At 42.8% G+C, this 115343-nt stretch carries 93 protein-coding genes, 3 tRNA genes, 1 other RNA gene and 2 pseudogenes (1 of these 99 running past the window's edge); 7 read left to right on the top strand and 92 right to left on the bottom strand.

All coding sequences use genetic code 11. From position 1 onward, the window contains the following. The 25 genes and pseudogenes from G601_RS0104420 to G601_RS0104300 form a co-directional block, all read right to left on the bottom strand. Window positions 1-1644 carry the 5' portion of a glycoside hydrolase family 31 protein gene (locus G601_RS0104420; RefSeq protein WP_026664597.1) on the bottom strand. It extends 393 nt beyond the left edge of the window, so only the first 1644 of its 2037 coding nucleotides appear in the window; the start codon lies at window positions 1642-1644; the stop codon falls past the left edge of the window. Window positions 1645-2332: 688 nt separating this feature from the next. Further along, a complete protein-coding gene (locus G601_RS0104415; RefSeq protein WP_026664596.1) occupies window positions 2333-3022 on the bottom strand; it encodes a thiamine diphosphokinase in 690 nt (229 codons plus the stop codon). 125 nt (window positions 3023-3147) lie between these two features. Next, entirely contained in the window at window positions 3148-4056 is a 909-nt protein-coding gene (locus G601_RS21885) for an endo alpha-1,4 polygalactosaminidase (protein WP_051205575.1), read from the bottom strand. A gap of 24 nt (window positions 4057-4080) precedes the next feature. Beyond that, a complete protein-coding gene (locus G601_RS0104405) occupies window positions 4081-4896 on the bottom strand; it encodes a DNA glycosylase (RefSeq protein ID WP_026664595.1) in 816 nt (271 codons plus the stop codon). Window positions 4897-4960: 64 nt separating this feature from the next. Continuing rightward, the gene (locus tag G601_RS0104400) at window positions 4961-5920 is read right to left on the bottom strand and encodes a galactose ABC transporter substrate-binding protein (protein ID WP_242834378.1); all 960 of its coding nucleotides are present in this window, start codon (window positions 5918-5920) and stop codon (window positions 4961-4963) included. Between the two features lie 112 nt (window positions 5921-6032). Next, window positions 6033-7145, bottom strand: coding sequence for a sugar ABC transporter substrate-binding protein (locus tag G601_RS0104395; RefSeq protein ID WP_026664593.1), 1113 nt, complete (start codon window positions 7143-7145; stop codon window positions 6033-6035). Next, a complete protein-coding gene (locus G601_RS0104390; protein ID WP_026664592.1) occupies window positions 7138-8997 on the bottom strand; it encodes a sensor histidine kinase in 1860 nt (619 codons plus the stop codon). Before G601_RS0104390 ends, G601_RS0104395 begins: the two co-directional genes overlap by 8 nt. Further along, window positions 8939-10531 carry a response regulator gene (locus G601_RS0104385; RefSeq protein ID WP_026491092.1) on the bottom strand — a complete coding sequence of 531 codons (1593 nt, stop codon included), beginning with the start codon at window positions 10529-10531 and terminating at the stop codon, window positions 8939-8941. Before G601_RS0104385 ends, G601_RS0104390 begins: the two co-directional genes overlap by 59 nt. A 587-nt stretch (window positions 10532-11118) precedes the next feature. Beyond that, on the bottom strand, window positions 11119-11427 hold the full coding sequence (locus G601_RS0104380; RefSeq protein ID WP_026664591.1) for a hypothetical protein: 309 nt from the start codon (window positions 11425-11427) through the stop codon (window positions 11119-11121). Window positions 11428-11561: 134 nt separating this feature from the next. Beyond that, complete coding sequence (locus G601_RS0104375) at window positions 11562-12551, bottom strand: galactose/methyl galactoside ABC transporter permease MglC (protein ID WP_026491090.1); 990 nt, start codon at window positions 12549-12551, stop codon at window positions 11562-11564. A gap of 109 nt (window positions 12552-12660) precedes the next feature. After that, window positions 12661-14172 carry a sugar ABC transporter ATP-binding protein gene (locus G601_RS0104370; protein WP_026491089.1) on the bottom strand — a complete coding sequence of 504 codons (1512 nt, stop codon included), beginning with the start codon at window positions 14170-14172 and terminating at the stop codon, window positions 12661-12663. Window positions 14173-14430: 258 nt separating this feature from the next. Continuing rightward, window positions 14431-15555, bottom strand: a complete 1125-nt coding sequence (locus G601_RS0104365; protein ID WP_026491088.1) for a galactose ABC transporter substrate-binding protein — start codon at window positions 15553-15555, stop codon at window positions 14431-14433. A 287-nt stretch (window positions 15556-15842) separates the two neighbouring features. Further along, on the bottom strand, window positions 15843-17243 hold the full coding sequence (locus tag G601_RS0104360) for a GGDEF domain-containing protein (RefSeq protein WP_026664590.1): 1401 nt from the start codon (window positions 17241-17243) through the stop codon (window positions 15843-15845). A gap of 215 nt (window positions 17244-17458) precedes the next feature. Next, window positions 17459-18649 (bottom strand): multiple monosaccharide ABC transporter permease, encoded by a 1191-nt coding sequence (gene mmsB, locus G601_RS0104355; RefSeq protein WP_026664589.1) that lies wholly within the window; start codon window positions 18647-18649, stop codon window positions 17459-17461. Continuing rightward, entirely contained in the window at window positions 18642-20198 is a 1557-nt protein-coding gene (mmsA, locus tag G601_RS0104350; RefSeq protein ID WP_026664588.1) for a multiple monosaccharide ABC transporter ATP-binding protein, read from the bottom strand. The genes mmsB and mmsA overlap by 8 nt, the downstream gene beginning before the upstream one ends. Before the next feature lie 202 nt (window positions 20199-20400). Beyond that, window positions 20401-21609, bottom strand: coding sequence for a multiple monosaccharide ABC transporter substrate-binding protein (gene chvE, locus G601_RS0104345; RefSeq protein WP_026664587.1), 1209 nt, complete (start codon window positions 21607-21609; stop codon window positions 20401-20403). 234 nt (window positions 21610-21843) lie between these two features. Further along, a complete protein-coding gene (locus G601_RS0104340) occupies window positions 21844-22908 on the bottom strand; it encodes a sugar ABC transporter substrate-binding protein (protein WP_026491083.1) in 1065 nt (354 codons plus the stop codon). A 29-nt stretch (window positions 22909-22937) separates the two neighbouring features. Then, window positions 22938-24560, bottom strand: a complete 1623-nt coding sequence (locus G601_RS0104335; protein WP_026491082.1) for a response regulator — start codon at window positions 24558-24560, stop codon at window positions 22938-22940. Between the two features lie 46 nt (window positions 24561-24606). Continuing rightward, on the bottom strand, window positions 24607-26076 hold the full coding sequence (locus G601_RS0104330) for a histidine kinase (protein WP_026664586.1): 1470 nt from the start codon (window positions 26074-26076) through the stop codon (window positions 24607-24609). After that, on the bottom strand, window positions 26069-27148 hold the full coding sequence (locus tag G601_RS0104325) for a substrate-binding domain-containing protein (protein WP_081673381.1): 1080 nt from the start codon (window positions 27146-27148) through the stop codon (window positions 26069-26071). Before G601_RS0104325 ends, G601_RS0104330 begins: the two co-directional genes overlap by 8 nt. Window positions 27149-27207: 59 nt before the next feature. Next, a pseudogene (locus tag G601_RS0104320) lies at window positions 27208-27513 on the bottom strand (recombinase family protein); the annotation flags it as partial. A gap of 13 nt (window positions 27514-27526) precedes the next feature. After that, a complete protein-coding gene (locus G601_RS0104315) occupies window positions 27527-28585 on the bottom strand; it encodes an ORF6N domain-containing protein (protein WP_026664583.1) in 1059 nt (352 codons plus the stop codon). Between the two features lie 74 nt (window positions 28586-28659). Beyond that, the gene (locus G601_RS0104310; protein ID WP_026664582.1) at window positions 28660-28956 is read right to left on the bottom strand and encodes a hypothetical protein; all 297 of its coding nucleotides are present in this window, start codon (window positions 28954-28956) and stop codon (window positions 28660-28662) included. 51 nt (window positions 28957-29007) lie between these two features. Beyond that, window positions 29008-29280 (bottom strand): hypothetical protein, encoded by a 273-nt coding sequence (locus G601_RS0104305; RefSeq protein ID WP_026664581.1) that lies wholly within the window; start codon window positions 29278-29280, stop codon window positions 29008-29010. Between the two features lie 215 nt (window positions 29281-29495). Then, a complete protein-coding gene (locus G601_RS0104300) occupies window positions 29496-29846 on the bottom strand; it encodes a plasmid mobilization protein (RefSeq protein ID WP_026664580.1) in 351 nt (116 codons plus the stop codon). 206 nt (window positions 29847-30052) lie between these two features. Here G601_RS0104300 and G601_RS0104295 point away from each other — a divergent pair, with 206 nt between their 5' ends. Continuing rightward, complete coding sequence (locus tag G601_RS0104295; protein WP_026664579.1) at window positions 30053-30865, top strand: helix-turn-helix domain-containing protein; 813 nt, start codon at window positions 30053-30055, stop codon at window positions 30863-30865. Window positions 30866-30867: 2 nt separating this feature from the next. Here G601_RS0104295 and G601_RS0104290 read toward each other — a convergent pair whose 3' ends face one another. From G601_RS0104290 to G601_RS21880, 22 genes are all read right to left on the bottom strand, one after another. After that, complete coding sequence (locus tag G601_RS0104290) at window positions 30868-32193, bottom strand: sensor histidine kinase (RefSeq protein WP_026664578.1); 1326 nt, start codon at window positions 32191-32193, stop codon at window positions 30868-30870. Further along, a complete protein-coding gene (locus G601_RS0104285) occupies window positions 32190-32858 on the bottom strand; it encodes a response regulator transcription factor (protein WP_026664577.1) in 669 nt (222 codons plus the stop codon). The genes G601_RS0104290 and G601_RS0104285 overlap by 4 nt, the downstream gene beginning before the upstream one ends. 9 nt (window positions 32859-32867) lie before the next feature. Continuing rightward, the gene (locus tag G601_RS0104280) at window positions 32868-34664 is read right to left on the bottom strand and encodes a Na/Pi cotransporter family protein (RefSeq protein ID WP_026664576.1); all 1797 of its coding nucleotides are present in this window, start codon (window positions 34662-34664) and stop codon (window positions 32868-32870) included. 116 nt (window positions 34665-34780) lie between these two features. Next, window positions 34781-35443, bottom strand: a complete 663-nt coding sequence (locus G601_RS0104275; protein WP_035790314.1) for an HD domain-containing protein — start codon at window positions 35441-35443, stop codon at window positions 34781-34783. Beyond that, window positions 35427-36080 carry a phosphate signaling complex protein PhoU gene (phoU, locus tag G601_RS0104270; RefSeq protein WP_026664574.1) on the bottom strand — a complete coding sequence of 218 codons (654 nt, stop codon included), beginning with the start codon at window positions 36078-36080 and terminating at the stop codon, window positions 35427-35429. Before phoU ends, G601_RS0104275 begins: the two co-directional genes overlap by 17 nt. Window positions 36081-36123: 43 nt before the next feature. Then, complete coding sequence (pstB, locus tag G601_RS0104265; protein ID WP_026664573.1) at window positions 36124-36882, bottom strand: phosphate ABC transporter ATP-binding protein PstB; 759 nt, start codon at window positions 36880-36882, stop codon at window positions 36124-36126. A 2-nt stretch (window positions 36883-36884) separates the two neighbouring features. Then, on the bottom strand, window positions 36885-37751 hold the full coding sequence (pstA, locus tag G601_RS0104260) for a phosphate ABC transporter permease PstA (RefSeq protein ID WP_026664572.1): 867 nt from the start codon (window positions 37749-37751) through the stop codon (window positions 36885-36887). Next, window positions 37738-38640 carry a phosphate ABC transporter permease subunit PstC gene (pstC, locus tag G601_RS0104255; protein ID WP_026664571.1) on the bottom strand — a complete coding sequence of 301 codons (903 nt, stop codon included), beginning with the start codon at window positions 38638-38640 and terminating at the stop codon, window positions 37738-37740. The genes pstA and pstC overlap by 14 nt, the downstream gene beginning before the upstream one ends. A gap of 9 nt (window positions 38641-38649) precedes the next feature. Continuing rightward, the gene (locus tag G601_RS0104250; protein WP_026528715.1) at window positions 38650-39516 is read right to left on the bottom strand and encodes a phosphate ABC transporter substrate-binding protein; all 867 of its coding nucleotides are present in this window, start codon (window positions 39514-39516) and stop codon (window positions 38650-38652) included. A 126-nt stretch (window positions 39517-39642) separates the two neighbouring features. Continuing rightward, window positions 39643-39879 carry a hypothetical protein gene (locus G601_RS0104245; RefSeq protein WP_026528716.1) on the bottom strand — a complete coding sequence of 79 codons (237 nt, stop codon included), beginning with the start codon at window positions 39877-39879 and terminating at the stop codon, window positions 39643-39645. A 116-nt stretch (window positions 39880-39995) separates the two neighbouring features. After that, window positions 39996-41825, bottom strand: coding sequence for a 23S rRNA (uracil(1939)-C(5))-methyltransferase RlmD (rlmD, locus tag G601_RS0104240; RefSeq protein WP_051205569.1), 1830 nt, complete (start codon window positions 41823-41825; stop codon window positions 39996-39998). A 530-nt stretch (window positions 41826-42355) separates the two neighbouring features. Beyond that, the gene (locus G601_RS0104235; protein ID WP_026664569.1) at window positions 42356-42847 is read right to left on the bottom strand and encodes a tRNA (cytidine(34)-2'-O)-methyltransferase; all 492 of its coding nucleotides are present in this window, start codon (window positions 42845-42847) and stop codon (window positions 42356-42358) included. Window positions 42848-43216: 369 nt separating this feature from the next. Further along, on the bottom strand, window positions 43217-44653 hold the full coding sequence (locus tag G601_RS0104230) for a HAMP domain-containing sensor histidine kinase (protein WP_026664568.1): 1437 nt from the start codon (window positions 44651-44653) through the stop codon (window positions 43217-43219). Window positions 44654-44747: 94 nt separating this feature from the next. Beyond that, entirely contained in the window at window positions 44748-47018 is a 2271-nt protein-coding gene (locus G601_RS0104225; RefSeq protein ID WP_026664567.1) for a glycoside hydrolase family 3 C-terminal domain-containing protein, read from the bottom strand. A gap of 217 nt (window positions 47019-47235) precedes the next feature. Next, complete coding sequence (locus G601_RS0104220) at window positions 47236-47934, bottom strand: response regulator transcription factor (RefSeq protein ID WP_026664566.1); 699 nt, start codon at window positions 47932-47934, stop codon at window positions 47236-47238. A gap of 28 nt (window positions 47935-47962) precedes the next feature. Further along, window positions 47963-50344 (bottom strand): endonuclease MutS2, encoded by a 2382-nt coding sequence (locus G601_RS0104215; RefSeq protein WP_026664565.1) that lies wholly within the window; start codon window positions 50342-50344, stop codon window positions 47963-47965. Further along, window positions 50344-51291 (bottom strand): 3'-5' exoribonuclease YhaM family protein, encoded by a 948-nt coding sequence (locus tag G601_RS0104210; RefSeq protein WP_026664564.1) that lies wholly within the window; start codon window positions 51289-51291, stop codon window positions 50344-50346. Before G601_RS0104210 ends, G601_RS0104215 begins: the two co-directional genes overlap by 1 nt. 43 nt (window positions 51292-51334) lie before the next feature. Further along, window positions 51335-52720, bottom strand: a complete 1386-nt coding sequence (locus G601_RS0104205; RefSeq protein ID WP_035790311.1) for a S1C family serine protease — start codon at window positions 52718-52720, stop codon at window positions 51335-51337. Window positions 52721-52734: 14 nt separating this feature from the next. Then, window positions 52735-53901 carry a pyridoxal phosphate-dependent aminotransferase gene (locus G601_RS0104200; RefSeq protein ID WP_026664562.1) on the bottom strand — a complete coding sequence of 389 codons (1167 nt, stop codon included), beginning with the start codon at window positions 53899-53901 and terminating at the stop codon, window positions 52735-52737. After that, window positions 53898-54386: an Lrp/AsnC family transcriptional regulator gene (locus G601_RS0104195; protein WP_035785613.1), complete on the bottom strand. Its 489-nt coding sequence runs from the start codon at window positions 54384-54386 to the stop codon at window positions 53898-53900. The genes G601_RS0104200 and G601_RS0104195 overlap by 4 nt, the downstream gene beginning before the upstream one ends. Window positions 54387-54430: 44 nt before the next feature. Further along, a complete protein-coding gene (locus G601_RS0104190; protein WP_026664561.1) occupies window positions 54431-55411 on the bottom strand; it encodes an AIR synthase related protein in 981 nt (326 codons plus the stop codon). A 21-nt stretch (window positions 55412-55432) separates the two neighbouring features. Then, a complete protein-coding gene (locus tag G601_RS21880) occupies window positions 55433-57127 on the bottom strand; it encodes a VanW family protein (protein WP_081673380.1) in 1695 nt (564 codons plus the stop codon). A 195-nt stretch (window positions 57128-57322) separates the two neighbouring features. On the opposite strand from G601_RS21880, the gene G601_RS0104175 reads away from it, so the two are divergent. Further along, window positions 57323-57976 carry a hypothetical protein gene (locus G601_RS0104175; protein WP_026664560.1) on the top strand — a complete coding sequence of 218 codons (654 nt, stop codon included), beginning with the start codon at window positions 57323-57325 and terminating at the stop codon, window positions 57974-57976. A 49-nt stretch (window positions 57977-58025) separates the two neighbouring features. Here the strand turns inward: G601_RS0104175 and G601_RS0104170 are convergent, their stop codons facing one another. The 3 genes from G601_RS0104170 to G601_RS21875 form a co-directional block, all read right to left on the bottom strand. Continuing rightward, a complete protein-coding gene (locus G601_RS0104170) occupies window positions 58026-59189 on the bottom strand; it encodes a galactokinase (RefSeq protein WP_026664559.1) in 1164 nt (387 codons plus the stop codon). A gap of 32 nt (window positions 59190-59221) precedes the next feature. Next, on the bottom strand, window positions 59222-60379 hold the full coding sequence (locus G601_RS0104165) for a toxic anion resistance protein (protein ID WP_026664558.1): 1158 nt from the start codon (window positions 60377-60379) through the stop codon (window positions 59222-59224). Window positions 60380-60477: 98 nt separating this feature from the next. After that, window positions 60478-61770 carry a 5-bromo-4-chloroindolyl phosphate hydrolysis family protein gene (locus G601_RS21875; RefSeq protein WP_051200647.1) on the bottom strand — a complete coding sequence of 431 codons (1293 nt, stop codon included), beginning with the start codon at window positions 61768-61770 and terminating at the stop codon, window positions 60478-60480. Window positions 61771-62066: 296 nt separating this feature from the next. Between G601_RS21875 and G601_RS0104155 the strand changes: the two genes are divergently transcribed. Further along, window positions 62067-63542 (top strand): nicotinate phosphoribosyltransferase, encoded by a 1476-nt coding sequence (locus G601_RS0104155; RefSeq protein WP_026491066.1) that lies wholly within the window; start codon window positions 62067-62069, stop codon window positions 63540-63542. Between the two features lie 41 nt (window positions 63543-63583). Here the strand turns inward: G601_RS0104155 and G601_RS0104150 are convergent, their stop codons facing one another. Beyond that, entirely contained in the window at window positions 63584-64561 is a 978-nt protein-coding gene (locus G601_RS0104150; RefSeq protein WP_035790310.1) for a glycoside hydrolase family 43 protein, read from the bottom strand. 359 nt (window positions 64562-64920) lie between these two features. On the opposite strand from G601_RS0104150, the gene G601_RS0104145 reads away from it, so the two are divergent. Then, window positions 64921-65787: a helix-turn-helix domain-containing protein gene (locus G601_RS0104145; RefSeq protein ID WP_026491064.1), complete on the top strand. Its 867-nt coding sequence runs from the start codon at window positions 64921-64923 to the stop codon at window positions 65785-65787. Window positions 65788-65824: 37 nt separating this feature from the next. Here G601_RS0104145 and ffs read toward each other — a convergent pair. The 28 genes from ffs to G601_RS0104000 form a co-directional block, all read right to left on the bottom strand. Further along, window positions 65825-65924, bottom strand: an RNA gene (ffs, locus tag G601_RS25660) — signal recognition particle sRNA small type. Window positions 65925-66033: 109 nt separating this feature from the next. After that, a complete protein-coding gene (locus G601_RS0104140; RefSeq protein WP_026664556.1) occupies window positions 66034-66984 on the bottom strand; it encodes a radical SAM protein in 951 nt (316 codons plus the stop codon). Window positions 66985-67030: 46 nt separating this feature from the next. Next, window positions 67031-67582: a tRNA adenosine(34) deaminase TadA gene (gene tadA / locus G601_RS0104135; RefSeq protein ID WP_026664555.1), complete on the bottom strand. Its 552-nt coding sequence runs from the start codon at window positions 67580-67582 to the stop codon at window positions 67031-67033. Window positions 67583-67599: 17 nt separating this feature from the next. Beyond that, window positions 67600-68691, bottom strand: coding sequence for a PucR family transcriptional regulator (locus G601_RS0104130; protein WP_026664554.1), 1092 nt, complete (start codon window positions 68689-68691; stop codon window positions 67600-67602). A gap of 87 nt (window positions 68692-68778) precedes the next feature. Then, window positions 68779-69888: an ABC transporter ATP-binding protein gene (locus G601_RS0104125; protein ID WP_026491060.1), complete on the bottom strand. Its 1110-nt coding sequence runs from the start codon at window positions 69886-69888 to the stop codon at window positions 68779-68781. Window positions 69889-70112: 224 nt separating this feature from the next. Then, on the bottom strand, window positions 70113-70826 hold the full coding sequence (locus G601_RS21870) for a YesL family protein (protein WP_051205567.1): 714 nt from the start codon (window positions 70824-70826) through the stop codon (window positions 70113-70115). Between the two features lie 169 nt (window positions 70827-70995). Continuing rightward, the gene (locus tag G601_RS0104115; protein ID WP_026491059.1) at window positions 70996-71931 is read right to left on the bottom strand and encodes an alpha/beta fold hydrolase; all 936 of its coding nucleotides are present in this window, start codon (window positions 71929-71931) and stop codon (window positions 70996-70998) included. A 131-nt stretch (window positions 71932-72062) separates the two neighbouring features. Beyond that, window positions 72063-81044, bottom strand: a complete 8982-nt coding sequence (locus tag G601_RS0104110; protein ID WP_026664553.1) for a SpaA isopeptide-forming pilin-related protein — start codon at window positions 81042-81044, stop codon at window positions 72063-72065. A 42-nt stretch (window positions 81045-81086) separates the two neighbouring features. Beyond that, a complete protein-coding gene (locus G601_RS0104105) occupies window positions 81087-81653 on the bottom strand; it encodes a hypothetical protein (protein ID WP_155834457.1) in 567 nt (188 codons plus the stop codon). Window positions 81654-81664: 11 nt separating this feature from the next. Next, window positions 81665-81883 (bottom strand): type II secretion system protein, encoded by a 219-nt coding sequence (locus G601_RS0104100; RefSeq protein ID WP_026664551.1) that lies wholly within the window; start codon window positions 81881-81883, stop codon window positions 81665-81667. Between the two features lie 21 nt (window positions 81884-81904). Further along, entirely contained in the window at window positions 81905-82531 is a 627-nt protein-coding gene (locus G601_RS0104095; protein WP_026664550.1) for a hypothetical protein, read from the bottom strand. A 6-nt stretch (window positions 82532-82537) separates the two neighbouring features. Beyond that, the gene (gspM, locus tag G601_RS0104090; RefSeq protein ID WP_026664549.1) at window positions 82538-83134 is read right to left on the bottom strand and encodes a type II secretion system protein GspM; all 597 of its coding nucleotides are present in this window, start codon (window positions 83132-83134) and stop codon (window positions 82538-82540) included. Then, entirely contained in the window at window positions 83131-84714 is a 1584-nt protein-coding gene (gene pilM / locus G601_RS0104085; protein ID WP_026664548.1) for a pilus assembly protein PilM, read from the bottom strand. The genes gspM and pilM overlap by 4 nt, the downstream gene beginning before the upstream one ends. Window positions 84715-84727: 13 nt before the next feature. Then, window positions 84728-85519 (bottom strand): prepilin peptidase, encoded by a 792-nt coding sequence (locus tag G601_RS0104080; protein WP_026664547.1) that lies wholly within the window; start codon window positions 85517-85519, stop codon window positions 84728-84730. A gap of 1 nt (window position 85520) precedes the next feature. Continuing rightward, the gene (locus G601_RS0104075; protein ID WP_026664546.1) at window positions 85521-86744 is read right to left on the bottom strand and encodes a type II secretion system F family protein; all 1224 of its coding nucleotides are present in this window, start codon (window positions 86742-86744) and stop codon (window positions 85521-85523) included. Between the two features lie 15 nt (window positions 86745-86759). Then, entirely contained in the window at window positions 86760-87812 is a 1053-nt protein-coding gene (locus G601_RS0104070; protein WP_026664545.1) for a type IV pilus twitching motility protein PilT, read from the bottom strand. Window positions 87813-87824: 12 nt separating this feature from the next. Next, the gene (locus tag G601_RS0104065; RefSeq protein ID WP_026664544.1) at window positions 87825-89549 is read right to left on the bottom strand and encodes a GspE/PulE family protein; all 1725 of its coding nucleotides are present in this window, start codon (window positions 89547-89549) and stop codon (window positions 87825-87827) included. Window positions 89550-89589: 40 nt separating this feature from the next. Continuing rightward, window positions 89590-89868, bottom strand: a complete 279-nt coding sequence (locus tag G601_RS0104060; RefSeq protein ID WP_207638017.1) for a hypothetical protein — start codon at window positions 89866-89868, stop codon at window positions 89590-89592. Window positions 89869-89974: 106 nt separating this feature from the next. Then, entirely contained in the window at window positions 89975-90337 is a 363-nt protein-coding gene (locus G601_RS27140; protein ID WP_051205565.1) for a competence type IV pilus major pilin ComGC, read from the bottom strand. 297 nt (window positions 90338-90634) lie between these two features. Then, window positions 90635-92692 carry a methionine--tRNA ligase gene (gene metG, locus G601_RS0104050; protein WP_026664542.1) on the bottom strand — a complete coding sequence of 686 codons (2058 nt, stop codon included), beginning with the start codon at window positions 92690-92692 and terminating at the stop codon, window positions 90635-90637. 14 nt (window positions 92693-92706) lie between these two features. Then, window positions 92707-93582: a methionyl aminopeptidase gene (locus tag G601_RS0104045; RefSeq protein ID WP_026491046.1), complete on the bottom strand. Its 876-nt coding sequence runs from the start codon at window positions 93580-93582 to the stop codon at window positions 92707-92709. 81 nt (window positions 93583-93663) lie between these two features. Then, window positions 93664-95223, bottom strand: a complete 1560-nt coding sequence (locus tag G601_RS0104040) for an O-antigen ligase family protein (protein WP_155834456.1) — start codon at window positions 95221-95223, stop codon at window positions 93664-93666. Between the two features lie 568 nt (window positions 95224-95791). Continuing rightward, window positions 95792-96442, bottom strand: coding sequence for a ribulose-phosphate 3-epimerase (rpe, locus tag G601_RS0104025; RefSeq protein WP_026664539.1), 651 nt, complete (start codon window positions 96440-96442; stop codon window positions 95792-95794). Window positions 96443-96638: 196 nt separating this feature from the next. After that, window positions 96639-97580, bottom strand: a complete 942-nt coding sequence (locus G601_RS0104020; protein WP_026664538.1) for a transketolase family protein — start codon at window positions 97578-97580, stop codon at window positions 96639-96641. 12 nt (window positions 97581-97592) lie between these two features. Then, the gene (locus G601_RS0104015) at window positions 97593-98423 is read right to left on the bottom strand and encodes a transketolase (protein WP_026664537.1); all 831 of its coding nucleotides are present in this window, start codon (window positions 98421-98423) and stop codon (window positions 97593-97595) included. A gap of 261 nt (window positions 98424-98684) precedes the next feature. Beyond that, window positions 98685-99389 (bottom strand): L-ribulose-5-phosphate 4-epimerase, encoded by a 705-nt coding sequence (locus G601_RS0104010; RefSeq protein ID WP_026664536.1) that lies wholly within the window; start codon window positions 99387-99389, stop codon window positions 98685-98687. Between the two features lie 72 nt (window positions 99390-99461). Then, window positions 99462-101057 carry a xylulokinase gene (locus tag G601_RS0104005; RefSeq protein ID WP_026491039.1) on the bottom strand — a complete coding sequence of 532 codons (1596 nt, stop codon included), beginning with the start codon at window positions 101055-101057 and terminating at the stop codon, window positions 99462-99464. A 50-nt stretch (window positions 101058-101107) separates the two neighbouring features. Further along, window positions 101108-102205 carry a GntR family transcriptional regulator gene (locus G601_RS0104000; RefSeq protein ID WP_026664535.1) on the bottom strand — a complete coding sequence of 366 codons (1098 nt, stop codon included), beginning with the start codon at window positions 102203-102205 and terminating at the stop codon, window positions 101108-101110. A 296-nt stretch (window positions 102206-102501) separates the two neighbouring features. Here G601_RS0104000 and G601_RS0103995 point away from each other — a divergent pair, with 296 nt between their 5' ends. Next, on the top strand, window positions 102502-103059 hold the full coding sequence (locus tag G601_RS0103995) for a hypothetical protein (protein ID WP_026664534.1): 558 nt from the start codon (window positions 102502-102504) through the stop codon (window positions 103057-103059). Window positions 103060-103158: 99 nt separating this feature from the next. Here the strand turns inward: G601_RS0103995 and G601_RS0103990 are convergent, their stop codons facing one another. From G601_RS0103990 to G601_RS0103950, 9 genes and pseudogenes are all read right to left on the bottom strand, one after another. After that, a complete protein-coding gene (locus G601_RS0103990; protein WP_026491036.1) occupies window positions 103159-103599 on the bottom strand; it encodes a restriction endonuclease in 441 nt (146 codons plus the stop codon). Between the two features lie 23 nt (window positions 103600-103622). Next, the gene (rsmI, locus tag G601_RS0103985; protein WP_026664533.1) at window positions 103623-104489 is read right to left on the bottom strand and encodes a 16S rRNA (cytidine(1402)-2'-O)-methyltransferase; all 867 of its coding nucleotides are present in this window, start codon (window positions 104487-104489) and stop codon (window positions 103623-103625) included. Next, on the bottom strand, window positions 104479-105234 hold the full coding sequence (locus G601_RS0103980; protein WP_026491034.1) for a tRNA1(Val) (adenine(37)-N6)-methyltransferase: 756 nt from the start codon (window positions 105232-105234) through the stop codon (window positions 104479-104481). Before G601_RS0103980 ends, rsmI begins: the two co-directional genes overlap by 11 nt. Before the next feature lie 439 nt (window positions 105235-105673). Then, a pseudogene (locus G601_RS27135) lies at window positions 105674-106564 on the bottom strand (PSP1 domain-containing protein); the annotation flags it as partial. 3 nt (window positions 106565-106567) lie between these two features. Then, window positions 106568-107599: a DNA polymerase III subunit gene (locus tag G601_RS0103970; protein WP_026491033.1), complete on the bottom strand. Its 1032-nt coding sequence runs from the start codon at window positions 107597-107599 to the stop codon at window positions 106568-106570. 33 nt (window positions 107600-107632) lie between these two features. Then, entirely contained in the window at window positions 107633-108073 is a 441-nt protein-coding gene (locus G601_RS0103965) for a YaaR family protein (protein ID WP_026491032.1), read from the bottom strand. A 15-nt stretch (window positions 108074-108088) separates the two neighbouring features. After that, window positions 108089-108682 (bottom strand): guanylate kinase, encoded by a 594-nt coding sequence (locus tag G601_RS0103960; RefSeq protein ID WP_026664532.1) that lies wholly within the window; start codon window positions 108680-108682, stop codon window positions 108089-108091. A 1-nt stretch (window position 108683) separates the two neighbouring features. Beyond that, entirely contained in the window at window positions 108684-110153 is a 1470-nt protein-coding gene (locus G601_RS21855) for an aminotransferase class I/II-fold pyridoxal phosphate-dependent enzyme (RefSeq protein ID WP_035790307.1), read from the bottom strand. Window positions 110154-110255: 102 nt separating this feature from the next. Then, window positions 110256-112079, bottom strand: coding sequence for a carboxylesterase/lipase family protein (locus G601_RS0103950; protein WP_242834376.1), 1824 nt, complete (start codon window positions 112077-112079; stop codon window positions 110256-110258). 60 nt (window positions 112080-112139) lie between these two features. Between G601_RS0103950 and G601_RS26390 the strand changes: the two genes are divergently transcribed. Both G601_RS26390 and pckA read left to right on the top strand, forming a co-directional pair. Then, window positions 112140-112451 carry a LysR substrate-binding domain-containing protein gene (locus G601_RS26390; protein WP_026664530.1) on the top strand — a complete coding sequence of 104 codons (312 nt, stop codon included), beginning with the start codon at window positions 112140-112142 and terminating at the stop codon, window positions 112449-112451. Window positions 112452-112625: 174 nt separating this feature from the next. After that, entirely contained in the window at window positions 112626-114239 is a 1614-nt protein-coding gene (pckA, locus tag G601_RS0103940; protein ID WP_026491029.1) for a phosphoenolpyruvate carboxykinase (ATP), read from the top strand. A 148-nt stretch (window positions 114240-114387) separates the two neighbouring features. Here pckA and G601_RS21850 read toward each other — a convergent pair whose 3' ends face one another. The 4 genes from G601_RS21850 to G601_RS0103920 form a co-directional block, all read right to left on the bottom strand. Then, complete coding sequence (locus G601_RS21850) at window positions 114388-114924, bottom strand: HD domain-containing protein (protein WP_051205561.1); 537 nt, start codon at window positions 114922-114924, stop codon at window positions 114388-114390. A gap of 161 nt (window positions 114925-115085) precedes the next feature. Beyond that, window positions 115086-115158: transfer RNA gene (locus G601_RS0103930), tRNA-Phe, on the bottom strand. Window positions 115159-115167: 9 nt separating this feature from the next. Beyond that, window positions 115168-115241 (bottom strand) — tRNA-Met (locus G601_RS0103925). Window positions 115242-115254: 13 nt separating this feature from the next. Next, window positions 115255-115336: transfer RNA gene (locus G601_RS0103920), tRNA-Tyr, on the bottom strand. Window positions 115337-115343 lie beyond the last annotated feature (7 nt).

The raw sequence follows: 115343 nt of genomic DNA, 5'->3' as shown, positions 1-115343 counted from the left end.
TCCAAAGTTTCTGTCATCAAGCGCAGGAATATTGTAGGGTCCGCGGTCTCCGTGGATTCTGAGGATGGGTGAAAATACCGCAAACTCATACCATCTGATAAGGAGCTGTCTGAAATCAGGATCGTTTACATCATCAGTCATGAAGCCGCCGATGTCTGTTGTCCACCATGAAATTCCTGCAAGTCCCATGTTAAGACCTGCTGCCAGCTGATCGCGAAGTGCCTCGAAGGTACTGGGAACATCACCTGACCAGACAACATTGCCGTACTTCTGGCTTCCTGCCCAGGCTGAGCGAAGAAGGCTGACTACGGGCTTTTCCTGAAGCTTAGTCATCTTGTCATAAAATACTCTGCTGTAGTACTGAGGATAGATGTTGCTCACTTCAAGTGCGGGTCCCATGTAATAGCGCATTGAATCAAAGTCATATTTTACTAGATCAGGCTCTGAATTATCAAGCCAGAACATATCTATGCCAAGGTCATAGTAATTCTTTTTGCAAACTTCCCAGACATAATCTCTCGCCTCGGGGTTAGTAGCATCGAATACTGTGCAGTCACCCTCGAAGTCATAGTTCTGAAGTCCGCCTCTCTCATTTTTCATAAGAAGGCCGCGCTCAAGCATGTCATAGAAGTGCTCACTTCTCTTATCAACTGTAGGCCATACGGATACCACAACCTTGATGCCCATGCTGTGAAGCTCATCAACCATTGCCTTGGGATCAGGCCAGTAGGTCTTGTCGAACTTCCAATCGCCCTGAACTGTCCAGTGGAAGAAGTCGATTACGATGCAGTCGATCGGAACGCCGTGCTCCTTACAGTCGTGAGCAACCTTGAGAACCTCCTCCTGTGTGCGGTAGCGAAGCTTGCACTGCCAGAGGCCAAGAAGGTCATCAGGCATCTCAGGTGAACGTCCTGTTTCCTCAGTGTAATTCTCAACTATTTCCTTTGGTGTGTCAGCTACTGTGATCCAGTAATCAAGCTCCTTGGTAGCCTCTGCCACCCACTCAGTGTAGTTGTTACCGAAGGTTACGCGTCCAACTGCCGGATTGTTCCAGAGGAATCCGTAGCCAAGACTTGATACTGCAAAGGGAATTGATACCTGTGAATTTCTCTGCTCAAGATCAAGTATACATCCCTTTAAGTCTGTGTATGCATGCTGATACTGGCCCATTCCAAAGATCTTCTCGCCGTCGTTACTCTCAAATTTCTGAGTGATGCGGTAGTCTCCTCCCACATGAGGCTTGTAATCTCTGTTTACATATTTAAGGCATCTTGATTCCTTTGACTCTGTTCCGCCGTAGCATCTGAAGTACTCTCTGAGGAACATCACGTCATCCTTATAAAAAGTGATGACTCCCGCAAAGTTCACGGTTGCCTTTACTCTTCCGTTTTTAATTTCAGCAAAGGGGCCATCCTCCCTTGCCGTTATTGATATTACTGAATTTGCTGCAGTTGCATGATCCTTGGAATTGTTCTTTTTACCGGGATCGTCCGCTGCATTATTTGTAAGTGCCCAGTTTCTTCCTGTAAATTCAGGATACATTGTTGTGCGTATTCTCAGGGCATTCTTTCCCCAGGCTTCGATTCTAAGTGTCTCGCCCTGCCTTTTTGCTACAAGTGCCCCATTTTCGTTGGTGAATTTCATACCTAAATCCTCTCTATCAGGTTTTATCAGATGTATTGTCTTTGGTTTATTATTGTTTCTTGCTAAGCTACTGCATACAAGCTTCTGTTACTATTTTCTTCTATGTTTTTCTCTTCTGCATTTATAGCACTTATTCTTGCTGTGTTTTATATTTTGTGGGCAATCCACTAATTTTGTAACCGTAATAATTATACTTATTAACCCTTATTTTCTGTACATTAGATGTGTTGGGTTCTGGTTTGGGCGGTTGCCGCTTTTTACGGAACTTTTGTTCAGTCTATGCTTTTGGATTTTTGTATTCAGACTGCATTTTTTATCCCTGTAGTATCTGCGTTACGCCGGTCTTGCAAATTATGTGCCTTCCGGTCCATCTCTTTTTTGCAAATGTTATCGTTATTCCGTTTGCGTGCAACCTATTCTTCTAAAACAATTCATGCCGGCGTAATTTTTCCTTTAATTTAAACACTCGTCAAATATAATCTTAGAGAAATTTGTGTAAAAGTACGTCGGCTCAATATCATTTCTTGGTTTTGGCGTAACAGTCCTCAGAATTATCATTTGTTTTTCGTAATCCGTTACGTCTATCGCCCATATATAAACCTTCCTGGTTGAATGCCAGTCAAAAGGAGGAAATTTCCGCGCCAAAATAAACTATATAACATAAAAAATTATTCGTCATAACACAATCTTACTCACTTACCACTATAATTACGAACAGTTTCCCTTCTCGTACGCTCACCTTGGCAATATTCCCTTTGGGAACTTCATTGGAAACACCAAGAGGAAAGCTTGTAAAAAGGTCTGCATCCTCAATATTGTACTTGGCATCCCGGATTGTTACTCCGTGCGCATCACCGCCTGCTGCCAGGAGAGAGAAATACTTACAGCCTGACGGAATCTCTATATATCCAGTACCGCTCTTTCGAGAAAAAGCTCCTTCACTAACCTCTCCGGAAATATCACCTTCCATATTCCCTGAAACCACCCTAATCTCAGAATAGTCATCAACTATCATGCCCTCACAGCCCTTCTCATCCAACATAAGAAGAATTGCAAGATTCCCAAGGGTGTGGTCGAAGCGTTTACCCAAAACTCCAACAAGCACAAACTCGGTGTAGCCACGCTTTATGCCTTCCTTCACTGCATAGACAGTGTCGGTGTCGTCCTTTTCTGTGGGCAATACAATAGTCTCAACATCCATATGTGGATTCTCGTGGGAGTCGAAATCTCCCACAATAAGAGAAGGTGCAGCTCCCAGCTTCTCCATATGAGAAAGTCCGCAATCACAGTAGATTACATAATCTGTAACCCTAATGTGATCACGGACAAATTCATAATTTCCTATCGTAGATCCCCCAACAATTACACATCTATTCATATCGCCCAACCTTCTTTTCTCATTATCAATAGCATCACATATCTTCTAATCAATATGCTTAGAATTTCAAAAATCTTATTTCTTCAAAATCATCAGACTATTTAAGCTTCCATAATCATCATACGTCACACATTCCCATCCAGCGCCAGCGAGTCAGTGACATAGCACTTATAGCCGTTCTGCTGGCAGAAGGTCCTTATCTTCTCAACAAGTCTCATATCCTGAGTGTACTCGATCATGTACACGAAAAGTCCCTGCTTGTAGGCTCTCGCCAGATACTCCTCCATATAGGCCCTGTCCATAGCAGTCTGTTCGCCGAACACACCGTTCTCATAATCCTCAATAGTACTGAAAACAGACTCCTGATTTATGCCGTTTATGATATCAGAATTCCCATCATCCATGAGCTTACTGACAAACATATCTCCGCCGTTGATGATTATAGGAAGGTGATAAGTATCCTTCAGCCTGGTGATTATCTTCACAAGTCCCTTATATATCCAGCTATGCTGATAGAGATAGTAGACATCAGTATTATCTATGAAAAATCCATCAACTCCCTTTAATACCAGCTCCGCCGCAATATTATCAACAACATAATCCTGCCATGCCTGCTCTGAGACATCGATCCAGTACTCACCGGGCCAGTTATCATAAGCAGAGAGTGTAAGTCCTTCAAAGGTGCTGTAGTAATCCCTGAATTCCTCAAGTGAACCCACATTAAGATAGCTGTAGATTCTCCTTCCGTGGGCCTTAAGAGATCCCACATCCTCAGCGGATACGTTCTGGGCATCGATTATTGCAAGCCCGATATTGGTGTCATTATCAAGCTTAGCGTGAAGCTGCTCGGCAGTTGCACCAATGTACACGCCGTAGCCCCTTGGTCCATCGGGAGACTCTATATCCACGATGTAGGTAGCTTTAGCATTGTAAGCAGGAATACACACAGAAGCTCCTGCGCCTAAAACAACACACATCACCACAGCGGATATGGTTCTAATCATTTTGGAAAAAACGCTGACTCTATTTCTCATAGTGCCTCCAAAATCTCTGAATAATTACGCTCTGCCATTTTTCTCATAATAGAATATGTACTGCTGTATTATTCCTGCATTCTCCCCATATTCAGGGAAAGGATTCACCCCGCCAAACTCTTCATCTATCGCCCTGGCGATCCACACATCAACAGGGGCTCTGCCCATCCTCGCGTATGCAAAAAGGCACACACAGTTGGACACCTTTTTACCAACGCCGTGGACCTCCATCAGAGCTTCAAATAACCCTTCATCATCAAGGTCGTCCAGCTTCTCAAGATCAAGCTCTCCGCTATTTGCTCTTCTAATTGCATCATACACGTATGGAGCTCTGTAGCCAAGACCACATTCCTTTAAATCATCAAGTGTGGCTCCGGCCATCTGCTTTGATGTAGGAAAAGCATATATTTCATCATCAAGCTTTGTTCCAAACTTAGCTGAGATTGCTTCCACGGCACTTGATATAGCCGGAATACTTTTCCTCTGGGAAATAATAAAGGATATCAGCATCTCCCACTTATCCTGCTTCAGGATTCTAAGGCCGCGGCCGCAGTCTATGGCTTTGTCACTAAAGCTGTGCTTACCATATTCCCTGTTGCAAATATCAGCGTAGTTTCTGTCCATATCAAAATATGGCATCCAGATTTTTTCCCATTCCTTCTTGGAGCAGGAAATATCAAAAGCTTTTGCATCGCCTTTACTATCTGACTCTTTTATATAAAGCACATGCTCTCCTGTAATGAATCTGAACACACCAGGCTCCGTTTCCTTAACTCGAAAGCACTGTCCACTTATCTGTATTTTCTTTGGAGCAAAATCATCCACAATTGTTATCTTCATGTAATAGCCTCTTATCAAGCAAAATGTATTTCAGCCAGCGCTCTTTATCTCTTCAAATCGATCATCACTTATGAATATATTGAAGCACGTTGGCGGCATCCACCTTCGCATAGGGAAGTCTTATATATCTTCCGTCCTCAAGGTTTAAGGAGCTAACGGACTCTCCCTTGGCAAGGGCTATGGCAAGGTCGTACATAGCCTTGGCCTGACCCTCCTTGTCGTTGTAAATGGTTCCCATGATTGTCTTGTTTACAACAGCCTCAAGTCCGACGTCTGTGCCATCGATCCCAAATATAAGCGGTCTCTCATCAGCGGAGATCTTTGCACTGTTATAGGCATCCACTGCGCCCAGAGCCATGTCGTCATTATTGGCAAGAACAAGCTCTATGCCATTTTCCGTTCTCTCAATTAGCTGTGCCATCTTGGTCTGAGCCTGAGCTCTGTTCCAGTTAGCTATGGCGTAGCCCACCTTGTCTACATCAACGCCCTGCTCTATCAGGGTATTAACTGAATACTCAGTTCTAACGATGGCATCCTGATGGCCTGCCTCGCCCTCAAGCACCACGTACTGAATTCTGCCATCGCCGTTTTTATCAGCATTGACTGATTCTCTTCTTAGCATGTTTGCTGCAAGCTCGCCCTGAAGTCTTCCGGACTCGAAGGCATCCGCACCCACGTAGTAAAGCTTTGGCCACTGGGTGATATCCTCTTCAACCAGCTCCCTATTAAAAAAGATGATCGGTACATCATTTTTCTTAGCCAGGTCAATGATCGTATTAGGTGCGGTTCTGTCCACAAGATTCACGCAGAGAACGTCAACGCCCTTTGTGATCAGCTTTTCCACCTGTTCATTTTGCGTAATCTGGCTCTGTGAAGCATAGACATACTCCACGTTCACACCATCTGTAATGCATTTGTCGAAGCACTGGATCAGCTGGGACAAATACGTATCATACTGGTCGTACCCGCACACTCCGATCTTGATTTCAGTGGACTTTTGCTCCTTTTTCCCGCATCCTGCCATGGAAATTGATGAAAAGAGAAGCACTCCCATCAGCAATATACCACAAAATCTTTTCAGAGATTTTTTATGTACTTTTGATCTTTCATGGCCATTTTTTCCCCCTCGTTCATGGTCACTGCATTGTTGTGAAAAGGTATTTCTGAATATCATCCTTAAACATGTTCTCCTGGTTTATTACTCGGTATTCCACGATGTCGTCCTTCATGGAAGTAAGCTTGTGATCAAGCTTGGATACTGCTTTTTCAACAGCTATGTAGCCCATACTGAACTCGTTTGGCACTATCATGCTGATAATTCTGCCTCTGTCCAGATATGAGATGTTTCTGATAGAGGTCCCCTCACCGTACAGCTCATAGGAAGGAAGAAGCTTTCCATTCTCACCCAGCTTGTAGGTGTAGGCTGTGGAGTTAGCCTCGTAGGCATTTTCTATCTCTCCGAAAAGCTCGGCCGCAGCCTGAAGGCTATCATCATCCAGTGCAACAATTATATCCACCGGATTGTCTCTGTAAATCTTCTTTATCAGCGAAAGATTTGCTTCCTGAAGATCATTTCTGAAAATCTGCATACCCTCAGCTCTGTTTTTCAAAAAGTCGTCTCCGTCCTCTCCGCCAAGGATTATGCACCAGTTTACATTACCATTTTGCACATCAAGTGTATCAAAAATTCCGGTGACCTTATCCACTGAACTGTAGGTATCCATCCTTTTTGCAACTATACCTATCCTAAGGTCAGACAGTCCTGTCTGGTGCCTCAGGAGCACCTCATTTCCAAGGGCTCTTCCTATCTGATAGTTGTCGGGAGCTATCGTTGCGAACTTACCCTCGATGTCTACGTCAGTCTCTACCCCTGTTCCCGTGAGGGCAAGGACTGCTTTTCCGCTTATGTCCTTGATATAGTCTGCAGTTCCACCGCTTTTTATAAGCTCTGTCACAATGGCATCCGCGCCGTTCTGAATCTGCTTGTCTATGATGGACAGTTCTTCCTCCGCACCGCTAAAGCCCGATGTATTTACAAAATCAATCATCACGCCTCTGTCAGTGGCTGCGCTCTCCGCTCCAAGCCTGAAGGAATTCCACCTCTCACTCTGGCTGTCCTCAACCACGACCGAGATGGTGTAATCTTCATTTTCCGCGGAGCTCTTTACAAGTGCATAGGTCGATATAACTATTGACAAAATCAGCGCCGCTATGACTGCCAGGATTATCCTGCTTCTGTTCTTAGCCATTTGCACCTCCCTTTTCAAGCCGCTCCCTGTTTTCCTCGGTAGCAGGTATTGCCGGCAGATGTATCGTGACCTTCGTGCCCTCATCGGGCTCACTCTCTATTTTAAGACCGTACTCCTCACCGAATCTTAGCTGGATTCGCTTGTGTACGTTGATAAGTCCAACTCCGGAGCCGTTCTTGCTGGCGCGCTTATCCTCAGTCAGAAGATAGGGCAGCTTTTCAGAGGGGATTCCATAACCGTTATCGATTACTTCTATGAAAATATCCTCGCCGTCCTTGTATCCTTTTACTGTAATTTCGCCGTCTTCATCCATATTTTTTACTCCGTAATATATGGCATTTTCAAGAAGTGGCTGCACGATAAGCTTAACCGTCAGGCACTCCTTAATCTCCGGCTCAATATCATAATTTACTGTAAACGCATTTTTAAAACGAACCTTCTGAATGTTCATGTAGTTCTCAGCATGGCGAAGCTCATCCTCGATGGGGATGATGGTGCGACCCTTACTTAGGGATACTCTGAACAGGCTGGCCAGCTGGGTTATCATGAAAACTGCTTCCTTGTAATGCTCACCCTCAATCATCCATACGATGGAATCTAAGGTGTTATACAAAAAGTGCGGATTTATCTGTGATTGCAGGGCATCAAGCTCGCTTTTTCGCTTTTCCTCCTGCTCGATGACGATGTCCTTCATCAGTCTGTTGATCTCGTCAAGGGAGCGCTGCAGAGTCCTTCCAAGGTGCTCAACCTCTGTAGTTCCGCCGATATAAATCGCAGAGTCAGTCTTTCCGGCTTCGATTGTCTTGATCGATTCGTTCAGCTTTCTAAGGGGCTGTGTTACCTTCCAGGTCACCATCTGGTTCATAAAAATCATGGCAAGGGCTGTAAGTGCAGCCACAAGGATTACGAAATATCTTGTGCTCTGCATTCCAAGATAGAAGTTCTTTATCGGAGTTACGCTGACAAGCTTCCAGCCAGTGTAGCTTACTGTATCTACTACAACTATTCGCTTTTCACCCTCAAAATTCTCCTCATATACTCCGTCATCATAGCCTGCTGCCTGGGCAAAGTTTTCATTGTGAATCCCAAGGGATATCTGCTCCGCCTTGGGGTGGTAGATAAGCTGACCGTTGCCGGTTATGAGGTAGACGTACTGGTCGGAGTTTAGCTTGTTTACACTCTCCATCATCTGCTGAATTGTCTGGTAATTCATGTCAACAAGAAGCACGCCCATCCTGGGCTTTCCGCCATAGTTAAGCTCTACCGCGCGGCTAAGGGATATTACCCAGTGGTAGCGATAGTCGGTCTCGTCTATGAATAGATTTTGTACATGTGGTGTGGAAAAATGCAGATTTTCCAGATTGGCAAAGGCTGTAGAAAACCAGCTCTGCTCAGGAACCTGGGCGTTGTCCTTTTTCAGGGCGATGGGCGCTGCGCTTATGAGATCGCCGTTACTTGCAAAAAGCGCAAAGCTCACCAGGTTGTCCTTATTAGCCTCGTAGAGAAGACTCATCTCAGTGGATATATCCTCGGACTCAAAGTCCATATCCTTTATGACGTCGTAGTACATCGCATCAGAGATTCTTCGCATTCTTCGAAGGTAATCCTCAATGCTGTCAGTAGTTCTTGCCAGCATCAGGAGTGAATTGTCCGTCATCATCTGGCGGGACCGTCTCTCAAATCTCTGATACATGGACATGCCCAAAAAGAGCATGCAGACCGATGATACCAGTGTGAAGGATATCAGAATGATGCTCTGGATTGTGCGGGGATATAGCTTTAATAGGTACTTTTTAAGATAATCCCTGTTTGTATTTAGATGGCGATGTCCCGAATTGTTTTTTGAAAACATAGCTGAAATAGTTGGGGTCTCCGTAACCGACCTGCTGTGCAATGACGTAGGTCTTTTCATCTTTTTCTATAAGGAGCTGCAGAGCCTTCTCCATGCGGTAATCCGTAAGGTAAGTCACGAAGGTCTTGCCTGTCTCCTTCTTAAAAACAGTGGAAAAATATGCACTGCTCACCGCAAGCTCGGAGCAGATGCGATCCACAGAAAGGTCCTGATCAGCATAGTGATCGTTGACATATTCTATGGCCTTCTTTACAAAGGATTTTGTGTTATCAGATCTCTTTTCCCGGAGCATGTTCTGGAGCTTTATGCAGGTTTCCTTAAGCCAGCTCATGAGCTCAGTCTTTTCAAGCTGGGAAAGGTTGTCGTAAGCATCATTTTCCGGGTCAAATATCTCATCAGTATTCAGCTGATTGCCTCGCATGAATCTGTAGATTTCACTAATCATTTCAAGGACGAAAAACTTGTACTCTGAAACGGACATATCCGCCGAGGTTCCGCCGGTTATATAATCTTCAACCGACTTGCTAAGAGCTGCTTCGTCCTCCATTTTTATCTTCTTGAATATCTCATGAAGGTCTATCTCTATGTCTGCCGTCTGCTTAATTGTGGGCGGCGCTATCTCAGAGATGTTGATAGCCTTGGTGGTTCCGTAGAGAACTCTGTAGGATACGGCATCCTTTGCGCCATCATAGGAGGTCTTTAAGTCTTCAACACTTCCGACTATCTCTCCGATTCCGATGGTCACGTTTGCCTTGCAGACTGTCTTTGCAAGTCTGCAGAATCTGTCACAGTCATCCGTGAACTTAGTCTTCGCCTCAGTTGATGTGAGCTGTGCAATCATGACTGTGCTTCCAAGATATGAGAAGAATCTCGCATTGTAGGAAGGGTTACTTCTCTCCTCCGCAAGCCTTCTTACAGACACAGACAGAAGGACATGGCTTACTCCCTCCGGTAGGTCCGTGGTACTTATATGAAAAATCGCTACGCAAAAGAACGGTCCTTCAAGCTTTATCTGATACTCCTGCAGATACTGGGGAATTCTTTTTTCCTCTAGCTTTCCATCAAGAAGCGCAGCAAAAAAGTCCTCCTGCAATAGCGGAAGTGATTCCATGTAGTAGTTGGTGAGTTTTTCAAGGTTCTGTCTCTCATCTCGCTCTTTATCAAGAGACTCATGAATTCTTGTAAATACGCCCCTAAGCTCCCCTGCATCTATGGGCTTTAAGATGTATTCCTCCGCCTCAAGCCTTATGGCTTCCTTGGCGTACTCAAATTCATCATAACCTGAGAAGATTATGATTCTTATTCCGGGATAGAGCTCCTTGAGCTTTTTGGACAGCTCAAGTCCTGTCATGTAGGGCATCTGTATATCCGTCATGACAACATCGGGAGCATGCTCCTCAGAGACCTCCAAAGCCTCAAGTCCATTCTTGGCATACCTTGGCTCCTCGAATCCCATCTCTTCCCAATTCAATTTTCTTTTTATGGCCTGGGTGACTTCCTCTTCGTCATCCACAAGAAGTACTGAATATTTCATTTTGTAAACCCGTACGCCTGGAGCGATCCGAGTATATATTCATTCCAGACCTCTGTTACGCTTCGCGTAGAATCGGTCTGGTCTGAATATATACTCTACCCTCTCCAAGCTGTGTATTCATAAAATTAACTTTTTTATACTGTAATATTTTCTGTTTACGTCAGTGCTTAATTTACGTTTGATCCCGGTGCATTTTTTCTTGCTAGCGTAAGCGTTTTAATATCACGGTTATACGCCAGTTCAACCGATTTTTATTTTATAACAAATTCTGGTCTACTATGCTTTTGCAAAAATTATCGTTATATCGTTTGCGTTACGTCTATTCACTATTATTGTTCATTACAGGTTGAGCTTTTCATTATTTTCAGAAATCAGGGTAACTCTAAGCATTGAATATATCCAAAAAATTCATCCTATTTGCTTTATTACATTCTACCAGACGTAACCGTCCTCCAAAAACTGTTCTTTATTTCATAAACCGGTACGCCGGTAGCACCAAATTCTATTCCCCTGACGTAGCGGCACTAAAAATCCCCACTTTTCCTTCACAAATCAGTTCCACAAATTAGACCAACTCTTAATATCACTCAAGCGAACTTATCAGTAACCTTTTTCCACATAATTACCATAATAGCAGTACATGCTACGATCTGGATAAGTCCTGCAACAGGGCTGATAAGCACAAGTCCTGCCATTACAAGTGTGGAAATTCCAAAAAAGACAATTACAAGGCCTGCTGCCTTGCAGTAACCCTCAATATCCTTCGGGGGCTTCTCCTGTTTGCCGCGGACTGCTGTGTAGTCCTTAAAAACAAGAAGTCTGAAAGCGTAGTAAGCACATATTACAAATAATAGCAGGGAAATTCCTGACTGCTCCAATATACTGTTAAAAGTCATAATTACCTCTCAATTCATTATTTAAAAAGATACATTCTAATTGTATCTTTTTCCGCCTTTTCTTTCCATATTTTAGCAGAAAAAAGGCTAAGGAGAGTAATATCCCCTTAGCCTTAACAAATTTCTTATCTCAATTACTTCTTAGCAACATACTTTCTGATATCAAGTGAGATAGCTACGAAGATAACGATACCGATTGCAATGTACTGAGCGTTTGCGTTTACTCCAAGGTACTGGAGAGCTGCCTTCAAGAGCTCGAATACTGCTACACCGACGATAGCACTTGAAACCTTACCACGTCCACCGGTAACTGATACACCACCGATTGTACAAGCTGCGATAGCTTCCATCTCGTAACCATAACCAAGGTTAACGGATGCACCACCGGCCTTTGCACCAAGCATGAATCCTGCAAGACCATACATCATAGCTGCCTTCATGTAGATGAGGATCATTGTAAGTCTAACCGGAACACCGGCAACCTCAGCTGCCTGCGGGTTTCCACCGATAGCATACATGTATTTACCATGACGAGTCATGTTGAAGATGAACCATGTGATGATTGCTACACCGATTGCAATGAATACAAGGAAGCTGATTCCTGCAATGTTACCTGTAGCGATGTCTGTGTACTGCTTTACGTATCCACCAAGAGGTGTTGCGTTTGTGTAGATAAGTGCAAGACCATAAACGATTTCCATCATAGCAAGTGTTGCGATGAACGGAGGAACGTGAAGGAATGCGATGAAGAATCCTGTGATTGCTCCAAAGAAACCTGTGATTGCAAGTACGATAAGAAGTACTACAAATACGTTCATGGGCTGCATATCAGGGAAGAACTTACCTGAGTAATCAATCTTCTGGAGCAGTGTACCTGCGATACATGCTGCAAAACCGATCATACGACCTGCTGAAAGGTCACATCCTGCTGTGATAACACAGCCTGCAATACCAAGTGCGATAACAAGACGAGGTGCCATGTTTGCAAGAATATTAAGTCCGTTACCAACTGTAAGGAAGTTCTTATTTGTAAGTCCTGTATAGAAAACCAGGATAAACATTACTATGATAACTCCGTTATTGATCAGAAAATCTTTCATTTTCTGCTGCTTTGTCTTTTCCATTTTTTTATCCTTTCTATAAAACAATTGTCATAAGGAAGTTCTACCTCCCCTTGGTCGGTAGAACGGCGTCACTCACTATGCTCGTTAATACCTCGCTAAGTGATTGACGTCAGAACATTGTTGCGTAACTCATTACTTTTTCCTGAGTCATTTCAGCTTCGTTGTCGATCTCGCCGGTCTTTTTACCGTTACACATTACAACCACGCGATCGCTCATTCCAAGAAGCTCAGGCATTTCAGATGAAATCATGATGATTGCTTTACCCTGCTTTGCGAGCTCTGTCATGATCTCGTATATCTCGTGCTTAGCACCGATATCAATACCTCTTGTAGGCTCATCCATTATCAGGATGTCAGGGTCATTTGCAAGCCATCTGGAAATAATAACCTTCTGCTGGTTACCACCTGAAAGGTTTGCTATATGCTCCTGCTTACTGGGTGTCTTGATTCTAAGCTTATCAATACTTTCATCAACAACCTTGTTAATGCTTGCATGATCCAGTACAAATCCTGCCTTCAGGAACTTGTTGTAAACTGATACACCAACGTTGTCCTTAATGGAAAGACATCCAAAAATACCTCTTGCTCTTCGGTCTTCAGTTATCATTCCAATTCCGGCCTTCATGGCATCTCTGGAGTTCTTGATCTCTACCTTGTGACCATGAATCTTAATTTCTCCCTTTGAAAGATTTCTTATACCGAAGATACCTTCCATTAGCTCTGTTCTCTGAGCTCCTACCAGTCCGCCGAATCCGAGGATTTCACCCTTTCTGAGTTTGAAGGAAACATCCTGGAATGATCTCTTGTGGATTGAAGACAAGCCTTCAACCTCCATGATCACATCGCCGAACTCTCTGTCCTTGGGAGGATATATATTTGTAAGCTCACGTCCTACCATCTTAGCAATGATGTCATCTATGCTCATCTCTGCTGCAGGCCATGTGCCTACGTAGGTACCGTCTCGCATTACTGTTATATCGTCTGCGATGCGCTTAATCTCATCCATCTTATGTGAGATGTAGATCATGGCAACACCCTTCTTTCTGAGGTTCTCCATGATTTTGAAAAGCGCTTCAACTTCATTATCTGAAAGAGAAGATGTAGGCTCATCGAAGATGATTACCTTGGCGTCATGTGAAACTGCCTTTGCAATTTCTACTGACTGCATCTGTCCGATTGACAGTGTTGAAAGCATAGCCTTGGGATCGAAGTGCATATCAACTTCGTTCAGCCACTTCTCTGTTTGTTCGTACATTGCTTTATGATCAATTACCTGAATAGGTCCGATTTTCTTAACCGGGAACCTTCCCAGATACATGTTCTCGCCGACACTTCTTGCAGGTACCGGCTGTAATTCCTGATGCACCATCGCGATACCCATTTTCATCGCTTCATCAGGGTTTGAAATTACTACCTTCTGTCCATCTATAAAAATTTCACCGGCATCCATCTTGTAGATTCCGAACAGACACTTCATGAGTGTGGATTTTCCGGCACCATTCTCTCCCATCAGTGCATGCACTGTACCTGGGCGAATTGCTAACTGAACGTTATCTAGTGCCTTAACGCCGGGAAATGACTTGGATACGCCCCTCAGTTCCAATTTGTATTCTGATGCCATAATCCCTCCTAAATACTAAAAAACTGTTTATATATATTTCAATGATTTTTGCCATAACCGAATTGCTGGCTGATGATTAGATTTGATTAGTCAATAGTAATGCGGATGCATCCTGTGCATCCGCACTACTATTTAATTAACTATTTCATAAGGAAGTTCTGCTCTCAGGCTTCGCCTTCGCAAGGAAGTTCTGCTCTCAGGCTACGCCTTCGCCAGAACTAAGTAGTACACTAAGCTCGAAAATACCTCGCTAAGTGATTACTTAACAGAATCAAGAATCTCCTGAGCATTGTCTGCTGTTACCTTGATGTAGTCACAACCGATGTAACGATCGTTTGTCTGACCGTTAAGGAAGTTGATAGCTGCATCTGCTGCGCTGTGTGACTGTGAGAAGTGATCGTTGAATACTGTACCTGTCATTGTTCCAGCGATAACGTCCTCAAGTGCCTCTGAAAGAGCATCAACACCTACAAGGAAGATGTCTGTGCCAACTGTTCTGTTAGCAGCCTGGATTGACTGAAGAGCACCAAGTGCCATAGCATCGTTGTTGCAGAATACTACTTCTGTCTCAGGATGAGCTGAAAGAGCGTTAGCAACGAGCTGCTGAGCTGTAGCCTGATCCCAGTTACCTACCTCATCATCAAGGCACTCAACCTCAAGACCTGCATCCTCGATAGCCTTGATTGAGAACTCTGTACGATACTGAGCGTCAACGTTCTCCGGGTCACCCTCGATCATGATGTACTGGATCTTACCATCCTTGTTAAGGTCAACAACGTCCATGCCAAGGTCTGAGATGATCTCACCCTGGTATGTACCAGACTGACGAGCGTCACAACCTACATAGCAAACGTTCCAGCCGTTGTCTTCCCATCTCTGCTCTTCGTCTGCATCGGGCTCACGGTTGATGTAAACAAGCGGGATGTTAGCGCCAACTACAAGGTCTGTAATTGTTGCTGCTGAAGAAGAGTTAACAGGGTTGATGATAAGTACATCAACACCACTTGTGATGAAGTTCTGAATCTGGTTTGTCTGTGTAGCCTGGTCGTTAGCACCATCAACGATTGTGATATTGTCAGCGTTGAAGCCCTGAGCTACAAGGTAGTTCTGAAGTTCGTTTCTGAAAAGAGTCATGAAGTTATCAGAGAACTGATAGATGCAAACGCCAACCTTCTTATCTGCAAGGTCTCCGCTAACTGCATCAGCTACTGTCTCAGCTGCTTCTTCTACAGTTGACTCAGCTGTCTCTGCAGCTTCCTCTACTGTTGACTCTGCTGTCTCTGCAGTTTCCTTAGCTGTGTCAGCTGCCTTGTTACCACAACCAGCGAGCATTGACATTGAAAGAGCTGCTACTGTCAAAAGACTAACTACTTTCTTTTTCATAATTACTTTGTCCTCCTATACATTTGTGCATCTGTACTTGTTAGTGCAATATGCACACGTTTTTGATTACATTAGACATGATAGCAATAGTCCTTTCGTAAAAACATAGAGAATTCTTCTCTCGTTCTTGAAAATTCTATGCAAATTGAAGAAAATCTATAAAATTCTTTATTACTTGTATAATTTTGGTGTATTCATAGAAGGATTTTCCAGATTTATAAAGCATAGTGCATAAAGAAAACGCATCCTCCTCCGAATGGATTTGGATGCGTCTGTAATTTTGACAATTATGATCTTTTTTTATCGGGATACTTTATATAGAAGTTTTCCTTCTCTTCGAGCATCTGTTTATTGGCATTTCTAAGAGCTTTTCTAAGGTCTCCCTCGGTACTGTCAAAGGCTGTTCCTATGGCAAAGTACACGCCGTCCGGGTTTGATCCCCGCTCTCTTAGCTTTTCTATTCTTTCTTGAAAATCCTTCTCATCGGCGTCCTTACATACAACAGCGAATTCCTCTCCCGCAGATCTGAAAACCTCTGTCTCATCGAATATTTCGCTAAGTATATTTCCCGCTTCCTCAAGGCACTTATTTCCGGCATCATGCCCATTTTTTTCATTTAATGCCTTAAGTCCGTTCATTGTGCAAAATGCTACACCGATAGGATACTTTTGCCACTTTAGCTGTTCGGCATATTCGTCAACCACACGGTTCATGGCAGCTCTGTTCCTTACACCTGTCCTCATATCCACGCTGGTCAGCCACTCAAGGCGGGCCAGGAACTGGTTGTTAGCCATCTCCGATGATACGAAAAGTGAAAGAATTTCCAGGGTTTCCTTTATGGTTACGAGATTATCCAGATTAAAATTGGTAACCAGAATATATCCCACAGTGACTTTTCTCTGCTGTAACGGTACCAGGCACAGGTTCTCAATGCCCTTCATTCTAAGAAGCTGTGCCCACTTAGGGGTTACCTTCTCAACGACGTTCTCAATATCTGCCTTATCTCTCATAATGAAGCAGTCGCTTTCACCGATAAGGTCATCCCACTTATCTATGGTGTCAAATGACACTCCCGAAAATGACTGGCCCGCAGCCATAGCTGTCTCTTCGATGCTTTGACAGATAAGCTCGCTCTTTTGCTTTTCCCGGTTCATGGATATAACGCAGGCAAAGGTGGCATCCGTGAAAATTCTTATATCTTCAATAACCTGATTGATATTTACCTTGAAGTCATTATCGCTTCTAAGCTCAAGGCAGCTTTTTATAACAAATCCGGCAACTGTAGGGGATATAGTAGAGAACTTACCTGCATCCATCTCCTTTGTAAGGTCATAGATAAACTGGCAGTATCCGGTTTTCCCATCCTCATCCGGCTGAAGAGGAAGCAGGATATTGTCTGACCATGCACCCAGGGTCTTGGTAGAATCTACATAGGTGTGGATCTTTTCTCCGCCAAAAGCAGCTCTAAGGCACATGTCATCAAACTTAGGCTCCCTTGGAAGGAATTTGGTATAAAGCTCTCCCTCAACCATCTCGCCTGTCATGCTGAATTTGTCATTTGTCGCAAAAAGTCTGATGTCTCCTGCAGTTCCATCCTCATTTTTCTCAACGGATAAAATTGCACAGGGACTTGTAACAGACTGGGCTATCATTTTGTATTTTTCATACGCAGAATTAGATGAATTCATTAAAATGCCCCCTGATATCATTAATAACATCCACGACTATTATTATTTTAGCATAAATAAATATATGAAATAGTAAAAATATAATAAACAAAAAGGCGCTGTACCCTATTGGTACAGCACCTTGAATCACCCCTCATAAAACAGTTTGTTCCCCCAAACGATAACCGTCAGACAAAGGTCTTCTTTTTATTCCAAACTTTTTATTATTTCTATTATCAGTTCTTAACCATCAGCTTACCGCCGCGCTTAGATACAACGTCGAAGATAACGGCTGCAAGAAGAACGACACCCTTTACCACCTTCTGCATGTTGGCATCAACACCCATAAGTGACATACCAAGGTTGATAACACCCATGAGTACCGCACCGACAATAACTCCGGGAACTGTACCGATTCCGCCGTAAGCAGATGCTCCACCGATGAAGCAGGAACCGATAGCATCCATCTCGTAGTTCTGACCGTATGTAGGCTGAGCGGATGTAAGTCTTGCGATTGTGATCATTCCTGCAAGTGCTGCAAGGAATCCCATGTTTGTGTATGCAAGGAAGTAAACCTTGTTTGTATTGATACCGGAAAGCTTTGTAGCCTTCTCGTTACCACCTACTGCGTAGAAGTAACGTCCAACAGTTGTGTTGCTTGTGATGTAACCATAAACAAGAACTACTACAAGTACCCAGATGAGAACTGTAGGAATACCCTTGTGCTGAGCAAGCTTGTAAGAGAAGATGATGATTACTGCTGATACAGCAACGAGCTTGCAGATAAATGCACCGAAGTTTTCAACCTCATAGTTCTTCTTTGATCTCTGCATACGTGTGCTTACCTGGATCATGATGAAAAGTGCAGCAGCAACAAGTCCTGCAAAGAGACATGTAAGGTTAAGTGTTCCATTTCCAAAAACATCGTGTATGTAGCAGTCTGCACCACCACCAAAGAGGTTAACAAATGAGCTCTTATCCTTGATTGAAACTGTAAGTCCGTTAAGTACTACGTTTGAAAGTCCTCTGAAAACAAGCATTCCTGCCAGTGTTACGATGAAAGGAGGAATTCTTACAAATGCGATCCAGAAGCCCTGGAATGCACCGATTGCTGTACCGATGATGATCATGATGATAATTGAAAGCCATACAGGAACCTTCATATTTACCATAAGTGTAGCTCCGACAGCACCTACGAAGCAGACAACTGATCCAACTGACAGATCGATGTTACCACCAGTCAAAATACAGAGCAGCATACCTGTTGCAAGTACGAATACGTATGCGTTCTGTGAAATAAGGTTACTAACGTTCATAGGCAGGAGAATTGCTCCGCCTGTTCTAAATGAGAAAAATGCATATACTATGATAAGAACGAATATCATAGTGTTCTTTTTTATAAAGCCAATTACCTGGTCCTTATTCATGATTAACCTCCTTCTTCTTTCCGGATGACTGTAAGATGTAAGTCATAATTTTTTCCTGTGTAGCATTTTTACCATCGAGTTCTCCTACTATTCTGCCCTCGTTCATTACGTAGATTCTGTCGCACATTCCGAGGATTTCGGGAAGCTCGGAGGAAATCATGATAACTGATTTGCCCTCAGCTACCAGCTGGTTGATAATGCAATAAATTTCGTATTTAGCACCTACGTCGATACCTCTTGTAGGCTCATCAAGGATTAGTATGTCAGGGTCTGCAAACATCCATTTTGAAAGCAGTACCTTCTGCTGATTACCACCTGAAAGGTTTCCTACATTCTGCTCTACTGAAGGAGCCTTGGTATTTAACTTTTCCTTATAATCAACAGCAACCTTGTACTCTTTATCCTTATCGATGATTCTCTTTTTGCTGACCTCTTCGAGGTTTGCAAGTGTTGTATTTATCTTGATGGGATTTGTAAGGATAAGTCCGTTACCCTTTCTATCCTCAGTTACATACGCAAGTCCGTGCTTGATAGCACTCTGTACGTTCTTTAATACAACTTCTTTTCCATCTATTGTAAGCTGTCCTGAAATTTTCTCGCCGTAGCTTCTTCCGAAAATACTCATTGCAAGCTCTGTACGTCCTGCACCCATAAGTCCGGAAATACCTACAACTTCACCCTTTCTTACGTTGATACTTACGTTGTCGACAACCTTTCTGTCCATATATAAAGGATGGTAAACATTCCAGTTTTTAACTTCCATCTTTACATCGCCAACATTATGTTCTCTTGAAGGGAAACGATCGGAAAGTTCACGTCCAACCATGCCCTTGATGATCCTGGCCTCTGAGAAGTCATCAACACCCTTGGTCATTGTCTCGATTGTAGATCCGTCACGGATAACCGTGATCTTGTCTGCAACGTAGGAAACCTCATTGAGCTTATGGGAAATAATAATAGAAGTAAGTCCCTGCTCTTTTTTCAGCTTCAGCATAAGATCAAGAAGTGCCTGTGAATCTGACTCATTAAGTGAAGATGTAGGCTCGTCAAGGATAAGAAGCTTTGCATTCTTTGAAAGAGCCTTCGCTATCTCGACAAGCTGCTGTTTACCAACACCAATGTCCTTAATCAATGTCTCGGTGCTGTCCTTAAGTCCGACAACATCAAGATACTTACGTGCAAGATCACTGGTTTCGTTCCAGTTGATCTTAAACTTTGTTCCTCTTTCATTTCCAAGGAACATGTTCTCCGCAATTGTCATGTATGGTATAAGTGCAAGCTCCTGGTGAATAATAACGATACCCTTTCCTTCACTGTCCTTGATATCGTTAAACTTACACACTTCACCGTCATATATAATATCGCCCTCGTAGGTTCCATACGGATAAATTCCGCTAAGTACGTTCATCAGTGTAGATTTACCTGCACCATTCTCACCTACCAGTGCGTGGATTTCGCCTTCTTCAACCTGGAGATTTACGTTATCCAGAGCTTTTACGTTGGGGAAGGTTTTGGTGATATTTTTCATCTCAAGTAAGATCTTCGCCAAGTTAACCCCTCCTTTTCACAATTTGCTTTTCCATTTTTATAGATACCCTATCCCATTATAATTTTGAGGTTCTGCTCTCGGGACAAGCCCTCGCCAGAACTAAGTAGTACATCAGGTTCGAAAGAACCTCACCGGGTGATTACTTAATGCATACTTCGAGGCGGGTTTAATACCCGCCCCGAAAGAATACATTCAATTAGTATTACTGAAGCTGATCCTCTGTGTAGTAACCAGAATCGATAAGAAGTTCCTTATAATTGTTTACATCTGCGAATACGGGCTCGCAAAGGTATGAAGGAATAATACCTGTTCCGTTGTCATATGTCTCTGTATCGTTTACAGGAGCCTCTGTGCCCTTCATAAGAGCGTCAACCATCTCTACTGTCTTAGCTGCAAGAGTACGTGTATCCTTGAAGATAGACATTGACTGCTTACCAGCGATCATGTTCTTAACGTTTGCTACGTCACAGTCCTGACCAGTGATGATCGGCCAATCGCCTGTGTAGTTAGCTTCAAGTGAATTGGTAACGCCGAGTGCTGTTGAATCGTTTGAGCAAAGAACTGCATCAAGCTTTGTGCCATCAGCGTAGTTTGCAGAAATGATAGCGTCCATTCTGGACTGAGCTGTCTCTGTTGCCCAGTTAGCTGTAGCAACTTCGTCGAATTCCTTCTGTCCGGACTTAACTACGAGCTTACCCTCGTCGATGTACTTGTTAAGAACATCCATTGCACCGCCATAGAAGAATCTAGCGTTGTTGTCACCGGGATCACCAGTTACGATCTCGATATTGAAGGGGCCTGCAGCATTGTCAAGATCAAGCTGATCTCTGATGTACTCACCCTGCTTTGTTCCTACCATGTAGTTATCGAATGTTGCATAGTAGCTAACAGCGTCTGAGTTCATGATAAGACGGTCATAAGCGATAACCTGTACGCCCTGCTCCTTAGCCTGCTCAAGAACTGTTCCAAGTGAATCACCATCGATAGATGCGATTACAAGAACCTGAGCGCCAGAAGAAATCATGTTCTCAATCTGGTTAACCTGAGTAGCGATATCGTTTGATGCATACTGAAGGTCAACCTCATATCCAGCTTCCTCGAGCTGCTTCTGCATGTTCTCGCCGTCCTGGTTCCATCTCTGAAGATCCTTAGTAGGCATTGCTACGCCGACCTTACCGCCGCCTGAAGCTGTTGTCTCAGTAGCCTCTGTAGCTTCTTCTGTTGATTCAGCCTCTGTAGCTGCCTCAGTAGTTTCCTCTGTGGAAGCCTCTGTCTCAGTTGCTGTCTCTGTTGTTGTTTCTGTTGATGTCTGTGTGTCAGATGATGCAGGTGCAGATCCACCGCCGCAGCCTACAAGAAGTGATGCAGCCATTGCTACACTAAGAAAAGTACTAACAAGTTTTCTCTTCATTTTTGTTTCCCTCCCTATTGAGAAATTTTCTGAGAAATTTTCCTGCGGATATTTTTACCCGCTCTTTACAGGATATACATTATCACAGTAATTTTAGGAATAATTTATGATATTCTTCAAATTTTTATAATCAGGGTTCACGAAAAAAAGACTCTTATAGCATTTTTTTGCTATAAGAGTCTTTAATTTTAAAAATGTGCTATTCTTTACGGTTTCCCGATCACCAAAAAGGCTTCAATTTTCTTTCAGCTTGGAGGGGACGTTTAAGTATACATCCTCCTTTAAGTGAAAGCCGCTGTTTATGATAACTTCATCCATGTTATCGGCATTTACACTTACGGGATCTATCTTAAGATATGGAACATCATAGGCTCCGTCATTTTTGGTTGTTATCCCGCTTATGGTCTGTGTTATTTCCTCGCCCTTCGCCATCTTGACCGCACACTCTGCTGCTCTCTGGGCAAGCTTTTCAATGGGCTTATATACTGTCATAAGCTGAGTTCCCTCGACGATTCGCTGACACGCCTCAAGGTCGGCATCCTGTCCCACAACCATCTTTTTCCCTGCCATTCGCTTTTCAGAAAGTGCCGTAACCACGCGGCTTGCAAGGTCATCATTTCCGCACATTATTGCGTCGCACTCAATAACCTTAGTCATATTACTGTAGATGTAATCAGCTGCCAGTTCAGCCTTCCAGCCTTCCACGTAATATTTGTCCAGAATCTCGTTTCCATTCTCCTCCATGACTGCTTCAAAACCTGTGCAGACCATGGGGACATTGTTATCATTTTCAGCGCCGTTTATCATTAGCACTTTTCCGCCGGTAAGTCCGTTGTCCACAAGTGCCTGTCCCATCATCTCTCCAACCTTCTCATTATCGAAGGATATGTAGAGATCAACATCCGCTTCGCTTATCAGTCTGTCGTATGCTATCACCTTTATTCCGGCGTCCCTTGCCCTCTTTAGGTTTGGCCTTACTGATGCAGAGTCTATGCAGACTATGACGATGACATCCATTCCCTTTTTGATGAAATACTCAATCTGCCTTTTCTGCTCCGCCACATCACCGTTGGCATTCTGGATGTTTACATCGGCGCCAAGCTCCTTTGCCATGGATACGAATACGTCCCTGTCTCTCTGCCATCTCTCTATAACAAAGGAATCAAAGGTCATTCCTATCTGTATCTTATCGCTGTCTGTTTTACTCTGACCGCTCTGCCCCTTTTCCTCGGTAGAGCATCCGCAAAGGCACGCTACCACCATGGTCATAGCCAGTGCTACGGCAGTCAGTCTTTTCAATATTAAAAAAATGCTATTCGTTTTTATTTTCATGTCTCTTCTGCCTGCCTTGCGGAGAACTTTCCTTCCTTATATTCTGTTGGGGTTACTCCAACGTTTTTCTTGAAGCTTCTGCTGAAGTAGTTGGGATCTGTATATCCGCACATTGAGCAGATTTCCTTCATGGATTTATCGGAATTGATCAAAAGGTCCTTCGCCCTCTCTATTCTTATTCCTGTCAGATATTCAATGAAGTTACTTCCGCTCTCCTCCTTGAAAATCTTGCTGAAATAGTAGGGCGAGATATTAACAACCCTCGATACATCATCAAGGGAGATGTCCTTTGAAAAGTTCTCCTCGATATATCGCTTCGCCATCTTTATGGCATCCGTTGACTTTTCCTCGCGCTTTATAAGTACGTTCTTGCAGGCAGCGGATATCTTGTCGATAAACCAGCTCCTTAGCTGATCCGGCGTATCAAGCGCCATTATCTCAGGAAGATAGTGATTTCTTGCGGAGTAGTGGTAGGTCTGTCCGCCGTTTAAGTACATGATTCGCTCCGCATACAGCGAGAACTCCAGAACCTTAAGACGCATATCCATCACGTCGCCACCGTTTACGGCATTGCTCATCCAGTCCGCATATTTATTAGCTATGGTTATAGCCTCGTCCAGGTCTCCCTTGGATACCGCATCAAAAAGCGGCTTTTCAAGGTCGATGGGATAGCCCTCATCATAGTCGCAGCTTATGGGAAGGTCCTCCACATGGGCCACGGTTCCTGTCGTTGCAATAAGTGCGTTTAGGGCTTCGTGATAGGAGTCGCCAAGCTCTCTTAGGGGTTTGATTTTTCCTATTCCAATGCGAAATTTTATATCGGTCTTTTTCCTTAAGTACCTTGCAAGATCCCTTGCCTTATCCACGACCTCGGTTCTTGTGGCGTATTCCATCTTCTGCGAGTAGGAGGGCACCAGAACAGCGATCTTATTGGCCATTACATTTCCGATCTTGCAGTCAAAAAATTCCTTTACACCCTCTCTTATTTCCTGATATTTTCCGGAGACCTTGACCGAGCTTCCGATGGCGTTGGTCATGTGGTTTCCCTCCTGGGAATCACCGCTGACTATGGCCATCATGTAGCCATAATTTTCTTCTATTCCAAGAATTGTCTTGTAGCTGTTGATGTCCTCGTCAAAGTGCTCCTGAAGAAGGATGTCGTAAATAAGACCATTCTCGATTATGGGCTCGATGGTCTCCAGCTTTTCCTTGATGATAAGGTCGTTACTTCTCTTTTCACGCTCTCTGTCTATCTGAGCCATGGCTTTTTTCAGGACTTCAATTATCTTCATCCTGTCCACGGGCTTATTGATATAGTCGAGAACGCCAAGCTTGATTGCCTCTTTTGCGTAATCGAACTTATCATAGGCTGTCATTACTATGAAAATTGTATTTGCGGAAAATTTCTTGATCTCTTTCATGGCTTCTATGCCGTTAATTCCGGGCATGTGAATATCCATGACGGCGATATCCGGTCTGAAGCGCTCTGCAAGCTCTATTACGCTTCTTCCGGTTTTCGCGAATTCGACATCACAGAGATTACCAAATTCCTTCTCTATGATAAATTTCATTGAATCGATGACTATACCCTCGTCATCGGCTAGCATTATCCTATACATTATTACTAATCCCCAATTAGTCAGCTAAGCTGACACCTTCCCAATATCATTTTAGCGGCAGTCTTATCAGAACCTCGCACCCCTTTCCAATACCTCCGCTCCTTATGGAAACCGCATTTTCTTTTCCCGTAAAAAGCCTCAGTCTTGAAATTACATTTACCATTCCGATTCCGTTGTGATCATGCTGCTGTTCATCCTTGCTCCAGCTTCCGTCAAGAATGCGGTCTATGTCCACAAGGCTTATACCCTTACCATTATCACATACGCTTATGCAGGCATCGTCGTCTTCCCTGTATACCCTGAGGGTTATCCTGCCCTGATCTCCCATTTCCCTGATTCCATGGTTCACAGCATTTTCAACTATTGGTTGAAGCACCATGTTGGGCATTTCGATCGAGAGTAATCTCTCATCCACCTGCTTTTCATACTGAATATCCCCAGAAAATCTTACATTCAGTATCCTTATGTAGTTATCAACAAGGGTTACCTCTTCCCCAACGGTAACCTCTGTCTCATGATTTTTTACATTATATCTGAAAAAGTCCGCTACGGTCTGCACATATTCGTAGGTCTTATCAGCGCCCTCCATCATTGCAAGCTGTGCACCGGCATTAAGGGTGTTGAAAAGGAAGTGCGGATTTATCTGCGCCTGAAGGTATTTAAGCTGTGCGTCCTTTAAGTGAGCCTCCATGGTGAGCTCCTTTTCCTGCATGAGGCGCTCCTTCTCCATACTCTCGCGCTGCCTTATTATGTACTCCTTAATGCTGACCACCATCTTGTTGAAGGCCTTTGTAACTATACCTATCTCATCGTGATAGGGCGTCCCCGGAAGCTTGGTATCAAAATTACCTGCCGCTACTTCATTGGCAGAAGATGCCAGCTCTTTTAACGGATTTATCATCATCCCAACTATTATGATGATACTGACGATATTACCGATCATGACAAGAGTAAGGACTATTATCGAGGTGCTCTCAAAGGTCCTGAAGGCTTTCGCAAGCTCCGTGTAGCGATCAGAGTTACTTACAAACTGCTCGTTATTAAGTCTTGCGATGTAAGCTGTGATGTATTCGTAGAGCTCTGTCGCATCCTCGTAGTGTGTCCTGTATTTTTCAACATTTCTTCCGCGCTTTGCTTCAACCGTCTGTGAAACACCATCCAGATAGTTGATGGCCATATTTTTGATGTTGCGCTTCATTCTGCTAAACGACTGATCCGTCACAGGTCCGTCCAGCTCTTCAGCGAGATTCTGAAGCGTCTGGGCACTTTTATAATAGCTCTCCAGTGAGTCCGTGGTCTTGGAGCTTAAGTAACTGGTCATGTTGTCCTGAACCTCTGTCAGAGAATTGGCCAGCTCGTTCAGCTGTCTGTTATCCTGATAGACCATCTCCATATCCAAAGCCATGCTGTTGATTCCCAGTATCAGGAATACATTTACTATGAAAATGATGATGTTGGCAGCCATGTATATGCTGACTATTTTCTTTTGTAGGGGGAGATTAAAGAATCTATTCATCGCTCTCCTCCTTGATCAGATATTCAGCTACATTTTTCCCGTTTATAAGTGTTACATCCGCAGTGAAGTATTCACTGGTGGTCCCGTAATCGTAGAAATCTGACAGTGCCTCTATGCAGTACTGCCCCATCTGTCTTGTGTCAATTGAAATTGTGGCATAAACTATACCCTTATCAATTGCGTTAACGATGGATTCGGAGTTGTAGTAGCCAAGGATATTAACATCTCCAACCTTGTTGAAATCTACAACCGCCTGGTATGCGCAGATTGTGTTCTGCTCATTTAAGCACACGATTACATCCGGAACTGTATCATTTAGGAAGATATCTCTGATAGACTCTTCTACAGAAAAAGGATTCTTATTATCCACAGGAACTATCGAAATCGAAAACTCAGAGTTTGTGGCATTTTCCTGATCAAGGGTCTCCTGAAGTCCGGAGATAATGATGTTCTGTCCGCTGTCCTGGGAATCCGTATTTACAAGAACCGCTATCTGCATGGTCTTGCGGTGTCCCATCTTTTCAGACTCTATAAAGTCCTCTCTTCGCTTTTCCTTGATTATATTGAAAATCTGTCTGCCGTACTCTCTTCCGATGTTGTAGCTTCCGACGCCCACAAAGCTTCGTCTCTTGGATTTGGTGCTGTCACCGTAAAGTGTGATTACCGGTATCCCTTTATCATCTGCTTCGTTTATGAGATTTGTCATCTCCTCGCTCTCATTGGCAAAGACTATGATTCCGTCAACCTGTGATGCTATGGCAATTTTCATCAGCTGCTCGCAGCTGTAGTCACCTGCAATGTTCTGCCCCAAAAGATCTACGTATATGTTCTGGTCCTTGGCAGCATCGAAAGCCCCCTTGTACACTGCCTGCCAGAAGTCCGCCTTATAGTTGTCGGTTATCATCACGTAGTATTTATCATATTCGGTAGCCTCTGAGGCCTTGCCGAAATCTGCCATATAAAAGCGAAAAACAAGTGCTCCCACCACCAGCGTAGCCAGGGTAAAGAGCACAGTTGTTAATAAAAGCATTCTCTGCTTATTCAGTTTGTTTGTAGTTTCCTGTGTCCCCATACTTGGGATTTTAACAGATAAAGTATGGGGTAACAATAGTATCTGTTTTTCAATAATCCCTGCATTAGCTGTAATGAGCTGAGAACATCAGCAGCATTTCGCCCAAATCTTGATAACTTAAACACCAAGACATAACTCACACCATCCGTACCACTAACAATTTCTTCAAGCATCCTTGAGAACTCCGGTCTACCATTTATATTTTTGCCGGAGTAACCTGCATCTGAAAATTCTTTTACAACTTCCATGTCCTGATATTCAGCATATTTAGTGAGTTTATCACGTTGGGCATCCAAACTATAACCGTCAACCTGTATTGCAGTAGAAACACGAGTGTAGATATAGCATTTCGTTTGTTTCTTCATTTTGAACATCCTCCTATGGAAGTTGCAATAATCCATTTTGCAATAATTTCTTTATCATCGGTTTATACTTATCTATTCCAAAATCTTCTACAATACTTGTGATTCGACCACCCGCATCTTTTGACGATGCGCCGCATAAGAATACACGTTCTTCTTTTGTTCCGTAATCAAGAACAATAAATCTGTCATGAAATATTCCACCGGTGTGCTGCATGGTGAGTTTAATATTAGGATATTCTTTGCAGAAATCCGTATACTCAACATTGTGAAGTTTACCACTCCCAATATTATCGCTGAATATTCTAATATCAGTTCCTGCAGGCGCATTTTTCAGTAACACCAGCGTTCTAAGACCTATATAGTTATCGACTAAGTATATTGACTTTTTCGCTTGGCTATATATGGAAGAATAAGCAACAGCGGCACTGCAATACTTAGTATTAAACATAAGCCATCCATTATCTTCATTATTAACAAAACCATTCATCATATCTGCCAATTCTGATTTAGTAACTACCTCCCCCAGCTGTTCCATTACATCGGACATCTGTTTTTCAACGGAGCCAAGATTCATGCGAAGATTAGAAATCTCGGTTGTATTCTCCATGGTCTGTATTGAAAGCTGCATAACCTCACGCTGTCCAATCAGATTCTGATTGCCTAAAATATAATCCTTCATTTTTTTGAAGGTTCGTACTAGGTCTCTACTTTGCTTAATTGCAAGGTCACCTCTTAAAACAGTCATCAGCATATATACGCCTTGCTCTGTAAATGCATAAGGCGTATAGCGCGAGCCGCCCCAACTTGAGGTGAAATTTTTGCACCTCAAAATTTCATCAAATTCTGTTTTTGTAAGGCGAAACATAAACTCGTCACCCTCAAATTTTTTAGCATTATTCTTCACCTGGCGGTTAAAGTTCTTGGTTTCATATCCATATATTTCTGCCAAATCTGAATCAAGCATCACCTTTACACCACGTACTTCATATAGTTTTTCTTTCAAGAGTTCTTCTGTGATTTCTACTGGAACTATTTCAGTATTTTCGACCACTTCCTTCTTTTTATCGTCCATATTTTCCTTTCCAATTCTTGAGGTCAAATTTTTTGACCTCAAGATTCTACGTCTTAAACTTAAATCTAAAATGTTCACTTCTGAACACTTTTTGAAGTCCCTGCAATTTTCTGCAGTTCTTTATAATATGCCAGATAGCGATAGGCTGTTCTTCTGCTGACATCCCCCTCTGCCACAATCTCCATTAGAGTCATGCCACTCTCATACTTCAACATGAAATCATTGTATGCTGCCATCCAAGCTTCATCATGTTTTTTGCGACCACCGAAGTTACGCTTTCGAAGCTTTTCATTTTCCGCCTTAAGCTCGGCAACCTCTTTTTCTAATTCCTTTATTCTTTCAAGGGCTTCATCAAGAGTTGTAATCTTCATCTTGTGCCACCTCGCTTTCTGACACCATTGTAATTCTGCACTGTGTCACTGTCAACTTGCTTTTTGGCACATGTTCTTTTCTGATTTCATCCCTGAGTCTTGATTGTGATAACATTGCCTATAATAATCTTTGAGTCGGTTACCAATTTTTTCGTATGAATAAACAATTGTGACCGGCGTATTGCCAATATATACGCAATAGTCATAGTCTATATCATCCATAGCAAACTTACCGGCATACTTTTCAATTAGCTCAGCAAGTACATCGATGCATCTTTCAAAAGCTACATTACAAGATGGATTTTCAAAGTAATTCCTTCCCATATTTTCCTCCCTTTCATCATAGTTTTATAGTCTTTCACAAATTGGCAAGCAGTGCATCGGTGTACACCTGATGCGATTTTGCTTGTTGGGGAGTGATCTCCGTTCCACTCCGGTCCGCGCAAAGCCGACGTCCCCCGGACGTCGTGCGCCCCCAATCCCCCTGATTGCCGATTTTCATCGACAAGCTACGCCTGCAAAGCAGGCTAAAAACGAAGTCAATAAATGTCTAAGTATTTGTTGAAAGTCTTTTCTACCTTTTTCAAAACTCGCTCATGATTCTCCTTCATATCAGAAATTGTTTTGCTATCTACAGTGCCACATGAATTGGCAACTTTTGCAATCTGGTTGATATTGTTGCTGTCAATTTTCAGAAGTTTGATGATTTCTAATAACTCACTGAAATCAATGTGGATGTAATATCCATCGATTGCCATCTTCCTAATGTAGGCGCTCATGTTTTTGATTCCTATCTGCTCCATCCTGTCGTGAATCATTTGTAATTCATTTTCGGGAATCTTGATATGAATCTGTTTGTTACATGGAACGTATCCCTGATTTAACAACATTTGCTTTTCACCTCCTCTCGTTATCGTTGTTCATGGACTAATTATCCAAGATTTAGAAGCCCAACTCCGTATATCCAAGAGGTAGGAAATAGATGCTCTACTCAAATTTTTCCACGATATTAGAATTCATCATTTATAGCAAACCTACATTTTGTTATGATTTACATATACAAGGACTTTAGGAAAAGCACTGGGGGAATAAAGCATTGAAGTGTAAATTATCAATTCAGGAAAAACTAAAAGATTTAAGAATAGAAAAAGGCCTGTCTCTGCAAGAATTGTCAGAGCAGACCGGAATATCCAGAGCATCACTGGGAAATTATGAAACAGATGATTACAAAGAAATCTCTCACAAGGCCATCATCACACTTGCGGATTTTTATGGAGTAACATCAGACTATCTTCTGGGACTTACTGAAAATAGAGAACAACATATATTTCCTATAGATGAACTTGGACTGGATGATGAAACTGTAGATTTACTAAAAAGTGGGAAGCTTAATGTCAGATTGATTTGTGAAATGATTAAGCACCCGGATTTTATAAATTTTCTTTCGGACATGGAAATCTACGTTGATAATCTTGCCGGAATGCAATTTCGAAACATCAACAAAATGATTGAACAGACAAGAGTTCGGCTTCAAAATAAAGGCATTTCCGATGAAGATCATTACATGAAAACCTTAGAAGCAGCAACCATATCTGAAGACAACTACTTCAACAATCTTCTTGGAAACGACATTGTCAAAATAGCAAAAGCTATACGAGATGCCCATGGCAAAGATGCAGAAACCGGTGATGCAACCACACCGGTTGACGATATCCTTGACTCATTTGAGGAATTAAAGACCGCCGACAATGTCACTCAGGCTCAGATGGTCATGTATAGCAAACTCTTCAAAATCAATTTTACTAAGATGGATCCATACGAGTTCAAGACCTTTACCGACATTTTGCAGCGCTACTCTGATCTCTGCAAACCGGTTAAAGGAAATGGACGCGGTAAGAAGAAAAAATAATCCTAAAACAGCACAGATATAGTCGTTCCTACCCCAGGTGCACTATCTAACTCAATTTTGGCATCATGAATCTCAACTATGTGTTTTACAATCGCAAGACCAAGCCCTGTTCCACCTGTAGCTTTTGATCTGCTTTTATCAACACGATAAAATCGTTCAAAAATTCGCTGCTGCTCTGAAGCAGGTATTCCTATTCCATTGTCCTTAACTGTAAGCGCAACCTGACCATCAATTGTTCCCACAGAAATCTTTACCTTGCCATTGGGATTATTGTATCTGATTGCATTCTGCCCCAGATTTTCAACCAACTCTTTGAGCATATCTTTGTTTCCGCAAACAATACTCGTTTTCCCCTCAAGCTCTATTGTCACGTTTCTTTGTTTAGCATTAACTGATAAGACTTCCATACATTCTGAGACAGTCTCATATAAGTCAACCTCGGTAAAATGTAACTCAGAATCTTTTCTATCCAAATCCGAGAGTCTCAAAATATCATTTATCAATGCAAGTAATCTGTCGGCATTCTTTCTGATTTCCTGATAAAAATGATTCTGCTTCTCAGCGCCTATCATTCCTCCCTCTAACAATTCAGCATAACCAGAAATAGCGGTCAGCGGTGTCTTCAGCTCGTGTGAAACATTAGCCGTAAAATCCTGTCTGGCTTTTGCAGCAGATAAAATATCTGTATGCTGGGTGCGAAGCATTTCTGCCAAAGGATCCAATTCCCTGTACGGTGATTCATAATCAGCATTCTCCAAATTTTCCGCCATCATCTCTATTGGTTTTAAAAACTGTTTTGTAAGCAGATGAGAAATCGCTATGCAAATTGAAATGATAAGGAGAATAATTAATAAAATAATTGGTATCGCTGATATGAATACCGCCCAAATGCTCTGTGCATTGGTAGCAACACGAAGAACCGTTCCATTATCTAAACGCAACGCATAATAGAAAGTATCCTCATTCATAGTGTCAGATCTTCTAACTGCTTCCCCTTCACCCTGTTCAAAAGCCGCCTGTATCTCTGGTCTGTCAAAATGATTTTGCAATAGCTCCGCTGAGGCATCATTGTCATATAAAACAGTTCCATCTTTATCAATCCAAGTTACACGCAGCTCATCTAAATCAGTAGATAAATCTATCTGATCTACATCAATATCTACTGATTCAAAATATTGGGTATCCTTTAGAAGTTTCGCACTGACAGATAGATCTGATCGCACCTGACCCTCAAAGAGATTGTAATATATAATTGTAATTCCAGTAACTGTTGCGATAATTGCTAATATCGCAATTCCAACCAGTCTTATATTTATTCTTATTTTCATTCGATTACATATCCTACATTTCTCACGGTCTTGATTCTACTACCATAATCCCCTAATTTTTGGCGAAGAGTTTTTACATGCATGTCTATAGTTCTTGATTCCCCCTCGTAATCAGCTCCCCATACCTGCTCCATGATAGTGTCACGATTCAGTACGATTCCTTTGTTTAATACAAGAAAAGACAAAAACTCATACTCCTTATAGGTTAGCTCAACATGATTTCCACTGATAGTAACCTCATGCTTTTCATTATTTATAACTAGTTCGTCCAGCCTAAGTTCTTTTATATCCTCAGCCTGAGTTCTACGAAGCAGGGCTTTCACCCTTGAGATTAGTTCCATAACCGAAAATGGCTTCTTGATATAATCATCAGCACCATCCTCAATTCCTCTAACTAAATCAAGCTCTGTTGTTTTAGCTGTAACAATAATCACAGGAAGCTTCTTTGTCTCAGGATTTTTTCTAAGCTTCTTTACTATTTCATTGCCACTCTCATCCGGAAGCATAATATCCACTAAGCATAAATCCGGAATCACATCATTCATCTTGTCATAAAATTTTTTTGCACATGAAAATCCTAATACCTTATGCCCCGCATTTATGAGGGCCAGCTCTTCGATTTCCCTTATGCTGTCATCATCTTCAATTATATAAATAAGCGCCATTCTTCTCTCCTATTGTGCGTCCTTAGACTGTTCTATCTCTTTCTTACTGATGGGGTACTGCTTAATCAGTTCTTCATACTCCTTGTTGAAGCTCTTTCTGTCTTCACTAGATAAGCTTTCAAAATACTCATGCGTATTATAATCATCATCTAAAATAGTTATCATTTCAACAGCTATATTTGAACAATGATCAGATACTCGCTCCAGACCGGTCAATACATCATCCAAAATAAATCCCATCTCAATAGTAGACTTTCCCTTCTTCAATCTCTTAATATGATTCTCCTTAATGGTCTTGCATAGTGTATCAATAACTTCTTCAAGAGGCTCAACATGAGTAGCTTGCTCTACATCATTTCTACAAAAGCTATCAACTGTTAGTGCACATATATCATTAACGGCTCCACAAAGAGCTTTCATTTCTCTGAGCTGCCCCTTCTTGAACTCTAAGCCCTTATCTTTTATTTCTTCTGCTGATTTAACAATCTCTAAGGCATGATCTGAAATCCTTTCAAGATCACTGATACTATGCAAAATAATGGACATACTTTGGCTATCTGATTTTGAAATATTCTTACTTGATACTTTTACCAAATATGAGCCAATTGCATCCTCGTACTTATCGACTACAGCTTCAAGTCTTTTAACTTCCTTAATCTTTTTCTTATCATATTCTAATAGGGATTCCAGTGATAAGGTGATAGATTTCTGACAATACTCTGCCATTTCTCTTACTTTTCCACGGCATAATTCCATTGCAAATGCCGGCCTGTCCAAGAATCTCTCGTCAATAATGATAGAATCCTTTTTAGCCTCCGGCTCTTTTGCTCCATCTGGTATGGTTATTTCAGCCAGCTTTACAAGCTTATCCGCAAATGGGAAAAGAAGTATTGTCGCACCAATATTAAATAAACTATGAATCACAGCTATCCCGGCTGCATTAGCAGCCTTATCTAAAAAAACAAAATCTATAACTGTATTCAAAGAATAGAAAACAACCATAAAAATAATTGTTCCTATAAGATTAAAATATAAATGGATCATCGCTGAGCGACGTGCGTTTCTGTTTGCCCCAACAGATGAAATAATTGAGGTTACACAGGTTCCGATATTCTGCCCCATAATAATCGGAAGCGCTACTGCATAATGTACAGCTCCGGTAGAACAAAGTGCCTGCAAAATACCAACAGATGCAGATGAACTTTGAATTACTGCCGTTAGAATTGCACCAACAGCCATTCCAAGTATAGGATTCCTAAAAGCTGTCATCATTCTTGTAAAAGAAGTATTGTCTGCTAGCCCAGACACAGCTCCACTCATTGTTTCCATTCCAAACATGAGAATCGCAAATCCAAGTAAGATTCCACCAACATCCTTTTTCTTAGATTCTTCTTTGTTTGACATAACTAAAATAATACCTATTGCCGCTAATATAGGCGAAAATGATGAAGGCTTTAACATCTTAAGCCAAATGGTACTTCCCTCGATTCCTGTAAGTGAAAGCATCCAGGATGTAATAGTTGTACCCACATTTGCCCCCATAATAATACCTACAGCCTGATTTAGCTTCATAATGCCTGAATTTACAAATCCAACTACCATGACAGTAGTTGCAGATGATGATTGAATAACTGCCGTAACTCCTGCACCAAGCAACACCGCAAATATCCTCTTTGAAGTAAGCTTCTCAAGAATTATTTCCAACTTTCCGCCTGCCATCTTTGACAGTTCATTCCCCATCATGCTCATTCCATATAGAAACAGGGATAACCCACCTATCATATTTAGAACATTAAAAATATCCATACAAATTCCTTTCTGGGTATGCTAAAAAATACGCCAATTATTAGCATACTGAATGAAAGTAAAATGTATGAATGTCCTATGTAAAATCTATGTAAAATTTTAAACGTTGCTTACTATTACAATGCTTTATTTCCATTAACCATTAATCTAAACGTTACTCCCAATAGTTCTGAAGCTTTTCTACACATCAGCATTCTACCGAGAAAAATATCAAAATATTCATACATGGTACAGATTTTCTCATCAATTTCGAGATTTAATGAAATTTGCTTTTTATCCTTATCAATAATAAGATCTGTTTTGGTAACAGCATAATTCACTCTATCATGAACATCAAAGTTGGCTTTTGGTTTCTGACGCACCCTGTTTCTTCTAACATCTGTTTTGTCTGCTATAATGAGTGCAGCTGATATTACATCTGTAGCTCCACCTGTTGACTCGTCATGATGGGCGATTGCAGAAACCACTGTAAGTCTCTCCTGCCTATCCATGCCTGTTTCCTTTAATATGTCATTTGCAAGTAATGAACCATACTCTGCATGCCTACTACGATTGATGGCATTCCCAATGTCATGCATAAATGCAGCCACCTTAACAAGTTCAATCTGTTTCTTACTGTATCCAAGAATCTCAAGAATATTGGTAGCACGCTCGGCTACCAAAGCTGCATGTACTTCTGAATGGTCTGTATACCCCAATATTCCAAGGTTTTCATTTCCCTTCGCTATTAATGCCAGTACCTCTTCATTCTCTTTAATATCTTTATACTTCATCTTCATTCTCCTTCTGCTTTAGTGAATAAATTACCCACTCTGCTATATTTGTTGCATGATCCCCTATTCGTTCAAAGTACTTTGCTATCATCAAAATATCGGCTGCCTCCTCACCTTCTTCAGGATTATTTAAGATAAGTTTGATAACATCCTTTTTTGCCTTTACAAACAACTCATCAACAATATCATCATCTTCAATAACTTCCCTAGCTTTTACAACATCCTTTTCTACATAAGCTTCAATACTATGATTGAGCATTATCATTGTCTCGCTTGCCATCTCCGAAATATGATTAAACTTATCTATTCGACTATTCTGCCCCATAAGTATAGTCATTTCCGAAATATCTGCTGCATGATCACCTATTCGCTCCATGTCAGTAACCATTTTCATTGCTGCTGTCACTGTTCGAAGATCTCTTGCAACTGGCTGCTGTTGTATCAAAAGATTAAAGCATATACTTTCGATTACTTTCTGGAGATGATCAATTTCTGCGTCACCATCCATAATCAGCTTTGCCTGATCAATATCTCGGGCTACCAACGCTTCTATAGCCTTCTGAATCGAGGATATTATATTGTTTCCCATCTCAATCATCTTATGATTAAGTTCTAAAAGCTGTTCATCAAATTTACTTCTCATTCGAATATTCCCTTCTATAATTCTTATTAATTCACTAAGCATATTAGCCAAACCTTCCGGTGATATAATCCTCGGTTCTTTTATCATTTGGGTAAGAGAAAATCTGCTTGGTTGTGCCAAATTCCACCATCTCACCTACAAGAAAAAATGCAGTATAGTCCGATACTCTCACGGCCTGCTGCATATTATGTGTGACCACAGCTACTGTATAGTTCTTTTTTAATTCCTCCATAAGGTCTTCAATCTTTGTGGTAGAGATAGGATCAAGAGCCGATGTAGGTTCATCCATCAGCAGAATCTCAGGTTCTACGGCCAGAGCTCTGGCTATACATATTCTTTGCTGCTGTCCCCCGGAAAGTGATAAAGCGGATTTCTTTAATCTGTCTTTCACCTCTTCCCAAATCGCAGCTCCTCTCAGGCTATCTTCTACAATTTTATCAAGCTTTTTCTTATCCTTAATGCCATGGACTCTTGGACCATAAGCCACATTATCATATATACTCATTGGAAATGGATTTGGCTGCTGAAATACCATGCCTACTTTTTTTCTAAGCAGCGTAGTGTCTATATCTCTACCATAAATATCCTCTCCATCGATTTTTACCGTCCCATCAATCCTTACTCCCTCAACTAAATCATTCATCCTATTTAGAGTTTTCAAAAAGGTAGATTTACCGCAACCTGATGGTCCAATAAATGCCGTAATAGCCTTCTCCTTTATTTCCATGCTTACATTTTTTAATGCATGATTTTGTCCATAATATAAATTCAAATCATTAACACTGATTTTTGTTTCTCCCATTACTATTCCTTTCTTGTCACATCAAATCGTTTTGTTAATGCTTTTGTTGCAAGGTTTATAGCCAATACGATAATCAAAAGCACTACAGCTATTCCAAATGCTGTTTCGAAATCACCTTCACTTGTGGCAGATAGATACATCTGAATAGTAAGGGTTCCTCCAGACTGAAATGGTTTAGCTAAAAATCCGCTAATCCCTTTGGGTAATAACTTGGCACTTCCAGCTGTAAATAAAAGTGCTGCTGATTCTCCCACAATTCTTCCTATGGCAAGTATTGCTCCTGTGATTATTCCTGGCATAGCACTTGGAAGAAGTATTGTTCGTATCATGTGCCATTTGCCACTTCCAAGTCCGATTGCACCATTCCGATACGAACTTGGTACAGTTTTTAATGCTTCCTGAGTATTTCGTGTTATCAAAGGAAGAACCATGAGAATCAATGTTAAAGATCCTGTCAAAAGTGAATAACCTAATCCGAGCTTTTCTCCAAAAAACATCATTCCAAATAGGCCGAAGATAATGGATGGAATACCGGTCAAGGTTTCTGTTGCATATTCTATTGCTGTTACAACTCTCCCAGGCCTTGCATATTCATTAAGATATATTGCACTACCTACACCAATTGGAGTTGCAATTATCATGGTGATAAGAATAATCAGTAATGTATTTACAATATTACCTGCAATCCCCACAGTTCCTTTCAATACGCTTGTTACTGAAGTAAGAAATGTTATGTTAACCGCAGAAATCCCTCTTATTAACACATATCCAATAATTCCAAGTAACAAAAGTACTGAAAATGTCGAGCAGATATATATTAAAAAACGCAGGATACAATCAATAAACTTTCTTCTACTAATCGACATCATCAATCCCCGCTTTCCTTGCTCTTAGCAATGCATAGTTCACAATCATGATAAAAATATATAAGACTAATCCCACTGTGAATAATACTTGTCTATGCGTACCTTGGGCATAACCCATTTCACTTACAATTTGAGTGGTAAGAGTACGAACAGAATTAAATGGTAACGGAATATTAACTGCTCCCCCTGCAACCATAGTTATAGCCATTGCCTCACCAAGTGCCCTGCCTGTACCTAACACTACACCAGTAAGTATTCCTGATTTCGCCGCTGGAATAACTGCTTTGAATATTGTCTGTTCTTTCGTTGCACCAAGTGCTAACGACGCTGCTCTAAGAGTGTCAGGTACAGCTTTTAACGACGATGTGCTTACGCTTATTACCGTTGGCAAAATCATGATTGTCAGTACAATAATTGCGGAAAGCATGTTTGCTCCTCCAGTAAACTGATGAGAACTATCGTCTTCAAATATTATTTGCTCAAATCTGAACATAATCGGATTAAGTACCATCATTCCAATTAATCCATATATTACTGATGGAATGGCAGCCAATAATTCTATTGCAGTTCGTACAATGTTTCCTGTTGTTTTTCCTGCCATTTCTGATATATATACTGCAGCTAACAACCCTATCGGAACTCCAAGAAAAATTGCAGTGGTAGTTCCTACTACCGAAGCCAAAATAATAAATCCAATACCATAAGATGGTTCACTTGCAGTTGGCTTCCATATGGTTTTAAAAAGTAAATCAAAAACCCCGACCTTCTTTAAGGCCGGGGCACCTTTCATGAACATATAGATAGTAATTGCACAAACTGCAAATATAGCCACTACTGCACAAAGCTCGCATAATGTTTTGGCAGTTTTTTCTATAAATGCTTTTCTCTTCATGTATACCCCTTATTGTGGAATAATAAGTCCAACTTGTTTGATAACTTCCTTACCATCATCAGAATTGATATAGTTAAACCAAGCCTGAACCAATTCATTCTGCCCTGACATTTCGCCCTTTGTAGCCATTACAAACGGTCTCTGAAGCATGTAATTTCCTGCTAGGATCTCTTCTTCTGTTGGCTCCACTCCATCAATCTTTAATCCTGACACGGTGTCATCAACCACATCAAGCGAGACGTAACCGATTGCTCCTGGTGTAGTTGCTACTTTTGCAAGAACTGCTCCTGTTGAATCCAACTCCTGTGCATACACGCAACCATCCTTTACTTCAAGTAACTCTTCAAATGCATCTCTTGTGCCTGAACCTGCCTCTCTACCAATTACAATGATTGGCTGCTCCTTACCACCAAGCTCAGCCCAGTCTGTAATTTCGCCCGAATAGATTTTAGCAAGATTCTTTGATGTCACATCCTTGATACTACAAGACTTATTAGTAATCACTGCAATACCGTCAATTGCCACAATATTTTCTACTGCACCACTTGCCTTTTCCTCATCCTTCAGGCCTCTGGAAGCATTTCCGATATCTACAGAACCGGCTGCAAGAGATTCCAAACCTGCACCTGAGCCAGTATATTCAACGGTAACTGTCACTCCTGGGTTTCTCTCCATGAAACTCTCAGCCATAGCCTCGCAAAGTTTTTCCATAGAAGTTGAGCCTGCAAGTTTAATAGTTCCATTTAATTCTACAGATTCCACATTTTTTCCCTGCTCTGCAGCATCAGCACTTTGGGGACTATTGCTTCCACATCCTACTAGCCCAAATGTCATCATGCTTACTGCTGCCATAATAGCAATTATCCTTCTCTTCATAATATTTTTCATTCCTTTCTAAACTTACATTATTTGGCGCCGTATTTTTTACAATGACAATATTATTCGCCTAATGTAAAATCCATAGCCATCTTTATGTAAAAGTTCAGTAAAAGTCTTGAAAAATCATATGAACTCATGATTGTATAGATAGATTGCCCCGCCAAGCAGTCCCATGAACACCGCAGGGTACCCTATAAAGCAAAATAGCCAAGTTATTTCAGGTAATATCAATCTTCCAATCAATCCCCATATCAAACCGCCAGTTAATCCATATAGTATTGTTGTAAGCCACATAAACATTGTGATTTTATGATTCTTCTTGACCTTCAAGTCATTTACAAAACTCCATATTTTAGACATACTCTTCACCTCCTAGCGCAATGCTAGCAGATACATGTAAAATCCATTATCAACATTGGTAAAATGTACGTAAAAAAACTCGTGGCCACCAAATACCGATAGTCACGAGTTTTTATTTATATCATCTGAAAATGTTTTAGAGCTTCTTCAATCGCTTTAACCTTTTCTTCCGGGCATCCCGGTTGCTTGCTGTTTTCTGATTTAGGCTTATTGTAATTCTCTCTTTCTATAATCCCATGTTTCTGCTTCACCTGCGCAATGTTCAGATTTGTCACATGAAATCCATAGTGTTTATGCACCCATTCCTCAATTTCCTTGTATGTAGCCTTCGACTCAGCACTTGTAGCATCAATCTCATCCAGATTAATCTCTATCTCAATATGATCATCTGGCTTTTGTTGGGACAGAAGAACAACAGTCTCGATATGAACCGTATTGGGGAACATATCACAGGCGCGAACCTTCTTAAGTTCATAGCCGCCGTCCACAAGGATTCTAAGATCCCTCGCCAGTGTTGCTGAATCGCAGCTTACATAGACGATTCTGTCAGGCTTCATTTTGAGCATGGTATCAAGACAGTTAATGTCACAGCCCTTGCGCGGCGGGTCAACAACAATGACATCCGGGTGAAGGGCTTTTTCTCTATCGCCGCTATTGGCAACTGTACCATCATCACCAGTTTGCTCATCAAGCTTTCCTTCATAGAAGGCAGGAAGAACCTCTTCAGCCTTGCCAACATAAAAAGTCGCGTTATCTATATTGTTATTTTTTGCATTATCCTTTGCGTTATCGATCGCCTGTGGAACAATTTCAACTCCGTAGACATGTCCTGCCTTCTTAGCCATGGAAAGGCTGATGGTTCCGATTCCGCAGTAAAGATCCCATACCGTTTCATTACCTGTAAGATTTGCATAGGAAACCGCAGTACTATACAGCTTCTCTGTCTGTATCGGATTCACCTGATAGAAGGACAGCGGAGAAATACTAAACTCTATTCCACATAAGGTGTCCTTAATATGGTCCTCTCCCCAGAGGGTATGTATCTCATTTCCAAGAATTACATTGGTTTTTTCGTTGTTAATATTTACCGTGATGCTCTTCAAGTCATTAATAGAAGCCAGTCTATTAATGAGTTCCTGTTGCCCTTTAAAATAGATTTTATCTGTGTTTTCGGCATTTTTAACATCACTGTTTTTCTTGTGTTTATTACCATCCTCGTTGATGACAAGGCACACCATCAGCTCTCCGCTTTTAAAGCCCTTACGAATTAATACATGGCGGAAAACTCCCTTCCCTGTAGTCTCGTCATAGGCAGGAATATGGTGCTTTTTCATGTGAGAGAGCACTATCTCCAATATCTCTTTATTCTCTTTTACGCCAAGAAGGCAGTCCTCTACCGGAATAATCGCATGAGTTCTGCCCGCATAGAATCCAGCTATGGGGTTGCCGTTTTTATCAGTTCCAATGGGGAACTGTGCCTTGTTGCGGTATCTGAAGCATGCCGGCAGCTTTCCCCCTTTGAATGTATTATCATCAGAGCTCTCACCATCCATACCGAGTGCAGGCTCCATGATGCTGTCTATGAATTCAGGCTCAAATCCGCCAAGCCTTACAATATTGTTCCTAACCTTGTTGTTCTTGAATTCCAGCTGCTTTTTGTAATCAAGATTCTGAATCTGACAGCCTCCGCAGGCTCTTGAAACAGGACAGGGAGGATCTATTCTGTATTCTGATGGAGTTATAACCTCATCAAGGTGGGCATAGGCGTAGTTCTTCTTGCTCTTCATTATTGAGACCTTAACTGTATCTCCAATAACCGCATCCTTAACAAAAAGGGTATAGCCATCAACCTTGCCAATACCCTCTCCGTCATTGCCTATGTCTTCTATCTTCACTTCTAAGATAACACCCTTGCTATAAGGTGTATTTTCCTTACCTTTTTTCATCTTATTTCCTTTGCCATAACCTTTAAACTTAACTTTACGTCTATCTGCTACTAATTCTTCATGCCGACTGATTCAAAAAATGGGTATGTTACATCCGTTAAGTCTGTTAGTGTTATTTTATTGATTCCGATTGAACGGTTGTAGTTAAGAATCAACTTACATTACGCCTGTTTACTTTCATTTAGTACTTCCGACTGAACTACTGAAATGGCTTAACAACTTGCTTTACACCTGTTTATTCTCATTCGTTGTTTCTGACTGAAACATAATTTTGACTTACGTTTTTTCTTTACGTCTGACTGAACTTCCAACGACCTACTGACTGAATCACAGTCCGAAACATTGCTCCACTGTTACATCAATATCCACTCTATATCTCTAACTGACTTACCAGTGAAATATCTTCTCTTATTTTTTTACGTCAACTGAAACTCAATCCTTATTCTTGGCTGAACAGCCTGAAAAATGTCACGATTCCTTTACGTCAATTAAAGCGCATTCCTTATTACTGACTGAAAACCTTAAAATTTCTATTTCCAATGCAGTCTGTGAAGCTCGCCTTCCTCTTCCATTCCGGGGAAGCCGTTTTGTCTTAGTGCTTCATACAAAACAATTGCCACTGAGTTAGACAGATTAAGCGATCTGATATCGTGTCCCATGGGGATTCTGATGCAATCTTCCTCGTTATCCACAAGAATCTCCTCAGGGATTCCTGCGCTTTCTTTTCCAAACATTATGTAGTCGTCAGGACCAAAGGAAACCTCTGTGTAGGATCTTTTTGCCTTGGTAGTCGCAAGCCAGACCTTTGCGCCGGGATGCTTTTCCTTAAAATCCTCGTAGTTCTTATATCTTGTGTAATCAAGCTTATCCCAGTAGTCCATTCCTGCTCTCTTAAGGTCCTTGCCGTGAAGTGCAAAGCCAAGGGGCTCGATAAGATGCAGGGTACTACCTGTAGCTACGCATGTTCGCCCTATGTTGCCGGTGTTCTGTGGTATCTCCGGCTGATGTAAAACAATATGCATTAATTATTCCTCACAAATATCTTCTTCATACAAAATGAAGACTATTTATAAAATTCAGCGAGAAAACCCCTTCCGATGAAGTCGGTTGCGGGATGAATCGCCTTTACACAAACAGTTGTTCGTGATAGAATAAGTCAATCGGAACCTTGAAAACTGTATATATAGGGTTGTACCACGAATCTAACAAACCAAGAACCTGTGGTGCGTAAAATATACATGGTGTTAGTTCCCACGCGCCATAGGCGCATCAAATAACATTTTCAAGTATGCCGAAGGGCTTTGCCTGACGGAGTAGTGGCACCATGAACGTGCCTTACTATACCGCAAGGTATTGTTGAAACCATTTCCGATGTCATCGGTCATGGTAGTTCATACTTCCTCATCCCTGTCCATAGATGCTGCCTTAGGGATTGAGAAAATGAATTCCGTGCCCACTCCAACGGTTGAAATACAATTAATATTTTCTCCGTGGGCCTTGATGATTTCTTTTACAATGGAAAGTCCAAGACCTGTTCCCTTCTTGTCCTTTCCTCTGGAAGAATCGGATTTATAGAATCTCTCGAATACCATCTTCTGGTCTTCCTTGGGGATTCCGATTCCGCTGTCCTTAACCGATACGAATACCTTACTCTTCTTCTCGGTGGTCTCTATTTTAATGACTGAGTCATGATGACTGAATTTTATTGCATTATCCAGAAGGTTATAAAGAACCTGCTGAATCTTACTCATATCAGCGTTAACAATCATCTTATCATCTGTAAGAACAAGCTCTATGGCAATCTTCTTTTCAAGACAGGTCATCTCGAAGGATGCTGCCGTATTTCTTATTACCTGATTTATGTCAAAATCGGCTTTTTCAAGGAGCATTCCCTTGGCATTAAGATTGTTCAGAGTTAAAAGTCCGTTTGTAAGCTTTGTAAGGCGCTCAGTTTCATTAAGAACTATCCCCAGATACTTTTCATGCATCTCCGGTGGGATCGTTCCGTCAAGCATAGCCTCAATGTAGCCACGGATTGATGTAAGGGGAGACCTGAAATCGTGGGATACGTTCGCAACAAACTTCTTCTGATCGTCCTCCTGCCTTGCTATCTCACCTGCCATGTAGGACAGGGAGGCTGCCAGATATCCCATCTCATCCTCGGACTCCACTGAGAATTCGTAGTCCATGTTACCGGCTGCGTACTCCTCCGTAGCCTGGGTAATTCTCCTAAGCGGAATATAAACTAGCTCTGTGAAGAATATCAGGATTATCAGTGACAAAAGGAACATTACTATCAGCATCAGATATGAGATGTTCAGGAATTCATCCGCCTTTTTCCTTATCTGACTCATAGGCGTATGAATAATAACGTAGGCCTGAACCTTGTAATTAGCTGTGATTGGTGCAAATACGGAGAGGACGTCCTCTTCAAAATTGCCCCAGAAGCTACCGATCGTATAGTAGGTGCCAGCCGTTGCTGCTGGGTCAAAGCCCTGAATCTTTATCTCCTCACCCTGTGCAATTACATTTGATGAATCAAGAACCAGTCGACCTGAGGGGTTAACGATCCATATCCTTGCACCGTCCATATATTGGGAAAGGGCATAGAGCTGCCTTTGAACAGTATCAAGTGACGTCTCACTGTTATACAGATCTGCCGCATAGGTATTGGCTATCTGTGTTGCCTCAGCGTAGAGACTCTCTGCCTTTTCGCGTCTGCAATGCTCTACCGTCATGTTGGAAACGAAGGTCGCCACCATGATAAAACCGAAAATTGCAAACAGCAGATATGCAATTAGAAATTTAAGATATAATGTGCGTTTCATAACAAATTACATTATAGCAACAACCATCATTACTGGCAAAGAAAGACGGGCAGAACTTTTCGTCCTGCCCGCTTCTATCAAAATACAGAGCTCATTACCTTTGGCCGAGTGCAGCGCTTATTGCGCTCAAAAGCTGCTCCATATCAGTTTCTGTCATCATGCCAAATGACATTGCAGATTTAAGTGGCATGAATCTCATCATTGCCTGCATCATTTCATCGCCAACTGCTTCACTGGGATCACCAAAAGGTGAATTCTCAGCAGCCTTCTTCATCATCTCATCGATGATGGGCTTTGTTGCAGGATTTGCCATGAGTTCTCCGATTGTGATTGAGGAATCGCATCTCATGGGCTTAACCTTCTTAGTCTCGAAGCTTATCTCTTCGCGAAGTGTTATGTTATCGCTTGAGTTACCTACAAGGAGCTCGTATTTTCCTGAAGGTGCAAACCAGTCACCCATACTCTCCTCGAAATATGCTAGTGATCTGTAATCAATTTCCATTGTAACCGTCTTGGTCTCTCCGGGAGCTACCTCAATCTTTGCAAAGCCCTTGAGCTCCTTAACAGGTCTGTCGAAGGTTCCGTTGAGGTCACCAACATAGAGCTGAACAACCTCTTTTCCTACTACATCGCCTGTGTTCTTAACATCAACAGATACCTTTATTGTGGAATCCTCTGTCATCTTGTCAGATGAAAGCTTCATGTTAGAGAGCTCGAAGGTTGTATATGAAAGACCGTGACCAAACGCCCATCTTACAGGCATCATCTTCTTGTCATAGTAACGATAGCCTACATAAACTCCCTCGGAATAATAGCACTTCTCAGGATCAGTGTTGAAGTTAAGATAAGACGGGTTGTCCTGAACTCTGAAGGGGAAGGACTCAGCAAGATGTCCGCTGGGGTTCTTCTCACCATAGAGGAGCTGATCTGTAGCTTCACCAACGCCCTGTCCTGCAAGGTACATCTCAAGAATAGCTGCTACGTCGTCTGCCCAGGGTGTTTCAACAGGACTTCCGTTGTGAAGTACAACTACTGTGTTCTCGTTAACTGCTGTAACTGCCTCAATGAGTTCGTTCTGAGCTGCAGGCATATTCATGTTTGCGCGGTCATATCCCTCTGACTCAATTACATCAGGAAGACCTGCGAAAATGACAACCACGTCAGCGCCCTTTGCTGCAGCTACTGCCTTTTCAAGCTCTGCCTTATCAAGGGGCTCATCCTTCTGTCCCGGGAAGCCCATTACGTACTCTACGTTTCTTCCCTTTGCCTTAGCAGAATCAAGAGCACTTGTTACCTTGGAAGAATTAATATGGCTTGATCCTCCGCCCTGATATCTGGGCTTTTCTGCGTACTCACCGATGTACACGATTTTCTTGGAAGGATCAAGAGGAAGGATTCCGTTGTTCTCAAGAAGAACACCGCACTCTACTGCTGCTTCCACTGCCTTCTCATGGTCAGCATCTCTATCGAATATCACGCCTTCCTTCTTATTATCGAAATAGTCATAAACTACTGTGAGGATTCTCTCACATGCTCTGTCCACGAGCTTCTCATCAAGGCTTCCATCCTTAACTGCCTTAACGATCTTAGCATCGTTAACTGAAGAATCACCGGGCATCTCCAGCTCAAGTCCTGCTCTTACGCCCTGTACTCTGTCGTTAACTGCGCCCCAGTCTGTCATTACGAAGCCTTCAAAGCCCCAGTCCTTTCTAAGAACCTTATCAAGGAGCCACTCGTTATCTGCAGAATATGTTCCATTAATTTTGTTATAGGAGCACATTACAGTCTTCGGCTGTGATTCCTTAACCGCGATCTCAAAAGGCGGGAAGTAAATCTCACGCATTGCTCTCTCTGAGACCTCAGAGGAATTGCTCATTCTGAAATATTCCTGGTTGTTAAGGGCAAAATGCTTGATACTTGTGCCTACATGACGGCTCTGAACTCCATTAATGTAAGCTGCTGCCATTTTACCTGCAAGATAGGGATCCTCTGAGAAATACTCAAAGTTTCTTCCGCAAAGAGGGCTTCTCTTTATGTTAACAGCGGGTCCCAAAACTATTGAAAGGTTCTCAGCCTGGCACTCATCACCGATGGCTTCACCCATTTTTCCTATCATCTCTGTGTCAAAGCTGGATGCTGTAGCGCATGCTGCAGGGAAGCAAACTGCCTTGATACTGTCATTAATTCCGAGGTGGTCACCCTCCTCGTCCTGCTTACGAAGACCGTGAGGTCCGTCTGACATCATGAACTTCGGTATTCCAAGTCTATCGACTGCTTTTGTATGCCAAAAATCTGCTCCGCCAAGGAGTGATGCCTTCTCTTCAAGTGTCATTTCAGATACAAGTTTCTTAACGTCTGTTGCCATTTTATCCATCCTTTCCATAAACCAACTAGATATTATTAATATAATCTTGAACGAATTTCGATGTTATAAAAAAACACATAAAAATATAAGAAATCACATCTAAAATTTGCAGATAAAAAACGGAACCACTCCGCTGCACTATCGCAGTAAAGGAAGTAGTTCCGTTTATCCCCTCATCCGGCGCTTTGCGCCACCTTCCCCCCAAGGGGAAGGCTTATTATGACACCTCAAATTTGTATCCAATTCCCCAGATTGTGGCGATGCGCCAGGTATCGTGATCCTTGATCTTCTCGCGAAGACGCTTGATATGCACGTCAACGGTTCTGGTATCACCCACGTATTCATAGCCCCAGATCTGATCAAGAAGCTGCTCTCTTGTGAATACTCTGTTGGGTGAAGAAGCAAGGAAGTACAAAAGCTCCAGCTCCTTCGGAGGCATATCGATTCTTGAGCCCTGATAATTAACTGAGTAATTAGTCATATTGATCTCAAGATCCTGATATTTAACCACCTTATCGTCAGAGGCTTCCTGCTCCACAACAACAGGCTTATATCTTCTAAGTACAGCCTTTACTCTGGCTACAAGCTCCTTTGAATCAAAGGGCTTTTCCATGTAATCATCAGCGCCCATCTCAAGGCCAAGTACCTTATCAAAAACTTCTCCCTTTGCGGAAAGCATGATTATTGGGGTCTGTGACTTGGTCCTAAGCTCTCTGCAGACCTGATATCCGTCAATGCCCGGAAGCATCAGATCCAGAAGTACAAGATTAGGTGCGAATGTATCAAATGCCGCCAGTGCAGACTCTCCATCTCCAACAATAAGTGTGTCAAAGCACTCTTTTACGAGATAGAGCGAAATAAGCTCTGCGATGTTGTTGTCATCGTCTACGATTAATATTTTCTGTTTTGCTACCATAACTCCCTCATCTACTTTATAAACATTTTTACTTTATAAATGTCACGATAGTAACACCCGAGTCACCCTCGCCAAATTCCCCAAGCTTAAATGACTTAACATAGGGCGCTGCCTTCAGATGATCGTGTACAGCCTGTCTCAGGATACCTGAGCCCTTGCCGTGAACAATTCTGACTGACGGAAGATGCGAAACATAAGCGCTGTCCAAGTATTTATCCAGCTCTGCAATGGCATCGGCACTGTTTAATCCGATAAGATTAAGCTCAGTTCTGATGTTCCTTGCACCGGACAGATCCATCTTGTGCTGTCCGTAGAACTTCTTCATCTGTTCCTTGCCATTCTCTTCCTTGATGAGTTCAAGATCATCTATGTGTGCTCTTGATTTCATAATACCACACTGGACCATAACATTCCCATCTTTATCGGGCTTGGAGCTTATGGTTCCCTTCATGCCCATGGATATGATTCTTACTGCATCTCCAAGGTGTATCTGTGTGGGCTTAAGCTTCTTATGGTTTGCAGTAGAAGGTTTATTCTTTATTGAAAGCTTCTGATTCTTATCAGAGATCTTCTTATTTACGCTCTGGCGGGCTCTCTCAAGATCCTGCATGGGAATTCCTGCTTCGGCCTTGCGCATTGTGCGAATGGTATCATCTGCTGCATCCTTGGCCTCCTGCAGAATTGCCCTTGCCTCCTCATGGGCTTCGCGAAGGATTTTCTCCTTGGATTCATCAAGCTTAATCTGCTTGCCCTGGAGTTCTTCCTTAAGCTTCTCGACTTCCTTGCGGTATCTCTCTATCTCGAGGCGCTCATTCTCAATTGTAACCCTGCTGTTTTCAAGGTCTGTGAGAAGATCCTCAAACTTGCGGTTATCCTGGCTTATCTGCTCGCCCGCAGCATCGATGATCTCCTGAGAAAGTCCAAGTCTCTTGGATATCGCAAAGGCATTACTTTTTCCGGGAACACCGATAAGGAGTCTGTAGGTGGGTCTTAGTGATTCCACGTCAAACTCACAGCTGGCGTTCTGGATTCCCTCAGTAGTAAGGGCGTAAACCTTGAGCTCGCTGTAGTGGGTCGTAGCCATGGTTCTGATTCCACGCTCATGCAGGTGATTAAGAATTGATATTGCAAGAGCTGCACCCTCAGTGGGGTCAGTTCCGGCACCAAGCTCATCGAAAAGACAGAGTGAATTCTCATCAGCATTCTCAAGAATCTGCACCGTGTTAGTCATGTGTGATGAAAAGGTTGAGAGACTCTGCTCAATACTCTGCTCATCACCTATGTCAGCGTAAATCTCCTTAAATACTGAAAGCTCTGACCTGTCTCCTGCAGGGATGGCAAGGCCTGCCTGTCCCATCAATGTGAGAAGTCCCACAGTTTTCAGCGTAACTGTCTTACCACCGGTGTTGGGTCCTGTGATGATTACCATGTCAAAGTCCTTGCCGGCATAGACATCGATCGGCACTGCTTTCTTCTTATCAAGAAGAGGGTGTCTTCCCTTTATGATGTTGAAATAATGCTCCTCATTGAAAATCGGAGTGATTGCATTCTGCGTAAGGGCAAGGGATGCCTTCGCAAACACAAAGTCAAGCTCTGTCATGATCTTAGCGTCATCTGACAGCGCTGTAAGATAGCTTCCAACCTCCTCGGAAATGCGGGCAAGGATAACGTCTATCTCTGCCTTCTCCATTCCTGCGAGCTCACGAAGCTTGTTATTTAGTTCAACGATAACAGCAGGCTCAATGAAAAGTGTGGAGCCTGTAGATGACTGGTCATGGACGATTCCGCTTATCTGGCTCTTGTACTCAGCCTTTACCGGGATGCAGTACCTGTCACCTCTCATGGTGACAACCGCTTCCTGAAGGTATGAGCGCAGGGAACCATTTACCATTTTGCCCAGCTGGTCATGGATTCTGTCGCCTGTTATCTGAATGTCTCGCCTTATATGTCTGAGCGTGGGGCTGGCATCAGAGGATATCTCATCCTCTGAAATAATGCAACGTCTTATCTCAGCAGCAACCGGCGTAAGGGGCTCAAGCCCATCGAAGAAGTCTGTAAGAACGTCCCTTGCGTCATCTTCCTTATCTGATCTTCCGTAGCTTTTTACTCTGTTAACATTGTCCAAAAAGCTTGCTATGTTAAGGAGCTGCGGCGCATCCAAAGAGCTTCCGATCTTCAGCGCCTTAAGGTAGCCCGATATGTCCCTGTTACTTCCAAAGGACACCGAGCCCTTTTTAAAAATCCTTGAAATAGCAGCCTCAGTCTTCTTTAAGTTTCTCTGAATCTCGCGGATATCTGAGGACGGCAGAAGTTCTCTGCACATTCTCTTTCCAGGTTCTGAAGAAGCGTGTTCTGAGAGCTGCTCGATAATCTTATCGTACTCAAGTACGTGTAAAACTTTTTCATTCATTACGATTCAACCCTGGTATCAAAAAGGTTGCTCTCCATTAGTCTGTTAAATCCGAGCCAACCTACTTCATTTGTGTTATTTAGTATCTCAGTAAATGTCTCGAGCTTGGCGTCCGTGTTGTCTGCAAGGTGAAGGGCCATAGCCTCTATTATTGCAGGCATCTTGGGTGAGCCATACTCATATTTTCCGTGATGAGACAGGATGCAGTGCTGGAGCTCCTGCTTTAAGAGCACGGGGAAATCGCTGATATCTCTGATCTTTTCAGCAACCATCTCGCTACCCATCACGATATGTCCGAGGAACTGTCCCTCGTCTGTGTAATCATTTGTAGGGAAAAGTGAAAGCTCACGTGTTTTTCCTATGTCATGACAGATTGCTGCAGTTATAAGAAGGTCTCTGTTGAGGGCAGGATATGCCTTTGAAAAATAATCGCACATCTTGGTAACACTGAGTGTGTGCTCAAGAAGGCCTCCAACAAAGCCGTGGTGAACAGACTTTGCAGCAGATGACTTACGGAAGGACTTGATAAATGCTTCATCCTCTACAAAAAGAGCGTTGAGAAGAGCCTTTAAATACTTATTGCCAACTGTGTTGATAATGCCCATAAGCTCTTTATACATCTCATCGTTATTCTTGGAAGATACAGGTAAATAGAGGGATTCATCATACTCTCCCTCGTGACAGCGGCGTGCTCTTTTTATGTTTACCTGAAGAGCGTTCATAAAGCTTGTAACTTCGCCATATACATCGATATAGTCAAGAGAATCGAAGTCATCTATTCCCTCACTGTTGGGCTCCCATACCTTGGCATCTATTGTTCCTGTCTTATCCTGAAGGGTTACGGAATAATATGTCTTTCCGTTTTTTGTAGTAGCAGCCTGAATGTGTTTACAAAAATATATATCTGCTACTCTGTCCCCTGAATTTAAATCCTTGATAAATTTCATTTATAACTCCTATTCTAGCCCCTTAGGGCGGTGAGGGTATCTATTACTCTCCGCTTACTGTCGCACTTCCTGCGGTAATGTCTATTGTAAGGTCCACATAGCCTTCTGCTGCCTGCCTCATAAGTGACATGTGAACCTCTTCACCGGGCTTTATAGTGCGCAGTCTTGAGATGAATGCTTCATATCCCTCTATTGGTTCTTCATTTATTGCGGTTATGATATCACCGCTTTGAACTCCTGCAAGCATGGCAGGAGAGTCAATATCAGTCCTTGTTATATAAACTCCACCGGTGATTGTCTCACCATCTGTGAGTTCCTCGGGCACAGTCTGACCGTAAATTCCAAGGAAGGGTCTTGCCTTTTCATTGGAAAGGTCCTCTATAAGCGCTCTGAGCTCGGTTATTCCGATAGCACAGAGTGTGTTAGGCATATTTGCATTGTTGTAGTTCATGTCGATAAATCCCACAACAGAACCTGCAAGGTTGATGATGGCTCCGCTGGCATTGGTTGCGGCACTCATGTCAGTTGTGAGCATCATATACTTTGAATCCGGCAGATCAAGAGCGGAATTATCAGAAGTGACAAAGCCATAGCATATAGAGCCCTGCACTCCGGTAGGACTTCCGATAGCGATTACAGGTGTACCTGTCACTATGCCTGAGCTTGAGCTTCCAAGAGGCGCTGCCTTGATGTCTTCTCTTGTGGTGTCATCAACGATCCTGTTTTTGACCGCAAGAATACTAAGCCCTGTCACCTTGTCGCTCATCTTAAGATAAGCACTGGTAGTGCTTCCATCAAAAAAAGTAACCTGTATTGATTCCGCATCATCTATTGCCGAGGTCTGGGTGAGTATCAGGTACTCAGCGCCGTTGTCAGCAACGATGACTCCGGAAGTACGTCCTTCACTCTCGTAGGGATTGCTGATCCAGTTGGTATCAGATGTCCTGGAGGTCACAGTAACTATACTCTTTGAAGTATTGGTAGCCACTGTCTTAAGAGACGCATACATCTCGATATAGTCTGAGGAGTCAAAATGATAGGAACTCATCTCCTCCTGCATCCTTGATATCTCTGAGGACGCCATGTCGATGGCAACGCTTGCTGCCTCTGCGGCAATTGCATTGTCGTCTGCATACATGTCCTCCGGCTGCATCTCATCCTTTACAGTCTCCTCTGTCAGATCGATAGGCGCGGGAGATTCCTCCGGATACAGTTTATTGTTTATAACGGGCGAGAGAAAAACAAAGGTAAGGCACGCCACAGCACCAAAAACAACGGCCATTGTCATGGTTATAAGAGTTCTTCTAAGAAGCTTTTTCTTATTTATGGGGCGCTGCTTTATTTTTTCCCGCATAAAATCAGCCCTGGCTATAGGACTCTTTTCAGGATCCAGTCTTTCGTCTTCAGAACTGTTCTTTTTATCTTCCATAAATGCCTCTGATATTATTCTTTCTCGAGTTTCCCGATGAATCTTCTAAGTCTTTCCATTGCCTTCTTGAGGTCATCAAGAGAATACGCATAGGAAATTCTAAGGAAGCCTTCGCCGCAGTCTCCAAATGCAGTTCCGGGCACAACAGCAAGCTTCTCCTCCTGAAGAAGTCTTGTGGCAAACTCATCACTGCTCATGCCAAACTTCTTGATGCAAGGGAAAATATAGAAAGCTCCAAAGGGCTCAAAGCAGGGAAGTCCCATATCCCTGAGCTCATGAACCAGATACCTTCTTCTGTGATTGTACTGATCCCTCATCATCTTAACGTCATCGTCGCCGTTCTTAAGCGCCTCAACTGCAGCATACTGGCTGGTTGTAGGAGCACACATGATAGCGAACTGATGGATCTTGGTCATCTGCTCAATGATGATCTCCGGTCCACAGGCATAGCCAAGTCTCCAACCTGTCATTGCGTAGGACTTGGAGAATCCGTTAATCAGGATAGTTCTCTCATACATTCCGGGTATTTCAACGATTGAAACGTGCTTGTCTGTATATGTGAGCTCGCTGTAAATCTCATCGGATATTACATAGAGATCCTTCTCGATTATTACCTTTGCTATAGCCTCGAGATCAGACCTCTCCATGATGGCACCGGTAGGATTGTTAGGAAAAGGAAGGACAAGAAGCTTTGTCTTATCCGTTACATTATCCAGAATTTCCTGAGCGGTAAGTCTGAATTCATTTTCCTCTTTGAGCTCTATGATCACAGGCTTTGCTCCTGCCAAAATTGCACAGGGCTCATAGGATACGTAGCTTGGCTGCGGAATAAGAACCTCTTCTCCGGGGTTTATCATTGCTCTTATAGCAAGGTCAATAGCCTCTGAACCACCGACTGTAACAAGTACCTGTTTGCCAGGTTCATATACTGTATTCTGTTTTCTCTTTAAATAATTACAGATCTCACTCTTGAGCTCAGCCAGTCCTGAATTGGATGTATAAAAGGTGCGACCCTTTTCAAGTGAGTAAATACCCTCATCACGAATATGCCACGGTGTATCGAAGTCAGGCTCACCAACACCGAGGGATATAGCGCCGTCGATAGTTTTTACAACATCGAAAAACTTACGTATTCCCGAGGGCTTTATGTCTACGATTTTATCTGAAAGCGGATTCCTCATGGCGTAATAATCTCCCTTGTATCATCATATTTTTTTGTCAGAATGGTTCCGTGCTCCTTGTACTTCTGCAAAATGAAGTGTGTAGAGCAGCTAAGAACCGTATCAAGCGGAGAGAGCTTGTTTGTAACAAAGCTTGCAACCTCCTTAAGAGTTTTTCCCTCAAGCATAACCATGAGGTCAAAACCGCCTGACATAAGATATACACTAGTTACTTCGGGATACTTGTAGATACGCTCAGCAATAGAATCAAAGCCGATGCCTCTCTGAGGTGTAACCTTAACCTCGATAAGAGCCATTACCTTGTCGATAGAAGTCTTAGACCAGTCGATCATTGTATGGTAACCACAGATAATCCCTTCGTCTTCAAGCGCTCGAAGCTCATTCGCGACGTCTATCTCCGGCTCGCCTAAAAGTACGGCCAGCTCAGAAACACCTATACGGCTGTTCTTGTCAATTGTGCGAAGTAATTCTTCTCTGTTTACCATTATCTTCTCCTCCAACTTTCTACTAATTAGCAATATTCCATTTATTATACCATAAATCTCACCAGTTCATCTGCCTGAGGCTTATCAAGGTATCTTGTTTCATCTTCATTTCTGATGATACGGTCATTTTTATCAGTCGTAATACCTATCACACAGGCACTAATTCCCTTATCCTCAAGAGCCCTTACTACCGCATCACCATCAGAAGCTATTAAAAGAAGTGCTCCTCCTGAAACCAGCTGATAGGGATTAACACCAAGATTATTGGTTATCTCAACAGTCTCCTGTCTTATGGGAATCTTCTTAAGGTCAACCTCCATACCGCAGCCCGCTCTCTCAGCTATATCCCAAAGAGCTGCGAATATTCCGCCCATTGAGACGTCATGAAGATAGGCTGCTCCTGCGTTTATAGCGATTTCAGAATCCTCTTTTACGGATATGAGCTCTTTAAAATCCTGCGCCTGTCTTATCATGTAGTCAGGAAGTCTGTCCTTAAGCTCTAATGCCTTTTCCTTTGCAAGGATCGCAGTTCCTTCTACCGCCACCCACTTTGTCATGACTATATCCATACCGGATTTAGCTTTTGCTTTCGGGATTGCTATGGGAAGTATTTCTTTTCCTGTCACTGTGACTGTAATAACAGGTCTTTTTACCGCATCACTGACCTCTGTATGTCCGCCATCAATAGCAATTCCAAGGTCATTGGCAGCACTTACGGCGCTTCTCATTATATTCTTAAGCTCTGCTTCTTCGGCCTCCGCAGGCAGCAATATGCTTATAACTGCCATTATTGGCTTTCCACCCGCGCAGAATATATTATTTGCTGCATTGTGAAGAGCGTAGTAACCTGCATCCTCCGAATTAACCGCAAAGGTGGCGACAGAGGACAGCAGCTTTTCTCCGTTTTCATCTATAGAAGAAGCGCAGTCTGATTTAGCAGCTGCGCTTTCCTTTATAGAATCGCTTTTAATTATCTTTAGTACTGAGCGTTTAAGTACGCTCTCAGTTACTTTTCCGATTCTCATATATTAACTTGCTCCGTCTGTTTACTCAGCAGGGTCAATAGGTGCAGGTACTTCTTCCGGTACCGGATCTATCGGTGCAGGTGTATCGCCCTCAGCCGGTGCTGGTGCAGGTGTCGGTTCAGGTGTAGGTGCCGGCTGTTCTGCAGGGGCTTCACCCTGATTCTCTGCAGGTGCAGTGTCAGCGTTCTGTGACTGAAGCTGAGCTTCAGCTGATGCTGCCTGTGCTGCAGCCGCTGCCTGTGCAGCTTCTACATCTCCCCCCTGAGCTGCTGCCTGCTGAACTGCTGCAATAGCTCCTGCAACTGCCTTGATCTGGTTGATATCACCTGTAGCAATTGCTGTTGCAATCTGAGATGCAGCAACAGGGTCCGATGTAGCTGTTCCTACGGTTATGATCCTGGGAACCATCTTGTAGGTACTTGAATTTACAACTTCCTTGCTGGTCTCAGCGCCGTTTTCGTATGTGATCTTCCACAGCTGAGCCTTGTAGCCTATATGTGCAGACTGTGTATTTATTGATCCAATAGGAGATGCACCATCAGTAACGATCTGATCTGCTCCCGCAGGTGTTGTCTCAAGAACCTCGCTCTTAAACTCAACCTTATGTCCTGCAGGTCTTGTCTCCACACCGTAAATTGTAAAGGTTATATGCTTGTCACTAGTAGTAGAACCTTCTATATAGATAGGATACTCTGTGTTGTTAACGAACTTGAAGTTCTTTCCACCATTTTCAGCAATAGCAGCGTCCATTGAAGGCTCAACATAGCTGATGATCATGGAGTGATTATGCCTCTCTGTGACCTCGAGCTCTGCCTTAAGAACTGCATTGTAAAGTGTTGTAGAAACCTGGCAGATACCACCACCTACACTCTCAACTACTATTCCGTTGAGGTAGGAGCCTGCAGGGAAATATCCGTTGGCCTCTGTAAAAGGTGTTATGGCACTAAGTACTGAGAACTCTTCTCCGGGATAGAGGGTTGTTCCATTGATAAGCTTACAACCATTTGCCACGTTAGCACTTCTGGCAGCGCCTGAAGTTGAGTAGCTTGTAGTGAAGGTTCCAAGAACGTCGCCCACCTTGCTGAGCTGATCATAGCTTCCAAGGGGCTCATCCTCATCTATAGCCACCTGAATAGTGCAATCCTGGTGATCCCATTCGTTCTGAACATAGTCCTTAATCTTTGTAAGGGATGTCTGTTCATCCAGAATATATCCGGTCTGTCCGTCAGAAACCACAAATCCGGAGTCTGTCTTTGTAAGTGTGTAATTTTCCTTTGACGCATTGAAAGGTGCACAATCAACGTCAAGAATCTGGAAAATAGCATCATCATTGAAAGAATACTCAATGTTGAATCTCTTCGTGCTGTGCTCCAAATCCTTCATAGCCTTGTAGCGCTTAATGATGTTACCCTCTCTGCAAAGAGCATAGGCCTCATCAACCACTTCAGTATTTGCCCATCCAAGTCCCAAGTCAGCCATAGTCTTCTGAACAGTCTGGCTATCCTCCATACCTTTCAGGGTTACGTTCTTTGCTCGCAGCTGCTCAATGTACTGATTTACAGCATCAGTTGCCTGCGCAGTTGTCATGCCAGAAACATCAACATCACCAATAAAAACGCCTTGATGAATAGTATCTGAAGCAGCCTCTGCTATGCTTGCCGGAAGAACAAGTGCAAGCGTAAGCGCCATCAGACAAAGAAACATAAATTTTTTCATAAACTTCTCCATTTCGCCACTTTTCTGGCAAATACCGGTGTTATATAATCAAAATGAAAGACTGCTTGCAAGCGGAACTACCATTGCAAGTATCAACACTATGATAATAACCGCAGAAATGATCTTTCTGTTTTTACCGGAATTAAAAAATTTAAACATAAATTTTACTCCTCATTTTCTGAAAGGATATTATAAATGAGATTACCTGTTTTTACAAGTTTTATCATGATTGTTCTTATCACCAACTTCGCCATACGAAGGAGCAATGCTAAGGCCCGTAAAGACGAGGAAAACTTCTGGGCTAAGGAGCTTAAAGCCAACAGCACCAGAAGAAAAAGCCTTGACTCTCTGGACTATATTGCCGTGCCTGTTGATGACCTTCCCTTTGGACTTGTCCCGGACAACGCCGAGATCGATTTTTGTGAAAAGAACATCCTTCGTCTTAAGGATCAGAAAATTGTAAACTTTACAGGCATCACCAACACAGATTTAAAGCTTGAATACGGAGCGCCAAACATTACGCTTCTCACAACCTATGATCAGAACTACACCACTCTGGTGACCATGCTCCAGAAATGGGCTGCCGAGCTTAGCGACGCCGGTTTTTATAAGGAAGCTGTGTCTGTGCTTGAGTTCGCAATCTCAACCAAGTCTGATGTTACAGCCTCCTACAGACTCCTTTGTGATCTGTACAAAAACAAGCTGGAGCTCAGCGACTTTGAATTAAAAAATAAGATAAGAAGCATTCTTCCTATAGCTGAGTCCCTGAATTCACTCAGTAAGGACAACATCGTTTATACATTAAACGAGTACCTTGGTGAAAACGAACTTCAGAAACAGACTTCATAATCATACATATTAAAACTCCCATCAGGCGATGGGAGTTTTGTTCATTTAGTTATAATACTGTCGGTCCCTGACCTATTGAAACAGTGTAGAAGGTTGCGTCGTAGCCGATCTTATCGCGATAAGCCTTTCCAACCTTTTCCTTGAATTCTTCAACGGCCTCATCCTTAACGATAGAAACTGTGCATCCTCCGAATCCGCCACCGGTCATTCTTGATCCGATAACTCCGGGAATCTTCCATGCTTCCTCAGCAAGAGTATCAAGCTCTACGCCTGTTACATCATAATCGTCACGAAGTGAGATGTGGGACTGCTTCATAAGCTCTCCAAACTTCTCAAGGTTACCTTCCTTAAGTGCAGCTACAGCCTCGATTGTACGCTGGTTCTCATACACAGCATGCTTAGCCTTACGGCGTCTGTCGTCATCCTTGATAACATCCTTGTGAGCTTCGAACTCTTCCTCTGTAAGATCTCCAAGTCCCTTAATATCAACTACTGTCTGGAGCTCTTCAAGAGCCTTCTCACATGCACTTCTTCTGTCATTATATGCAGAATCTGTAAGCTTATGCTTTTTATTGGTGTTACTGATTATGATCTTTGCACCATCCAGCTTTATCGGTGCATACTCGAATGAAAGGTCCGCAGTATCAAGAAAAATAGCATTACCTTCCTTACCCATAGCAACGGCAAACTGATCCATGATTCCGCAGTTACAACCGTTGAAGTTGTTCTCAGAATACTGTCCGATAAGGGCAAGATCCTGATTGGTAACATCAAATCCGTAAAGGTCTCTTAAAATGAAACCTGTCAGAACCTCAAGGGAAGCTGAAGATGAAAGTCCTGAACCATTCGGGATATTTCCGTAAACTACCATATCGAAGCCTGTATCAAGCTTGAAGCCTCTCTGCTCGAAAGCCCAAACCACGCCTACAGGATAGGATGTCCATCCCGGATTTCTTGATGCTTCAAAGTCATCCAGAGAAGCCTCGATTATTTTTGCATTATCAAAATTCATTGAGAAGAAACGCATTTTTCTGTCGTTTCTCTTTGCTGCAGCACCATAAGTACCAATAGTAAGTGCGCAGGGGAAAACATGTCCGCCGTTGTAATCAGTATGCTCTCCGATAAGGTTAACACGACCCGGAGCAAAATATGCCTTTACATTCTCGTTTTTTCCGTACTGCTCCTCGAACCCCTTAAGTACGGCTTCTTTCATTTTCTGTTCCATTTTACTCTACCCTTCCAATATTAGTTTTTAGCTGCCTGAAGGAGCTTCTCACGGAGCTGTGTCTCGATCTGTGAAAGCTCAGCCTCTGCGTTCTTTCTTCTTTCCTTACCCTCTGTCTGTATCTTCATAACCTCATCAAGTGTTGAGATCAGAGTCTCGTTTGTGTGCTTAAGTGTCTCCATATCTACGATACCGCGCTCGGACTCTCTCGCAGCCTCTACTGAAGCTACCTTGAGCATGTCGGCATTCTTCTTAAGAAGTGCGTTTGTCATGTCATTAACCTCCCTCTCTGCCTTAGCTGCCTGTGCTGAATGTTCGATACCAATGGCGATAACCATCTGGTTTTTCCAAAGAGGAATAGTGTTAACGATTGTTGACTGGATCTTCTCAGCCATGGCTGTGTCTGCACTCTGAACCATACGGATCTGAGGACCTGTCTGCATAGCAATTGTACGTGTAAGCTCAAGGTCATAGATCTTCTTCTCAAATCTGTCGCAAAGAGCTGCCATATCCTTAGCTGCCTGAGCATCCTCAGGAAGTCCTGACTGCTCTGCCTTCTTCTGAGCCTCAACAAGCTCGTTTGCTCTAACCTGCTCGAGCTTCTTCTTACCTGCAATGATGTACATTGAGAGCTCTTTATAATAGTTGAGATTAAGCTTGTACATATTGTCGAGAGTTGCTACATCCTTCATGAGCTGCATCTGATGTCTCTCCAGCTCGTTGCTGATTGTCTCAACGTTCTTCTCAACGCTTGTATATCTTGCCTTTAATGCAGTAACCTTGTTGGCACTCTTCTTGAAAAGAGCTTTGAGACCCTTCTCATCTTCCTCGACCTCAAAGTTCTTAAGCTCTGTAACAAGTCCTGAGATCATGTCTCCGACCTGTCCCATATCCTTAGTGCGAACATTATCAATGGCCTTCTCTGAAAAGTCTGCCATCTTCTTCTGAGTTCCTGCTCCGTAGTTCATGATTCCCTGTGAATTGGTGATATCGATCTGATCTACAAAAGCATCGATCTGCTTCATCTCTTCTTCAGAAAGCTGTGCTTCCTTGGCTGCTGCCTCAGGTGTCTGCTGCTGTGCCATAGCTGCTGCAGCCGGTGCTTCAGCCTCCGCTACAGGTGCATCGAATGATAATGTCGGTGCTGAATTCTCAAACTCTTTAAACTCGTCTCCCATTTTAATTCCTCCAACTCCTTTTTTCTTTTCAAAATGTTCCAAAAAACATACATTTACGACTGTAATTAATTTAGTAATTTTAGGCTTTTATCTTCTTATCAGAACTTAAGCTGAACCTTGCCATCTTCAGTGGTCTGCTCAGCTGCCTGAGCCATAGCCTGACCTCCGGGAGCTGTCTGGTAAGCGCCGCCCTCAAAGCCCTGCATCTGTCCGTTCTGAATCTGTGTCAAAGCATCATCTGTAAGTCCGTCCTGAGCCATCATTGTTTTCATGACAGATATGTCAGAGGAAATATCCCATGCCATATCCTGGAACAGGCTGTCCAGAAGATTTTCAAAAGCTTCATTTATAACATCAATCGCATCCTCAATCTCTTTCTTGGTCTGCGTGATATTGCTTCCAACCTCAGGCTGCTTATCAAGATCAGCATAAGCCTGCAAAAGCTTTGTGGTTGTAGGAAGGTAATACTCCATAAACTTCTTAAGATCCTCCGCACATCCGGGATCCTTCTCAACCTGAGTAAAGATCTTCCTCATGATGCCTTCAAGCTTGTAAATCTTGGCTGACATCTCATCGCCGGGAATAGCATCATTAAGTCTCTGAATTGAAGCGATGTAAGCATTTCCTTCATTAATAACTGCTCTTGCACGAGCATCAGCAACATTAGCTGTGCTCTCAGCCTGGAATGCCTGGTTATTGTTTGCAGCTGCCGCAGCATTAAGCTTATTCTGGTTCTCTGCAAACTCTCTGTCCTGTCTTGCCTTCTCAGCCTTGATGTACTGAGCAAAAGCACGCTCTGACAGCATTACTGTTGTCTCAGCGTTATCGATTCTTGCTGTGGGAAGGTAATCCTTCTTGATCATCTTCTTAATATTATCCAGAACTGTCTCAGAACGTTCTCCCGCTGCTATGGCAAGATCGCTTATTGCAAAATACTCGGCATTTCCAAGTATCTTTCCATATTTATTGAATGTTCTGGCAAGCTTCTTCTCATCAGAGCCTGCTTTAATAAGAAGTCCGCACACCGCTGTTATTGCAAGGAATACGATACCTGCTGCAAAGCTCGCATCAATAAGAGCTCCAAGTGCTGCCACTCCCCAGAAGGAAGCGCCGATAATTCCAAAAACAGCTTTTCCCATTCCGGTATTATATCCAACGGTTCTTGTAAAGAACGGTGTTCTTCTTCCTGCACCTGCATAATGTACGGTTTTTACAGTTGAAGCTTTTCCGCTAAAATTCTTTGACGGGTTTGCCTTTGCAGCTTTAACCGCATCCTCTATTGATACTTTGAGCGAACTGCTCAGATTATTATAGTTGCCGGTCTCAACGGCTTTCTCAACTTCCTTTAATATGCGACTGCTCGCATTGTAAATTTTGTCGTAATCTCCCATATTTTTTCATCCATTATGAATTAATTATAATTATGACTCTAACCAAAGCCAGGCCTTGGAAATGCAAGAATAAATTCGCCTGACTTCGTATCGTTACCATTTTATAATAAGATTTCGCAAAAAACAATGATAGCGCCCACTTCTTCCGCATCTTTAATTTGTATCTTTTGGCACTTTACACCCTTATGATTTTTACAATTTGACAAGCTCTTATCTTAATCGTTCACTTTTCCATAATTGTGGTATTATGTTACATAAGGTTTATCGTAAAAAACTATATAAACGAGGGTAATATTATGGACAGACAAAATCTCACACTATTAACCGACCTGTACGAGCTGACAATGATGCAGGGTTACTTCAAGAACAAGTCTCAGAACGAAACTGTTATCTTTGATGCTTTTTTCAGAAATAACCCCTTCGGCGGCGGCTATTCCATAATGGCAGGCTTAGAGCAGCTTATCCAGTACATCAAGGAGCTGCACTTCGATAAGGAAGACATTGATTACCTCAGAAGTATCGGTATCTTCGACGAGGATTTCCTTGATTATCTGAAGGACTTCAAATTCAGTGGCGATATCTATTCAATTCCTGAGGGAACACTTATATTCCCCCGCGAGCCACTCGTAAAGGTTATCGCTCCTATCATGGAAGCACAGCTTGTAGAGACAGCTATTCTTAACATCATCAATCACCAGTCACTTATTGCCACAAAGGCAGCACGTATCTGCTATGCAGCCCAGGGCGATGGAATAATGGAATTCGGCTTAAGACGTGCACAGGGACCTGACGCAGGAACCTACGGCGCAAGAGCTGCTGTTATCGGTGGATGTGTTGGAACAAGTAACGTTCTCTGCGGTCAGCTTTTTGATATACCTGTTAAGGGAACGCACGCTCACAGCTGGATCATGAGCTTCCCTGATGAATATACAGCATTTAAGACATATGCAAAGCTTTATCCTTCAGCCTGCATCCTTCTTGTAGATACCTATGACACATTAAATTCAGGTGTGCCGAATGCTATCAGAGTATTCAAAGAGATGAAGGAAGAGGGCATCGACCTTTCCTTCTATGGTATTCGTCTTGATAGCGGTGACCTTGCTTACCTTTCCAAGAAAGCAAGAAAGATGCTTGATGACGCAGGCTTCCCAGATGCTGTTATCTCTGCTTCCAACGACCTTGATGAGTATCTTATTTCATCACTTAAGACACAGGGCGCAGCAATCACTTCCTGGGGTGTTGGTACTCACCTCATCACAGCTAAGGACAATCCGTCATTTGGCGGTGTTTACAAGCTTGCAGCAATCAAGGGTGAGGACGGCGAGTTCATCCCCAAGATCAAGCTCTCAGAGAATTCTGAGAAGGTTACCAACCCCGGTAACAAGAAGATCTACAGAGTTTATGAAAAGGCCAGCGGCAAGATCAAGGCTGATCTTATCTGCCTCGAGAACGAGACCTTTACAGAGGATAAGCAGCTCCTTCTCTTCGATCCCCTTGAGCCCTGGAAGAAAACACTTCTTCCTGCAGGATCCTTCACTCTGCGCGAGATCATGGTTCCTATCTTCAAGAACGGCGAATGTGTATACACTTCACCCAAGACTATGGAAATCAGAGATTATTGCTTAAAGGAGCAAGATACTCTTTGGGAGGAAACAAGACGTCTCTTCAATCCTCATGAGGTTCACGTAGATTTGTCCAAGAGACTTTACGATACAAAGATGAAGCTTCTTGATCAGATGAGCGGTCTTGATATGACAAACGTAGAAAATTAATGTAACAAACCCGCGGGTATCAAATACTCGCGGGTTTGCTTTTATTTATGGTCGTAAGGATGAATTGTCTCGATTGTACCATCCTCTGCAATATTAAGCTTTGTATACTTTACGCAGCGGCGGTGGTTAACACCGTTAGACAGTTCGCAGTCATGGTAGAACAGATACCACTCTCCCTCGATCTCAAGGATTGAGTGATGTGTTGTCCAGCCGATTACAGGCTCCATGATTCTTCCCTTATAGGTGAAGGGGCCGTACGGATTATCGCTCTCTGCATAGCACAGATAGTGTGTTGTTCCTGTTGAATATGAAAAATAATATTTTCCATTGTACTTATATGTCCAGGGATCCTCAAAATATCTGCGGTCCTCGTCACCTGCAAGAAGCTCATTTCCATTCTCATCGAGAATCTTCACATCTCTCGGTACTTCAGCAAAGGACTTCATATCAGGATTCATAAGCGCAACCTTAGGACATACTGCAGGCTCATCCTTTGCAGGCTCTGTTCCGTTAGGATCAAACTCGCCGGTTCTGTACTTTTCAAGCTGACCACCCCAGAGTCCGCCGAAGTATACATAAATCTTGCCATCGTCATCCTTAAAGGAGCATGGATCTATACTGAAACTTCCCTCTATACAATTCTCCTCTGGCTTGAAGGGTCCTTCGGGCTTATCACTTTCAGCAATGCCAAGTCTGAAGTTTCCTTCCTTATCTCTTGCCGGGAAAACAAGATAGTACTTTCCATTTGTATTTACAGCGTCAGGTGCCCACATCTGATCTCTCACCCAGGGCACATCATGCATGCTGAGAGCCACTCCGTGGTCTGTAACCTCGCCTCCGAGTTTATCCATTGAAAGGATATGATAGTCCTCCATCTGGTACTCATCGCCGTTGTCATTGTCCTCTCCGTCATGGGGAAGATCATGTGATGGATATACGTATATTCTTCCATCGAAAACATGGGCCGACGGATCGGCTGTGAAAATATGTGTAACTAAGGGCTCTCTTTCTTTGCTCATTGCGTCTCCTCTCGTCATTTCAAGTGATATAAAGATACCACAAGAAATATAATCTTTTCTTTTCAATACTTGTTACTTCATTATTAAATATTGCCTACTGTTGTGATGTATTTTTGCTCTGTATGTCAAATTATTACCGCATCTTCGTACATATCAAGGCATTTTGACCTACTATTCTCTTTTTAATCCGCAATAATTAATTGTCGAAGAGCAATATTTGATAGTTAAAAGAGCACTTTTTTGTAATAGAATATTTGCTATACTAACCAATTATTGCTAACGCAATAATTGAGAAACCAATAGACAGCTTTGTAACTACTACTAATGACCGGTTTTTCAAGAAAATGGAGTAATACCATATGATAGAGACATTAAACGGATTGGTTGAAACTGTAAACTTTAAGCAGAGCACATCCATAAAGCTCTACGATAACGACGAATACGAGGACTATCCTCCGCACTGGCACGCAGCCATTGAGATCATCATGCCCACCATGAATCCCTACTACTTAAACTGCGCAGGCGAGGACGTAGTGCTTAGGGAGGGTGACATCATAATCATCTGCCCCGGTTGTATTCACACCATCAAGGCCCCTGAGGTTGGAAAAAGAATCATCTTCCAGCCCGATACCACTGAGCTCAGATTCATGAGTGAGGTTGAGAGCCTTATTAATCTCATGTCCCCTTATATCGTAGTAACTCCCGAGGATTACCCCGAGATTCACAGTCATGCCCGTTCCATTTTGCTGGAGATCAATGAGATTTATAAAAAGAACAACGCTTTTTCAGAGGTTGATATTTTCTGTAAGCTCCTTGAGTTCCTCTCCTGCATCGGCAAGAACTATGTGAGCACAAGAAGTAACGGTGATCCTTCCGAGTATTCAAGAGGCGATGAATACTTCGAGAAATTCATTGAAATCTGTGACTATCTGCAGGAGCACTGCTCAGAGGATCTTAGTCTTGATGAGATTGCTGACAGAAGCGGCTTTAGTAAGTTCTATTTTTCAAGGAGATTTAAGCAGTTCACCAATGTCTCCTTCTATAAATATGTAAATCAGAAACGCATTGCCAAGGCAGAGACATACCTTATGGATCCCCGCAACTCAGTTACTGACGTTGCATTAAATTGCGGTTTTCCTTCTCTGTCATCATTTATAAGAATGTTCAAAATAATAAAGGGATGCACGCCCACAGAATTCAGAAATATGTACTGGTGTGCTAAATAAGAAATTTAAAACGGTCCTGTGAAGGACACACGCAAGGTGAAACCAGGCTGCCTTACAACACATGAGAGATTCCGCTTAGTGCTGCTTCGTTCCCGACCTGACACGGTTCGCAGGCTCTCATTGCATAAGACCCGATCCCACACGAGCGTGTACCCATCACAAGACCGTCATTTGTTTATGATACGCAGAAGAGGGCATATTGTCAACCTCTCCGCGCTTGTAGTTTTCATCTTTTTCTTCTATCTTCTACAGACCTTCAAAATCAAAGGCAGGAATAAAGCTCTCAGCATCCGTTCCTTCGCCCTGGAAAAATCCATTTTCAAGTCCAAGCTCTATTGCATAATCTATAAGCTCATCGTAATCATCGGGATTAACTCCCTTTAACAGCTCGGGGTATCCTGTCAGATCTCCATGGGGAGTGAACTGATTCATTATGCTAAGATACACCTTATCTCCATATCTATGAAGGAGCTCTTTAACGATTTTCTTGGAATCTGCTAGTTGTCCCGGAAGCATAAGGTGCCTTATTATTACTCCGCTCTTCATCAGAGGTCCCTCATAATCATCCTCTGACTCTTCCATTAATAAATTGTAAGCGTTTGCTCCTATTGGCCTATTCGCAAAGAACTTCGGCACTCCAACCTGCCTCAGCATCTCATCAATCACCGCGATGGAGGTCTCAAAATAACCTGGCGCATTGCTATATCTTAAGGAAAGCTCCTCGGAGTAGTACTTACAGTCCGGAAGATAAATGTCTATCAAACCCTCAAGCGCCTTAAGTGTATCCACATTTTCATAGGCACTTGTGTTATAAACTACAGGAATGAAAAGCCCCTGATTCCTGGCATTCTCCAGCGCAGGAATAATTAATGGAACAAAATGCGTGGGCGTAACCAGATTGATATTCGAAGCACCCTTTTCCTGAAGTTCAAAAAAAATCTCAGATAATCGTTCCTGCGGAATCTGCTTTGAAACATCTCCCAATGCGATCTCTGAGTTCTGGCAAAAGACACAGTGCATATTACAGCCTGAAAAAAACACTGTGCCTGAGCCCTTTTCCCCGGAAATGCAGGGTTCCTCCCAGGCGTGGAGATATGCCCTTGCCGCAGTGAGGTGCGCAGGCTGCCTGCAATAGCCAAGCTGCCCCTTAGTCCTGTCCACACCGCACTTCCTTGGACATATCATACATGTTTTCATATCAAGCTTTTCCTGCTCTGTCTTCAAAATATATTACTCTCTAAAATTATGAATTTTGTTCTTCAGCAGCCTCAGCAAGCTTTCTCGCTTCCTTCTCTGCTTTATTTCTCTTTCGAAGCTCTGTGAAAAACTCCTTAAGGATATCGCTGCAGTCATTCTCCAGAACGCCTCTTGTAACATCGACCTGATGGTTAAACTCAGGATTCTCAAGGATATTTAAGACTGTTCCGCCACATCCCGCCTTAGGACTTGAAGCTCCCATAACAACCCTTGGGATTCTCGACTGCACAATAGCCCCGGCGCACATCTGGCAGGGCTCCAATGTCACATAAAGAGTGCACTCCTCCAGTCTCCAATCGCCCATCTTTTTGCATGCCTTTTTAATAGCTGTTATCTCTGCGTGGCAAAGAACGGACTTATCAGTGTTTCTGCGGTTATAGCCTCTTCCGATGATCTTGCCCTCGTACACGATAACGCATCCGATGGGAACCTCTCCAAGCTCTATTGCCTTTCGCGCCTGTTTAAGCGCTGCTTTCATGTACTTTTCATCGAGCTTTTCTTCATCACTCTTTACATTTAACTGGGGGTATTTACTCATAATATCTTATTGCTTAATTAAAAATTATTTGAATCCACGTATTTCATATAGTTCAGAACCATCAGCGCAATCTTAAAGGTAAGCGCCTCATCAAAGGTTCTGATATCAAGGCCTGTAGCCTTCTCAAGCTTCTCAATTCTGTACACAAGAGTATTTCTGTGAACAAAGAGCTGTCTTGAAGTCTCTGACACATTGAGGTTATTCTCAAAGAATTTATTAATTGTATTTAAAGTTTCTTCATCCAGATTCTCCGGTACCTCGCGGTCTCCGAAGATCTCGTCAATGAATATTCTGCAAAGGCTGATGGGAAGCTGATAAATAAGTCTTCCGATTCCCAATGTGTTATATGCGATAACATGCTTTTCAGCATAGAAGATCTTGCCAACATCAAGAGCCATCTTAGCTTCCTTGTAGGATTTACTAAGATCCTTGATCTCTCCAACTATTGTTCCGTAGGAAACACGAACATCAAGCATAGCCTCAGTGTTCATCATATCCACAATAGTTGTGGCAATGCCCTCGATATCCTCATAGGTCTCCCCTGACTTAAGTGACTTGATCAGGATAACACTGGACTCATCAACCGCTGTAACATAATCGCCTGTCTGAGATGTATACATGCTTCCAAGAAGCTCAGCAGCGCCGCTGTCTCTCTCAGCCCTTGTCTCAACGAGAATGATAACTCTCGGAACATTTACGTCTATTCTAAGCTTCTTCGCACGATTGTAAATATCGATAAGAAGCAGATTATCAAGAAGGAGGTTCTGGAAAAAGTTATTCCTGTCATATTTTTCCTTGTAGGCCACAATAAGATTCTGCAGCTGACTTACGCAGATTTTGCCGACCATGTATGCATCCTCACCCTGGCCTGAAGCAAGAAGGATATATACAAGCTCGCCCTCATCCAATATTTTCAAAAGATGTACTCCGCTAATAACCTGAGATTCTACAGGTGATTCTGCAAAGCTTGCAATAAAGTCTGTGTCAAAATCAGGCGCATCAGCTGTTGCAGCCACTGCTCTTCCCTTTAAATCCATGACACTGAGTTGCACTCTTGTTATAGCTGAAAGCTCATCAATACTATTCTGAATAATCTGTGCTGTTATCATGAAAACCTGCCTCCGTGATATGTTGATAACATAAATATACAATTAAAAAAAGGGAGATGCAAATGCATCTCCCCTTCAATAGACGTATTAGTTTGTAATAACCTTCTCTGTCTCTTTGTCGAATACGTGAATCTTCTCAACGTCGAATGCGAACTTAACCTTATCGCCAGGACGAGCTGTTGTACGAGAATCAACTCGTGCTGTTACAGGGAAGCCTGCAAGATCGAAGTACAGATAAACTTCTGCACCAAGAAGCTCGTATACGTTGATTGTTGACTCAAATACAGCCTTAGATGTGCTAACAACCATCTCAGAATCATCAACATCCTCAGGACGGATACCGAATGTAACTGTCTTTCCAGCATAGCCACCCTCGATAACCTTCTTAGCCTTAGCCGGAGGAAGCTCGATTGACTGACCTGCGATCTTGAGGCAAGCCTTGTCGCCAGATACTTCTACTTCAGCATCAAGGAAGTTCATCTGAGGTGATCCCATGAATCCTGCAACGAAGAGGTTGCAAGGCTTGTCATAGAGGTTCTGAGGTGTATCTACCTGCTGAACAACACCGTCCTTCATAACTACGATTCTTGTACCAAGAGTCATAGCCTCTGTCTGGTCATGTGTAACGTAGATGATTGTGGTACCAAGTCTCTGGTGAAGCTTAGCGATCTCAGTTCTCATCTGTACACGGAGCTTAGCATCAAGGTTTGAAAGAGGCTCATCCATAAGGAATACCTTAGGATTACGAACGATAGCACGACCCATAGCAACACGCTGTCTCTGACCACCGGAAAGAGCCTTCGGCTTACGATCAAGAAGGTTTGTAAGATCAAGGATCTTAGCAGCATCCTTAACCATCTTGTCGATCTCAGCCTTCGGAACCTTACGAAGCTTAAGGCCGAATGCCATGTTATCATATACTGTCATATGAGGATACAGAGCGTAGTTCTGGAATACCATTGCGATATCTCTGTCCTTAGGCTCTACATCGTTAACTACGCGATCACCGATCTTAAGTGTACCTGAAGAAATATCTTCAAGACCTGCGATCATACGAAGTGTTGTTGACTTACCACATCCTGAAGGTCCAACGAAGATGATGAACTCCTTGTCCTGAATATCAAGATTGAAATTCTTAACAGCTTCGAAACCGTTAGGATAAACTTTGCATACATTTTCAAGTGTTAAACTTGCCATTTCCTTTTCCTCCTCTTTTTAACTGGCAAAATAGGATACCGAGTACCCTCAAAATCGTTTTTCACGATATAAAAAGTATAGCCAAAGCGATTTGCTTTGGCTATGCAACTATTATACAAAGATTTCGGTAATCGTTGTAAGTATTGCTTATTTATTTTTTGTTTATAAATTCTTTAGGAATATTTGCACAAATTTTATAAATTCTTGTGTGCATGTTGTCAATATTACTTCTTATCTCTTGCTTCCTGCATACGCTTTATAGCAGCCTGAAGCTCCTCATCGTCATCATCTGTGCGAACTTCTTCATCGCCAGTATCTGCAACCTTGGGCTCAAACTTCTTGAAAAGTCCGTTGTACATAAGAGCCATAAGATAAGCAGGGCCGGTAAGACCAAACATGATGAGTATCGGCACGACCCTGATATCAAAGAAATATAAAAGCAGAAGCGGAATAAGTGAAACAACTGCCATTCCTACTGTTCTGGGAAGACCGAGAATTGAAAACATACATGCATTCTTCAGAGTGTTCTTGATAGGATTCTCGAATCTTGCCTGAAGCGGGAATATATAAAGTGAAATCATATAAAGGATAAGCACAATTCCCAGCATAATGTATATATATATCGAAGGAAGCATTGCTGCATTGGCTCTAACCCAAAGGAAATCAACTCCGATAATACCTGCAAGCACCATGATGATTATCCACAAAATTGTGGCCTGCTTAAAATTAAGCTTAAAGGACTTCCAAAATCCCTTTACAACGTATGTCTCTTCATTTCTTACCATTTTCAGAAGTACATAGTGCATACCTGTAAGAGCTGCTCCTCCTGTGAACGGTATAAGAACAAACAAAAGTACAACCAGATTCAAAATCATAAGATCTGCAACTCTGTTGAGTGCTCTTATGAAAGGACTGTCTAAATCAAATAACTTACCCATAACATAACTCCTTATAATACAATGAAGTTCTGCTCTCGCGCTAAAGCGCTCGCCAGAACTAAGTTCGATCACGAAAATCATAGATTTTCTATCTCACTTAACAAAAAAACGCTCAAGCACTACTATAACATGCTTGAGCGTTAAATGCATTTCAATTATTGATTTTTTATCATCCTATTGTCTTCTTGATCCATTCAAGCTGATCAGCAAATACCTTCTCACGGCCAATCTCCTGCTGAAGCTCATGTCTCATTCCCTCATAAAGCTTGATCTCAAGATTCTGAAGGCCAATCTGATCCTTCCAGATTCCATAGAGATGCTCTACACTCTTGCCATACTCACCAACAGGATCTTCCTTACCTGCTGTAAGGAGGATTGGAAGCTTCTTCGGAATATCTTCCATCTTACCTGTATCCTGAACTCTGTTAAGGAGCTCAAAAAGTGTCTCAAAACCATTTATGGTAAATACGAAATTATCCTTGGGATCGTTCTCGTATTTCTTAACACTCTCTTCGTTGTGAGAAAGCCAGTCAAATTTGCTCTTAGGACTGGATATTCTGCTGTTATATGCCTTGAATGCCATATTGTTCATGAAATTGGAGCGATGCTTTTCACCAAAGAAGGCACCAAGTATTGCACACAATGTCTTACCGGACTTGATTGTTCCGGGATTCTGCCATCCTGTTCCCTGAATGATAGCACCCTGAATACCTGTACCATATCTTGTAAGGTACTCTCTTGCTACAAATGAACCAAAGCTATGTCCAAGAAGGATAACCGGAATTCCGGGATACTCTTCCTGTGTCATCTTCTTAAGTCTGTGAGCATCTCTTAAGATTACTGTGGCAGGATCATTCTTGCAGAAGTATCCATAGGGTACTCTGGTAGATACTGAATCTCCGTGTCCCAGATGATCATTTCCGATTACCATGATTCCGTTCTTTGCCATAAAATTGGCAAATTCATCATAACGGTCAATATACTCCTGCATACCATGAATGATCTGCAGAATAGCAATAGGCTTTTCATCTGGAATCCATCTTATCGCATGAATAGTAGTTTCGCGGTCTCTAGATTTGTAAGTAAGTTCCTCTTTTCGTGCCATAATACCCCCTTAAGCAAGATAGCTTTTTTAGACATATTTCTTCTGTGTATATTTTACCATAATATCGTCATACACATTCTTAAAAATTCGTTAAATTGTTATATTTTTTATAATTATTTCATGATTACCACTTATTCAGTGTCTAATTTAAACGGTGAGCCTGATATTTGTTTAGGTTCACTTACCTTGATAGTTCCTCCTTCGTCTTTTTCCACATCGATTCTTATCCAGCAATCACTGCCTGCTCCGCCATTTGCAGTCTCATGTAAGAAATAAGTACCTACACTTAGCTTTCCAATATAGAACGCTCCGGCTGCGCCGGCAGTCCAGCTTTCGTTTTCACCATTCAGAATCCTGAGTCCGTCACTTCTGAATATCTCAAACTTAGGTCCTGTAAGCGGTAAGCCATCTCCTCCTACCTTCTTTAAAACGACCTTGGTTACTTCTTTTGACAGATCTATGATTCCAAAATCACCTATAACAGCTCTGTTCTTCTGGATACATTCGGTATCAATCTTTTCAGCAGCAGCATCCTTATCCATTCTGACGATCACATACATCGTCTGATTCTCGCCGCTTTCTACTATATCCAGTGTTTTTCCTGTATCCTTCCGGACATCCTCTACTGCCTGTTTAACGTAGTCCTCTCCTACATAAAGTCTGTAAATATACTGTAGATGATTTTCCTCATCATCAGGATCCTTACCTTCTTCTACATAGTAATCAGGCTCATATTTGGCAGGTGCTGTTGTCTCCTTCATGTAATATATTCCAGCAGGAATCTTGAAAATCAGATTGCCCTTTTCATCAGCTGATTCAGTCGATTTGACAACAGTTGCCACTTCTTCATCATCACCATTCTTAAGAATAATATTCTTGTACTCCGTGGCGCTGCCATCAACAACGGATGCAAGCGAATTATTATCGCCTTCCTTTGTTGCATCATAGAAGGTGAACTGTGCTTCACCAAGTCGTTCTGCCTTTCCATCAGTATCAGCTTTACCGGAAATCTTCTTAAGAGCAATTTCAACTCCGCTGCTATTGGTTACAAGCGCACCATTACAGATAGCTATCTGCTCTTCACCGACTTTTTCATAGGGCTTCTTGGTCCAGACATCTTCTGTTCCGTTTTCTGTTATTACATAAGGCTCAACCATACCATAGGACGGTGGCATATCGATTTTGGACTTTGTAATGGAAACTGTTCCGTCATTCTTTACCTCAACTTCGAATTTCGGAGCATACTTTTCATGTCCCTGATATCCCTCCGGAATCTCTTCCTGAATCGTATAAACAATTGGTTCATTCTGAGGCCATGCAAGGTACAGGTTAAGAAATCCCTTGTCATTTGTAAGAGCATAGAACTCACTCTTATTGTTCTCATAAAGAACGTTGTAGTTTCCATCAGGATTTTCGCCATCATTTCGATAATAAAGCCTTATGGGATCATCACTACCCTTAAGATATACCTTGAACTTAACGTCCTTTATTCCCTCTTTTTTATCATTAATCTTCTTGATTCTGAAAAGGGAAATTGGCTTAATGTTGTTGGTAAGGTTAGTTGTAAAATTATCCTCATAATCCGTATTATCTGTCGGCTCTGCTGATGTCTTAACAGGTATTTCCGGATCCCACTGCTTTTCTTCACCATCATCAGATGCTCCGGTGTTAGTCTGGTTATAAGTCAGCTCTGTACCAAAGGTTGACTTACCTGTAACCGGATCCCTGTCGTCGTAATTGTTCTCCTTAATTGAAAAGGTCTTTTCATCATCAAAAGTTATAAGCCAGGTGTAGGTACCGGTTATATTGCCGTTGCTATCTGTTTTCTCCTTGTAATCAACATAGCCAAAGGTATCATTAGCAACCTTTGCCATGCCGGTCTTTGATATTGCGGCATTATTAGTCACCCGGTTTAGTAGTGTAAGATACAATACCTCGTCAGGATTTGCATTGTTTTTAAGAGTGATATTGAACTTCTTCTTGGCAATATCAACCTTTCTGGATATCTCTGATTCCGAATCTCCCTCCTGTATTTGTTCAATACCATCCATCAGTTTACTGATATTATCAGCATTACCCTTAAAGGTCTTGGTTACTGTCACACAGCTTATCTTCTTAGTAATCTTGGCGTTGACATGCCATCCAACCTCACTGTCTCCGGACTGGTACTTAACAACTACCCATCTGATCATGTATTTATCCGGAGTAAGCTCACTTTTATTAATTTTCTCGCTTCTACCGGTAATTTCATTGTATATAAATATATCTCTTGTTGATTTCTTGCTAAGATAATCAAACACACGCTCATCACTTGGAAGATATGAAATCTGCCATGTGTGACCCTTATCTACATTGTCACTTACAGGTCCTACTGTGCTCTCAGACTCATATTTGTCATGAACAGTCTCGTCTATTGCACCGCTATCAGAATACCCGTCGCTTCCTGCAAGCTTTCTCCTAACAGCTTTATCAGCTCTGACGATATCCTTCTCAGTTCTTGTTACAGTATTTTCATCGATAATATACTGCATGAAATACTTATAGGGCCTCTTGGAAGGAGCTCTGCATTCAGTATGGGCAACCGGATAGCCATTCTCATCAAGCTGGTACATAGTAGCGCCATCGATATGAATATACATACTCCTGTCTTCAGTGAGGAACTGATTAGCATTGTTCGGATTATCAATCTGGTCAGCATTTCTAAGCACTGACAAATTCACTGACGGATTTGAGTTTCCTGATTCAGCCCATTGGTAAGACCATACAACCTTGAGCTCTATCGTTCCGTCAAGATTCTCATCATATTTTGAAAGATCACGCTTATTATGATCGAGATCGTAAGCGCTTAAGACTGCTCCTGTTTCTGTTTCCCATCCCATGAACAAATAGGTGTGATAGAACGTCAGATCGCCGGATCCGCTATAACGCTGATATGACCTTACATTTCTATTAGGAAAATATCCATCGGGGTCAGTCTTTTCCTGATAAGATATCCAGTACTTTCCATCGTCATCCTTATAACCGATATTTCTGAGCGAATACTGTTTTATGCCATCTATATCCACATTTTCAGTTGCCAGATAAGAAGTTCCGGCATCATAAGGAAGGTCAACGATATCAGGAAGCTTATCTCCAATTATTCCTGTACCGTAACCAGGCTCAGCATCAAACATCTGATAGATTACCTTATATTCAATTTTTTCCTTCTTAACCAGCTTCCATACAGCATTAATATTTATAGTAGCGCCTGAAGGTCTGGTCTGTGGAGTAAGTCCCTCAATGTAATTTACAAGATCAATTTTTTCAGTCGGTATAAATGTCTGCTGCTCATGAGTTCCTGTAAGGCCAGCAATTTTCCAGCCCACAAATTCGTATGTGTACTTCCAGGTGTCATCATAGGAATAATACTTATCAGCAGTCGGTGCCTCCAGCTCATAATTCGTAAGGGGTCCTGTCGTATCCGAAGCATCCCCTGAAACAAATTCTGTTGTTGCGGCCGGAAGATTATTCTTATGACCCACATCATCCATTTCCTTGGGATAGGTGTAATGCAATGTGTAGTGAGTCAAAGTGCTGACTTCCGCAATGTTAAACCACTCATTTGTAGCAGTACCATCAGAGCCTTTTAAAAACTCATAGGCCTGGAAATTCTTACCACCATTTGAATAGTCAACTGCGAGAGGCGCCGTATTACTTCCACCGAAAATACGGATCTGTCCATTTGGTAAAGTCGCTATAGTAAGGGCCTGCTTCGTATCTGTCAGCCTAAGATGTGACTTTCCGCCATCCCATACCAGATTCAGATATTTTCCGGCCTGAGTTCCTGAAGCAACCTTGATATAATGCTCAAATTTGTTCTCGCCCTTCTCAAAATTCCAGGTTGCATTAATTTTAACTGACGCCGTTTCCACTATCTGACCTGTGGTTTCGTTGACGATACTTTTAATATTATCAGCTCTTAGCATGTCGCCTCTGCCACTTTGTGTCACCTTCACATCAGCAACAGCAAACTTATCTGGTGCCTTAGTCAGATACATAGCATAGTTGCCTTCTATAGTAATATCATTTATGAGCAGCATCTTGGCTGTCTCAGCAGGATTTGAAGGATCAGTTGCAGCTATGCCAAACTGAGAATCCTTTGCTCTTCCAATATTCAGATATTGTCCGTTGTATCCAGGTATAGAAGCTGTCTCATCATAGTACTCAAGCAAGTGATACTCGCCAAGATCAACAACCTTGAACTGAGCACCCTTTGATGCTTTTGTGAACACCACCTGTCCATTCTCAATTCCAACATACTTCTGTCCGTTGTGAATCTTGTAGCCATGGTCATCAAGAATAAAGGTCCACTCGGTAGACATCGTCGGAACCTGAGCCTGAGTATATGTTGATCCATCCTTATAGGTAAGGAAATATCCGCTTCCAGTGATATAGAAGCTTCTTCCATGGTAGGATTTATCCTCAATATCAGTACCATTAACTGCAACAGTAAGCTGCATATGCGCTGTAGCAGTGTTAGCTATCATATCAAGGTGATCTGCTGCTCCATATCCAACATATCCAAGATATTTATTAGGAATATTTGACTCAGCAAGGCACAGAAGATGATAGTCACCCCAGTCAGCTGATGAAAATTCGCTGGCACTTCCTTCAGTACCCAGCTTCCAATCAGTTCCATCATTGGACAGGTAATTGGTTCCGTTGCTAATTCTGTAACCCTTTCCAAAAAGCTCAAAATTCCATGCTGTAGCCTTGGCAGCATCATCGGTGTATCCAAAGCTGACAGGAGATGTTGATCCATCTATGAAGAGATAATACTTTGTAGCTGGATCTGTAGTTGTGTCCTCATATGATATGTAATACTTTTCGCCATCAAGGGAAGTATCAAATACATCAAAGGTAGGTAACTTGATGATTGTATAGGTTGAGAAACCGCCTGTAGTAAACTCGATCTGACCTTCATTTACAACAGGCTCAAGAACCTCATTGGCTTCCCCAAAGTGAACAACCTTAATCTCTTCGTCTTCTGCGTCAACCTCTTCCTGCATAAGTTCTACAGAAACCTTTACATCCTTAACAGGCTGGTATGTATCACCAGTTTCAGGATTAACAAATGAAATATCAAATACATGTGCACCCTTTACATATTCACTGTAGGTTCCAAGTTCCTTTGCACTTTCCTCCACAATGCCTGCATACTCAGCACTATCGCTTGTAGTTTCAACCACTACAAGCTCAGCATCTGCGGGAATACCGGATGCATTATCATAATCAACTGTTATCTGATAGGTACTATCATCAGATGTGACAACCTTCTTGGCACTGATAGGCTGCACAAGAACATAAACGGAAAATCCGTCTGCAGTAAAGTTGACGAAATCCGCAGACTCATTTGCTGCAGGGTTCTCATCTTCAGCCTGTGAGTTCTTCTCAGTCTCATCCTTCTTAAGCTCAGTACCGATAACCTCAGGATCATCCTCCTTCATGTGGACAGCTGTCACTTCATCATCAAGGAAAAGCTCCTTATTCTCATAGAAATTCTCTGCCTTTATTTCTACATCTACAGGTGCCTTCGGCTGGATTTCTTCGCCGTCCTTCACGATTGCAATATCAATTGCCTTATAGCTGGCGACTTCCTCAGAATCTATCTCCATTGCTTCTGTGGCATCACTAATAAGCTGAGAATAGTCATAGTCCTCGCTATCCTCTGTGATATAGGTAACCTGAAGCTCGGAGCCTTCAGGAATCTCCGCATCCTTTCCGAAGGTTATGGCTACGCCACTTCCTTCTGCCTCAAGGCGACCCTCTATAGAATCGTCTTCCGGCTCTTCTTCCTCTTCACCTACTACCATCGCATAAGAATGTTCTTCTATAAGGCCCTGGTCTTCCTTTTCCTTATCCTCTGTAGGGGCTTCGGCTGCTGTCTCATCAGCAGGCTTCTCCTCCTGAGGCTCTGCCGTCTCTGTCGCAGTTTCATCCTTTGCTTCTTCGGTTGCGGGCTCCTCTGATGGAGCTTCTGTATTTTCCTCTAAAACCTCATCCTGACGAGTCTCTTCCTGCGGAGTCTCGCTCTCCTCAGGTGTGGTTTCTTCAACCTGTTCTTCAGGCTGAGTCTCTTCTTCCTTAGTCTCTTCCGCCTTCTCCTCTTCCTCAGCAGGAGCCTGTTCCTCACTTGAGTCCTTATTTTCGGCGAGGTCCTCCTCCGGAATAGGCGTAGTTATGACCTCTTCTGCGAGAGACCTTAATATATCGGATTTACTGAGGTCGCTGGCAAAGGCCTTGATAACCGCAAAGGGATCAGACATTGTAAATCGAACCCTTGCAGAACTGTCTGCATTTATTACATGTGTTTCCACAATGGGCCAGTCGCCGTAATGTGCTTCCACAAAGAACATGTCAGAAGAAGCCACATCCTTTAGCTGTGAGCAGAAGGGCATAGCGAAAATTGCAGGCTGAAGTTCACTGTCATATCTATGTGTTTTATCCTGACGAGCCATTGTTAAGTCAGCTGCTGCCAGCATGAACTTGTTGTACTCGTACTCATCTTCACCCTTTTCAAGAGGCTTATCTATTGCCTTTAAGCCTTCTACGTCCTTCTTGACATTACCTACTCCCTGCAAATACTTGCCATCTTCAGTAGGATTGATAATCTCAAAATAGTGATCATCTGATACTCCAGCACCACCAAGACTTCCGGCAAAACCGCCTGCAGAGGCTGCATTTGTAAAGAATACCTGTCCTACTGCATAGCTTTTGGATATTGTTCCACCTGATGAAGCACCGACAAAGCCGCCAACTGTTCCGGCTGTTGCAGAGCAGGTTGAATAACTGTTTTGAACAGATGCGCCATCAAGCTTACCTGCAAAACCACCTGCATTAGAGCTTCCTATAACGTTAACTCTTCCCTTTGAGCCATCTGACTGAACCTTGTCATATCGTCCAATCTTATTATCAAGGGTTACAGTATGACCGCCTGAATGGCACATATCTATTGAAGCTCCGCGAGCGCTGCCAACAAAGCCTCCGGCATTTCCACCGGTTGCTCTTACATACAGCGCTGCTGCTGCGCCAGTAACACTTCCGCCTTCCATCTCACCGATGAGACCTCCGGCATTCCTTGCGCCTGTTATCTCCAGCTTGGAATCATCAAAGCCAACTGTTGTTCCGGGAGTATTGCTTCCTTCTACTCCTGTGATCTCACCGTTATATGCCAGGGTATTCTCAACCTTTGCTGAAGTAGCTTTTCCTACAAGAGCTCCTGCTGAACCTGCAGTAGTCTTGACAGAGATATTCTTGATTACACAGTCCTCTATGGACGAACTGTTTAGCACGCCAACTAAGCCGGCTGTATCTCCGGCTCCCGTAATTACCTTGTTTGCATCCTTCTTTTCATAGATGAGCACATTTTTAATCTTGGAATTATCAAGCTCACCTGCCAGCATTCCTGTACCGCCGGCATTATTATTCTTGATATCAAAATTGGTAAGAACAAGATTAGCAAGAGTAAGATTTGACTGCTTACCGAATAACCCGATATCTGCCGGGTTTCCTACTATCCTGTATGAACTGTCAGAAGTGTCTATTCTTAATCCTGTAATGTAATGGTATTTGTTTTCCTTCTTAGATGATTTGAGGTTTACCTCCTCAGGATTTTCCTTTGTGGCATCCTCAATATTTCTAAGGGGCTGAGCACTCTTTGCTGTCTCAAATCTATATCCGTTAAAGGATACGAGCTGATTATTGGATATAGGTGTGAAATTACGTATTACACCCAAAGAGCCGCCCTGCTTATACAGGTTCTTCTCCTCATCCCAGGTGATATCCTCGAGAAGTACAGCATCCATGCTTCCGGGATTACTGTTACCTGCTGCCATCTCGGCCTTTACCTCTGAAAACTCTGCTGCAAGATTCTGAAGATGTCTGGGGTAAACTATCTTAGCTACGCCATTTGCACCTTCTACGTCAAAATCTGCATACAGACTGTTCTCAGTATTTGAGATTGCGCTTGTCCTTCTGACATTCTGTGAATAATTGGAATTACCATCAGAAGAATCCCAGACCTTTACGGACATAGTGATATCATCACCGGGTGTTAAATAATCGCCTAACGCACCGCCGCCCTTTACTTTAAGATCCTTAAACTGTCTGTCGATATCAAGACTGTCGAGCTTTATATATCCAATAAGACCATATTTATCATTCGAATCCGTTGTATCACCAAAGCAGGATACAGGGATTGTATTTCTGACATCATTAGTGGTGATAACTATTCCTGTCCTTCCATCAGACTCAAGGAAATTGCTACCACTATCACCTGCATAATTCTGCCAGTATATTTCATTTGAAGAGATGTCAACCTCGTCTCCGTCTGACGTCGACTTGGTTCCCTTAAGAGATATTCTGAAGGAGAGATTCTCAATTGCAGCCCTTGTGTTCTCGTCTGCAGTAATCTTGATGACACCAAGAAGGTCACGTCTGTTAAGAATCCATGCGCCAACTGACAGACCATTCTTAGCAGAAGCTCCCAGGACTCCGTTTGCACCCTCTGAGTAATAGCCCACATAGGCATCAAAGGCTGCTATTCTGTCCTGCGGTGTTCCTCTTACAGGCGCACCACTTGGTGATTCGCTAAGTCCTGCGATACTTGTTCCGGCTTTTTCCAGGTCATCACTAAGAATAACCGCAAATACATTAAGGCTGACAGGGTCGTACTCTATGATCCAGGATGCGGATTTTATCTCTGCTTCCAGAGAGTTATCCTCTGCAAACAGGTTCTTTGCTTCTCCCACATCCTCCGATGTGATATACGCCAGTGTTGCGCCCTCATAGTTAAAGGTCTTGGCATTGTACAGCTTTTCAACTACCGCCTTTACCTTTTTATCTTCCTTCTTCTCTGTCTTTTCTTCAGTTACGAAAAGCTCCATCATTCGGCTTTCAGCGGCATAATAAACAGCCTCAGCTCTTTTATCAAGGTGAGACTGTCTCATATTCCTTATTAATCTCATGCCGGCAATAAAGCCAAACGCCATAAGAATTATAATAATAGCTATAACTATTAATAGCTCAACAATTGTAAAGCCTTTTCTGTCTTCTCTTAAGTTAACTTTTTTCATTACCAACTAACTCCCCAACTAGTATTTTATTTTAAGTATTTTTTATTCCATTACTGAAGCCTTCACCGTTACCTTATATCTTCCGGCTGCCAGCTCCTTGCCTGTTTTATCCTCTACGTTTATCGTATATTCAAAATTCAATTTACTGTCATCCTTAGATGGTGGCGATAGAACAAAGCTCACTCTAAGGTTATTTGCATAATTAAAAGCTGTTCCGTTATTTGATCCGACTATCGGATAATAGCTTTTTTCCGATTTTATGTTCTTAAGACATACCGTGTTCTGATCATTTGCCAGCACACATCTTCCGCCCAGGATGCCGCTGCCATCGATAAAGGATATGTCATTGCCCTCTAATACAAAATCACTCGCTGTAGTCAGCTCATTTCTTACAAAATCCGATAGCGTCGACATTATCATCTGCGCCTTGGATCTGTTGGTGCTCTCTATATAGCGCTTTGCCGCAAGGTCCATGGCTTGAGTCACAAGCTGCGTAGCCAGAAGCAGTATGACCACAGCTAGCAGCATTTCCAATATGGAAAATCCCTTTGAATCGGATTTTAATTTATTCCGCAAAAGCTTTATCAGCTTTATCTTTTTCCTTTTCATACCTGTATCTGTCACCTAATGCTAAAATCAGTAACCTCAACCCCAAAGTTCACTGCATTCTCATCAGAATAGACCGACTGTTCCGCCGCCTTCCTGTTAGCTCTGGCTGCTCCAACAACTGCCCCCGGCAGCATCATCAGCGCCAGCACTCCTATGAGAAGCGCTACCAGAGTCTCTATAAGCGACTCTCCTTTTTTACTTTTAAGCCTTTTTAAAATCTTGACCCGCATGACTATTTACCCGTTCTTACTTTAGTCCTTCTGTTTTCCGATAATATATGCTCCCTCGCCTGACCATGATGCATAGGTTACTTTTCTTTTTTCCATGTTTCCGTTTTCATCGCCTGTCCCGGGGATTTCCTCTTCAATTGTCTGTCCCTCTCCGGGGATGATGATCGTAAGAGGATAATCCGTTTTTCCGGATTCCACCCATATGTCGATAGAAATCGTATAGCTTGAATCCATCTTCATTTTTCCAACGAGGCTTCCTTCAATCTTTTCAAGTCCGCTGTATGAAAAGCTAATGTCTCTCTCCTGGCTTCCGCCCCCTGCAGCTATGGAATCTGCCATGCTTTTAATGCTGTCTCCAAGCTTGTCGTCAACTCCTGTCAATGTTGATTCATCATCATCCTCAGCCCTTTTGTATGCGAAATCTCCCTCGATACAATCCTGAATCAGTCTTGCAGCTTCGGTTGTAGCAATATATGCTACCTCCTCTTTTTTCTCCTCGACTGTTCGCCTCGCATTAAGAATCGCTGCATTCACGATAGCTATGGCAACAAAGGCAACAATGAGAAATCCCACCAGAGCAAGAATTACTGATGCGCCATTATCGGATTTTAATTTTTTCTGACATTTAGCTTTTAAAGATGAACGCATTGATAATTATTCCTTCTTCTGGTCCTCCGGCAGCTCTTTATCCGGAGTTCCTCCGTGCATGGTCTCATAAAATGTTCCGCTTAGACTTACTGTCACCTCACCGTCCTGAAGGTTTGACTCTCTGAAAAACGGAGATATCGACATATCACCTACGAGGCACCTAAGTTCACTGTCTTCAAGTTCCTTAAGGATTTTTTCTGCCTGAGCTAAGCTCCCTGCTGTATAGCTCATTGCAAAATCCCTGCGGATAAGGTCTTCTTCTCTTGAGATGTTTGTGAACTTTACAGAATAGTCCGTAGCCTTCCCAAGCAAGGTGTGGAGAAAATCAATTTCCTCTTTTCCCGCATTGTAGCTTGGCATATAGCTGATTCCAGACTTATCCTCACTACTTACATCCGCCTGCATTCTCTCTATCTTTTCAAGCCTTGCCTTGGTGACAGAGAGCTCTGTTTCAAGAGCCTGCTGCTCTGATCTTGCCGCTTCTATTCCATTCTCGATCGGAGTAAATATAAGCAAATAGTACAGGGCACCGATTATCACAATTCCCAGAATAACAAGCAGGATTTTTTCAGTTCCGGTTAGTTCCTTGTTTAGTCTATTCACTGTTCATTCCCCTCTTTTGAAGAATCAGTAATCAGATATATCTTTATCTGAGCATTAACATTGTTATCCCCGGCCCCAATATCTTCGCGAAGTGCCTCCTCTATAGTCTTTGCTGAAGTAACAGCGCAGCTTTCAACTATATCCTGCTGGCTTAAGAGCCTTGACAGCTGACTTACACTGTCAAGATTCTTTGCGAGAAGATCAACGGTAAGCGTCTCTCCTGCAAGGTCCATAAATTTTATCTTCATACCCTGCTGCCCTATCAGATCAGCAAGCTTTGCCGCCTCTAATCTGTCAACTCTTCCCTTTTCCTCATCGCTGAGCATATCCCAGCTATAGTGGTAGTAGTCCTCCATCGCGCTCTCGGCATCCACTATAAGCTTTGTCTGCGCAGTTATTTCCTCCTGTAAAAGTGCAGCCTTTTCTCTCTCTGCCTTAAGAATATTCATTCTGTCTATGACACCAAACTTTGCACCAATACAAAGGGCAACAAGAATCGCAGCAGCTGCAATAAGTACGGAGCTTGTCTTTACCTTTCTCTTTTCTCCGGCAACAGCCATATCTCCGTTGGTGGCTGCTCCGACGGCATCACTAAGAAGTATTCCCACCGAGCCAAAGGTCACGCTTATATCCTTATCCTTCTTGAATTTTGGATATAATTCGTCAAGCGTCACTACATTTTTATCAAGGCGCTGCTTAAGCATCTCTACCAAAGGCTCTGTCATCGCACCCATACCGCAAAGGACGATATCCTTAAGCCTTGATGTCATATCTGACATCTCGTAGTAATTTATTCCTTTCATTATCTCTATCGAGATATCCTTGTATGCATTGATAGCACCGGGAACCTGGTCACAGTCCTTATATTTGCTTCTAAGGTAAGTAACTGCAAGATGCCTGTCGACATTGAATTCATCGGCAATTGCATCTATTACCCTGTCCTCACCTATATCGATCATGTGTGAAACCTTGAACTCACCGTTCTTGAATATCATCATTCTTATAGTCTTCTGACTGATATCCATAAAGCAGCGCTCTTTCAGGATTTCCTCCTCATTGCCTATGGCACCAAGGAGAGTCTCATAGACCGAGGTCTCAGGCAAAGCCTTTACCAGCTTCAATCCCGCAAGCTTTAAGGTCTCACGAATTTCTGTGATAACACCTAAAGGAACTGCATAAGCAAGAAGTTTTATGGTATTACTTCCTTCATCATTCACGGTTCGTCTCTCAACGTAGTCATATACATACTGTTTGAGCTCACCCTGGATCAGATCCTTGAATTCAAAGGGGATGTTGAACCTTATCTGTTCTTCATCTATCTTGGGCATAGAAATATTACGGACGAAAATATCCGTGTCTGAAATTACATACGCTACATTTTTGCAGTTAATTTTCTTTTCCTTCAGCTGCTCCTTTAGGAATTCTGCAAACAGGTTCTGGGAAACAATTTTTCCTTCCTCAACTATATTGTCCGGGAATTCTTCCCATACTGTCTTGCGTATTACTCCGCCCTTCATCAGCGTAAGTGAGAGAATTTCATGAGTAACACTTAATCCTAAAACGCCATCATTTCTTGCCATCTGTTTACCCCTCTTATAGCAGTTTGAAATACCAGGCTGTTATCGCATCTCCAAACAGTAAAACCAGATATGCCGCCGAAGCAATTGAAGGTCCAAACGGAAATTCCTTCGAAGCATTGCGGCTTATCATTTTTCTTATAAGTGCAAAAATAAGTCCGAATATACAGGACAAAAGTACCAGTTCGTAGCTCTTTGCAAATCCCAGATAAACTCCGAGGACTGCGTAAAGCTTTATATCTCCGCCTCCAAGGCTGTCTCTTTTTAATATAGAATCCATAAGGAGGCTTAACAAAAGCATCACCGCGCCTAATATCAGGCCTGACAGGAGCTGCTTTCCATAGTACAAAAGGTTATTTCTTCCAAGTATCAGCTCTATTACTGAAAAGGCTGCCCAGCTTATAAATGCTGCCAAGAGAAGCTCATTTGGAACCTCAAAGGCTTCAAGGTCCACAAGTGCTATTGCAAAGAGTAAGCCGACAAGTACCCAGTTTTTATAGAACATTATCCCGTCAGGTCTCGTGCAGATGTATAAGACATCCGAAAGAACCATGAAGCTGATTTCCGTTATCAGATATCTGAGTGATATTTTCTCCTTGCAGTATCTGCATCTGCCGCCGCTACTCACATAGCTGAAAACCGGTATCAGGTCCCGCGGGCCAAGCTCGTGACCACAGCTCATGCAGTGGCTTCTGCCCTTTACATAATCTTCCTTTCTGACCATTCGCATCGCCATGCAGTTTAGGAATGACCCAAACACAAGCCCAAAGAGCGATATGCAGATGATCTCGTAAATTTGCTCTGCCAACCTACATCCCCTGATACATGCTGAACATTGCCATGTAAATAGCTATTACTATGAATCCTGCTATCAGCGCGATAAATATAAGTAGCGCCGGTTCAAGCATTGCAATTACCTTCGCAACTGCCTGCTCAAGCTCATTGTCGTAATACTTTGCAACGATATCCATGGTGTGCTTCATCTCGCCGGTCTCTTCTCCGACCGCAACCATGTCTGTCAGAATATCCGGCATAACAGCTATCTCACGCATTGAGCTTGCAATGGTCCTGCCTTCTTCTATCTTTCCAACCATCTCTGCGACTTTCTGCTTATAGACTTCATTGGTCATAACCTTTGAAGTTATATCAATTGCCTTTGTCATCGGAAGGCCTGCGCTGATCATTGTCGCCATTGTGTTTGAAAAAAGGCTTGCCGCATTAAGCTCTGCGATATTTCCAAACAGTGGAAGCCTAAGCTGCAGCCTTGCCAGCTGAAGTGCTCCCTTGGGATTTTGCTTATAGATTATGAAAAGCACCACAATAAGTGCGATCACGGTAGCAATGATAAGTATGTTATTACTGAAAAATGTCGAAATCCCTATGAGTATTCTGGTGGTGAGAGGGAGCTCTTCTCCAATCTCATCAAATAATGCCGTAAATGTGGGCACCACCTTTACCATAAGTATGATCACAACCACAACCGCTACAAAGAGCACGAACATGGGATAGGTCATAGCACTTTTGACCTTATTTCCAAGCTTTGTCTGCTTGTCGAAGTGTCTGAACATCGAATCAAATGCTCCTGACAGATCTCCCGCTTCCTCTCCTGCTCTTATGGTCTCGCAAAAGGTCGGTGGAAGCATTCCTGCTCCGTGATCCTCAAATGCGGAAGAAAGTGATCTTCCTGCCTCAACATCTGCAAACACCTCAGATAAAAGTCTTTTCAGATTCTTATTTGTTGTTTTATCCCCGATAAGTCTTACAGCTCTTGCAATGGGAATACCTGCTTTTAAAATTGTGGCAAACTGACTGCACATCAATGTGAAAGCCTTAGGATCAAGCTTTTTCACACTGATTTCCGAAGTCAGGAATTCCGGCAGCTCAAGAGAACTCTTCCTGATCTCCTTTATTGATAAAACCACATTATACTGTTCCCTGATCTTTGCAGTCGCTTCAAGCTGATCGATTGCTTCCAGCATCCCCTTAACCTGCTCGCCTGAAGCTGACAGAGCTGTGTATTTGTAGCTGTTCATCTTTCCCCTCTAACGTTAATTCATATTTCTTGATACAAAGTCCTTGTTAACTGCATAGTGAAGTGCTGTTTCTCTTGTTATCATTCCCTTTCTCACCAGCATGACTATCGACTGGTCCATTGTCTGACCGCCAATCTCAGCACTGGTGGCAACCATGTTTGCTATCTGAGGTGTATCCCCGTTTCTTATGAGATTTTTTATGGCATCCGTAACTATCATGTACTCTGTGGCAAGAACTCTTCCTCCCTCCTTTTTGGGAAGAAGCTGCTGCGTAAGGACTGCCTTTAAAACCATGGAAAGCTGTACTCTTATCTGCTGTGCTTTAGCCTCCGGAAATACCTGAACCATTCGATCTATTGAATCCGCCGCACTTCCTGTATGGAGCGTTCCAAATACAAGATGTCCGGTCTCTGCAGCTGTTATCGCTGTCTCTATGGTTTCTCTATCTCTCATCTCACCGATCAGGATTACATCGGGGTCCTCACGTAGTGAAGCTCTTAAGCCTGCAGCGAAGCTCTCGGTATCCTTTCCGATTTCGCGCTGGTTTATGGCACATAAATCCGGTTTGTATACATATTCTATCGGGTCTTCCAATGTAACTATGTGCCTTTTGTAGCTGTGGTTTATTTCATCCAGAATAGCTGCAAGTGTTGTGGATTTACCGGAGCCTGTTTCACCTGTAACAATGACTATGCCCTTATGCATCTTGGGTATATCGAGAACTCCAAGAGGAAGACCAAGCATCGGAAGCTGAGGTATCTCCTCCGAAAGGATTCTGAGTGCTATGGAAGGCACTCCCTGCTGCTTATAAATGTGAATCCTGCACCTTGCATTTGATATAGTATCTCCGATATCTATCTCGCCGGTTTTCATAAGTGTTTCGAAGGCTTCTTCTGTTTTTGCAAGCACCTTTGCTGTCAAGACACAGTCTTCTTTGGTGACAGGTGTATCCTCCATATTTTCAAGAGAGCCGTCCTTTCTGTATTTAGGACAGAGCCCGCATATAATGTGGATATCAGAAGCTTTTTCGGCTTTTGCTCTCGCTACCAGCTCTTCAATACTTGTCATAGCTTATTTCCTTTAATCACTCTCATTAGTTACTCGAAGCACCTCGTAAACGCTTGTGACACCATCGTAAACGAGTCTCATTCCGGCTTCCTTTAGTGATACAAAATTGCTGCCTTCTTTTCTAAGCTCTTCTTCTATCTCAGCTCTTACCGCTTTTCTGCTGATAAGGTCTCTGATCTTAGGGGTTACCATCATTATTTCGAAAATAGCTATTCGTCCTGAATAACCTGTGTTGAAGCACTGCTGGCAACCTCTTCCATATTTGAATTTGGTTCCTGGTTTAATTTTCACGCCAAGTCTGTCTATCTCATCCCTCTGAGGCTCGTATTCCTCAGCGCAGTAAGGGCAGATCCTTCTTACAAGTCTCTGTGAAATAACGCCTCTAAGTGTAGCTGCGATAAGATAAGGTTCAACGCCGATGTCCTCAAGTCTGTCTATGGCACCCACTGCGTCATTTGTATGAATGGTACTCATGACGAATCTACCGGTAAGGGCTGCTCTCATGCATATCTCTGCTGTCTCGCCGTCACGGATCTCACCAACTGATACGATATCCGGGTCCTGACGAAGGATAGCCCTCAGTCCGTTTGCAAATGTCATGTTTGTCTTTGTATTTACCTGAACCTGATTTAAGCCATCCAGGTTATACTCTATGGGATCCTCCAATGTCACAAGGTTAACGTCTCTTGTATTTAACTCGTTAAGCATTGCATACATTGTGGTGGTTTTACCTGAACCGGTAGGTCCTACAAGGAGCATCATTCCATTTTTATAATGGATAAGCTTCTCGTATTTTTCCATGTCGTCAGGACTAAGTCCCAGCATCTCTTTATCTATTTCAGTGTTGGATTTATCAAGAAGACGGCACACTATTTTTTCTCCCCAAGCGATAGGGAGTGTAGAAACACGCATATCGATGCTTCTGCCTAAAACGCTTACTGCAAAGCGGCCGTCCTGTGGAATTCGTTTGTCAGCCACGTCCATTCCGGACATGGTCTTAATGCGGGCAATTACTGCCGCGGTTATGTCCTTCGGAACCTTAAGGATATCCCTTAAGACACCATCAATACGCATCCTGACATCCATCCCATTTTCTCTGGGCTCAAGGTGGATATCAGATGCATGCTCTGAAACAGCGCGCTCAATAATTGAGTTAACCAGTCTGATAGTGGGCGCACCTTCGTTTTCTCCGGTAATGGAATTTGAAGAGATTATGAAATCAAAAGCGGATGACATAGATGTCTCAATGTCACCTCTCTCCTCAATTCCATGTTCTTTTTTATAGTCAGCGATTGCCTGCTTGGCGTTCTCATTTCCATAAAGAGTATTGATCGCTCTCTCAACAGCCATGTGTGTTGCAATGAGAGGAACAATCTTTAGGTTAGCAACCTTTCGTACCTCATCCAAGGCATAAATATTCAGAGGATCATCCATCGCTACGTATAGAGAATCCCCTTCTTTTTGCACCGGTACCAGGTGATTCTGCTTGGCAATATTCCTCTGAACGTACTTGGTCATCTCCTGAGGAATCGCCGCGTTTGCAAGATCGATGTAGTCAACCTCCAGCTGCACAGCCAGTGTCTTAGCCATGTCTTCCGGACTGACTATCTTATTACTGATAAGTACTTCACCAAGTTTTTCGTGTGTCTGCTTCTGTACATCAAGAGCATATTCCAGCTCTCTTTGATTAATCAGACCACGTTCTATAAGCATATCGCCGATTCTTCTTTTTGCCATATTTCCCCCTGCATAAAAAACTGAATCTTATATGTATATGCTATGGATTAACCCATTCTAATGTTATATTTTCTTCGTCGCCAAAAACTATGAGCAGATATTTCCCCTGATGTTCCTTTGAATTACCGTAAGGCTCGACCGTGCTTACAGCCTCCATAGGATCAACAAATGTCTTGTTCGTCGCATCGTAAACCATTTTTTCCAGCATGTCGTTTTGCGTATATGCCAGCCTGGCCTTATGCTCAGCCGCTATCTCGACCTGCCTGTCCATATCCTGCAAAGTACTCTCTGTCTTCATGGTTGCGACCTTTATCGCCACCAATACAACTAGAGCAATTGCAAAAACAATTGCCACAAGCACAATACGAGAGAGCCCTTTGGAATTAAATAGTTTTCTCATAGTCCGTATCTCAAGTTAAACACAATTAATTAATGGATATCGTACCGTCGGCACCACATGAAACAGACCAACTGCCTGAAGTCTTAGCAGCAGGCGGAGTGATTCCACTGGGCCATGAGATCTGTGACTGCCAGCCTTCCTTTCTCTGCTGTACAGGAATAGTCTTTGCCCCGACTGCATTGCCTGTCTCAAGATATTCAGCCATAACTTCTGCATACAAAGCTCTTATATTTGCAGCATCAGTGGCCTCTCTTGCCTTCTCGAGCTGATTGGTAAAAGTGGGTATTGCGATTGCAACAAGAACTGCTATTATAGCTACCACAATTAAGAGTTCTGCTAGTGTGAACCCCCTTGCTTTTTTCAATCTCTCCCTCATCTGTTTGATCATTTCAAGTCTCCTTCCATAGGAATGCTAAATGAAATAATATTTTGCTATAATAATTTTACCTTTGCAATTTTTATTATACAAGCTATTAAGGGCTTATTTTTCTAAAAATACTATTAATTCTCATATTTTTTATATAATTTTTTGTTTTCTTCATTCATTTAAGTAAATTGTGTGAAAATAGATTGTATTTGGTTTATCTACTAAAATTCAGTTTATAAATCTCCAAAAAAATATAAATTATAAGAAAAACCCGATAACTTCCAAGATGAAATTATCGGGTTCGTATTTATATAATTATTAGCAGATCTCTGCTCCTGAGGGCATAGCCTTCTCAGGTGTCATAAGTGCAAGGTTACCTTCTGCATCCTCTGCACAAAGGAGCATTCCTTCAGATTCAACACCGGCAAGCTTTGCAGGCTTAAGGTTTACCAGAACCATTACCTTCTTACCTACCATCTCCTCGGGAGTATAGTACTTGCGGATACCGGATACTATCTGCTTTGTCTGGCTTCCGATCTTAACCTGTGAGCAAAGAAGCTTCTTGGACTTCGGAACTGCCTCGCAGGCGATGATCTCACCTACCTGGAACTGCATCTTCATGAAGTCATCAAAGGTGATCTCATCCTTTGCAGGGATATCGATTCCTTCTGCTGCCTCGCCTTCCTCAGCCTTGTCCTCAGCGCCGCCGATAACAATGGCATTAGCTTCCTTGAGCATTCCAGCCTTGGTAAGATTTTCCTTAGCTCTCTTCTGAGACTCGATGAAGTCAGCCTTCTGCTTCTCTGTGATCTTGGCAGCTTCAGCAAGAACCTCGTTAAGGTCTTTTCTTGCAAAGGTCTGCTCAGGAGCATCAGTTACCTTTGTGCCGCTCTCATATTTTCCGAAGGTATCAAGAGTATCAAAGTCGCGGCTCTTTGTGTTCAGCATAGAGAGAATCTTCTCTGCTGTTCTGGGCATGAAGGGCTCAAGAAGACTTGTTCCGATTGTGATACCCTCAACAAGGTTGTAAAGAACTGTTGAAAGTCTGTCAGCCTGTGCCTCATCCTTTGCAAGGTTCCACGGCTCAGTCTCATCAATATACTTATTGCAACGCTTAAATACTGCGAAAATCTCTGTAAGAGCATCAGCAACTCTGAGCTCATCCATCTTCTTCTCAACCTTTTCATAAGCGCCTGTGCATACTGCCTTAAGGTCAGCATCAACACCGCCTTCTACTCCCTTGTCAGCTACAACGCCATCGAAGTACTTATTGGACATTGCAATTGTTCTGTTTACAAGGTTACCAAGTGTATTGGCAAGGTCTGAGTTGTAACGCTCAACCATGAGCTCCCATGTGATCACGCCATCATTGTCATAGGGCATCTCGTGAAGTACAAAATACTTAACAGGATCAACACCGAAGAGACTTACAAGGTCATCAGCATAGATTACGTTGCCCTTGGACTTACTCATCTTCTCGCCGCCCTGAAGGAGCCAGGGATGTCCGAATACCTGCTTCGGAAGGGGCTCGCCAAGTGCAAGAAGGAAAATAGGCCAGTAAATAGTATGGAATCTGATGATATCCTTACCGATAAGATGAAGGTCAGCAGGCCACCACTTTTTATAGTCCTCGCTGCTGTTATCCACATCATAGCCGATACCGGTGATATAGTTTGTAAGCGCATCAAGCCATACATATACTACATGCTTTTCATCGAAGCTTACAGGGATTCCCCACTTGAAGGAGGTTCTGGATACGCAAAGATCCTGAAGTCCGGGAAGCAGGAAGTTGTTCATCATCTCATTCTTACGTGACACAGGCTGAATGAATTCAGGATGTGTATTGATGTGCTCGATAAGCTGAGGTGCATACTTGCTCATCTTGAAGAAATATGCTTCCTCCTCAGCGGGATGTACGTCTGATCCGCACTCAGGACACTTTCCGTCAACAAGCTGAGACTCTGTGTAAAATGCCTCACACTCTGTACAGTACATTCCCTTATAGGATCCCTTATAGATATCGCCCTGGTCATAGAACTTCTTGAATATCTTCTGAACCTGCTGAACGTGATCCTCGTCTGTGGTACGGATAAATCTGTCATAGGATGTATCCATCATATCCCAGAGGCTCTTGATTGTACCTGCAACGCCATCAACGAATTCCTTAGGGCTGTTGCAGCCTGCCTCGATTGCTCTTGTCTCAATCTTCTGGCCGTGCTCGTCAGAGCCTGTCTGGAAATGAACATCATAGCCATCTTTTCTCTTATATCTTGCAATAGCGTCAGCAAGCACGATCTCATAGCTGTTTCCGATATGAGGCTTACCTGATGTATAAGCTATCGCTGTAGTAATGTAATATTTTCCTTTGTTCTGCATTTATAAAAATCTCCTTACCAACATAATATCTCGCAACCGGTCTCGGTAACCAAGACTTCCACTTCCCACTGAGCTGAAGGTGAACCGTCCTCAGTATAAACTGTCCAGTCATTATCAGCATCCACGAAAATCTTATCCTCACCCATGTTTATCATAGGCTCGATGGTGAATACCATTCCGGGTACCATGATCATCTCTGTTCCCGGCTTACTTACAAAGCTAACCCAGGGTTCCTCATGGAAATCGTTACCACAGCCGTGTCCGCCAATCTCACGAACCACTGTGTAACCATTTTTAAGAGCGTGCTGATGAACTGCGTCGCCCATATTTCCAAGGGGTGTCCAGGGGATTACATTCTTAACACCTATATCAACTGCTTCCTTAGTAACATCCACAAGCTTCTTCCATTCAGGATCCACATCTCCGATGCAGAACATTCGTGAAGAATCTGAGTAGTAGCCATCCAGAATTGTGGAGCAGTCTACATTTATAATGTCGCCCTCCTGCAAAATATCGTCAGGAGACGGAATTCCATGACATACCATATCATTAATGGAAGTGCATACGCTCTTAGGAAAACCTTCATAATTAAGAGGTGCCGGGATACCACCCATCTTCTTAGTTACATCAGCGACGATATCATCGATTTCCTGAGTCGACATGCCTGCCTTTATCTTGTCAGCTACCTCGTCGAGGCAGGCCATATTTATCTTCGCACTCTTTTTAATGCCTTCAATATCTTTTTCAGTCTTAATGAGTGATCTGTGGGGAACTATCTTACCTTCCCTCTGAAGCTTGATGATCTTGTCATCAAAAGCCTCGTGGCAAGCCTTGTATTTCTTACCACTCTGGCACCAGCACGGTGCATTTCTATCCATCTTTTTATACATTATCTAAATATCAACCTTTCTAAATATTACAGGTTTACGCATAAAGTCTATTATCTAGTATGCCTTTACTGCTTATTATTGTCAATTTGCAATCTTTGTTTTTCGCTCTTCCGATAAGGCCATTGCAACAAACAGATACATGAATGAGGTTGCATATACATGCTGAAAAAAGAATATACTGCATGCAAAATAGCCTGAAAGGGACAGGAGCGCCATCATTGAAAGCCTGCTTTTATCTGCTTTTTTCCAAAGTGCAGCAAATGAAGTTATTATAAACCCGGCGTAGGTGATGCACCCCAGAATACCGTTTTCAACAAGGAAGTGAAGGTATTCATTATGGGCGACCATCAGCTTATATTTACCATACATTTCAATCAGGATCTCTTCAAAGTCCGGAAAAGAGTATATGTATGCCGCAAACCCGCCCTGGCCTGTTCCAACAAGCTTTCGCCAAAAGGGAAGTCTTCCAAAGCCGTACACCGCACATCTCCAGTTAAGGCCTCTGTGCGTTCCCCAATCGTAATCAAACCTCAGCATTCTGATATTTGCAAGGCCACCCGCCTTCTCAGGTGTATTAGTAACCACTACCATCGCAATTACAATGAGAATTATTCCCAAAAGGAGCCCTGCCACCATAACCTTGTAGAGAATTTTTAGGGCTTTACCCTTCCATTCTTTTTGTCTTGTAGCATATAGCATGGCCATGATAACCAAGGCTACAAATATTATCAGAACTCCTACATGCTTTCTGAGAAGTGAATTAACTGCATCATTTTCATCAACAAATACAAATTTATCATGAAACAGAACGAACACCAGGAAGTATACTATCTCGGTAACTACGCCAAACATCGCGATAATTACTGAAAATCTCTGTAGCATTTCTCTTTTGCTGATACAAACGCCAAATAAAATAAATAGCTCTGCCATCATCACCGGCAGTATGGTGTCACTTCCAATCACCCATGCTCCCATAAAAATGAAGGCATCGACAAAAAGTGCTATCATCCTGCGCATTCGGTTTTCTTCATATATATAATAGGCAATTCCTGCACCCATAAGACAAGCCACATACATTGTCGCCCAGTTGGTCTGTCCAAGCGTTGAAATAAATCCGGGATAGGTATTACCCATCTTATTAGGGTAGATGTCGAATCTGTTAAGAACTGTCAGGAGTCCTGTAATTCCGGCGCCTATGCCGGCAGCGATCCAGATGGAGAGCTTGTCCTTATAATAGTAAAAAACAAGAAGCATGGCTCCGATAAACAATAGCTGTACACGGAATCCCATGTGCCAGCTCCCATTTCCAACCCAAGAGGTCTTATGATTGCTTGAGAATATCCATGAGATAATATGTGACAACAGATGCGTAAGCACAAATATAATAGGTAGTTTTGGCCTGCGTTTTAAGTTTTCTCCTCTTAAGCATCCGGTCTCTACTAGATAACAGATAAATCCACATATTATTATGAATGCTGTTGTTACAAGCCTGTATATCTTATACTTTGCATTAGCTATGTCACTGTATCCGTTCTGATAATAGAAGGGCACAAACGCCAGCATTATTAGTAAATAACAAGTTGTAATGTATTCCCCATATTTGTGCAAAGCCTGTGCTGTAGATTTCTTCTTTCGCTTCAAACTTATTCCTCCGACTTGTATCTACACCGTATTTCAGAAAACAATACATAATCTGAATATGCATCAATACTGATAATCCTTTGACAATTATACTTACATAAAAAAACACAGGCAAGAATTTCTCCTTGTCTGTGCCATAAAAAATCATGATAAACATTATTTAGAACCCGTTGCCTTATAAGATTTGTGCAATTGAAGATTTTCACAGTCAGGTGGGGAATTTACAAGAGAATCGTTGCGCACTTTACAGCCTGCATTTCTGCAGTCTCTGCATCTGTATCCTGAGTGATTTGAATACATCTTTTTACATTCAAGCGAGCAGAAGGCATGATAGCTCTCTCTTGCCGTAAACATCCTTCCACAATTCATACAAATATTTCTTACATTGTGCGCCATAACTTTACCCTTACTTTCACTAATGGGTATACTTCCACTTTAATTATACGTTATAAGGCGCAGCAATTCTCGATATTTAGAAAAAATTTAGAGAAAATTAAGGAGCAAAGCCCTTTTTTGACTATGCTCCTTAACAATTTAGATAATATTTATATTTACATAATATTCTTACTTACTGCATTTTCCCAAGTAAGTTTTTTACATTTTCAGATATGTCACCATTAAACACAGCAGAACCTGCAACGATAACATTGGCACCTGCTTCCAGAGGCACATTAACGTTATCAACAGTTACTCCGCCGTCAATCTCTACGTCAACTGAAAGTCCGGCGTCACTTATAAGCTTCCTTGCTTCCTTTATCTTGTCAGTACATTCATCCATGTACTTCTGACCGCCAAATCCTGGCTCAACAGTCATCACAAGAAGCATGTCTATATGCTCCAGATAAGGCACTACAGCATCTACCGGTGTTTTGGGTTTAATAGCAAGTCCCACCTTTTTACCAAGGCTGCGGATCTTGTCTATTACTTCTCTGGAATCTGATGCAGCTTCTACATGGAAGGTTATAATATCCGCACCGCTCTCCGCAAAATGCTCAATATAACGGATAGGCTCCTCTATCATAAGATGTACATCATAGACCTGCTTAGAAGCCTTCCTTATGGATTTAAGTACCGGTAAGCCAAAGGATATAGAGGGAACAAATATACCGTCCATAACATCAAAGTGAAGATACTGCGCGCCTGCTGCCTCAGTCTCCTTTATCTGCTGTCCAAGTATTGTAAAATCCGCTGAAAGAATTGATGGTGCAAGAATATTCATATCTGTTTAACCTCAAATGCATGTGTTTGTAAATTCCGAGCGTTTTTCCTGATTTGGTACCCAAAAACACCCATATTTTAACTCATTTCAATTAAATTTGGAAACAATAATCACAATATAATAATTTGGTACCCATTTTATGCGGAAAAATGGGTACCAAACTTAAAAATTCTACGTATTTTTACCAAGTAATAACTTATTTAAGAAATTCCTTAACTGAGTTGTATACACCCTCTCCGTCAAGACCATACTTCTTAACAAGATCTCCTGCAGAACCTGATTCGCCGTAGCGATCCTGCATACCGATCTTCTTAACAACTGTAGGACACTCTTCAGAAAGAACATCACAAACTGCAGAGCCAAGGCCGCCGATTACTGAGTGCTCCTCAACTGTTACAACCTTGCCTGTCTTCTTAGCAGTAGCTACAACAAGCTCTCTGTCGATAGGCTTGATTGTGCAGATATTGATAACCTCTGCGCTTACACCCTCAGCTGCAAGCTTCTCAGCTGCTTCAAGAGCTGAACCTACGCCGATACCTGTAGCAATGATGCTGACATCTGTTCCCTCGCGGAGAACTGTTCCCTTACCAAGCTCAAACTTGTAATCAGGTCTGTCATTAACAATAGGGCAAGCTGCACGTCCGAAACGGATGTAAACAGGACCCTCGTGCTCAGCTGCTGCGCGAACACAAGCTCTTGCCTCGATATCATCTGCAGGGCACATAACAACCATTCCGGGGATTGTGCGCATAAGTGCAAGATCCTCGTTACACTGATGGCTGGCACCGTCTTCACCTACTGTAATTCCGGCATGTGTTCCACCGATCTTAACGTTGAGGTGAGGATATCCTACTGAGTTACGAACCTGCTCGTAAGCACGTCCTGTAGCAAACATTGCAAATGTGCTGACAAAAGGAATCTTACCTGTTGTTGCAAGTCCTGCAGCGATGCCCATCATGTTGCACTCTGCAATACCGCAATCGATGTGACGATCCGGGAATTCCTTCTTGAACCAGCCTGTTCTTGTTGCTGCTGCAAGGTCAGCGTCAAGTACTACTACCTTGTCGTTTTCCTTTGCAAGCTCTATAAGTTCTTTACCATAGCTGTCTCTGGTAGCTATCTTCTTAACTTCGCTCATTTTAACCTCCAATTATTCTAAAGATGCGCCGATCTTTTCAAGATCTTCCATTGCCTTAGCATACTCTTCATCATTAGGTGCAACACCGTGCCATGAAACCTGGTTCTCCATGAAGGATACACCCTTACCCTTTATAGAGTGTGCAATAATTGCTGTAGGCTGTCCCTTGGTCTCTCTAGCCTCCTTGAAGGCTGCTCTTATAGCATCGAAATCATGTGCATCAATGTTGATTACATGGAAGTTAAATGCTTCAAACTTCTTGTCGATCGGGTAAGGTGAGCAAACCTGATCAACAGGTCCGTCGATCTGAAGACCATTGTTATCAACGATAACAACAAGGTTATCAAGCTTGCGGAAGCCTGCGAACATAGCTGCCTCCCAAACCTGTCCTTCTTCAATCTCACCATCACCTAAAAGTGTGTATGTTCTGAAATCTTTATTATCAAGCTTTGCAGAAAGTGCCATACCGCAAGCTGCTGAAATACCCTGTCCAAGTGAACCTGAAGACATATCAAGTCCGGGAAGGTACTGCATGCTGGGGTGTCCCTGAAGTCTTGATCCAAGCTTACGAAGAGTCTTAAGCTCCTCTACAGGGAAATATCCACGCTGAGCCATTACTGAGTAAAGGCCGGGTGCTGTGTGTCCCTTTGAAAGAACGAAACGGTCACGATCTGCCTTAACCGGATCCTTAGGATCAATGTTCATCTCCTCAAAATACAGATATGTAAAAATATCTGCTGCTGAAAGTGATCCGCCGGGATGTCCAGCTTTTGCAGCATGAACAGCTGTTACTATGCCCTTGCGGACTTCATTTGCAATTTTCTGCAATTCTTTGTTTGTCATAATTCCTCCACTTCCTTTTTTCTTAAAAATCTTATGAAGTACTGCCCGGAATCCCCAGGCAGTATCAATTTAACACAAATCGCAATATCCGACTATCGTTTTTTTGCGCAATTGTTCTTAAATAGTGCTTTTCCATTTTCACAAGGACGTTCTGCTCTCGCTTCGCTCGCATGGAAGTTCTGCTCTCGCTACGCTCGCATGGAAGTTCTGCTCTCGCTTCGCTCGCCAGAACACGCTCGAACCAGATTCGAAAATACCTCATCAGGTTCTCGCAGCTTGCCCATAATACGCATTAGCGCCATGTTTTCTGTAGTAGTGTTTATCCTGAAGTTCCTGAGGAGCAGGCATAACTCTGGGATTAATAACCTCACATCTATATGCCATTTTTGCTACTTCCTCTGTAACTACTGCATTGTGAACTGCTTCGTGAGCATCCTTGCCCCAGGAGAATACGCCATGGTTTTTACAAAGAACAGCGGGTACTGCAACCGGATCCTTGCCCATTGCATTGAACTCATTCACGATAAGATGTCCTGTGTTTTCCTCGTAAGCATCCTCAATCTCATCCTTTGTAAGGCATCTTACGCAGGGAATCTCTCCATAGAAATAGTCTGCATGCGTTGTGCCATAGCAAGGGATTGATCTTCCTGCCTGAGCCCAGCTTGTTGCATAGGATGAGTGTGTATGAACAACACCACCTATATCCTTGAATGCCTTGTAAAGCTCCACATGTGTGGGGGTATCTGATGAAGGATTAAGCTTTCCCTCCACCTTTTTACCGTTAAGATCCATGACAACCATGTCATCGGGTGTCATTGTCTCATAGTCAACTCCGCTCGGCTTAATTACGAAAAGTCCTGATTCCCTGTCAATCTCACTGACATTACCCCAGGTAAAGGTAACAAGGCCATACTTGGGAAGCAGAATGTTTGCTTCGTAGACCTTCTTTTTAAGTTCTTCTAACATGTTATATTCCTTTCTTTTCCTCTTGCCTTCCCCCTCTGGGGGAAGGTGCCCGAAGGGCGGATGAGGGTCCTATTACTTAAGTGTATCTACAGCCGCTCTCTCGATCTCGAGTCCCGCATTATAATCCTTCATAAACTCATCGAATCCCTTAACATCCTCTGCTACGGGCTCGCAGGTCTCAACCTTTCCATCCTTGAATACCTTGTTGTTAAGATACTGCTCAAGAGTCTCACCGTCTTCCTTGTTAAGCATGAAGCCTGCAAGAATAGCCTGACCCCAAGGACCGCCCTCACCTGCTGTTTCCATGAGCTTGATGGGTGTATCAAGTGCTGCTGCCATTACTCTGTCACCAACGCCTCTGATCTTGAAGAATCCACCCTGGCCAAAGAAGAAGTCAGCCTTTACGTTTTCTTCCTTCATAAGGATGTCGTTACCAACCTTAAGTGCACCAAGTGCTGTGTAAAGGTGTGTTCTCATGAAGTTTGCGAGGTTCATCTTTGCATCGGGTCTTCTTACGAACAGCGGTCTTCCTTCATTGAAGCCCGTGATGCTCTCTCCTGAGAAATAGTTATATGCAAGGAGTCCTCCGCAATCTGCATCGCCCTCCATAGCCTTTCTGTAAAGAGTTCCATAAAGTGTATCATCATCCACATCAGCACCAACAGCTTTTGCAAACTCTCTGAAAAGTCCTACATAAGCGTTGAGGTCTGAAGTACAGTTGTTGCAGTGAACCATGGCAACCTGCTCACCTGAAGGTGTTGTAACAAGGTCGAGCTCAGGATATGCCTTTGAAAGATCATGCTCAAGAACAACCATTGAAAATACTGAAGTTCCTGCTGAGATGTTACCTGTTCTTACGCCAACAGAATTTGTTGCAACCATTCCTGTGCCGGCATCTCCCTCAGGAGGACAAACCGGAATACCTGCTTCAAGTGCGCCTGTAGGATCAAGCTTCTTAGCACCTTCAGCCGTGAGCTTACCTGCCTCTGCTCCTGCAGGAAGTGACTTCGGAATGATGTCGCGAAGCTTGAAGGAATAGCCCTTTTTGGCTGTAAGTTTGTCAAACTGGCCTACCATCTTTTCATTGTAGTCACAGGTTGCTGAATCAATAGGGAACATTCCTGATGCATCACCTACACCAAGAACCTTCTCCCCTGTGAGCTGCCAGTGAATATAGCCTGCAAGAGTTGTGAAGAAGTCCACATTCTTTACATGCTCCTCACCGTTTAACATTGCCTGATAGAGGTGAGCGATGCTCCATCTCTGAGGAATGTGATATCCAAAAATCTCTGTAAGCTCGTCTGAAGCCTTCTCTGTTATTGTGTTTCTCCATGTTCTGAAGGGAACAAGAAGGTTGTCATCTTTGTCAAAAGCCATATAGCCGTGCATCATTGCTGAAAATCCCATAGCACCGACCTTTGTAAGCTTCTCTCCATACTGCTCGTCAACATCCTTTACCAGCTTGCTATAGCAGTCCTGAAGACCTCCCCAGATATCATCAAGTGTGTAGGTCCAAACTCCATCCTCAAGTCTGTTTTCCCAGCTATGTGATCCCTGAGCGATAGGATTGTTATCCATGTCAGTAAGAACAGCCTTGATTCTTGTTGACCCAAACTCGATTCCCAAAAGTGTTTTGCCATCTGCGATAGCCTGTTTTGCATTTCCCATACTTCTTCTCCTTTTCCCGCTAAAAATTGTTTTATTGTCTTATAGAGGCTCTAAATTTCTTTAACCGATCCTCTTTTTGTAATATCTTCCTCAAATTCATAAGTGGCTGAAAATCCCGGGTGGTGTATAAGTCTCACCAGATTTTCAGCAGCCCGCTCTCCAAGCTTTTCCTTTGGATGCGGTATGGAATCTATCGGAGGCCTTGTGAGCTTGGCAAGGTCCGAATCATCCATGCTGACAAGTGAAATGTCAGCCGGAACCTTCCTTCCGTCCTCCTTTAGAATCTGCATTACCAGCGCCGCCACTTCATCGTTATAGCAAAAGACCGCCGTGCAATCAGAAAGCCTGTCGCGAATCTTGTCCTTGATATGCTCCTGGTTCTTTAAGTCCTCGGTATCAAGCCAGGTGATCCTTGAATCCTCCGGCGCCAACCCCTTCTCAGAGATAGCCTCCTGATATCCGCTGTATCTGTCCAGTCCCTGCCTGTCATCCATCTTAAGAACGCAGCCTATATTTCTGTGCCCACTATCCAAAAGACTCTTCACCGCCTTGTAAGCACTCTTCTTATCATTCATGGACACATGTGGAATACCACTTCCTCCGTCTTCCCCCGAAGATGTTCTCGTCATCTCAGGATAATAGCTGTTCATGAAAAGAATGGGTATCTTCATGGCTGTTATCTTAGACAAAAGATCCGTGTTGGGATTTGGAAGAGCACTTCTTGTGGGCTCTAAGATTATTCCCGCCACTTCGTCCTTTTCAATTATCTCCGACAGGATCTCCCTTTCCCTCACAGATGAATTGTTTGTAAAGAAAAGTTGTACTGTATATCCAAGCTCCCTTAGCTTACTCTCAATCCCTTGTATTGTCTTAGGAAAGATATAACTGTCAACATAAGTTGTAATTACAGCTATCCTGCTTCGCTCTCCGGTCTGCACCCTCTCGTCGGTGACGTAGGTTCCGCTTCCCCGCTCGGCAGTAAGGATTCCCTCCTGTACAAGTATCCCTATTGCGTGTCTCACCGTTTGTCTGCTTATATTAAATTGTACACATAGATCATTTTCCGACGGTATCTTACTTCCAGGCGTCAGCGCACCGCTGCTCACCTGCTTTTGTATCCAGTCGATGACCTCTTGATATTTCGCCACGTTTCCCCTCCGGAAATCACTAAGTGATTACCTAAAAATCATAACTAGAGAGAATGATCAGGTCAATACATTTTGTCTTGTAATTTTGTACAAGTTTTTCAAGTTGTATATATACAAGTTTACCTATAAAAACAAAAAGCTCTTTACACTAGCCCCCATGCGGTTCCGTTTTTGAGCCTCCCTATTTTAGAAAAAATTAATACATAATAAATAGCCAATTTATGACTATAGGCTATGATGTATGGCAGTAACGTAGTTACATCCGAATCTTAATCGTATTTAAGGAGGGACTTCGAATGAAGAAAATTGTTTCTTTCGCTTTAGCAGCAGTTATGGTTTGCGCTATGTCTATTTCTGTATGCGCAGCTCCGATGACACCCGGCAGATTTTTACCCGGAGAGTATACTAACAACGCAGTTCTTAGTGGACTCTGGCTTGAAACCAATGATTTTATTCCTGTTTCTTCAGGTGTTGGTGATTTCACTCTTGACGGCCAGACAGAGTCAGGAATGACAGCAGATCTCTTCCATGTAAATCCTCGTTATACACGCACAGCTCAGTCAATTGCTGCAACACATGGTGCAACAATCGTTTGTGCTTTTGGCGTTAAGCTTCCGCCCCTTGTTTCAGGCGGCAGAGTAGTTTTACATGTTAAGGATGGTTTCGATATGCCTGCTAACCTTACTGCTGTTTCAATGCATGGTGAGAAGTTCAATACTATTGCTGTTGAGAGAGTAAACGACAGACAGATTGCTCTTAATCTGAACGCATCTGATAACCACATCTATCTCTTCCAGGGCGGAAATCTTGCAGCTGGAACAGAAGAGACATACAAGGATTGCCTTGGATGGTAATACTTATTGGGTAATTAAGAAAATAAAACCTTAATTGTCGGATTTGTAACTATGAATAGATCGAAAAAGAGCCGCCGATTTTTCCGGTGGCTCTTTTATTTACATACTGTCTATATATCCCCTGTCCCAAAGCATTATCTTTAGCTTCCTGGCAAGCTCTACAGCAGGTGCCGTAAAGTACTGATTAGTCATAACAACGCCTATCATGCAGTCGTAGTAATCTCTTCCTGCGTAAACCTCCTGGACTGCCTTCACTCCTATAGGCTTATCGTAGCATTTGCACTGGATCGCATAGCTTACTCCATCCTTTTCAGCAAGGATGTCCGCTCCGAAATCCCCGCTTCCCTTGGTCACTTCAACATCCAGAAATCCATGCTCCCTTAAAAGGTCAGCGCAGTAGTATTCAAAGTCATGGCCCTCCAGTTCATCCATAGGAAGTGGCCTCTGTCTTCGAATTCTTACAATAATAAGTAGCCCAAGCAGAACAAAAAGAACTACCCCTGCAACGATCGCAAAAACCATTATGGTTTTATCTAACATAAAATAATTACTCCCCAAATGCGTTATTTGGATTTATCCAAAAGTGCCTGATAAATCTCCCTTTTTCCAACTCCTCTGTCAGAAGCAACCTGTTTCATGGCATCCTTGTGACTCATGCCGCTATTTTCATAGTAGGCCATGTGGTCCTCAAGGCTCATCTTTGTCCACTCCTCCTGCTTCTGTCTGTCCAGCTCCTCCAGGCTTACTCCCTCTATTACAAGGACATATTCTCCTCTGGGTTCATTTTCCTCGTAATATGCGATCGCCCCATCTATTGTTGTAGGCATCACCTCTTCGAATCTCTTTGTGAGCTCTCTGCATATTGAAATCTTCCTGTCACCCAGAGCTTCCTTTAAATCCTTTAAAGTTGCCTTAAGGTGATGAGGTGCCTCATACATTATGATGGTTCTGTGCTCATTTTGAAGCTGGTCCAGGATTCGGTGTCTTTCCTTTTTATCATCCTGTCCCGGTAAAAATCCCTCGAACACAAACCTTCTGGTATTAAGCCCTGAAAGTGTAAGCGCTGTAATACATGCAGCAGGTCCCGGAAGTGATGTCACGGTAATTCCCGTTTCATGGCACATTCTTACAAGAACCTCTCCGGGATCAGAGATAGCAGGAGTCCCTGCGTCAGTGATAAGCGCTATATCCTTTCCCTCCTGCATAAGTCTTATGAGGTACTCAGCCTTTTCCACCTTGTTGTACTCGTGGTAGCTTGTCATCTCGGTATGAATATCGAAATGGTTTAAAAGCTTGATGCTGTTCCTCGTGTCCTCAGCAGCGATTATGTCGACCTTTTCAAGAGTCTCTAAGACCCTTGCGGTTATGTCACTAAGGTTTCCTATGGGAGTTGCGCATAAATACAGCATACCCTGTGTGTTAGAAGCCATAATTCTCCTTCATTTCCCGGCTGTACTCTCCGGGCTTTTCATAAATAATCAGCGGTGGTTCTATAGCAAGCCTTGGCTTTCCATCCCTTGCACCCTCTATCAGAACCATGCCGGGTTCCTTATCAAGATACGGATGTATCAGTCTGATGCGCTTGGGCTCTATCCTGTTCTTGCGCATACAGTCAAATATCTCGGCAAGTCTGAAGGGTCTGTGCACCATAAAAAACTTTCCGCCGGGATGAAGCATGATCTTGGCAGCCCTCAGCACATCGTTTAAGTCGCACAGCACCTCATGTCTTGCTATAGCCTTGGGGCTGTCAGGATTAGTCAGACCGTGCCCCTTTATCATATACGGCGGATTTGTTGTTACAACGTCAAAAGAGGCAGGTTCAAATAATTTCTCCGCCTCTTTTATATCTCCGTTTACTATACTCACGCGCTCAGTTAAGTCATTGTACATGACGCTGCGCATAGCCATATCCGCACTGTCTTTTTGTATTTCAAGTCCTACGAAATGCTCCGCATTTGTCTTTGCAGACATTAGAATCGGAATGATTCCCGTCCCTGTTCCCAGGTCAAGAACCTTATCTCCTGCTGCCGCTGTGGCAAAGCCTGACAGCAGAACCGCATCCATTCCAAAGCAGAACCTCTCGGGATCCTGAATGATCATCAATCCATTTCGTTGAAGATCATCCAGTCTTTCTCCTTCCTTAAGGAGCTTATCTTTGTCCTCAGTTCTTTGCATCCGATTCCTCACCGCGATTTCGGTTTCTGTTGTCCTGTCCCTTGTTATCCTGGTTTCCGGAATTCTGACCACGGTTATTGTGGTTCTTTTTATTATTAAAATTCCTGCGTCTGTTGTTATTCTTCTTATCGAAGTTCTTATGGCCCTTCTGCTGAGGTCCGTTTGGACCGTCATTCTGGCCATGATCCTGGGACTTATCACGATTGTCCTGGTTCTTATTGTTATCTTGGGCCTTATTTTCCTGAGCCTTGTTTTCCTGAGGCTTATTGTTGTTCTGATTCTTGTTGTTATCCTGGGATTTATTATTTCCCTGGTTCTTGTTATTGTCCTGGCCTCTGTTGTTATCCTGGCCCTTGTTTTCCTGATTCTTATTTCTGTCCTGATTATCTCTGTTCTGATTCTTGTTCTTCTGAGGCTTCTCAGAGGTATTAATATCTCTGTCCTGCTGCTCCAAAGCCTTTGCAGCCTCTTCGTCAGCATCCTTCTCCTTAGGACCGTTCTGCTTATGTTTCTGCTTTTTCCTTACAAGAGTAAGATCGTCCACATTTACCTCATGAACTTCCTTCTCATCATCAACATCAACAAGGATTCGAACAGTCTGTCTAAGAATATTTACACTTGCTACCTCGCCCTCAAGATCATCCTCTGTCTTAACGATATCACCGATTCCGGGCATCTTGCGGTTAAGCTCTTCATATACATCCTCTTCGTTTTTGAGGCAGCACATAAGTCTTCCACACACACCTGAAATCTTGGTGGGATTAAGTGACAGATTCTGCTCCTTAGCCATTTTTATGGAAACAGGTATAAAGTCTGAAAGATAAGAATGACAGCAAAGCGGTCTTCCGCATATTCCATAGCCACCGATTATCTTGGTCTCATCTCTTACACCGATCTGTCTGAGCTCGATTCTTGTCTTAAACTCAGATGCCAGATCCTTAACAAGGTCTCTGAAGTCAATTCTTCCATCAGCAGTGAAATAGAACAGAACCTTGTTGTTGTCAAAGGTATACTCAGCATCAATAAGCTTCATCTCAAGACCGTGCTTGATTATCTTCTCCTTACAGATCCTGAAGGCTTCCTTCTCTCTGACTCTGTTGTTCTTTTCCTGCTCGTTGTCCTTATCATTGGCCATGCGAAGCACTGCCTTAAGGGGCTTTGTGACCTCTTCGTCCTCAACATCCTTGGGATCTGAAAGTACTGTGCCGTACTCAACACCTCTGGCTGTCTCGACAATTACATGGTCACCCTTTTTTATATCAAAGTTACCCGGATCAAAATAGTAGATCTTGCCGGCCGTTCTGAATCTTACGCCGATAACTCTGGTCATATATTATAAATTCTCCTTTATATCAAGCATCAGCATCTCGAGAGTCATCATACTGTTTACGTTGGCGCGAATCCTTGTTCTCGCCCTCTCGATTGCATTTAAAATATTATCAATTTCCTTATAGGAACACTTATCCGTAACACTACTAATATACGACAGTTTATCCGCGAAAATCAAGTGATCCGCGCTCTTCTCCGCCTTGTAGACAAGAAGATCCCTGACGTAAAACAGCAGTACATCCAGAAAGTCATTTGTCATTATCACATCGGGCTTTTTATCCGATGAATCCTCAGGTGTAAGAAGGGCCAGAAGCCTTTCTGCCAGATCTCCCGCCTGAGTTCTCGGAAGTCTGTCCATCAGATCTATGGCGCCGTTCTTTAACTTCTCAAAGTTCTCATTTTCAGTCAAAAGGATAGCCTTGCCGACATTTCCCTGCGCAAAGGAAACCGCCAGCCTTGCCTTGTAATCCACAATTTTTCTTTTTTCCATGAGATATTTCTGTATGAGATCGTCCCTGACTGATTTTATCGGAAAGACTATACATCTACTGAGTATGGTTTGAAGAAATGCGTCTATATTTGAAGTCAGAATAATGATCGTAGTGTAAGCAGGAGGCTCCTCAAGAGTCTTAAGAAGAGCATTCTGCGCCTGAGCTGTCATTAGCTCACCGTCCGGAATTATATAAATCTTGTGATCCGAATACGGCTTTATATAAACATCATCGCAAACCTGCGTCCTTATCTCATCCACACCTATCGAGGTGGGCTTTTCATGCATCACGACGCGGATGTCCGGATGTGTGCCCGCCAGCGCCTGCTTACAGGAATGACACTCCCCGCAGGGCTCGATATAGCCGTCTATTTCCTTCTTATCCTCACACAGAATCGCCTGAGCAAAGATATTTGCGATCATCTTTTTGCCGCTGCCCGTATCCCCCGATATTATGTATGCGTGGGATATCTTATCTGTCCTTAGAGCATTCTGCATATGCTCCTTTATCTGATTCTGCTCTATTATGTCTGAAAAAAGCGCCATTTACGGCAGTTCCTCCCCTGTACCTAACCTTTATTACGTGAAAATATCAAGCAAAAGGCCTTCAATCTGTCCAATTTTTGCCAGGATATTTATGTTGTCCTTTTCATCCTTAACAAGCTCCTGCGCCAGCTCGTCCAGGTTATCATCAATCAGCCTTATTATGCCGTAGACTCTGTGGCGTCCTCTTCTGTCCAGGAAGTTTTCTCTGGAAAAAGCGTGGGATCTTGTAACTATCTCATTAAGGAAATCCTTTATGAGAAGCCTGTATCTTTGCATGTCACGGATATCATTTTTCTTGGAGATTTGTTTTCCCTGCTGAACAATATCCTGCATCATGAGATTTAAGCGCTCGGCAAGTGACGCATCCTCGATCTTACTTGTAAGCGTGAATTTAAAATCCCCGCTTGCCTCCTGGACGCCACCAGTCTGCTGAACCTGTGTGGTCTGCTGAATATTATCAATCCTGATATCCATAATAAACCCACCTCTTTACTTTGTCTCTTCGAGGATGAACTTCTCAATCTCTTTTATGCAGTCCTCAAGCTCACCGTTGTTATCAAAGGTCCTTGTTATGCCTGCTGCCGCAAGCTTTTCATCTGCATAATCCGCCTTATCCGCAAGGAAGCGCCTGCACATTTCATCGTACTTTGGCTCCTCCTGCTTTTGCTCTCTCTTCATGGCTCTCTTCATGATCTCGCCGTCTGTGGCACTTATCATGAGCGGCACCACATTGCCCTCTCCGAAGTACTCACGAATGGACACAAACATCTCCACCGTTCCGATGATAAGGTAATTTCCCTTGGAGAGATCTATCTGTCCATCATCAACCGTGAAATAGTGCCATGGGCCATAGACGGTGTTATATGTGCGCTCCTCTATTATTTTTCGGTCTGCCTTAAGAGCTTCATAACGCTCTATGCTGCAGAAAAAGTACTGCACACCGTCCTTTTCCTTCTCACGCATAGGTCTTGTCGTATATATAATGACCTTGTTGAGGTCAACATTGCCCCTCTCCAAAAGGTGCTTATAAATTGTGTCCTTGCCACATGAGCTTCTGCCCATGATCTCAAATATCTTTCCCATATCAATCAGCGCTTTTTAATACGCTTACCTTTCTATCTCCGTTACCCGATATACAGACGCCCTGCACATTCATATCTGCATTAATGTATTCGCCTATATCATGGATCATCTGCTTTGTAAAAATCTCTCCCGGTGCAATAAGTGGTATCCCCGGCGGATACAAATTAATGAACTCACCAGACACTCTGCCGGAAGCTGTGGTGATATCCACCATCTCCCGCTCCGTATCCCATGCCTTATATATAGGGAAAAGTGCCTTTGGATACTCTGTGTTTATTACAGATTCCTTTTCAGTAATATCATTAATACCGGCTTTTTTTAACTCGGACTTTTCTTTAACGATATCCCCGTTTGTTATGCGGATATCCATGTCCTTTATGGCAGCTATGAGTCTCCCTATGCCATCCTTCGTATCATATCCCGTGATGATCATTAGCGCATAAAAGTCACCTGCCATCTCAGGCTGAAGTCTGTATTCTAATCGAAGTATATCATATATACGCTGCCCTGTGATAGCAGAGTCCCTTGCACACACAAGGACCTTGCAGGGATCTGAAATAATGCCCGCAGGTGCGATGAAGAGATTTTTGCAGTCAGCTGTTTCCTTAAAAATCCTATCCTTATAATCCAGGAGCCCCCCAAATATCTCGTCTCCTCTTTTTTCAATATCTCCTATACAGGAATCTATTGATGACATTAATACGTAGGAGGGACTGCTTGACTGATAAATCCTGAGAAATCTCCGCAGCCTGTCTCTGTTTACAAGGTCTCCCTGAACATGAAGAATCGCTGTCTGTGTCATTGATGCCAGGGTCTTATGGACGCTGTGTATTACAATGTCTGCTCCTTCTGTTACTGCATTTAAGGGGAGCCCCTCATGCAATCCCAAATGGGCTCCGTGGGCTGCATCAACTATCAGGATTTTATTATACTTATGGCAAATATCTGCTATTTTTCTGATATCCGAGGATATTCCCTCATAGGTTGGTGAAGTGATAAAAACCGCCTCGGCCTTTTCATTTTCAGCAAGTTTCTTCTCAACCTCTTCGGGGTCTACCGCTCCCATAAGAAAGCCCCCACCGGGGACCTTTACCCTTACAGGCGATAAGTATCGCAGCTCTAATTTTCTTAAATAAGCTGCGTTATACAGCGCCTTATGGGAATTTCTTCCCGCAATAAGAAGACCTCCCTCTGATACTGCTGCCGACACAGCAGACAACACTCCTGAGGTACTTCCGTTTACAAGGAAAAAGGTCTCGTCTGCGCCGTAGAGCCTCTTTGCCCTTTTTTGTGCCTCAAGTATCATGCCCTCTGCATCATGGAGGTTATCGTAATCATCTATTTCCGTAATATCTATATCCATGTATCCCGCCATGCTTCCGGCATCAGGATTTCTCTTATGCCCCGGCATGTGGAACGGATACAGATCACCATCTCTTAAGTTTTCAAGTTCTTCCTTTATTGTTTTCATAGGCCTCTCTTTCTACATATAACTATAATATCGCGAAAAGACTACCGCAACATGGCGGTAGCCTTTTCAAGTTGGTTTATGAAAAAGAGAGTAACCAATTTTTTAGTGCTGTATCTCCACATCTCCTCCAAACTCAAACTTAGGAATGATTGTCTTATGGAGATCTACAAGCTCGTTGTCAAAATTATGCCTGCATTCACAGGTTCTGTCGAATATCATTGTCGCCTCATCACCGGGCTTTGATGCATCCCAGGCAGGAAGCTCTTCATGATTCGGGTCGCCTGTCTTTGCAAAGTTAATAACTGCCTTAAAGATCTGCTCCTGAAGCTTATCTGAGACTCCCGGAACATTAGCCACAGGCACAAGATCTATATTGTGGAAGAAGAATGCAATATCGGAGCAGTGCCATGCCGGCTTGTTATGCTGAATCGGGAACTCTAAGGCAAACAGGTATGAATACACAGGTGCCTCAGGTCTCTTACTTGCTTCTTCAATAAGAACCTTGGTAGGTGCTCTGAAAATTGAGTCAAAGGACATAACATCAATAATCTTCTTATCAGGATATGCCTTTTTAAACTTCTCAATAAGCTCCTCTGTCTTACCCCCGAATATCCTTGTAAGTCTCTCCTTCATCTCATCCTCTGTCATCTTTGTCTTGTCAAAATCAAGAGGCATGAAAGCAAATTCTCCAAAGACGCTTCCGATCATCATCGGGATCTTTGCTGCGTTCTCGGTAAAGCCTGTAAACTGAGGCTCTCCCTGATACCAGTCATTGATCATAGGTGCCATTCCAACATAGAGTCCCTGCTTCCCTATTTCAGGAGCTGCCTTTTCATAGGCTTCAACCAGTCTCTCATAGGGCAGTGTCTGAAGCTTATCAACATCATTTTCAGTAAGGCCAAGCTCCTTTAACATTGCTGTTACGATCGGCTTTCCATCACCTTTTCCTGTATCCATGAAGTCCTTACCAAGAACACCGCTCATTACGATGCCCTTGTGGAAGAGTCCGTCTGCTGCAGGAGTCTGCATAAGTGATGTAACCTTCATTCCGCCGCCTGACTGTCCAAAGATTGTTACGTTGTCAGGGTCTCCACCGAAGGCTGCAATATTTTCCTTAACCCACTTAAGTGCTGCCACCATGTCCGCATTACCGCAGTTGCCGGAATTTTTATACTTATCTCCAAAGGGTGAAAGATCCAGGTAGCCAAGGAGGTTTAGACGGTGGTTGATTGTTACAACAACCACGTCACCTTCCTTAGCCATAGCCGCGCCGTCATAGCAGAGCTGTTCTATGGAAGATCCTGCAAAGAATCCGCCTCCATGAAGCCATACCATGACCGGTTTTTTAGCGTTTTTATTAAGCTCTGTTGACCATACGTTGAGGTTCTGGCAATGCTCATCCTGAGGCCAGTATGCATGGGGAACCATGAGCTCTCCGCGGGGTGTATCCTGGTGCATAAGCGGGCAGACCATGCCATATGATGTAGCGTCCTTTATCCCTTCCCAGGGCTCAACCTCTGTAGGCTGACAAAAACGCTCTGCTTCTGCATAATGAACTCCCTTGAAAATATAAGTTCCGTCAAAAAAGTATCCCTGTAGTTTTCCTGCTTTCGTGCTTACGATAGTGGAATCATCCTGTCTAAACTGTTTCATTATTATGTAGCCTCCGTGTAAATCTGTGTTAACCTTGCCGCTTGATACCATATCCTTCATCTGGTCTGAGAGGTGATATGTTCCGTCATCATCAACAACGTAGGTCTCACCCTCAACACCCATTGTTCCAAGCATCATTACCTCAGGTGTGTACCAGTAATCAAGATATCTGCATGCAAGCTCAAGATCCTTTGTTGTTGCCGCGATACCCATCTGCTCCTTTACAAGCTCACTTGTGGGATATCCAATCTCAGGTGTGTCGCCTTCCTTCATTACAGGTGCACATGTTGCAACGATGTTGAAGTTATCATCATCATTATACCCCTTATAACCGTGCCCCAGGACACTCAGGTCAGAAGACTTTTTGACGGCTGGTTTTTAAAAAGCGGAAAGCTCCTCTCCCCTGATTACACCGTAAGAAGTATGAGTATAGTTAAGACTCTGACTGAGATCGGTGTCGGTATCGGACTTTTACCCGAGCCTCTTGTCCACGATAAGCTTGTAAGCGGTGAGCTTGTGCAGCTTAAAACCTCAACGCTTCCTCCAAAGAGATCCATTTGTATCGCGATAAATCCTATACATGATCTCTCACTTACGGCACAATCCTTCATCTCTTTATTTAATGAGACAATTTCTCAGAAGTAGTAAATTATTTTCATATAATCCTGTTTATACCTGCAAATTTTAACTATTTGTTAAATTTCTATAATTTACGTTATTTTTCTGACAAAGTATTGTATAATGTAGTGTATGAGCGTTTAGCTGATGTTTTTTCAGACAATCAGCTATCACAATAGAAAAAGAAAAGGAGTTAAAGAAATGGCAGAAATCAATTTAACACAGTATGGTATTACTGGCACAACTGAGATCGTTCACAATCCTTCTTATGAGCTTCTCTATGAAGAAGAGATGAAGGCTGGTCTTGAAGGTTATGAAAAGGGTCAGGATACTGAGCTTGGCGCTGTTAATGTTATGACAGGTATCTATACAGGACGTTCTCCTAAAGATAAGTACATCGTTATGGACGCTAACTCAAAGGATACTGTTTGGTGGACAACTGACGAGTATAAGAACGACAACCATCCTATGAGCGAGGAGGTTTGGGCAACAGTTAAGGATATCGCTAAGAAAGAGCTTTGCGACAAGAGACTTTTCGTAGTTGATGCTTTCTGCGGTGCTAACAAGGATTCTCGCATGGCAGTTCGTTTCATCGTTGAGGTTGCTTGGCAGGCTCACTTCATCAAGAACATGTTCATCGTTCCTACAGATGAAGAGCTTGCAAACTTCGAGCCTGATTTCGTTGTTTACAACGCATCTAAGGCTAAGGTTGATAACTACAAGGAGCTTGGACTTAACTCTGAGACTTGCGTAGCATTCAACATCACAAGCCGTGAGCAGGTTATCATCAACACATGGTACGGCGGAGAGATGAAGAAGGGTATGTTCTCAATGATGAACTATTACCTTCCTCTTAAGGGTATGGCTTCCATGCACTGCTCTGCTAACACAGATATGGATGGTAAGAACACAGCTATCTTCTTCGGTCTTTCCGGAACAGGTAAGACAACACTTTCAACAGATCCTAAGAGACTCCTCATCGGTGATGACGAGCACGGTTGGGATGACAACGGCGTATTCAACTTCGAAGGTGGTTGCTATGCTAAGGTTATCGGTCTTGATAAGGACGCTGAGCCTGATATCTACAACGCTATCAAGAGAGATGCTCTTCTTGAGAACGTAACAGTTGACGGAAGCGGCAAGATTGATTTCGATGATAAGAGCGTTACAGAGAATACTCGTGTATCTTATCCTATCAGCCACATCGGCAACATTGCTTCAAAGGTTAACAAGATTTCCGCTGGTCCTGATGCTCAGAACGTTATCTTCCTTTCAGCTGATGCGTTTGGAGTACTTCCTCCGGTTTCTATCCTTACACCTGAGCAGACACAGTACTACTTCCTTTCAGGATTCACAGCTAAGCTTGCTGGTACAGAACGTGGTATCACAGAACCCACACCTACATTCTCAGCTTGCTTCGGTCAGGCATTCCTTGAGCTTCATCCTACAAAGTATGGTGAAGAGCTTGTTAAGAAGATGCAGAAGTCTGGTGCTAAGGCTTACCTTGTTAACACAGGTTGGAACGGCACAGGCAAGCGTATCTCCATCAAGGATACACGTGGTATCATCGATGCTATCCTTAACGGTGATGTAAACAAGGCTGAGACAAAGAAGATCCCGATCTTCGATTTCGAGGTTCCTACATCTCTTCCTGGAGTTGATCCTGCAATCCTTGATCCTCGTGATACATACGCTGATGCTTCTGAGTGGGAAGCTAAGGCTAAGGATCTTGCTGAGAGATTCACAAAGAACTTCAAGAAGTATGAAGGCAATGACGCTGGTAAGGCTCTTGTAGCTGCTGGCCCTAAGCTTTGATAGCTTGATCTGGTTCAATAGATATAATAAAGGCGAATGCTTCGTGCATTCGTCTTTTTTTATTTTGTGCTTACTTTACATTTATTTTGCGCTTAACCTACATGAAAAAAGGTGCCATACGGCACCTTTAAACAATTTATAATCAATATCAATCATCTTCTCTTGGTATTTCGATATATCTGGCCTTTACCTTAGCTTTATGAAGCCCTAAGGTCTCCATAAGAGAACAATACTTATCAGCCAGTGTCACAATCCATGCTTCTCTGCAAAGCGGAGGAACAATCGTCAGAGGCCACATATGCTTCTGTATAATGTCCTTTTCCCTGGGTGTTAATACAAAGTCCCTGCTGGCATTTTTAAGCGCTGTACCGGGGTGATAAAAGCCATGAAGCTTAGGATGTATATTACCCTTATCCTTGCCATCTACATGCCAATCATAGAGGAAATAATCATGCAAAAGAGCGCCTCTTACCAGATCACGCTCAACACTCTTCGCATGCAGGAATCTGTTTATTCTAAGAGCTCTCTCTGCAACATTTATACTATGCTCATATACTGACATATCTCCGTGCTGGATAAAGCCATTGGATTTTATAAATAAATGAGAAGAAAGAATCTCCTGTCCATGTTTCTTAAGTGCTTCTCTGATCTTACTCTTTCTCTCTAATTTCTCTTGCTTAGTCATTAAAATGGTACCACCTTTAAAAGTAAGTCTAGAGTTTATTTTAAAAGCATATTTTACAATAATCAATAAACAATTAATTAAATCACTATCTTCTTGAAATAAAATATCATTTATAAGTAATTTGGAAGAAAAGGAATATCAAAAAGATTAATAAAAAAAGATGCCTAGACTCGGAATCGAACCAAGGACACGAGGATTTTCAGTCCTCTGCTCTACCAACTGAGCTATCTAGGCATACTTGAGTAGCGGGGACAGGATTTGAACCTATGACCTTCGGGTTATGAGCCCGACGAGCTTCCAGACTGCTCCACCCCGCGTTATTTAGTTGAATGGATGGCGGTGGATTCGAACCACCGAAGCAATTTGCAGCAGATTTACAGTCTGTCCCCTTTGGCCACTCGGGAAGCCATCCATATAAA

The organism is Butyrivibrio sp. FC2001 (assembly GCF_000424125.1).
GTDB lineage: Bacteria > Bacillota > Clostridia > Lachnospirales > Lachnospiraceae > Butyrivibrio.
The sequence above is the reverse complement of the archived record's forward strand: the minus strand, read 5'-3'. Positions and strand labels throughout refer to the sequence as shown.

Coding starts and splice junctions, on each gene's coding strand:
- G601_RS0104310 (WP_026664582.1), bottom strand. CDS start 28,956: ATGAAGATTACAACTCTTGATGAAGCCCTTGAAAGAATAAAGGAATTA.
- metG (WP_026664542.1), bottom strand. CDS start 92,692: ATGCAGAACAAAGGAAAATATTACATTACTACAGCGATAGCTTATACA.
- G601_RS0104245 (WP_026528716.1), bottom strand. CDS start 39,879: ATGTCTAAAATATGGAGTTTTGTAAATGACTTGAAGGTCAAGAAGAAT.
- G601_RS0103970 (WP_026491033.1), bottom strand. CDS start 107,599: ATGGCGCTTTTTTCAGACATAATAGAGCAGAATCAGATAAAGGAGCAT.
- G601_RS0104075 (WP_026664546.1), bottom strand. CDS start 86,744: ATGAACAGCTACAAATACACAGCTCTGTCAGCTTCAGGCGAGCAGGTT.
- G601_RS0104130 (WP_026664554.1), bottom strand. CDS start 68,691: ATGATAACAGCACAGATTATTCAGAATAGTATTGATGAGCTTTCAGCT.
- pstB (WP_026664573.1), bottom strand. CDS start 36,882: ATGGGAGAAACAAAAATCAGTGTTAATGATTTGAATTTATATTATGGA.
- G601_RS0104070 (WP_026664545.1), bottom strand. CDS start 87,812: ATGACAAGTATTGAAGAGCTGGTAGCGAGAGCAAAAGCCGAAAAAGCT.
- pstA (WP_026664572.1), bottom strand. CDS start 37,751: ATGATGTCGATTAGTAGAAGAAAGTTTATTGATTGTATCCTGCGTTTT.
- G601_RS0104385 (WP_026491092.1), bottom strand. CDS start 10,531: ATGAAATATTCAGTACTTCTTGTGGATGACGAAGAGGAAGTCACCCAG.
- G601_RS0104195 (WP_035785613.1), bottom strand. CDS start 54,386: ATGGTAAACAGAGAAGAATTACTTCGCACAATTGACAAGAACAGCCGT.
- G601_RS0104170 (WP_026664559.1), bottom strand. CDS start 59,189: ATGAAAGAAGCCGTACTTAAGGGGTTCGAGGAGCAGTACGGAAAAAAC.
- G601_RS21885 (WP_051205575.1), bottom strand. CDS start 4,056: ATGAGAAATAGAGTCAGCGTTTTTTCCAAAATGATTAGAACCATATCC.
- G601_RS0103980 (WP_026491034.1), bottom strand. CDS start 105,234: ATGCAAAGAACTGAGGACAAAGATAAGCTCCTTAAGGAAGGAGAAAGA.
- G601_RS0104415 (WP_026664596.1), bottom strand. CDS start 3,022: ATGAATAGATGTGTAATTGTTGGGGGATCTACGATAGGAAATTATGAA.
- G601_RS0104165 (WP_026664558.1), bottom strand. CDS start 60,379: ATGGGAGACGAGTTTAAAGAGTTTGAGAATTCAGCACCGACATTATCA.
- G601_RS21855 (WP_035790307.1), bottom strand. CDS start 110,153: ATGAAAACAATAAAGGAAGAACTTGAAAACTTAAGAGATGGTGATCTG.
- G601_RS0104215 (WP_026664565.1), bottom strand. CDS start 50,344: ATGAATGAAAAAGTTTTACACGTACTTGAGTACGATAAGATTATCGAG.
- mmsB (WP_026664589.1), bottom strand. CDS start 18,649: ATGAATAAGGACCAGGTAATTGGCTTTATAAAAAAGAACACTATGATA.
- G601_RS0103950 (WP_242834376.1), bottom strand. CDS start 112,079: ATGAAGGAAGGCGACACACCTGAGATTGGATATCCCACAAGTGAGCTT.
- G601_RS0104065 (WP_026664544.1), bottom strand. CDS start 89,549: ATGGCAAAAAGAAGAATCGGCGATATGCTTATAGAACGTGGTCTGATT.
- G601_RS0103995 (WP_026664534.1), top strand. CDS start 102,502: ATGAAGAAAATTGTTTCTTTCGCTTTAGCAGCAGTTATGGTTTGCGCT.
- G601_RS0104235 (WP_026664569.1), bottom strand. CDS start 42,847: ATGCATATTGTTTTACATCAGCCGGAGATACCACAGAACACCGGCAAC.
- G601_RS0104395 (WP_026664593.1), bottom strand. CDS start 7,145: ATGGCTAAGAACAGAAGCAGGATAATCCTGGCAGTCATAGCGGCGCTG.
- G601_RS0104280 (WP_026664576.1), bottom strand. CDS start 34,664: ATGGATATTTTTAATGTTCTAAATATGATAGGTGGGTTATCCCTGTTT.
- G601_RS0104010 (WP_026664536.1), bottom strand. CDS start 99,389: ATGTTAGAAGAACTTAAAAAGAAGGTCTACGAAGCAAACATTCTGCTT.
- G601_RS0104190 (WP_026664561.1), bottom strand. CDS start 55,411: ATGAGAATCGGAAAAGTAACTGAGAGCGTACTTAAACGCTCAGTACTA.
- G601_RS0104275 (WP_035790314.1), bottom strand. CDS start 35,443: ATGAAGATGAAGTATAAAGATATTAAAGAGAATGAAGAGGTACTGGCA.
- rpe (WP_026664539.1), bottom strand. CDS start 96,442: ATGAATATTCTTGCACCATCAATTCTTTCAGCGGATTTTACAATACTT.
- G601_RS0104290 (WP_026664578.1), bottom strand. CDS start 32,193: ATGAAAATAAGAATAAATATAAGACTGGTTGGAATTGCGATATTAGCA.
- G601_RS0104045 (WP_026491046.1), bottom strand. CDS start 93,582: ATGTATAAAAAGATGGATAGAAATGCACCGTGCTGGTGCCAGAGTGGT.
- G601_RS0104300 (WP_026664580.1), bottom strand. CDS start 29,846: ATGTTGTTAAATCAGGGATACGTTCCATGTAACAAACAGATTCATATC.
- G601_RS0104315 (WP_026664583.1), bottom strand. CDS start 28,585: ATGGACGATAAAAAGAAGGAAGTGGTCGAAAATACTGAAATAGTTCCA.
- G601_RS0104220 (WP_026664566.1), bottom strand. CDS start 47,934: ATGGTAGCAAAACAGAAAATATTAATCGTAGACGATGACAACAACATC.
- G601_RS0104125 (WP_026491060.1), bottom strand. CDS start 69,888: ATGGCAAGTTTAACACTTGAAAATGTATGCAAAGTTTATCCTAACGGT.
- phoU (WP_026664574.1), bottom strand. CDS start 36,080: ATGAGAAGTAAATTTGATGAACAGCTTTTAGAACTTAATCATAAGATG.
- G601_RS0104175 (WP_026664560.1), top strand. CDS start 57,323: ATGAGATTACCTGTTTTTACAAGTTTTATCATGATTGTTCTTATCACC.
- G601_RS21880 (WP_081673380.1), bottom strand. CDS start 57,127: ATGAAAAAATTTATGTTTCTTTGTCTGATGGCGCTTACGCTTGCACTT.
- G601_RS0104100 (WP_026664551.1), bottom strand. CDS start 81,883: ATGCGGGTCAAGATTTTAAAAAGGCTTAAAAGTAAAAAAGGAGAGTCG.
- G601_RS0104330 (WP_026664586.1), bottom strand. CDS start 26,076: ATGAATAGATTCTTTAATCTCCCCCTACAAAAGAAAATAGTCAGCATA.
- G601_RS0104145 (WP_026491064.1), top strand. CDS start 64,921: ATGATAGAGACATTAAACGGATTGGTTGAAACTGTAAACTTTAAGCAG.
- G601_RS0104015 (WP_026664537.1), bottom strand. CDS start 98,423: ATGACAAACAAAGAATTGCAGAAAATTGCAAATGAAGTCCGCAAGGGC.
- tadA (WP_026664555.1), bottom strand. CDS start 67,582: ATGAGTAAATACCCCCAGTTAAATGTAAAGAGTGATGAAGAAAAGCTC.
- G601_RS0104360 (WP_026664590.1), bottom strand. CDS start 17,243: ATGAATTCATCTAATTCTGCGTATGAAAAATACAAAATGATAGCCCAG.
- G601_RS0104005 (WP_026491039.1), bottom strand. CDS start 101,057: ATGGGAAATGCAAAACAGGCTATCGCAGATGGCAAAACACTTTTGGGA.
- pckA (WP_026491029.1), top strand. CDS start 112,626: ATGGCAGAAATCAATTTAACACAGTATGGTATTACTGGCACAACTGAG.
- G601_RS0104150 (WP_035790310.1), bottom strand. CDS start 64,561: ATGAGCAAAGAAAGAGAGCCCTTAGTTACACATATTTTCACAGCCGAT.
- G601_RS0104365 (WP_026491088.1), bottom strand. CDS start 15,555: ATGAAAAAGAAAGTAGTTAGTCTTTTGACAGTAGCAGCTCTTTCAATG.
- G601_RS0104390 (WP_026664592.1), bottom strand. CDS start 8,997: ATGTTTTCAAAAAACAATTCGGGACATCGCCATCTAAATACAAACAGG.
- G601_RS0104375 (WP_026491090.1), bottom strand. CDS start 12,551: ATGGAAAAGACAAAGCAGCAGAAAATGAAAGATTTTCTGATCAATAAC.
- G601_RS0104250 (WP_026528715.1), bottom strand. CDS start 39,516: ATGAAGAGAAGGATAATTGCTATTATGGCAGCAGTAAGCATGATGACA.
- G601_RS0104285 (WP_026664577.1), bottom strand. CDS start 32,858: ATGGCGCTTATTTATATAATTGAAGATGATGACAGCATAAGGGAAATC.
- G601_RS0104405 (WP_026664595.1), bottom strand. CDS start 4,896: ATGAAGATAACAATTGTGGATGATTTTGCTCCAAAGAAAATACAGATA.
- G601_RS0103960 (WP_026664532.1), bottom strand. CDS start 108,682: ATGGGAAAGATATTTGAGATCATGGGCAGAAGCTCATGTGGCAAGGAC.
- pstC (WP_026664571.1), bottom strand. CDS start 38,640: ATGAAGAGAAAAGCATTTATAGAAAAAACTGCCAAAACATTATGCGAG.
- G601_RS21875 (WP_051200647.1), bottom strand. CDS start 61,770: ATGGGAGATTACGACAAAATTTACAATGCGAGCAGTCGCATATTAAAG.
- G601_RS0104105 (WP_155834457.1), bottom strand. CDS start 81,653: ATGAAAAGGAAAAAGATAAAGCTGATAAAGCTTTTGCGGAATAAATTA.
- G601_RS0104110 (WP_026664553.1), bottom strand. CDS start 81,044: ATGAAAAAAGTTAACTTAAGAGAAGACAGAAAAGGCTTTACAATTGTT.
- G601_RS0104370 (WP_026491089.1), bottom strand. CDS start 14,172: ATGGCATCAGAATACAAATTGGAACTGAGGGGCGTATCCAAGTCATTT.
- G601_RS0104140 (WP_026664556.1), bottom strand. CDS start 66,984: ATGAAAACATGTATGATATGTCCAAGGAAGTGCGGTGTGGACAGGACT.
- G601_RS0104155 (WP_026491066.1), top strand. CDS start 62,067: ATGGACAGACAAAATCTCACACTATTAACCGACCTGTACGAGCTGACA.
- rlmD (WP_051205569.1), bottom strand. CDS start 41,825: ATGAAAAAAGGTAAGGAAAATACACCTTATAGCAAGGGTGTTATCTTA.
- G601_RS0104305 (WP_026664581.1), bottom strand. CDS start 29,280: ATGGGAAGGAATTACTTTGAAAATCCATCTTGTAATGTAGCTTTTGAA.
- G601_RS0103965 (WP_026491032.1), bottom strand. CDS start 108,073: ATGGATATCAGGATTGATAATATTCAGCAGACCACACAGGTTCAGCAG.
- pilM (WP_026664548.1), bottom strand. CDS start 84,714: ATGGCAAGAAATGATGGCGTTTTAGGATTAAGTGTTACTCATGAAATT.
- rsmI (WP_026664533.1), bottom strand. CDS start 104,489: ATGGCTTCTAACACACAGGGTATGCTGTATTTATGCGCAACTCCCATA.
- chvE (WP_026664587.1), bottom strand. CDS start 21,609: ATGAAGAGAAAACTTGTTAGTACTTTTCTTAGTGTAGCAATGGCTGCA.
- G601_RS0104210 (WP_026664564.1), bottom strand. CDS start 51,291: ATGAAATTTATCAAGGATTTAAATTCAGGGGACAGAGTAGCAGATATA.
- G601_RS0104400 (WP_242834378.1), bottom strand. CDS start 5,920: ATGGCAGGATGCGGGAAAAAGGAGCAAAAGTCCACTGAAATCAAGATC.
- G601_RS27140 (WP_051205565.1), bottom strand. CDS start 90,337: ATGATCAAACAGATGAGGGAGAGATTGAAAAAAGCAAGGGGGTTCACA.
- G601_RS0104380 (WP_026664591.1), bottom strand. CDS start 11,427: ATGACTTTTAACAGTATATTGGAGCAGTCAGGAATTTCCCTGCTATTA.
- G601_RS0104205 (WP_035790311.1), bottom strand. CDS start 52,720: ATGGAAGATAAAAAGAACAGTTCTGAAGACGAAAGACTGGATCCTGAA.
- G601_RS0104225 (WP_026664567.1), bottom strand. CDS start 47,018: ATGGCAACAGACGTTAAGAAACTTGTATCTGAAATGACACTTGAAGAG.
- G601_RS21870 (WP_051205567.1), bottom strand. CDS start 70,826: ATGGGTAAGTTATTTGATTTAGACAGTCCTTTCATAAGAGCACTCAAC.
- G601_RS0103990 (WP_026491036.1), bottom strand. CDS start 103,599: ATGTTAGATAAAACCATAATGGTTTTTGCGATCGTTGCAGGGGTAGTT.
- G601_RS0104115 (WP_026491059.1), bottom strand. CDS start 71,931: ATGGCACGAAAAGAGGAACTTACTTACAAATCTAGAGACCGCGAAACT.
- G601_RS21850 (WP_051205561.1), bottom strand. CDS start 114,924: ATGACTAAGCAAGAGAAATTAGAGAGAAAGAGTAAGATCAGAGAAGCA.
- G601_RS0104095 (WP_026664550.1), bottom strand. CDS start 82,531: ATGCGTTCATCTTTAAAAGCTAAATGTCAGAAAAAATTAAAATCCGAT.
- G601_RS0104325 (WP_081673381.1), bottom strand. CDS start 27,148: ATGGGGACACAGGAAACTACAAACAAACTGAATAAGCAGAGAATGCTT.
- G601_RS0104230 (WP_026664568.1), bottom strand. CDS start 44,653: ATGAAACGCACATTATATCTTAAATTTCTAATTGCATATCTGCTGTTT.
- G601_RS0104200 (WP_026664562.1), bottom strand. CDS start 53,901: ATGAGGAATCCGCTTTCAGATAAAATCGTAGACATAAAGCCCTCGGGA.
- G601_RS0104335 (WP_026491082.1), bottom strand. CDS start 24,560: ATGTATAGGATAATGCTAGCCGATGACGAGGGTATAGTCATCGATTCA.
- G601_RS0104020 (WP_026664538.1), bottom strand. CDS start 97,580: ATGAGCGAAGTTAAGAAGATAGCTACCAGAGACAGCTATGGTAAAGAA.